111 protein-coding genes (2 of these 111 running past the window's edge) are annotated in these 113,887 nt (G+C 56.8%); 53 read left to right on the top strand and 58 right to left on the bottom strand.

What is annotated here, in order from left to right:
• A protein-coding gene (locus LKO31_RS03030) for an alkene reductase (RefSeq protein WP_227689554.1) crosses the window boundary here: on the top strand, positions 1–1,077 show its 3' portion. The gene continues 6 nt to the left of window position 1, outside the view; 1,077 of the gene's 1,083 nt are visible here — the last part of the coding sequence; its start codon lies beyond the left edge, outside the window; its stop codon occupies positions 1,075–1,077.
• Between the two features lie 21 nt (positions 1,078–1,098).
• Here the strand turns inward: LKO31_RS03030 and LKO31_RS03035 are convergent, their stop codons facing one another.
• The 4 genes from LKO31_RS03035 to LKO31_RS03050 all read right to left on the bottom strand — a co-directional run bounded on the left by LKO31_RS03035 (position 1,099) and on the right by LKO31_RS03050 (position 4,165).
• A complete protein-coding gene (locus LKO31_RS03035; protein ID WP_227688601.1) occupies positions 1,099–1,698 on the bottom strand; it encodes a hypothetical protein in 600 nt (199 codons plus the stop codon).
• 49 nt (positions 1,699–1,747) lie between these two features.
• Positions 1,748–2,173 carry a 6,7-dimethyl-8-ribityllumazine synthase gene (gene ribH / locus LKO31_RS03040; RefSeq protein ID WP_227688602.1) on the bottom strand — a complete coding sequence of 142 codons (426 nt, stop codon included), beginning with the start codon at positions 2,171–2,173 and terminating at the stop codon, positions 1,748–1,750.
• Complete coding sequence (gene ribB / locus LKO31_RS03045; RefSeq protein ID WP_227688603.1) at positions 2,173–3,456, bottom strand: 3,4-dihydroxy-2-butanone-4-phosphate synthase; 1,284 nt, start codon at positions 3,454–3,456, stop codon at positions 2,173–2,175. Before ribB ends, ribH begins: the two co-directional genes overlap by 1 nt.
• Positions 3,457–3,544: 88 nt before the next feature.
• Positions 3,545–4,165, bottom strand: coding sequence for an ankyrin repeat domain-containing protein (locus LKO31_RS03050; RefSeq protein ID WP_320443472.1), 621 nt, complete (start codon positions 4,163–4,165; stop codon positions 3,545–3,547).
• A gap of 112 nt (positions 4,166–4,277) precedes the next feature.
• On the opposite strand from LKO31_RS03050, the gene LKO31_RS03055 reads away from it, so the two are divergent.
• From LKO31_RS03055 to LKO31_RS03065, 3 genes are read left to right on the top strand one after another with little or no spacing between them, the layout of a single operon-like run.
• Positions 4,278–4,889, top strand: a complete 612-nt coding sequence (locus LKO31_RS03055; protein ID WP_227688604.1) for an SCO family protein — start codon at positions 4,278–4,280, stop codon at positions 4,887–4,889.
• Entirely contained in the window at positions 4,877–5,329 is a 453-nt protein-coding gene (locus LKO31_RS03060) for a YcgN family cysteine cluster protein (protein WP_407699239.1), read from the top strand. Before LKO31_RS03055 ends, LKO31_RS03060 begins: the two co-directional genes overlap by 13 nt.
• Entirely contained in the window at positions 5,286–6,050 is a 765-nt protein-coding gene (locus tag LKO31_RS03065; RefSeq protein ID WP_227688606.1) for a M48 family metallopeptidase, read from the top strand. Before LKO31_RS03060 ends, LKO31_RS03065 begins: the two co-directional genes overlap by 44 nt.
• 25 nt (positions 6,051–6,075) lie before the next feature.
• Here LKO31_RS03065 and LKO31_RS03070 read toward each other — a convergent pair whose 3' ends face one another.
• Positions 6,076–7,254: a CaiB/BaiF CoA transferase family protein gene (locus LKO31_RS03070; RefSeq protein ID WP_227688607.1), complete on the bottom strand. Its 1,179-nt coding sequence runs from the start codon at positions 7,252–7,254 to the stop codon at positions 6,076–6,078.
• A gap of 130 nt (positions 7,255–7,384) precedes the next feature.
• On the opposite strand from LKO31_RS03070, the gene LKO31_RS03075 reads away from it, so the two are divergent.
• Complete coding sequence (locus tag LKO31_RS03075; protein WP_227688608.1) at positions 7,385–8,299, top strand: hydroxymethylglutaryl-CoA lyase; 915 nt, start codon at positions 7,385–7,387, stop codon at positions 8,297–8,299.
• A 57-nt stretch (positions 8,300–8,356) separates the two neighbouring features.
• Here the strand turns inward: LKO31_RS03075 and LKO31_RS03080 are convergent, their stop codons facing one another.
• Genes LKO31_RS03080 through LKO31_RS03090 form a run of 3 tightly spaced genes read right to left on the bottom strand, consistent with a single transcriptional unit; the run spans position 8,357 to position 12,968 of the window.
• Entirely contained in the window at positions 8,357–10,198 is a 1,842-nt protein-coding gene (locus LKO31_RS03080; RefSeq protein ID WP_227688609.1) for an acetyl/propionyl/methylcrotonyl-CoA carboxylase subunit alpha, read from the bottom strand.
• Between the two features lie 5 nt (positions 10,199–10,203).
• Positions 10,204–11,802, bottom strand: coding sequence for a carboxyl transferase domain-containing protein (locus LKO31_RS03085; protein ID WP_227688610.1), 1,599 nt, complete (start codon positions 11,800–11,802; stop codon positions 10,204–10,206).
• The gene (locus LKO31_RS03090) at positions 11,799–12,968 is read right to left on the bottom strand and encodes an isovaleryl-CoA dehydrogenase (protein ID WP_227688611.1); all 1,170 of its coding nucleotides are present in this window, start codon (positions 12,966–12,968) and stop codon (positions 11,799–11,801) included. Before LKO31_RS03090 ends, LKO31_RS03085 begins: the two co-directional genes overlap by 4 nt.
• Before the next feature lie 133 nt (positions 12,969–13,101).
• Here LKO31_RS03090 and LKO31_RS03095 point away from each other — a divergent pair, with 133 nt between their 5' ends.
• The 3 genes from LKO31_RS03095 to LKO31_RS03105 all read left to right on the top strand — a co-directional run bounded on the left by LKO31_RS03095 (position 13,102) and on the right by LKO31_RS03105 (position 15,394).
• Entirely contained in the window at positions 13,102–14,004 is a 903-nt protein-coding gene (locus tag LKO31_RS03095) for a LysR family transcriptional regulator (RefSeq protein ID WP_227688612.1), read from the top strand.
• A 19-nt stretch (positions 14,005–14,023) separates the two neighbouring features.
• Positions 14,024–14,536, top strand: a complete 513-nt coding sequence (locus LKO31_RS03100) for a helix-turn-helix transcriptional regulator (protein WP_227688613.1) — start codon at positions 14,024–14,026, stop codon at positions 14,534–14,536.
• A gap of 348 nt (positions 14,537–14,884) precedes the next feature.
• Positions 14,885–15,394 (top strand): MarR family winged helix-turn-helix transcriptional regulator, encoded by a 510-nt coding sequence (locus LKO31_RS03105; RefSeq protein ID WP_227688614.1) that lies wholly within the window; start codon positions 14,885–14,887, stop codon positions 15,392–15,394.
• 181 nt (positions 15,395–15,575) lie between these two features.
• Here LKO31_RS03105 and LKO31_RS03110 read toward each other — a convergent pair whose 3' ends face one another.
• From LKO31_RS03110 to LKO31_RS03135, 6 genes are all read right to left on the bottom strand, one after another.
• A complete protein-coding gene (locus tag LKO31_RS03110; RefSeq protein WP_227688615.1) occupies positions 15,576–16,322 on the bottom strand; it encodes a sigma-70 family RNA polymerase sigma factor in 747 nt (248 codons plus the stop codon).
• Positions 16,319–18,433 carry a flagellar biosynthesis protein FlhA gene (flhA, locus tag LKO31_RS03115; protein WP_227688616.1) on the bottom strand — a complete coding sequence of 705 codons (2,115 nt, stop codon included), beginning with the start codon at positions 18,431–18,433 and terminating at the stop codon, positions 16,319–16,321. The genes LKO31_RS03110 and flhA overlap by 4 nt, the downstream gene beginning before the upstream one ends.
• The gene (locus LKO31_RS03120) at positions 18,430–19,302 is read right to left on the bottom strand and encodes a transglycosylase SLT domain-containing protein (RefSeq protein WP_227688617.1); all 873 of its coding nucleotides are present in this window, start codon (positions 19,300–19,302) and stop codon (positions 18,430–18,432) included. Before LKO31_RS03120 ends, flhA begins: the two co-directional genes overlap by 4 nt.
• Before the next feature lie 90 nt (positions 19,303–19,392).
• Positions 19,393–19,698, bottom strand: a complete 306-nt coding sequence (locus LKO31_RS03125; RefSeq protein ID WP_227688618.1) for a hypothetical protein — start codon at positions 19,696–19,698, stop codon at positions 19,393–19,395.
• Positions 19,698–20,000 (bottom strand): flagellar biosynthesis anti-sigma factor FlgM, encoded by a 303-nt coding sequence (flgM, locus tag LKO31_RS03130; RefSeq protein ID WP_227688619.1) that lies wholly within the window; start codon positions 19,998–20,000, stop codon positions 19,698–19,700. The genes LKO31_RS03125 and flgM overlap by 1 nt, the downstream gene beginning before the upstream one ends.
• Positions 20,001–20,196: 196 nt before the next feature.
• On the bottom strand, positions 20,197–20,760 hold the full coding sequence (locus tag LKO31_RS03135) for a flagella basal body P-ring formation protein FlgA (protein WP_227688620.1): 564 nt from the start codon (positions 20,758–20,760) through the stop codon (positions 20,197–20,199).
• Between the two features lie 522 nt (positions 20,761–21,282).
• Here LKO31_RS03135 and LKO31_RS03140 point away from each other — a divergent pair.
• From LKO31_RS03140 to LKO31_RS15060, 14 genes are all read left to right on the top strand, one after another.
• Complete coding sequence (locus LKO31_RS03140; protein ID WP_227688621.1) at positions 21,283–21,624, top strand: flagellar basal body rod protein FlgB; 342 nt, start codon at positions 21,283–21,285, stop codon at positions 21,622–21,624.
• Positions 21,625–21,629: 5 nt separating this feature from the next.
• Positions 21,630–22,034, top strand: a complete 405-nt coding sequence (gene flgC, locus LKO31_RS03145; RefSeq protein ID WP_407699249.1) for a flagellar basal body rod protein FlgC — start codon at positions 21,630–21,632, stop codon at positions 22,032–22,034.
• Between the two features lie 2 nt (positions 22,035–22,036).
• Positions 22,037–22,345: a flagellar hook assembly protein FlgD gene (locus LKO31_RS03150; RefSeq protein WP_227688623.1), complete on the top strand. Its 309-nt coding sequence runs from the start codon at positions 22,037–22,039 to the stop codon at positions 22,343–22,345.
• A gap of 4 nt (positions 22,346–22,349) precedes the next feature.
• Positions 22,350–23,177, top strand: a complete 828-nt coding sequence (locus LKO31_RS03155; protein ID WP_227688624.1) for a flagellar hook-basal body complex protein — start codon at positions 22,350–22,352, stop codon at positions 23,175–23,177.
• A 37-nt stretch (positions 23,178–23,214) separates the two neighbouring features.
• Positions 23,215–23,958 (top strand): flagellar basal body rod protein FlgF, encoded by a 744-nt coding sequence (locus LKO31_RS03160; protein ID WP_227688625.1) that lies wholly within the window; start codon positions 23,215–23,217, stop codon positions 23,956–23,958.
• Positions 23,959–23,970: 12 nt separating this feature from the next.
• The gene (gene flgG / locus LKO31_RS03165; protein WP_227688626.1) at positions 23,971–24,759 is read left to right on the top strand and encodes a flagellar basal-body rod protein FlgG; all 789 of its coding nucleotides are present in this window, start codon (positions 23,971–23,973) and stop codon (positions 24,757–24,759) included.
• A gap of 55 nt (positions 24,760–24,814) precedes the next feature.
• Positions 24,815–25,432 carry a flagellar basal body L-ring protein FlgH gene (locus LKO31_RS03170; RefSeq protein WP_227688627.1) on the top strand — a complete coding sequence of 206 codons (618 nt, stop codon included), beginning with the start codon at positions 24,815–24,817 and terminating at the stop codon, positions 25,430–25,432.
• Between the two features lie 25 nt (positions 25,433–25,457).
• Positions 25,458–26,570 (top strand): flagellar basal body P-ring protein FlgI, encoded by a 1,113-nt coding sequence (locus tag LKO31_RS03175; protein ID WP_227688628.1) that lies wholly within the window; start codon positions 25,458–25,460, stop codon positions 26,568–26,570.
• Positions 26,567–27,019 carry a rod-binding protein gene (locus LKO31_RS03180; RefSeq protein ID WP_227688629.1) on the top strand — a complete coding sequence of 151 codons (453 nt, stop codon included), beginning with the start codon at positions 26,567–26,569 and terminating at the stop codon, positions 27,017–27,019. Before LKO31_RS03175 ends, LKO31_RS03180 begins: the two co-directional genes overlap by 4 nt.
• Entirely contained in the window at positions 27,016–28,344 is a 1,329-nt protein-coding gene (flgK, locus tag LKO31_RS03185) for a flagellar hook-associated protein FlgK (protein WP_227688630.1), read from the top strand. The genes LKO31_RS03180 and flgK overlap by 4 nt, the downstream gene beginning before the upstream one ends.
• A 12-nt stretch (positions 28,345–28,356) precedes the next feature.
• Entirely contained in the window at positions 28,357–29,184 is an 828-nt protein-coding gene (locus LKO31_RS03190; protein WP_227688631.1) for a flagellin, read from the top strand.
• An 85-nt stretch (positions 29,185–29,269) separates the two neighbouring features.
• Positions 29,270–30,133 carry a flagellar motor stator protein MotA gene (gene motA, locus LKO31_RS03195; protein WP_227688632.1) on the top strand — a complete coding sequence of 288 codons (864 nt, stop codon included), beginning with the start codon at positions 29,270–29,272 and terminating at the stop codon, positions 30,131–30,133.
• A complete protein-coding gene (locus LKO31_RS03200; protein ID WP_227688633.1) occupies positions 30,134–30,982 on the top strand; it encodes a flagellar motor protein MotB in 849 nt (282 codons plus the stop codon).
• A gap of 256 nt (positions 30,983–31,238) precedes the next feature.
• Complete coding sequence (locus LKO31_RS15060; protein ID WP_320443473.1) at positions 31,239–32,462, top strand: sigma-54 interaction domain-containing protein; 1,224 nt, start codon at positions 31,239–31,241, stop codon at positions 32,460–32,462.
• A gap of 55 nt (positions 32,463–32,517) precedes the next feature.
• Here the strand turns inward: LKO31_RS15060 and LKO31_RS03215 are convergent, their stop codons facing one another.
• The 17 genes from LKO31_RS03215 to fliE all read right to left on the bottom strand — a co-directional run bounded on the left by LKO31_RS03215 (position 32,518) and on the right by fliE (position 46,587).
• Positions 32,518–32,919, bottom strand: coding sequence for a flagellar export chaperone FliS (locus LKO31_RS03215; RefSeq protein WP_227688634.1), 402 nt, complete (start codon positions 32,917–32,919; stop codon positions 32,518–32,520).
• 11 nt (positions 32,920–32,930) lie between these two features.
• Positions 32,931–34,307, bottom strand: a complete 1,377-nt coding sequence (fliD, locus tag LKO31_RS03220) for a flagellar filament capping protein FliD (RefSeq protein WP_227688635.1) — start codon at positions 34,305–34,307, stop codon at positions 32,931–32,933.
• A gap of 64 nt (positions 34,308–34,371) precedes the next feature.
• Positions 34,372–35,517 (bottom strand): flagellar type III secretion system protein FlhB, encoded by a 1,146-nt coding sequence (gene flhB, locus LKO31_RS03225; RefSeq protein WP_227688636.1) that lies wholly within the window; start codon positions 35,515–35,517, stop codon positions 34,372–34,374.
• Positions 35,518–35,521: 4 nt separating this feature from the next.
• The gene (gene fliR / locus LKO31_RS03230) at positions 35,522–36,304 is read right to left on the bottom strand and encodes a flagellar biosynthetic protein FliR (RefSeq protein ID WP_227689556.1); all 783 of its coding nucleotides are present in this window, start codon (positions 36,302–36,304) and stop codon (positions 35,522–35,524) included.
• 25 nt (positions 36,305–36,329) lie between these two features.
• Positions 36,330–36,599, bottom strand: coding sequence for a flagellar biosynthetic protein FliQ (locus LKO31_RS03235; protein WP_227688637.1), 270 nt, complete (start codon positions 36,597–36,599; stop codon positions 36,330–36,332).
• 3 nt (positions 36,600–36,602) lie between these two features.
• Positions 36,603–37,391: a flagellar type III secretion system pore protein FliP gene (gene fliP / locus LKO31_RS03240; protein WP_227688638.1), complete on the bottom strand. Its 789-nt coding sequence runs from the start codon at positions 37,389–37,391 to the stop codon at positions 36,603–36,605.
• Entirely contained in the window at positions 37,381–37,740 is a 360-nt protein-coding gene (locus LKO31_RS03245; RefSeq protein WP_227688639.1) for a FliO/MopB family protein, read from the bottom strand. Before LKO31_RS03245 ends, fliP begins: the two co-directional genes overlap by 11 nt.
• Entirely contained in the window at positions 37,740–38,078 is a 339-nt protein-coding gene (gene fliN, locus LKO31_RS03250) for a flagellar motor switch protein FliN (RefSeq protein WP_227688640.1), read from the bottom strand. Before fliN ends, LKO31_RS03245 begins: the two co-directional genes overlap by 1 nt.
• Complete coding sequence (locus tag LKO31_RS03255) at positions 38,071–38,988, bottom strand: FliM/FliN family flagellar motor switch protein (RefSeq protein WP_227688641.1); 918 nt, start codon at positions 38,986–38,988, stop codon at positions 38,071–38,073. Before LKO31_RS03255 ends, fliN begins: the two co-directional genes overlap by 8 nt.
• Positions 38,985–39,587, bottom strand: a complete 603-nt coding sequence (locus LKO31_RS03260; protein WP_227688642.1) for a flagellar basal body-associated FliL family protein — start codon at positions 39,585–39,587, stop codon at positions 38,985–38,987. The genes LKO31_RS03255 and LKO31_RS03260 overlap by 4 nt, the downstream gene beginning before the upstream one ends.
• 14 nt (positions 39,588–39,601) lie before the next feature.
• Positions 39,602–41,101, bottom strand: a complete 1,500-nt coding sequence (locus tag LKO31_RS03265; RefSeq protein ID WP_227688643.1) for a flagellar hook-length control protein FliK — start codon at positions 41,099–41,101, stop codon at positions 39,602–39,604.
• A complete protein-coding gene (locus LKO31_RS03270) occupies positions 41,098–41,541 on the bottom strand; it encodes a hypothetical protein (RefSeq protein WP_227688644.1) in 444 nt (147 codons plus the stop codon). Before LKO31_RS03270 ends, LKO31_RS03265 begins: the two co-directional genes overlap by 4 nt.
• Positions 41,538–42,869 carry a FliI/YscN family ATPase gene (locus LKO31_RS03275; RefSeq protein WP_227688645.1) on the bottom strand — a complete coding sequence of 444 codons (1,332 nt, stop codon included), beginning with the start codon at positions 42,867–42,869 and terminating at the stop codon, positions 41,538–41,540. The genes LKO31_RS03270 and LKO31_RS03275 overlap by 4 nt, the downstream gene beginning before the upstream one ends.
• Positions 42,866–43,501, bottom strand: a complete 636-nt coding sequence (locus tag LKO31_RS03280; RefSeq protein WP_227688646.1) for a FliH/SctL family protein — start codon at positions 43,499–43,501, stop codon at positions 42,866–42,868. The genes LKO31_RS03275 and LKO31_RS03280 overlap by 4 nt, the downstream gene beginning before the upstream one ends.
• Positions 43,494–44,540, bottom strand: coding sequence for a flagellar motor switch protein FliG (locus LKO31_RS03285; protein ID WP_227688647.1), 1,047 nt, complete (start codon positions 44,538–44,540; stop codon positions 43,494–43,496). Before LKO31_RS03285 ends, LKO31_RS03280 begins: the two co-directional genes overlap by 8 nt.
• Positions 44,533–46,227 carry a flagellar basal-body MS-ring/collar protein FliF gene (gene fliF / locus LKO31_RS03290; RefSeq protein WP_227688648.1) on the bottom strand — a complete coding sequence of 565 codons (1,695 nt, stop codon included), beginning with the start codon at positions 46,225–46,227 and terminating at the stop codon, positions 44,533–44,535. The genes LKO31_RS03285 and fliF overlap by 8 nt, the downstream gene beginning before the upstream one ends.
• Before the next feature lie 3 nt (positions 46,228–46,230).
• Entirely contained in the window at positions 46,231–46,587 is a 357-nt protein-coding gene (fliE, locus tag LKO31_RS03295; RefSeq protein WP_227688649.1) for a flagellar hook-basal body complex protein FliE, read from the bottom strand.
• A 581-nt stretch (positions 46,588–47,168) separates the two neighbouring features.
• Here fliE and LKO31_RS03300 point away from each other — a divergent pair.
• On the top strand, positions 47,169–48,041 hold the full coding sequence (locus tag LKO31_RS03300; protein ID WP_227688650.1) for a flagellin N-terminal helical domain-containing protein: 873 nt from the start codon (positions 47,169–47,171) through the stop codon (positions 48,039–48,041).
• 353 nt (positions 48,042–48,394) lie between these two features.
• Positions 48,395–49,255, top strand: coding sequence for a flagellin N-terminal helical domain-containing protein (locus tag LKO31_RS03305; protein ID WP_227688651.1), 861 nt, complete (start codon positions 48,395–48,397; stop codon positions 49,253–49,255).
• 126 nt (positions 49,256–49,381) lie between these two features.
• Here the strand turns inward: LKO31_RS03305 and LKO31_RS03310 are convergent, their stop codons facing one another.
• The 4 genes from LKO31_RS03310 to LKO31_RS03325 all read right to left on the bottom strand — a co-directional run bounded on the left by LKO31_RS03310 (position 49,382) and on the right by LKO31_RS03325 (position 56,301).
• On the bottom strand, positions 49,382–50,815 hold the full coding sequence (locus LKO31_RS03310; RefSeq protein ID WP_227688652.1) for an efflux transporter outer membrane subunit: 1,434 nt from the start codon (positions 50,813–50,815) through the stop codon (positions 49,382–49,384).
• Entirely contained in the window at positions 50,812–54,012 is a 3,201-nt protein-coding gene (locus LKO31_RS03315; RefSeq protein WP_227688653.1) for a multidrug efflux RND transporter permease subunit, read from the bottom strand. Before LKO31_RS03315 ends, LKO31_RS03310 begins: the two co-directional genes overlap by 4 nt.
• A gap of 5 nt (positions 54,013–54,017) precedes the next feature.
• Positions 54,018–55,226 (bottom strand): efflux RND transporter periplasmic adaptor subunit, encoded by a 1,209-nt coding sequence (locus tag LKO31_RS03320; RefSeq protein WP_227688654.1) that lies wholly within the window; start codon positions 55,224–55,226, stop codon positions 54,018–54,020.
• 145 nt (positions 55,227–55,371) lie between these two features.
• Positions 55,372–56,301 carry a LysR family transcriptional regulator gene (locus tag LKO31_RS03325; RefSeq protein WP_320443474.1) on the bottom strand — a complete coding sequence of 310 codons (930 nt, stop codon included), beginning with the start codon at positions 56,299–56,301 and terminating at the stop codon, positions 55,372–55,374.
• An 88-nt stretch (positions 56,302–56,389) separates the two neighbouring features.
• Between LKO31_RS03325 and LKO31_RS03330 the strand changes: the two genes are divergently transcribed.
• The 6 genes from LKO31_RS03330 (at position 56,390) to mmsB (ending at position 62,357) form a co-directional block, all read left to right on the top strand.
• On the top strand, positions 56,390–57,886 hold the full coding sequence (locus LKO31_RS03330) for a CoA-acylating methylmalonate-semialdehyde dehydrogenase (RefSeq protein ID WP_227688655.1): 1,497 nt from the start codon (positions 56,390–56,392) through the stop codon (positions 57,884–57,886).
• Positions 57,887–57,981: 95 nt separating this feature from the next.
• Entirely contained in the window at positions 57,982–58,287 is a 306-nt protein-coding gene (locus LKO31_RS03335; RefSeq protein ID WP_227688656.1) for an I78 family peptidase inhibitor, read from the top strand.
• Between the two features lie 31 nt (positions 58,288–58,318).
• Positions 58,319–59,461: an acyl-CoA dehydrogenase family protein gene (locus LKO31_RS03340; RefSeq protein WP_227688657.1), complete on the top strand. Its 1,143-nt coding sequence runs from the start codon at positions 58,319–58,321 to the stop codon at positions 59,459–59,461.
• Positions 59,461–60,507, top strand: a complete 1,047-nt coding sequence (locus LKO31_RS03345) for an enoyl-CoA hydratase/isomerase family protein (protein WP_227688658.1) — start codon at positions 59,461–59,463, stop codon at positions 60,505–60,507. Before LKO31_RS03340 ends, LKO31_RS03345 begins: the two co-directional genes overlap by 1 nt.
• Positions 60,508–60,617: 110 nt before the next feature.
• A complete protein-coding gene (locus LKO31_RS03350; protein ID WP_227688659.1) occupies positions 60,618–61,400 on the top strand; it encodes an enoyl-CoA hydratase-related protein in 783 nt (260 codons plus the stop codon).
• A gap of 87 nt (positions 61,401–61,487) precedes the next feature.
• Positions 61,488–62,357 carry a 3-hydroxyisobutyrate dehydrogenase gene (mmsB, locus tag LKO31_RS03355; protein ID WP_227688660.1) on the top strand — a complete coding sequence of 290 codons (870 nt, stop codon included), beginning with the start codon at positions 61,488–61,490 and terminating at the stop codon, positions 62,355–62,357.
• Positions 62,358–62,463: 106 nt separating this feature from the next.
• Here mmsB and LKO31_RS03360 read toward each other — a convergent pair whose 3' ends face one another.
• The 9 genes from LKO31_RS03360 to LKO31_RS03400 form a co-directional block, all read right to left on the bottom strand.
• A complete protein-coding gene (locus LKO31_RS03360) occupies positions 62,464–64,497 on the bottom strand; it encodes a 3-hydroxyacyl-CoA dehydrogenase NAD-binding domain-containing protein (RefSeq protein WP_227688661.1) in 2,034 nt (677 codons plus the stop codon).
• An 18-nt stretch (positions 64,498–64,515) separates the two neighbouring features.
• Complete coding sequence (locus LKO31_RS03365; protein WP_227688662.1) at positions 64,516–65,718, bottom strand: serine hydrolase domain-containing protein; 1,203 nt, start codon at positions 65,716–65,718, stop codon at positions 64,516–64,518.
• Positions 65,719–65,748: 30 nt separating this feature from the next.
• A complete protein-coding gene (locus tag LKO31_RS03370) occupies positions 65,749–66,552 on the bottom strand; it encodes an SDR family NAD(P)-dependent oxidoreductase (RefSeq protein ID WP_227688663.1) in 804 nt (267 codons plus the stop codon).
• Positions 66,552–67,328 (bottom strand): SDR family NAD(P)-dependent oxidoreductase, encoded by a 777-nt coding sequence (locus LKO31_RS03375; RefSeq protein WP_227688664.1) that lies wholly within the window; start codon positions 67,326–67,328, stop codon positions 66,552–66,554. Before LKO31_RS03375 ends, LKO31_RS03370 begins: the two co-directional genes overlap by 1 nt.
• Positions 67,325–68,398, bottom strand: coding sequence for a phosphotransferase family protein (locus tag LKO31_RS03380; RefSeq protein WP_227688665.1), 1,074 nt, complete (start codon positions 68,396–68,398; stop codon positions 67,325–67,327). The genes LKO31_RS03375 and LKO31_RS03380 overlap by 4 nt, the downstream gene beginning before the upstream one ends.
• Positions 68,395–69,486: a Zn-dependent alcohol dehydrogenase gene (locus LKO31_RS03385; RefSeq protein ID WP_227688666.1), complete on the bottom strand. Its 1,092-nt coding sequence runs from the start codon at positions 69,484–69,486 to the stop codon at positions 68,395–68,397. Before LKO31_RS03385 ends, LKO31_RS03380 begins: the two co-directional genes overlap by 4 nt.
• Before the next feature lie 144 nt (positions 69,487–69,630).
• Complete coding sequence (locus tag LKO31_RS03390) at positions 69,631–70,923, bottom strand: acyl-CoA dehydrogenase family protein (RefSeq protein WP_227688667.1); 1,293 nt, start codon at positions 70,921–70,923, stop codon at positions 69,631–69,633.
• Positions 70,924–71,040: 117 nt separating this feature from the next.
• A complete protein-coding gene (locus LKO31_RS03395) occupies positions 71,041–72,483 on the bottom strand; it encodes an MFS transporter (protein ID WP_227688668.1) in 1,443 nt (480 codons plus the stop codon).
• Entirely contained in the window at positions 72,480–73,346 is an 867-nt protein-coding gene (locus LKO31_RS03400; protein ID WP_227688669.1) for an SDR family NAD(P)-dependent oxidoreductase, read from the bottom strand. The genes LKO31_RS03395 and LKO31_RS03400 overlap by 4 nt, the downstream gene beginning before the upstream one ends.
• Before the next feature lie 183 nt (positions 73,347–73,529).
• On the opposite strand from LKO31_RS03400, the gene LKO31_RS03405 reads away from it, so the two are divergent.
• The 3 genes from LKO31_RS03405 (at position 73,530) to LKO31_RS03415 (ending at position 76,711) form a co-directional block, all read left to right on the top strand.
• Entirely contained in the window at positions 73,530–74,711 is a 1,182-nt protein-coding gene (locus tag LKO31_RS03405; RefSeq protein WP_227689558.1) for an acyl-CoA dehydrogenase family protein, read from the top strand.
• A 66-nt stretch (positions 74,712–74,777) separates the two neighbouring features.
• Positions 74,778–75,896, top strand: coding sequence for an acyl-CoA dehydrogenase family protein (locus LKO31_RS03410; protein WP_227688670.1), 1,119 nt, complete (start codon positions 74,778–74,780; stop codon positions 75,894–75,896).
• 11 nt (positions 75,897–75,907) lie between these two features.
• A complete protein-coding gene (locus tag LKO31_RS03415) occupies positions 75,908–76,711 on the top strand; it encodes an SDR family oxidoreductase (protein WP_227688671.1) in 804 nt (267 codons plus the stop codon).
• Between the two features lie 152 nt (positions 76,712–76,863).
• Here the strand turns inward: LKO31_RS03415 and LKO31_RS03420 are convergent, their stop codons facing one another.
• Positions 76,864–77,430: an HNH endonuclease gene (locus LKO31_RS03420; protein WP_227688672.1), complete on the bottom strand. Its 567-nt coding sequence runs from the start codon at positions 77,428–77,430 to the stop codon at positions 76,864–76,866.
• A gap of 188 nt (positions 77,431–77,618) precedes the next feature.
• Here LKO31_RS03420 and gluQRS point away from each other — a divergent pair, with 188 nt between their 5' ends.
• From gluQRS to LKO31_RS03445, 5 genes are all read left to right on the top strand, one after another.
• A complete protein-coding gene (gene gluQRS / locus LKO31_RS03425; protein ID WP_227689559.1) occupies positions 77,619–78,503 on the top strand; it encodes a tRNA glutamyl-Q(34) synthetase GluQRS in 885 nt (294 codons plus the stop codon).
• Positions 78,504–78,512: 9 nt separating this feature from the next.
• Positions 78,513–78,737 (top strand): HIG1 domain-containing protein, encoded by a 225-nt coding sequence (locus LKO31_RS03430; protein WP_227688673.1) that lies wholly within the window; start codon positions 78,513–78,515, stop codon positions 78,735–78,737.
• A 159-nt stretch (positions 78,738–78,896) separates the two neighbouring features.
• A complete protein-coding gene (locus tag LKO31_RS03435) occupies positions 78,897–79,478 on the top strand; it encodes a cob(I)yrinic acid a,c-diamide adenosyltransferase (protein WP_227688674.1) in 582 nt (193 codons plus the stop codon).
• Between the two features lie 100 nt (positions 79,479–79,578).
• Positions 79,579–80,445 (top strand): 3-hydroxyacyl-CoA dehydrogenase NAD-binding domain-containing protein, encoded by an 867-nt coding sequence (locus LKO31_RS03440; RefSeq protein ID WP_227688675.1) that lies wholly within the window; start codon positions 79,579–79,581, stop codon positions 80,443–80,445.
• Positions 80,446–80,569: 124 nt separating this feature from the next.
• Positions 80,570–81,082 (top strand): hypothetical protein, encoded by a 513-nt coding sequence (locus tag LKO31_RS03445; protein ID WP_227688676.1) that lies wholly within the window; start codon positions 80,570–80,572, stop codon positions 81,080–81,082.
• A 67-nt stretch (positions 81,083–81,149) separates the two neighbouring features.
• Here LKO31_RS03445 and LKO31_RS03450 read toward each other — a convergent pair whose 3' ends face one another.
• The gene (locus LKO31_RS03450) at positions 81,150–82,391 is read right to left on the bottom strand and encodes a NupC/NupG family nucleoside CNT transporter (RefSeq protein ID WP_227688677.1); all 1,242 of its coding nucleotides are present in this window, start codon (positions 82,389–82,391) and stop codon (positions 81,150–81,152) included.
• Between the two features lie 260 nt (positions 82,392–82,651).
• On the opposite strand from LKO31_RS03450, the gene LKO31_RS03455 reads away from it, so the two are divergent.
• From LKO31_RS03455 to LKO31_RS03480, 6 genes are read left to right on the top strand one after another with little or no spacing between them, the layout of a single operon-like run.
• A complete protein-coding gene (locus tag LKO31_RS03455; protein ID WP_227688678.1) occupies positions 82,652–83,323 on the top strand; it encodes a queuosine precursor transporter in 672 nt (223 codons plus the stop codon).
• The gene (gene argB, locus LKO31_RS03460) at positions 83,320–84,228 is read left to right on the top strand and encodes an acetylglutamate kinase (protein ID WP_227688679.1); all 909 of its coding nucleotides are present in this window, start codon (positions 83,320–83,322) and stop codon (positions 84,226–84,228) included. The genes LKO31_RS03455 and argB overlap by 4 nt, the downstream gene beginning before the upstream one ends.
• Before the next feature lie 44 nt (positions 84,229–84,272).
• On the top strand, positions 84,273–84,572 hold the full coding sequence (locus LKO31_RS03465; protein ID WP_407699250.1) for a YggT family protein: 300 nt from the start codon (positions 84,273–84,275) through the stop codon (positions 84,570–84,572).
• The gene (gene folD, locus LKO31_RS03470) at positions 84,572–85,477 is read left to right on the top strand and encodes a bifunctional methylenetetrahydrofolate dehydrogenase/methenyltetrahydrofolate cyclohydrolase FolD (protein ID WP_227688681.1); all 906 of its coding nucleotides are present in this window, start codon (positions 84,572–84,574) and stop codon (positions 85,475–85,477) included. Before LKO31_RS03465 ends, folD begins: the two co-directional genes overlap by 1 nt.
• On the top strand, positions 85,477–86,181 hold the full coding sequence (locus LKO31_RS03475; RefSeq protein WP_227688682.1) for a hypothetical protein: 705 nt from the start codon (positions 85,477–85,479) through the stop codon (positions 86,179–86,181). The genes folD and LKO31_RS03475 overlap by 1 nt, the downstream gene beginning before the upstream one ends.
• Entirely contained in the window at positions 86,178–86,807 is a 630-nt protein-coding gene (locus tag LKO31_RS03480; protein ID WP_227688683.1) for a MarC family protein, read from the top strand. Before LKO31_RS03475 ends, LKO31_RS03480 begins: the two co-directional genes overlap by 4 nt.
• 87 nt (positions 86,808–86,894) lie before the next feature.
• Here LKO31_RS03480 and LKO31_RS03485 read toward each other — a convergent pair whose 3' ends face one another.
• Positions 86,895–87,584 (bottom strand): OmpA family protein, encoded by a 690-nt coding sequence (locus tag LKO31_RS03485; RefSeq protein WP_227688684.1) that lies wholly within the window; start codon positions 87,582–87,584, stop codon positions 86,895–86,897.
• A gap of 238 nt (positions 87,585–87,822) precedes the next feature.
• On the opposite strand from LKO31_RS03485, the gene LKO31_RS03490 reads away from it, so the two are divergent.
• Positions 87,823–89,145, top strand: a complete 1,323-nt coding sequence (locus tag LKO31_RS03490; protein ID WP_227688685.1) for a hemolysin family protein — start codon at positions 87,823–87,825, stop codon at positions 89,143–89,145.
• Positions 89,146–89,236: 91 nt separating this feature from the next.
• Here LKO31_RS03490 and LKO31_RS03495 read toward each other — a convergent pair whose 3' ends face one another.
• Both LKO31_RS03495 and purD read right to left on the bottom strand, forming a co-directional pair.
• Entirely contained in the window at positions 89,237–89,842 is a 606-nt protein-coding gene (locus tag LKO31_RS03495; RefSeq protein ID WP_227688686.1) for a hypothetical protein, read from the bottom strand.
• 69 nt (positions 89,843–89,911) lie between these two features.
• Positions 89,912–91,189, bottom strand: coding sequence for a phosphoribosylamine--glycine ligase (gene purD, locus LKO31_RS03500; protein ID WP_227688687.1), 1,278 nt, complete (start codon positions 91,187–91,189; stop codon positions 89,912–89,914).
• On the opposite strand from purD, the gene xseA reads away from it, so the two are divergent.
• The 4 genes from xseA to LKO31_RS03520 all read left to right on the top strand — a co-directional run bounded on the left by xseA (position 91,188) and on the right by LKO31_RS03520 (position 100,503).
• Entirely contained in the window at positions 91,188–92,771 is a 1,584-nt protein-coding gene (gene xseA, locus LKO31_RS03505) for an exodeoxyribonuclease VII large subunit (protein WP_227688688.1), read from the top strand. The genes purD and xseA overlap by 2 nt on opposite strands.
• Positions 92,772–92,829: 58 nt before the next feature.
• A complete protein-coding gene (locus LKO31_RS03510; protein WP_227688689.1) occupies positions 92,830–93,771 on the top strand; it encodes a M23 family metallopeptidase in 942 nt (313 codons plus the stop codon).
• 440 nt (positions 93,772–94,211) lie between these two features.
• Positions 94,212–97,109: a TonB-dependent receptor plug domain-containing protein gene (locus tag LKO31_RS03515; protein ID WP_227688690.1), complete on the top strand. Its 2,898-nt coding sequence runs from the start codon at positions 94,212–94,214 to the stop codon at positions 97,107–97,109.
• A gap of 370 nt (positions 97,110–97,479) precedes the next feature.
• Entirely contained in the window at positions 97,480–100,503 is a 3,024-nt protein-coding gene (locus LKO31_RS03520; protein WP_227688691.1) for a TonB-dependent receptor domain-containing protein, read from the top strand.
• Between the two features lie 77 nt (positions 100,504–100,580).
• Here LKO31_RS03520 and clpB read toward each other — a convergent pair whose 3' ends face one another.
• Together clpB and LKO31_RS03530 are read right to left on the bottom strand one after the other, a co-directional pair.
• Positions 100,581–103,160: an ATP-dependent chaperone ClpB gene (clpB, locus tag LKO31_RS03525; protein ID WP_227688692.1), complete on the bottom strand. Its 2,580-nt coding sequence runs from the start codon at positions 103,158–103,160 to the stop codon at positions 100,581–100,583.
• A gap of 129 nt (positions 103,161–103,289) precedes the next feature.
• Positions 103,290–104,876: a leucyl aminopeptidase gene (locus LKO31_RS03530; protein ID WP_227688693.1), complete on the bottom strand. Its 1,587-nt coding sequence runs from the start codon at positions 104,874–104,876 to the stop codon at positions 103,290–103,292.
• Positions 104,877–105,053: 177 nt separating this feature from the next.
• Between LKO31_RS03530 and LKO31_RS03535 the strand changes: the two genes are divergently transcribed.
• Positions 105,054–105,356: a hypothetical protein gene (locus LKO31_RS03535; RefSeq protein WP_227688694.1), complete on the top strand. Its 303-nt coding sequence runs from the start codon at positions 105,054–105,056 to the stop codon at positions 105,354–105,356.
• 269 nt (positions 105,357–105,625) lie between these two features.
• Positions 105,626–106,816 (top strand): multidrug effflux MFS transporter, encoded by a 1,191-nt coding sequence (locus LKO31_RS03540; protein WP_227688695.1) that lies wholly within the window; start codon positions 105,626–105,628, stop codon positions 106,814–106,816.
• Positions 106,817–106,882: 66 nt separating this feature from the next.
• Here LKO31_RS03540 and LKO31_RS03545 read toward each other — a convergent pair whose 3' ends face one another.
• The 3 genes from LKO31_RS03545 to LKO31_RS03555 all read right to left on the bottom strand — a co-directional run bounded on the left by LKO31_RS03545 (position 106,883) and on the right by LKO31_RS03555 (position 109,373).
• Positions 106,883–108,406, bottom strand: coding sequence for an amino acid permease (locus LKO31_RS03545; RefSeq protein WP_227688696.1), 1,524 nt, complete (start codon positions 108,404–108,406; stop codon positions 106,883–106,885).
• A gap of 235 nt (positions 108,407–108,641) precedes the next feature.
• Positions 108,642–109,022 carry a histidine triad nucleotide-binding protein gene (locus LKO31_RS03550; RefSeq protein WP_227688697.1) on the bottom strand — a complete coding sequence of 127 codons (381 nt, stop codon included), beginning with the start codon at positions 109,020–109,022 and terminating at the stop codon, positions 108,642–108,644.
• 18 nt (positions 109,023–109,040) lie between these two features.
• Positions 109,041–109,373, bottom strand: a complete 333-nt coding sequence (locus tag LKO31_RS03555; RefSeq protein ID WP_227688698.1) for a phosphoribosyl-ATP diphosphatase — start codon at positions 109,371–109,373, stop codon at positions 109,041–109,043.
• Positions 109,374–109,479: 106 nt separating this feature from the next.
• On the opposite strand from LKO31_RS03555, the gene ung reads away from it, so the two are divergent.
• Positions 109,480–110,241: a uracil-DNA glycosylase gene (ung, locus tag LKO31_RS03560; protein ID WP_227688699.1), complete on the top strand. Its 762-nt coding sequence runs from the start codon at positions 109,480–109,482 to the stop codon at positions 110,239–110,241.
• Between the two features lie 31 nt (positions 110,242–110,272).
• Positions 110,273–110,485, top strand: coding sequence for a DUF2061 domain-containing protein (locus LKO31_RS03565; RefSeq protein WP_227689560.1), 213 nt, complete (start codon positions 110,273–110,275; stop codon positions 110,483–110,485).
• 18 nt (positions 110,486–110,503) lie between these two features.
• On the opposite strand, the gene LKO31_RS03570 is transcribed toward LKO31_RS03565, so the two are convergent.
• The 4 genes from LKO31_RS03570 to LKO31_RS03585 form a co-directional block, all read right to left on the bottom strand.
• The gene (locus LKO31_RS03570; RefSeq protein WP_227688700.1) at positions 110,504–111,076 is read right to left on the bottom strand and encodes a hypothetical protein; all 573 of its coding nucleotides are present in this window, start codon (positions 111,074–111,076) and stop codon (positions 110,504–110,506) included.
• Between the two features lie 240 nt (positions 111,077–111,316).
• On the bottom strand, positions 111,317–111,724 hold the full coding sequence (locus tag LKO31_RS03575) for a glycine zipper 2TM domain-containing protein (protein ID WP_227688701.1): 408 nt from the start codon (positions 111,722–111,724) through the stop codon (positions 111,317–111,319).
• Positions 111,725–111,962: 238 nt separating this feature from the next.
• Positions 111,963–112,661: a hypothetical protein gene (locus tag LKO31_RS03580; protein WP_227688702.1), complete on the bottom strand. Its 699-nt coding sequence runs from the start codon at positions 112,659–112,661 to the stop codon at positions 111,963–111,965.
• A 41-nt stretch (positions 112,662–112,702) separates the two neighbouring features.
• Positions 112,703–113,887, bottom strand: partial view of a reverse transcriptase domain-containing protein gene (locus tag LKO31_RS03585; RefSeq protein ID WP_227688703.1) — the 3' portion only. The gene runs 63 nt beyond the window's last position; 1,185 of the gene's 1,248 nt are visible here — the last part of the coding sequence; its start codon lies beyond the right edge, outside the window; the stop codon is at positions 112,703–112,705.

The raw sequence follows: 113,887 nt of genomic DNA on the forward strand, positions 1-113,887 counted from the left end.
AATACATTGTTAGAACCCATAAAATTGGGCGCGATTGATGCCCCCAACCGCATTTTGATGGCCCCGCTGACACGCGGACGGGCAGGGGCTCGCTTTGTTCCCAATGAACTGGCGGTCGAATATTATCGTCAACGGGCCTCGTCGGGCCTGATCATTTCCGAGGCAACGGGCATTTCACAAGAAGGCTTGGGTTGGCCCTCGGCCCCCGGTCTGTGGACCGACGAACAGGTGGAAGGGTGGAAGCCTGTGACCGCTGCTGTGCACGCGGCAGGAGGGCGCATCGTTGCGCAATTGTGGCATATGGGCCGACTGGTCCACAGCGTCTTTAATGATGGGAAAGCCCCAGTTTCGGCATCGGCCACCAAAGCCGAGGGACGGGCCCATACCCCCGTCGGACGCAAAGATTTGGAAGTGGCGCGCCCGCTGGATGTCGCCGAAATGCCGCGCATTGTGACGGATTATGTCCATGCGGCACAAAATGCCAAACGCGCCGGATTTGACGGTGTGCAACTGCATGGGGCCAATGGATATTTGATCGACCAATTTTTGCGCGATGGCACCAACCAGCGCACCGATGATTATGGCGGCGCACCCGAGAATCGCATTCGCTTGCTGCGCGAAGTCACTGAGGCGCTGATTGGCGTGTGGGGCGCGGACCGCGTGTCTGTCCGCTTGTCGCCCAATGGTGAGTCGCAGGGCGTGGATGACAGTGCGCCCGAAACCGTCTTTCCTTTGGCCGCAAAAATGCTCAGCGATTTGGGCATCAGCTTTTTGGAACTGCGCGAACCCGGACCAGAGGGGACCTTTGGGTCAACGGATGTGCCCAAGCTCAGCCCCGCTATTCGCAAGGCTTTTGCTGGCCCCTTGGTTTTGAACAGCGATTATGACCTTGCGCGCGCGCAGGCCGATCTGGACAGCGGATTGGCGGATGCCATCAGCTTTGGTCGGCCCTTTATTTCCAATCCCGATTTGGTGGAACGCATTGCGCAGGGCGCGGAATGGGCGCCCAATGATATGGCCCGCTGGTATACGCCGGGGCCAGAGGGATATATTGATTATCCGACCTTGAAAGGGTGATGAAATGGAACAGAGCCGGTGTTATCGCTGGCTCTGTTCATCCAGCGCGACCAGTTGGTCCACTATGCGCCGCCCGATTTCCGCCCGCTGACCCCATAAAATGGCAACCAGTAACGCATGAACCAGCACCGCTGATCCGGCGTCCTGCGACCAAATGAATATTTCGAAGATAATCAAACCAATGAGGGTGATGAACAGTATTTTTGACACATGCTGACGTCCAACCTCGCCCAAACGGATATTGCGCGGTCCCTTGCTGTCCCACGCGGTGTTGGTGGTGAACGCGGCGGCCTGATTGGCACGCAGCATAGCGGCTGTTTGTGGGTTGGCTAGGGTTCCGTTCTGCGACCCTTTTGCATGAGATTGCGGCTGGGGCGTTGATTTTGCTGCAACCGCCGCGCCGTCCCATGGCGTTTGAGACTTGCGCTGCGTTTGCTCGGTGCGCGGCGAGCCTTTATATGACGGCGGCGTGTCGCCGGTTGGGAGCGCTGCAAAATGCGATGGATTTCCGCTGCGCGTCGTGGGCGCGGTGGCAGGGCGATGCCCTGCTTGTTCGTCCAACAAGGCCATACGCTCCGCTGCGCTGAGCGGCGGAGCGCCGGTTTCATTGTCAAACACCACCAGTCGACCTTTGATCTCTTTGATCGTCCATCGACTGGGAGGGGGTTTGTCAAGCAACGCCAAATTGTTCCTTTAACTGAAACATAGCCAGTGCAGCCTTGGCCGCTTCGCCGCCCTTATCCTTGCGTGTTTTATCCGCGCGGGCAAGGGCCTGTTCTTCATTTTCGACGGTCAAAATACCATTGCCAATGGCCAAACCGTCCAGCGTCAGGGCCATGATGCCGCGCGCGCTTTCATTCGATACCACTTCGAAATGATAGGTTTCACCGCGAATGATCACGCCCAGCGCAACAAAGGCATCAAAACGTTGGGTTTGATCGCCCAGTCCAATGGCCGCAGGCACTTCCAATGCACCGGGCACGGTGACGGTTTCATGGCTATGGCCTTCGGCTTCCAAGCTACTACGCACGCCGTCCAGCAGCATGTCGTTCAGATGGTCGTAAAAACGGGCTTCAACAATTAGGACGTGCGCCATTATTCAGTTTCCCCAGGGATAGAGCGTTCCGCGACGACCGATAGGCCATAGCCTTCCAATCCCACAAGATTGTTATGGGATGGGGTCAGCAATTCCATGGAACTGATTCCCAAATCCACCAAGATTTGCGCGCCAATACCATAGGTGCGCAGGTCCATGGTCGTGCCAGGGGCCGCAGGGGGCAGGGTGTCGATGTCCAGCGCACCAGGCAGGGGGCGCATCAGCATGACAATCACACCAGCGCCAGCATTGCCAATCGCCTCCATCGACCGTTGCAAACGGCGCTTTTTGGGGCCGGGGCGGCCCATGATATCATCCAGCATCGATACCGGATGCATACGGACCAATGTGGGCTGATCCGGAATAACATGGCCCTTTTGCAGCACCAAATTGATCGTGCCATCGACCTTGTTCCGATAGGATTTCAAGCGCCAGTCGCCGCCATAATCCGATTCAAAAGGTTCTTCCGACACCAGTTCCACCAAACGGTCGGTGCGGTTGCGATAGGCGATCAGGTCGGCGATCGTGCCAATTTTGAGGCCATGTTTGCGGGCAAAGGGAATCAGGTCATCAAGGCGCGCCATCGTGCCGTCATCATTCATGATTTCGCAAATGACGCCCGATGGGTTGAGCCCTGCCAGACGCGAAATGTCAACGCTGGCCTCGGTGTGTCCGGCGCGAACCAAAACACCGCCATCGCGCGCGATCAGGGGAAAGACATGGCCGGGGGTGACGATATCGTCCACGGTTTTTGATGCATCCACGGCAACCGCGATGGTGCGCGCGCGGTCGGCGGCGGAAATGCCGGTGGTCACGCCTTCGCGGGCTTCGATGGATACGGTGAAGGCCGTTTCATGGCGGGTGCCATTTTTACGGCTCATCAATTCCAAGCCCAATTCGTCGACGCGCGCCTTGGCGAGCGTCAGGCAGATCAGGCCGCGACCATGGGTGGCCATGAAATTAACGGCATCGGGGGTGGCCATTTGCGCTGGAATGACCAGATCGCCTTCATTTTCACGGTCTTCATCGTCGACCAAAATGAACATACGGCCATTGCGCGCTTCGGCGATAATTTCTTCGGCAGAGGCCATGGGCGAGACATCGCTGCCATGCTCCAGCCATTGTTCCAGCTTGCGCAGCGTTTCCGCCGTGGGATTCCAACTGGGGGAATCTAGGTCGCGCAGGCTGTTGGCATGAAGGCCCGCCGCACGGGCCAGACCGGAACGAGACACGCTGCCGTCGTCGACGATGGAGCGGATGCGATCAATGAGCTGTGTAGACATGCGCATGATGTCTCACATCAAAATGTGATCGTCAATAATTTATCACATTAGATTGATCGCTCTGTGTGAGTGATCAATCTAAACCCTTTTATTGTGGTCCAAAAACGGCGCTACCGTCGCGCACGGCTACGTCAGATTTTGCATCCAAAGCCGATAAAATGCTGCCCGTGCGGTCGTCGCGCTGGGCATAACCACGGGCGGACAAGCCCGCGACATGGTCGGATTTATCGGGATTCGCACCATTGCGCACCAACAAGCTGACCAAGGCCGTGTTGCGCGCCTGAACCGCCAAAATCAGCGCCGTTTCCCCCCGACGGTTGCTTTGATCAACAGGGGCTTTGCTACCCAGCAATTCTGTCGCACCATCCGTGAAATTCAACAAAGCGGCGTGCATTAATGGCGTCACGCCCTGACGGTCCGCAATGGCGGGGTCTGCGCCCTTGCCCAACAAGAAACGCACCCATGTGAGGTCCCGCCTTTTGGTGGCAATGGCCAGCGCGGTTTCGCCATTGTCGGGGTGGCGTGAATTGATCAACGTGCTGTCATTTTGCAATGCTTCGGTGGCTTTGGTGCCGTCGCGGCTTTCCACGGCCTTTAGGAAGGCATAGCCGCCACGAAATTGCGCTTGGGCGCTAGATGGGGCCAAAGTGGTGACGGCGGTCGCCAAGGCGATGGCCCATAGGGCATAGCGAAACTTCAAAAACATCATTGACCGACCCCAAGGCGCTTTACCGCAATATTGCGACGCAAAACTTGATTTTCAGTGCCCAGCCTCGCAAGGCTGAACGCAGTGATTTCCAATATTATGAGGATAAAGGCCTGTGCGTTCAACCCTTGTGCTGATCTTGGCGGCTTTGTTGGCGGGATGTTCGTCGCCATCATCCGATGATGTGGGTTCACCGCCATTGGAAAATGCGCGCATTGGCGGGCCATTCACCTTGACCGATCAAAATGGCAAAAGCGTGAAGGACACAGATTTTGCGGGTCAATATCGCATGGTCTATTTTGGCTATACCTATTGTCCCGATATCTGCCCCATTGACGCGCAAAAGCTGATGCGCGGCTTGGCGCAATTTGAAAAAGCGGACGCTGCGCGCGGCGCAAAAATCCAACCTTTGTTCATCACAGTGGACCCGGAGCGCGATACGGCGGAAACGCTGAAAAGCTTTGTTGAACGCTATCATCCACGCTTGATTGGCTTGACCGGCAGCAAGGAACAAATCGCGGATGTCGCGAAATCCTATGCTGTGACCTATCATAAGCAAGCGGGGTCTGCGCCGGACCGTTATTTGGTCGCGCACAGCCAATTGGCCTTTTTGATGGACCCTGAAGGCAAGCCTTTGGCTTTGTTGCCGCTGGACGACGTCATGACCGACGCCGACGAAGGCAAGCCCGAATTGGTCGCCGCTGAACTGACAAAGTGGGTCAAGTGACCAACAAAAACGCACAGCCATTTTGGGAAGCCCCGCTGAACAGTTTGGATGCTGGTCAGTGGGAGGCGTTGTGCGATGGCTGCGGCAAATGCTGTCTGCACAAGCTGGAGGATGAGGACACCGGCCGAATCTATCCGACCAATGTGGCCTGCCGATTGCTGGATTTGGAAACAGGACAGTGCAGCAATTATAAGCATCGCCGCCGTCATGTGCCCGACTGTCTGACACTGACCAAAGCCAAGGTGGCCGATATCGAATGGCTGCCGCAGACTTGCGCCTATCGTTTGCGGGCCGAAGGCCTGCCGTTGCCCGATTGGCATTATCTGATCAGCGGCGACTGCAATGCCGTGCACCGTGCGGGCGAATCGATTGTCGGTTGGACGGTGGGTGAGGATTATGCCGGACCGCTGGAAAATCACCTTGTTGAGCGGGTGGTTTAAACCCAAAACCGAAGCCGCCCCGCCTGTGATACAGGTGGGGACGGATATTTGGCCGGTGCGGATTGTTCGCCACGCTCGTTCCCGCCGTTATCGCTTGGTTTTTGATGCGGTGCGTGCGGAATTGCGACTGACCATGCCGCAGCGCGGGCAAGCGGACAAAGCGCTGAAATGGGCGGCGCAGCAGCAAGATTGGATCGCGGGTCAAACCGCCAAGGCGGAACGGCCTGTGGTCGCCGCGCCAGACACATGCTTTCCCTATTTGGGCGATATGCTGACGATCAAATGGGATTCCACCGCTCCGCGCACGCCGGTGCTGGACGATGGATGTTTATATATGGGCGGCGGCGTGGAAAATGTCGGCGCGCGCACACAGCGCTGGCTGCGGACCAAAGCCTTGGCGGTGATGACCGAGGAAAGCCAGATTTTGGCAGCGCAGGCGGGCCTCCCTTTGCGCCGCGTCGGCATTGGCGACCCGCGCAGCCGTTGGGGCAGCTGCACCGCCCAAGGGGACATCCGTTATAGTTGGCGTTTAATCATGGCCCCCAGCCATGTACGCCGTGCGACCGTGGCGCATGAAGTGGCCCATTTGCGTCATATGGACCATAGCCCTGCCTTTCATGCCTTTGTGGACCAATTATATGACGGGGACGTAGCATCATCGCGCCAGTGGTTGCGCGCCCATGGTCGCCACCTGCACCGCTATCGCTTTGATAAAAAATAGGGTGAAGGATCGCGGCTTGGCTCGTTTAGGCGTCCGCTGCGTCCTGTTTTCGTCCCAACCAACGCTCCAGAATCTCCGCGGTGTCTTGGCCAATGCTTTGGGGGGCAGGGCGGCGGATGCTGCCAGGGGTAGCAGATAATTTGGGGAAAACCCCTTGCATGGTGACGGGGCCTAAGTCGGGGTCGTCCATGGTAACCAAGGCCTCGCGTGCGGCAAAATGGGGGTCGCGCATCATATCTTCGGGGTCGAAAATCCGCCCCGATGGGACGGCGGCATCCAACATTTTCTGTTCCAATTCGGCGACCGTCCATTGGCTGGTCCAGCGGCCAATTATCGCGTCCAATTCGGCCTGATTCTCGCCGCGCGCCACATGGGTGGCATAGCGCGGGTCGCTGGCCAATTCGCTTTGACCCATGGCGGCTGCCAGACGGGCGAACACCGTATCGCCATTGCCCCCGATTAAATATTCACCATCTTTGCACGGATAGACATTGGACGGCGCGATTTTGGGAAGGATTGAACCCGTGCGTTGGCGCTTCGTGCCGCTGACGCTATAATCGGCGATGCTGGATTCCATGACTTGCAGCACCGCCTCATAAAGCGCGCTATCGACAATTTGCCCCTGACCCGTTTTGTGGCGATGATGCAGGGCGGTCAACGCCCCCATGCAGCCATAGGTAGCGGCCAGCGTATCGCCAATTGACACGCCCATGCGCGCGGGCGGTCGGTCGGGATCGCCGACGATGCCGCGCCAACCGCCCATGGCCTCGCCAATGCCGCCATAGCCGGGGCGCTGGCTGTAAGGCCCTGTCTGGCCATAGCCGGACATACGAACGACGATTAATTTCGGATTGGCGGACAGCAAATCTTGGGGATTAAGATTCCATTTTTCCAATGTGCCGGGGCGGAAATTCTCGATCAAAATATCCGCTTTTACAATCAGATCGCGGGCAATATCTTGTCCCTCTTTGCTCCGCAAATCCAGCCCAACGCTATATTTGTTGCGGGCGATGACCCGCCACCAACTGGGCGTGTCGCCTTGGCCCCATTGGCGCATCGGGCCGCCGGTTTCTGGTGGTTCGATCTTGACGATTTCAGCGCCCATATCGCCCAGCAATTGCCCACAAAATGGACCGGCGATCAGTTGCCCCATTTCCACCACGCGTATATCATTCAGGGCACCGGCGTTGGAAATGGCTGTCATTTTTCCTCCGAAATCGTCAACTTAATTGACTGAATAGATAAGGGCCGCCATCACGATATAAACTGCGGTAGGGAAATAAATGGTTCGGACCGCAAGCAGCGCAAGGGTTAGGATGCCCATCAGGTGAAGCATGGAAAAAATCAAGAAGATTGAATTGGTCGAAGTATGTCCGCGTGATGGACTGCAAAATGAGAAAAATCTGATCTCGACGCCCGATAAGCTGCGCCTGATTGAACAGGCCATTGCCTATGGCGCGCGGCGGATTGAAGTGACCAGCTTTGTGAACCCGCGCCGTGTGCCGCAATTGGCGGACGCCGACGAATTGGCCGCTCTGCTGCCCCAGCGGGACGATGTCACCTATATCGGGTTGGTGCTGAATCAGCGCGGGGCAGAGCGGGCGATAGCGGCCGGACTGGATGAATTGGGCGCGGTATGCGTCGCCAGCGACAGTTTTGGGGTGCGCAACCAAGGGCAAAATAGCGCGGAATCGCTGGATGTGGCGCGGTCGATTGTGGATATGGCCAAATCATCGGGGCGCGGCGGGCAGATCACCATTGCCACAGCCTTTGGCTGCCCCTTTGAAGGCGAGGTTCGCCATGACCATGTCCTTGAGATGGCCAAGCGCGCCGCCGACAGCCAGCCACGCGAAATTGCCTTGGCGGATACCATTGGCGTTGCGACCCCCGGCGAAGTGGCCGATTTGGTGGGCCGCGTGGCGGAAGCGGTGGCGGGCCTGCCTGTGCGGGTGCATTTTCACAACACGCGGGGCACGGGGCTGGCCAATGTTTGGGCCGCGATTGGAGCGGGCGCACGCACGGTGGATGCGGCGCTGGGCGGTATTGGGGGATGCCCCTTTGCCCCTGGCGCGGCCGGAAATGTCGCCAGCGAAGATGTGGCCTATATGTTGGAACGCAGCGGAATCGCGACCGGATATAACCTGCCGCAGATGGTGGCGGCGGCCCAGTGGCTGGGCGGGGTGATGGAACGCTCACTGCCCGCGATGGTCAGCAAAGCGCCGCTTTTTCCCCAGCAATTGGCGGAGTAAAGTGCCGATAAGGGGCGTCGGGCCATATCAGCTGACGCCGCTTATATGTCGTTGCCTTCATTCCGCTGCGGGTTCGATGCGGACCAGCAAGGCTTCTACGGCGACTTGCGCGCCTGTGACGGCGTTGAGTTCGGCCACCACCCCATCAAAGGGCGCGGTCAAACTATGTTCCATTTTCATCGCCTCTAGGGTCAGCAATTTCTGCCCCTTGGTCACGTTGTCGCCCGGTACCACATCCACGGCGATGATTTTGCCGGGCATGGGCGACAAAATCGTGCCGTCACCGCCGCCCGCCGCGCCGGTGCTATCCATGCGCCATGGCCGCAATTGCCACACCGACCCTTGTTCCGCGACCAACATGGCGGGGGCCAGATCGTCGCTGCCGGGGCCGTGCAGCGGCGCTTCCACCACTTTGCCGTCCAGCAAAAATGGCGCGCTGCGTACTGCTGGGGCGTTCAGGCGAAAGCCTGCGAAATGTGATTTGGGCACCAAGGCCATGGCGGCACGGCCCAAGGCTTCGGGACTGGGCATCGCTTCGGCGGCCATGGCGTCACCATCGCGGCCGATCAGGCCGGTATCCACCGTGCCTGCCACAAAATCGGGGTGCTCCAAGGCGCGGATCAGAAAGGCGCTGTTGGTTTTGACGGGCCATACCGCGCAATCGCCGATCATCGATGCCAGCACTTCCCGCGCTTCATTACGGTCGTCGCCATGCGCGATCAGCTTGGCGATCATCGGGTCATAAAAGGGCGAAACCTCTGCCCCTTCATAGACGCCCGTATCCACCCGCCCGTCATATTGCGGCATTTGAAACAGGTCGAGCCGGCCTGTGGAGGGTAAGAAGCCCTTGGCCGGATCTTCGGCATAGAGGCGCGCCTCCATCGCCCAGCCTTGAATCTCCAGCTCCTCTTGGTCCAACGGCAAAGTTTCTCCGCTGGCGATGCGCAATTGCCATTCCACCAGATCGACGCCGGTGATCGCTTCGGTCACCGGATGTTCTACCTGCAGGCGGGTGTTCATTTCCATGAACCAAATGCGATCGGCGCGCAGGCCGTCGCTGGCGTCGGCGATGAATTCGATGGTGCCAGCGCCCACATAATCCACCGCTTTGGCGGCGCGAACGGCGGCGGCGCACAAGGCGGTGCGCGTTTCCGCGTCCATGCCGGGGGCGGGGGCTTCTTCGATCACCTTTTGGTGGCGGCGCTGCAGCGAACAGTCGCGTTCAAACAAATGGACCACATCGCCGTGGGCGTCGCCAAAAATTTGAACCTCGATATGGCGCGGTGTCAGAATATATTTTTCGATCAACACATGGTCATTGCCAAAGCTGGCCGCCGCTTCGCGCTGGCATGACGCCAAGGCGTCGGCGAAATCTGCGCTGCTATCGACCTTGCGCATGCCCTTGCCGCCGCCGCCTGCCACAGCTTTGATCAGCACGGGATAGCCAATGCTTGCGGCTTGCTCGGCCAAATAGGAAGGGTCTTGATCTTCCCCCATATAGCCGGGGGTGACGGGCACACCCGCCGCTTGCATCAGCTTTTTGGCGGCGTCTTTCAAACCCATCGCGGTGATGGAGGCGGGTTTTGGTCCGACCCAAATCAGGCCCGCGTCAATCACGCTTTGGGCAAATTCGGCGTTTTCGGATAAAAAGCCATAGCCGGGGTGGATGGCCTCCGCCCCGCTGGCTTTCGCAGCGGCGATGATGCGTTCACCCACCAAATAGGATTCTCGCGCAGGCGATGGGCCGATATGCACAGCGGTGTCCGCCTCGCGCACATGCAGGGCGTTGGCGTCGGCGTCGGAATAGACGGCCACGGTTTTAATGCCCATGTCCCGCGCAGTGCGGATGATACGGCAAGCGATTTCGCCGCGATTGGCGATGAGAAGGGACTGGATCATAGGGCTCACATCCTAAACACGCCAAAGCCGCGCTCGACAATTGGGGCGTTGAGCGTGGCCGAAAAAGCTATGCCCAGCACGTCGCGGGTCTGGGCGGGGTCGATGATGCCATCGTCCCACAAACGGGCGGTGGCATAATAGGGGTTGCCTTCATCTTCATATTTTTGGCGAACAGGGGCTTTGAATTCCTCTGCTTGTTCCGCCGTCCAATTATCGGCGTCGCGGTGAACCGTGGCCAGCACGCTGGCGGCTTGTTCCCCGCCCATCACCGAAATGCGGGCATTGGGCCATGTGAATAAGAAGCGCGGGCTGTAAGCGCGGCCACACATGCCATAATTGCCTGCGCCAAAGCTGCCACCGATTAACACGGTGATTTTGGGGACGGTGGCGGTGGCAACGGCGGTGACCAGCTTTGCGCCATGTTTGGCGATACCCTCTGCCTCAAATTTTCCGCCGACCATGAAGCCGGAGATATTTTGCAAGAACAACAAAGGAATGCGGCGTTGCTGTGCCAATTCAATGAAATGCGCGCCCTTGACCGCGCTTTCGCTGAACAACACGCCATTATTGGCCAATATGGCAACGGGGATGCCCCAAATATGCGCAAAGCCGCAGACCAGCGAACTGCCATAAAGCGGCTTAAATTCGTGAAATTCCGACCCATCGACAATGCGGGCGATGATTTCATGCACATCATATGGTGCGCGGACATCATCGGGAATAATGCCATAAAGGTCCTGCGGATCATATTTGGGCGGGCGCGGCTCGCGCTGTTCCACCTTAAATCCATCGTGCGGGCCAAGGTGGGATAGGATGTCGCGCACTATGGTCAGCGCATGTTCGTCATTTTCGGCCAGATGGTCGACCACGCCGCTTTTGCGGGCGTGCAGATCGCCGCCGCCCAAATCTTCGGCGCTAATTTCTTCGCCCGTCGCCGCCTTCACCAAGGGCGGGCCTGCCAAGAAGATGGTGCCTTGCTCTTTTACAATCACCGTTTCGTCGGACATGGCGGGCACATAGGCTCCGCCCGCCGTGCAACTGCCCATCACACAGGCGATTTGCGGAATGCGCTTGGCCGACATAGTGGCTTGATTGAAAAAGATGCGGCCAAAATGGTCGCGGTCGGGAAAAACCTCGGCTTGGTGCGGCAGGTTGGCACCGCCGCTGTCCACCAAATAGACGCAGGGCAAATGATTGGCTTCCGCGATTTCTTGGGCGCGCAGATGCTTTTTCACCGTCATCGGATAATAGGTGCCGCCTTTGACCGTCGCGTCATTGCAGACGATCATCGTCGTGCGGCCCGACACCTGACCAATGCCGGTAATCACGCCCGCGCCAGCGATATCATCCTCGTAGAGGCCATTGGCCGCCAATTGGCCGATTTCCAAAAAGGGGGACCCTGCATCCAGCAGACGTTCCACCCGTTCACGGGGTAGCAGCTTGCCGCGCGATCTGTGCCGTTCGCGCGATTTCTCATTGCCGCCTAGCGCGGCTTTGGCCACTTGCTCCATCAGCGCATCGCGCAGCGCGATATTATGGGCGGCGCGTTTTTGGCTGGTGGGATCGTCGGCCAGATAGCGGCTTTGGATGACGGGCGCGCTCATGACCGCGCACCGATCAATTCACGGCCAATTAACATGCGGCGAATCTCATTGGTGCCAGCGCCAATGTCCAATAACTTGCTATCACGCCAAAAACGCTCCACCGGCCAATCGCGGGTATAGCCCGCGCCGCCCAAGGCCTGAATCGCTTCGCCGGCCACGCGCACGGCATTTTCGCTGGCCAGCAAAATCGCACCTGCTGCGTCGAAACGGGTGGTTTGCCCTGCATCGCACGCCTTGGCGACTTGATAAACATAGGCCCGCGCCGATTGCAGCGCGACATACATGTCCGCCACCTTGGCCTGCATCAATTGGAATGACCCAATGGCTTGACCAAATTGCGTGCGTTCGCGCACATAGGGAATCACCACGTCGAGGCAGCCTTGCATGATGCCCAATTGCAGACCCGCCAGCACGACGCGTTCATAATCAAGGCCCGACATCAGCACGCCAACGCCGCCATTTTCCGGTCCCATAATCTGTTCGGCGGGCACATAGCAGTCGGTAAACACCAATTCCGCCGTGGGGCTGCCCCGCATTCCGACCTTGTCAATTTTCTGACCAATGGCGAAACCCGCCATATCTTTCTCGATCAAAAAGGCCGTGATGCCGCGCGATCCAGCTTCGGGGCTGGTTTTGGCGTAAACCACCAACGTATCGGCATGGCTGGCGTTGGTGATCCAAAATTTGGTGCCATTCAGCACATAGCCGTCGCCCTTACGCTCGGCCTTCAGCTTCATCGAGACGACATCGCTGCCCGCGCTGGCTTCGGACATCGCCAAGCTGCCGACATGTTCGCCGCTGATCAGCTTGGGCAGATATTTGGCCTTTTGCGCCTCATTGCCCCAGCGGCGGATTTGGTTGACGCATAAATTGCTGTGCGCGCCATAACTCAGGCCAATGGCGCCTGACACGCGGCTGACTTCTTCGACCGCGATCACATGTTCTAAATAGCCAAGGCCCAATCCACCCCATTCTTCCTCGACGGTGATGCCGTGCAGGCCCAATTCGCCCATGGCGGTCCATAGTTCGTCGCGGGGGAACCAGTCGTCGCGGTCTGCACGGTCGGCCAGCGGTGCGATTTTATCATCGGCAAAACTTCCGGCGCTATCGCGGATCATGTCCGCCGTTTCCCCAAGGTTGAAATCAAAATCCGGTGTCGCGCGCATGATAAACCTCTTCCAAATTTCTTTTGGAGCGCGGGACAATGTCCGCTCTCACCCCAAGTCTGGCCGATAATCTGACAGAGGAGGCGAATAATGAAAAATTGAATTTGCCATGATGTTGGCATAGGTTTTTTTTATGATAAAACGTTCTCATATTCGCCAATTTTTGGCTGTCGTCGATGCGGGCAGTTTTACACAGGCCGCCATGCGCCTGCGCGTGACTCAGCCGACCTTGTCGACGGGCGTGGCGGAATTGGAACGCTTGCTGTCGACCATCTTGTTCCTGCGCGAACGGCGACAATTGCGCCTAACCGAGGCGGGCGGTCGATTCTTGCCCATTGCGCGGGAATTGGAACGCGGCTTTCGCGCGGCTGATTCCTTTGGCGCGGGACCACAGCATGATTGGCCCGAATTGAAATTGGGGGTCCTACGATCTGTTTCTGATGATCACCTGCAACGCCTGATTCAGCTTTTATCGGCACAGTTTGAAATAGAGTTGATTGAGGGCAGCGATACCGAACTGCGGGCCGCATTAAAAAGCGGGCGGGCCAATATGATCCTGACCTTGCTGCGCGACAGCGAGAAAGGCCCCAATATTTTACCCTTGTTGGACGAACCTTATCTGATGTTGCTGCCCAAAGATCATGCAATGGCTGGTCAGGATGAACTGATTGCCGAGGAGCTGGCCGCAGAAATTATGATCGCGCGCCGATCTTGTGAGCTTTTGGACGCGACCAGCCGATTCTTTTCCCAGCGCGGTGTGCGGCCGCGCTTTTCGCTGCGCAGTGCCAGCGATGATCGCTGCGTCCGTATGGTGGCAGCGGGCTTGGGGATTACCACGGCGCCCCTGTCGCTTGCATATTTATCGTCCGTTCGGGGCGAAATTGTCGCGCGGACCGTGCGGGAATATGACTATCATCGCCAGCTTGGCTTAATATTAGATCCATCATGGTTGAATCACCCCCATCACTATGAAGTTGTGATAGGGATAGCGGCGATATTACAGCCAATTTGGCAAGCACAGTTGTGCGAGGTTTGACCGCATAGCAAACTATATTATGTTATATGACATGACTGAACTAGCGCAGCATAAACTGGACCGATTAACCAGCGAACAGGTGGAAACCCTGCGCCTTGTCTATGACCATAAAGGGTCTAAGGAAATCGCGCGGATCATGGGGGTTTCTCCCCATACTGTCGATCAGCGGATGCGCCGAGCCTTGAAGATATTGGGCGTCAGCAGCCGAGTGGATGCGGCCCAGTTACTGGCTTCTCACGGTGTATTTCAGAATGTTACCCCATATCAATCATTGAGATATCAACCGGATAATCTAGCCGATGTGGTTGCATTTGCAGATGTTGCTCTTCGTTCAGCCGATACAGTGGTTCCGTCCGTTTCCAGCCATCAGGATGAGGAAAGTTCAACAGACTCCTCTACTCCTGCGCCGCTGCAGGGGGGGGAGCCAGTGATGGGGCCGAAAATATGGATGCTGTGGCTGGTCCTGATTACCTTGCTAGGGACCGGTGCTGTCGCAATCCTATATTTTCTGCTGCAAACACTGGCGACATGATGAGTGGGTGGCATGCTGTCACCGCGACGGGTTGAGTGAGGAGGGGGCTGCTTTTCGCAGTTAAGAAAGTGTTGGATATCCTTGCTTATAGGTGCCGCGTGTATCGGTTGTTTTAGATTATAGTAAATATCACATTGTTTTTATGTGTTTAATATTGCTGAATTGATGTTGTAAACCAAAATTATGTATTTGAAGAATGGCCATTGATATTGATCGCAATTTAATGTCATTATTTCACTTATATCGCGCGGATAGAGTGAAGTGATTTCACCGGTGACAGGATAGATTTGCAGATAATAAAGGCCCGAGCTTCGTCTATGCAATTTTGGCTGCTTAGGGGGTACGGATATGCAGCAGTTTTCAAATAAAGAGATTGCCGAGCTTAAATCCCGTGTCGATCAAATTCACCAACTTCTCGCTAGTCGCGGCGATGAGGTCGGCGTGAATGAAATACATGGGGAAGCTATGGAACAATTGCAGTCTCATCGACCCAATCCGCTGGTTCATCATCTGATGTACAGCATTCAAATTCAGAAATTGCGAAAGGCTCATTTTACCGAATTGGACATGAGCGGTCCTTGTTGGGATATGATGCTGGACTTGATGTTGGCGGAACGTAGCGGACGCGAATTGAGCGCCAGCGACCTTGCCACCGGTGCAGCGGTACCGCTGTCGTCTGGGCTGCGCATGATTGCTGCGATGGAAAAGGCATCGTTGGTGCTGCGTTATCTCGATCATCGCGATCGCCGGCGCACTTTGGTCCGCATGACCGAAACTGGGCGTCAGAAAATGGTTAGTTTTTTCGAAAAAAGCGACGCTGCATGGGGGCAGAATGCGCGCATGATCGGTAGGATATAAACGAGCGGCGCGTTTCTGCGGCCTGCCTTGCGCCTAATCCGCGCAGGCCTTTGTTGGCTCATTGGAAAGGAATGCCGGACGTAAGCGGAGGATTGCGGCCTTCCGCCGAGGCGAACGACAGCGCGTCATTTCAGGACATGATGGAACTGCGCCTATGCAGCCCGCATTTGTTGACGCGCCGTCAATCCAATTCCGTCATTTCTAACATCAGTTTTTCGATTGTTGCCATGGCGCTGCGCTTAATTTGACAGATGCGCGCCGCGCTGACGTCCATCGCCATTCCAATTTCCTGCAAGTTGAGGTCCTCGGTGAAATAAAGCTGAAGCACCAATTGCTCGCGTTCCGGCAATTGCACAATCGCCTTGATCAAGGCTTGCTTCATATCTGCGTCTTCAATGGCGGCAAAGCCACCTTCATTCTCATCGGCGACCATGAAATGATCAAACTCCATCAGCTCATCCAAGCTGGTGGAGCGGCCTTGCTGGGCATTTTGTTCATAGTCAAAAAAGGCTTCGGCGGACATATTCATCGCTTCTGCCATTTCGCGGCTGGTCGGGCCGCGCATCAATTGTTGCTCCAACTTTGCACGGGTGCCCTGTATCCGGCGATTTGCGGCCATGGCAGAACGGCCCACATCGGCATCGCGCCGCAATTGGTCGATCATCGCGCCCCGAATGCGGGTGGTGGCATAGGTGGAAAAGGCATAGCCGCGATCCTGATATTGGCGCTTGGCTTCGATCAGCGCGATCAGCCCCGTTTGAATCAGATCATCCAAATCATGGGTGCGCGACACTTTGGAATAGACCTGCCACGCAATTTTGCGGACCAGCGGGCTATATTCGGCGATCAGGGCATCCGCGCTGTCGGCGGCGGCATAGGATTGTGCGGCCCGCATCTGTTTCAACTGTTCGGCGGTGTCGGCCCTCATGGCAGCTGACCCTCCATATATTGGTCCGAATCATGGCCGAGGCGCGGAACCTCGGCACCGATGGTGGCAACAATTTCGGTTTGTTTATTGGCCGGAATCTCAAGATAAGAAATCACCGCAACGTCCGGGAAGGTTGCTCGCACCAAGCGCGACAGAGCCGACCGGCAAATGGGGGATGCGACCAATGCAAAGCTGCGGGTGGATAGCAAAAGCGGTTCGACGGCTTCGCCAATTTGTTCGACGATCTTCATCGACATGCCATGTTCAAACGGCCATTCGGCCCCCGGATTGGCGCGCACCGCTTGGTTCAGCAGCACTTCGATATCCGGCGTAAAGGTCACGACGGGCAAGGGCATCCGGCTGGGCACAATGGTTTGAATGATTAAGGCACCAATGCGCTGGCGCACGGATTCGACTAGATCGGCGTCGGTTAGCTGTTGGCCAATCAAGCCGACCATTGCTTCGGCAATTTTGCGGAAATCGCGCAGCGGAACGCGTTCGACCAGCAAAGCGCGGCACAAAGCGGCGATGCGCGGCAAAGGATAGCCCTGCGGAGCTAGATTCTGGGCCAATTGCGGGTAATGCGCCTTCAGTGTGTCGATCAGGGCCTGCGCATCGTCGATACCAAATAGTTCCGACGCCGCGCCAATGATGCTGTTGTTCAAATGGGTTGCCATGACGGTGGACGGGTCAACAACCGTATAGCCCGCTGCAATAGCGTCATTTTGCGACGTCTTGGGTATCCACAGGGCATCCAAGCCAAAGGTGGGGTCTTTGCATGGACGGCCTTGGACCGTATGCAGCAAGTCCCCGCTGTCCAATGCCAGCATTTCATTGGGGAATACTTCATCTTCGCCTACAATGACGCCCGCCACGGAAATGCGATAGGCGTTGCCCGGCAAAGACAGATCATCCACCACCTTGACCGCTGGAATAACAAAGCCCAATTCGCGCGACAATTGGCGACGAATACCGGTGATCCGTGTCATCAAGGGCGAGCCACGCCGTTCGTCCACCAAGGGCACCAGCGCATAGCCAATTTCCAACATGCAGGGGCTGGTGGCGGTGACGTCTGACCATGCAATATGATGCGGGTCGGGCGCGGGTTCGGCTGGTGGCGGCACGTCTTCGGCCAATTCCTTCATTCGGCGGCGCTGCCAACCCACGGCAAAGCAAATGGCCGCAGCAGGCAGGAACAGCATTTGCGGCATAGCGGGGATCATCCCCAACATCGCCAAAATACCGCTGACCGCGAACCAGATGTGGGGCGCGGAAAATTGGCTACCAATCTGGCCGCTTAGGTCAAAAGGTGATGTGACGCGCGTGACAATGGCGGCGGCCGCAATGGACAGCAATAGCGCTGGAATCTGCGCGACCAAGGCATCGCCAATGGCCAGCGTGACATAAACCGATCCTGCTTCTGAAAAGCTGAGGCCGTGGCTGAACACGCCCAATATCAAGCCGCCAATGATGTTGACGAACAAGATCAGCAGACCGGCAACCGCATCGCCTTTGACGAATTTTGATGCACCGTCCATCGAGCCATAGAAATCGGCTTCGGTCGCGACTTCTTGGCGGCGGGCTTTCGCTTCGTCGGGCGTGACAAGGCCAGCGTTTAAATCGGCATCAATGGCCATTTGCTTGCCGGGCAAGGCGTCTAGCGTGAAACGTGCCGATACTTCGGACACGCGGCCTGCGCCTTTGGTGATCACCACCAAGTTAATGATCATCAATACGAAAAAGACGAACAGACCGACGACATAATCGCCGCCGATCAGCACCTGACCAAAGGCTTCGATCACTTGGCCGGCCGCGTGCGTTCCTTCGTGGCCCGACACCAACACCACGCGGGTCGAGGCGACGTTCAGCGCCAAACGAAACAAGGTAGCCAGCAGCAACACCGTTGGAAAGGCCGAGAAATCGAGTGGTTTGGATGCTTGCAAGGCGACCATCAAGATCAGCAGGCTGACCATGATATTGACGATAAAGCTGATATCCAAAATAAGCGGTGTTACCGGCACCACCATCAGCGCCACGACCACCAGCATGGCAACAGGCAGTGCTGATGCGCTCGCTATGCGGCCCATTGCGTTCAAATTGAAAGCGTTCATGCGCGCCCTCCCGACAGCGAGGCAAGGCGGCGATAGGCGTCAGCGGCAAAGCCCATCGATAATTTCTTGGGCATCGGCTGAATTTCCATCATTTGCAAAGGTGGGCGGCCCGGATTGTCACCGCCCGATTGGGTGGTGGCGGACGACGAAATTTCCCAGCCCAACGGTGGGGATACGGGCGCGCCTAGCATCCCGCTGCCATAATGGGGGGGCATCGGGCCTGCGGACGGGCTGGCGTCAGGCCCATTGTCCAATTTGGCGCGGAATAATTCCCGAATTTCCATCAGGCTGCGCATCCGTCCGCCTTGCGCATAAAAGATCGACTGGTTGGCGTCAGCGGCTTCGGGCAACAGGGGGGCACCTGGTTGATTGGGGTCGGCCTTCATGGCCGACAGAAAATTGACGGCGCCGCCGCTGCCCAGAAAATGGGCCAAATATAAATCCACCGATTCTGCAGGGCGGCCAATACGGGGTTCCAAATAAGCGCGATTGTCGGCGGTCAGCGCCGCTGCCATGCTGGACGCCACGGCTGGGTCATCGCGCATCGCCAATATTTGATCGCGCAGTCCGGCATCGCGCACAGAAAAGCGCCCGTTGCTGTCGCGGCTGATGGCATTGGAAGCCCAACCGAGGCCATGGTTCGCGCCATGTTGGTCCAGCGTGGACAGCCATGTTTGATTGGTAAATTGAAACAGTCCCCGTGCGGAGGAGGTGGCCGCCTTGGCGTCAGGGTCAAAATTGCTTTCGACCCGCGCAACATCCATCAAATACCCAAAATCAATGCCGGTGCGGGCCGACGCATTTTGCACGGCTTGGGCGACCGGCGTGGCCGGTTGCGGGGCAGATATGGGACGATAGACTGTATTCATGACCTTGGTTCCAAAGAGACGGATCGTGTCTAGGAACCATTATGCAATCATCATGCCATGTTGATGAAAACCATGAAGATATGGGGTTTGTTAGTAGCTTAATGCCATGCCGCGTTGGTGAATGCCGCGAATTTGGTGGTTTCTGTCAATCCTCTGACGCGTCCATGCCTTGAGCATGTTGATGCGAATGGCGGCGGCATCCATTTTTTCCAGCGTTGCCCCAATCAACAAGCCTGCTTCCTCGGCCTGATCGGCGGGGATATAGGCGTCGTCTAGCAACACCACGGCAGCGGCTAGATTTTCCGTGGCCGAAATAATCGCACCAGCATGGTGGCCGTCCAACGCATGGACCAAATGGTCCAACTGCTCGCTGACATGGTCCAGTGCAGGGTGCATCAACCATTCCTTCCGAAGAAGGTCATCATCGATGATGCGATTTGCTTGGCGTCGGCGCGATAGCTGCCGCCGGCAATAGCGGATTTCAGCGATGCGATACGGTCCAGATCCACCGGCGGACCTTGATCCGCAATGGCACGCGCGGTGCTGATCAGGCTGGCGACAGGCGCACTGTCATAGGCTGAAGCGGCCACGGATGGAGCGGCGATGGGCGTGTTGCCATTGTCAGACATGCGGCGTGCGGCATGGGCACGAGCGATGCCGCTGACGGCATTTGTCCCTATCCGATTGTCACCCGACATAAGCGTCTCCACCACCAGACGTCAGAAAAGTGACGCCATATCTGATGGGTGTTAACGGCCGTGAAAATGTCCGATTAAGCCCGAAGGCCAAAAAAATTGACAAATTATGAAAATAAAATGGATCGGCGCTGAGGATGACCCATTTCTTCTTGATAAGAAACGGTTATTTTTGTGAATAAAGGATTGAAAATGGTGCCTATCGGCTGATTGTGGCGCGACCAGGTCCGGTCACGACCGCCAAAATTGGGTTTTTTGGGTCTGCTCCGCGCAAAGAAATAGCTTCGCCCAAGCGCCCATCTTGTGTGGCGGTCGCGGGATAGCTGACCGAATAATTGGGCGTGTCGATGCTGATGCGCACGACATCGCCGCGCCGAATCATGGCCGGGGCCGCAGGGGTGCGTTTGGCCGCGCTATCATTTGTTCCAAAGAAATTGGCTTGCACGTCATCTTGGGCAGCATGGGCTTGGTTGCTGCGCATGGCAACGCGCAGACGCCAGCCCAAGGATGTACAGCGTACGGCCAGACTGTTGCTGTCCATGGCGGTGATCGCCACTTGTTCGGGGCATCGGGCCAATTTTATCCGGCGATCAATTGGCGCGGCGGTCCGCCCCAATGCGCCAGCGATATTCTGGGTTTGGGCGTCGACAGCGGCCCAGTCCTGCACGGCAGGACCAGCCGCAGCGGCCATGGCCGCCGAAGGTGCCGCCGCGATCGTGCCCATGGCCGTTATGGCCGACATCATATATTGTAACGCCGCCACATATCGAACGCGCCTTTGGTGCGGCTTGGAGCCATCAACAGGCGCAGGATATCCTATATCGTTCCGGCCAAGCTGCGCATATGGGGCGGTGGGGCCCATGGGATCGGTTGACCGGTGCATATGCATCATCTTGTCCTTCTACATGCTTCGCGCCCGTCATGGCGTCAGCCGATCATCCTCGCGCTGCCTTGCGCGGGGAACGGCAGGGCGCATGGGTGCGTCGCCAGCGTCGCTTTTGCTGATCCTTGGCCATGCAGAAACCATGCCAGTGTAGCGGGACATACGGAATTGTGCCGACTTGGCCGCGTATCATTGGCCTTCCTTTCGTGATCAGGATCGGCTTGTCGGATTTTTGACGGGTGCGCTGGTTGGTAGGCATCGCACCGATGGAATGGCCGATGCTTCGATGTCTATGGCACGGAAAATCCATCTTTATATGAATTTGGCACAGCCGTTGCATATCTGTTCCTGATCTTCTGCAACGATGCAAAAGTGCGGTGATCCCGTGTGAGAAGGATTAGGATGATGGCGTCAGAAAAGCTATTTGGTGTGCACGCAGCGGCGCTACAATTGCGTAGCCAACGCATGACGATGCTTGCGTCCAACATCGCCAATGCCGCGACCCCCAATTACAAAGCGCGGGACATTGATTTTTCACAAGCGCTGGACATGGCCCGCGATGGTCGTTCGGTTCAGGATGCGGTGAAATATCGCATTCCGGTTCAGGACTCGCTGGATGGCAATACGGTGGAACTTTCCACCGAACAGACGGCCTATGCGGAAAATGCGCTGGCTTATCGGTCTAGCCTGTCCTTTTTGACGGGACGTATCAACACGCTGACTCGCGCGTTGAAGGGAGAATGACCATGATGACCGGTCCTTTCTCTGTCTTTGATATCAGCGGGCGTGCCATGTCGGCCAATTTGGTTCGGCTGAACACCACGGCGTCCAATTTGGCCAATGTCGGCACCGTATCGGGCAGCGAGCGCGGAGCCTTCCGCGCTATGAAGCCGGTGTTCCGTACGGTGATGGACGATGCGGGCCGCGCCACCGTGGGGGTGGACCGCATTACCACATCGAAACTGGAACCCACCAAGCGCCACGACCCCAATCATCCGCTGGCGGATGGCGAAGGCAATGTGTGGGAAGCCGCCGTGGATAGCGCCGCCGAACTGGTCGAAATGGTCGAAACGGCGCGCCATTATCAAAATAATGTTCAGGTGCTGGAAACAGCAAAAGGACTGATCAACGAAACCCTCAGGATGGGGCAATAATCATGACCGTCAGCAATATTCAGGCCCAATATGGCAATGCGAGCAACGGAATTTTCACCAAAGACAAGCAGTTGGATCAAAATGATTTTCTGCGGTTGATGACGGCGCAGTTGCAACAGCAAGATCCGTTTAACCCCGTCAATAACCAAGAAATGGTCGCGCAAATGGCGCAATTTTCGAGCTTGGCCGGAATCAGCGAAACCAACACTGTGCTGACCAAAATTTCCGAGCAATTGGCGGCGCAGAACCAGCTTCTTCAAGATATTAAGGGCGGTAATTCCGGCCTGACCCCACCCACGCAGGAAGGATAAGAGCATGTCGTTTTACACATCTTTGTCGGGCCTTAAGGGCGCGCAGACCGACATGTCGGTCATTTCCAACAATATCGCCAACGCCAGCTCGACCGGCTTTAAGCGCAGCACGGCGCAATTTGGTGATATTTTTGCATCGTCGCCAACCCAGTCGTCGAAAACCGTGGCCGGTCAAGGACAGCGCCTGAACGGCATTGTGCAGCAATTCACCAATGGCAGCTATGAAACCAGCGCCAAGACATTGGATATGGCGATTGTTGGCGAAGGTATGTTCATCGTCAAAAGCCCGCCCCCGACCGAAGGCGTCAGCTATACCCGCAACGGGACATTCGCACCCACCGCCGATGGCCATGTGGTGGATACCACGGGTTCGCGTCTGCAATTGCTGCCGGTGGACGCCAATGGCGATGTCACCGACCGGACTTTGGCGGGGGCCACCGATTTCGTGCTGCCAACCGCATCGCCGCTGGACCCCACTGCCGCCTTGATCAACGTATCGATCGGTGTCGACGGTTTGGTTACCGCAACCTTTGCCGATGGCAGTGATCAAATGTTGGGCAAGGTCGCCATGGCCAATTTCCCATCCGTTGAAGGACTGCGTCCGGTTGGCAATGCGCATTGGCAATCGACGGGTGACAGTGGTCAGCCGATTATTGATGGTGCCGGTGCTGGTTCGATGGGTTCCATCCGTTCTGGCGCATTGGAGCGTTCCAACGTCGATATCACCGAAGAATTGGTACTGTTGATTGCGGCGCAGCGCAATTTTCAGGCCAATGCCAAGGCCATCGAAGGCGCATCGCAATTGACGCAAACCATCATGAATATGCGCTGATAGGCGCTGATGGACGCCGCGCAACAGGACTGATGTCATGGACCGTTTAATCTATACCAGCCTTTCCGGAATGCGCGGCAGCATGTCGCGCCAGACCGCCACGGCCCATAATCTGGCCAATGCCCAGACGCCGGGTTTTCGGGGTGATCTGGCCGAAATGCAGACCATTTGGATGAAGGGCCCCGGCGCCACCACGCGCGCCATGGGGTCCGAAGAAGTGATCGGCGCCGATATGCGCAGCGGCACGGTATCAGCCACGGGCCGCGATTTGGATATCGCCATGGAAGGCGATGCGATGCTGGTGGTGCAAGCGCCCAATGGCGAAGAAAGCTATACGCGGCGCGGGGATTTGCACCAAACTGCCACCGGATTGCTCACCACGGGTGACGGACATCCGGTGATGGGGATGCAAGGCCCGCTGGTGGTTCCACCAGCCGACAGTGTCAGCATCGACCGCGAAGGCCGAGTGTGGATGGTGCCGATTGGCGGCGACCGTGAAAACCCGATTGAGGCGGATCGCCTGCGTTTGGTGACGCCCGCAGGGTCCAATATCGTCAAAGGTTTGGACAATTTGTTTCGCGTGCGCGGCGGCGGTGCCTTGCCCGATGATCCCGAAGCGCGATTGATCAATCGCTCGCTCGAAGGGTCGAATGTCAGCGCGACCAGCGCGCTGGTGGAGATGATCGAAGCCAGCAAAAGCTGGGATAATCAGTTGGAACTCATCAGCAACGCGCGCGACATGGACAGCGCGACCACCAATTTGATGCAGCTTCCCCGATAGGAGTGAATAGTCATGAGCTTTGGCGCTTTGCACGTCGCACGAACCGGTCTGGATGCCCAAAGCTTCCGGATGCAGGTCATCGCCAACAATTTGGCCAACGTGAACACTACGGGTTTCAAGCGCGACCGCGCCAGTTTTGAAACCTTGGCCTATCAAACGATGACCGCCGCTGGCGCGCCCAGCAGCGCGGACAATCGTTATGCCATTGGTTTGAACCTTGGGACCGGCGTGTCACTGGCGGGAACCGCGCGCATTGATACGCAGGGCGGCTTGAATGTCACTGGAAATTCGCTGGACATGGCAATCGAAGGGTCAGGCTATTTCCAAGTCACTATGCCCGACGGCCGCACCGGTTATACCCGCGCAGGCAATTTCTCCATGGCCGCCGATGGCACGATTGTGACCAGCGATGGCAAACCCTTGGTGCCCCAAATTCAGGTGCCAGAAGGGGCAACGGGTATTTCCATTGGCGCAGACGGCATGGTGTCCGCCACCGTGCCCGGCCAAGCCGAAGTGGTGGAATTGGGCCAGATTGAAATCGCCCGTTTTGCCAATTCGGCCGGATTGCAGTCGATTGGCGACAATATGCTGGTGGAAACCGCAGCATCGGGCGCACCGATTGTCGGCGTGGCTGGCACCGAAGGGCGTGGCTCGCTGCGCGGCGGAATGCTGGAAGGGTCGAACGTCAATGTCGTCGAGGAATTGGTCGACATGATCGAAACCCAGCGGGCCTATGAGGTCAACAGCAAGATGATCCAAGCCACCGACGAAATGATGCGCAATGCGGCACAATCGCTCTAATTCACCCACCTTCTGGGCTTTGACCTGCGGGTCTGCTGTGCTGCTATGTGGCGGCATGGCGGTTCCTGCGGCGGCCAAAAGCAAGAAGGAACAGGTTAACCCCTATGCGGCAAGCGCGCCGGTGATCAACCATAGCTTGCCGGCCAATGGTTCGATTTTTCAGGGGGGCTATACCCCGCTGACATCGGGCGGACTGGCCGGACAAGTGGGTGATGTGCTGACTATCCAATTGGTCGAACGCACCATGGCCAGCAAAAGCAACAGCGCGTCCACCCAGCGCGGTGGGTCGATTGGCTTGACGCCGCCCAGCACGGGGCCACTGAATCTGTTCAAACCCAGCGATATTGGCATGAGCGGGGACCAGCAATTCCAAGGCAAGGGTGCGGCGGCGCAATCGAACCAGCTGAACGGCGAGATTAGCGTGACCGTGGCACAGGTTTATCCCAACGGGACGATGCTGGTGCGCGGTGAGAAAATGCTGACCCTCAATCGCGGGGACGAGCATGTGCAATTTTCGGGCATTGTGCGGGCGATGGATATCAGCCCCGATAACCGGATTTTGTCCACCCGCGTGGCAGATGCGAATATTCGTTATGTCGGCAAGGGCGAGATTGCCCGCGCCAGCCGCCAAGGGTGGCTGGGCCGCTTCTTCTCGATGATCAGCCCTTTTTAGGATGGTGGGAAAAGGTTTTTATACCATGACCAGACTTTCTTCTGTCTTTGCAATATTGGTGCTGTTGGTGGCGGGGCTGGGTTATTCCGGCACGGCATCGGCCCAGCGCATCAAGGATATGGGCCAATTTCAGGGGCTGCGGGCCAACCAATTGACGGGTTATGGCATTGTGGTCGGTCTGGCTGGCACAGGCGATGACAGTCTGGAATTTAGCACCATCGGTATGAAGGGCGCGGTGTCGCGTTTTGGCCTGACTTTGCCGCCAGGGGTGAATCCGGCGCTGAAAAATGCGGCCGCCGTGATGATTACCGCTGAACTGCCTGCCTTTGCCAAACCCGGTCAGCGTCTTGACGTCACCGTTTCGGCCATCGGCAAAGCGAAATCCTTGCGGGGCGGCACATTGGTCTTGGCACCGCTTTATGGCGTGGATGGTAATATTTACGCGATGGTGCAGGGCAATTTGGTCGTCGGCGGTCTGGGCGTGAACGCCGCTGATGGGTCCAAGGTGACCATCAATGTGCCGTCCAGCGGCCGGATCGCCAATGGCGCGACGGTAGAACGGTCGGTTGATACCGGCCTGACGCAAGGCGACCAGTTGATTTTCAACCTCCATCAATTTGACGCCACCAATGCCAAGCGCGTGACGGACGCCATTAACGGCGCCTATGGCGGCGGCATGGCGAATATGATCGACGGGGCGAGCATCGCCATCCGCACGGGCGGTTCGGGTGACGACCGTGTACGCCAGATTTCGATGATCGAGAATTTGACCGTCCAACGGTCGGACCCGTCCGCCAAGGTCATTGTCAATGCCCGCACGGGCACGGTGGTGATCAATGGCGCGGTGCGCGTTGGTACGGCTGCGGTGACCCACGGCAAGCTGAGCGTATCGATCAAGGAATCGCCGATGGTGTCCCAGCCTGCGCCCTTCAGCCAAGGCCGGACGACCGTTGAACAGTCGAGCGAAATCAGTGTCGAAGAAGAATATCGACCCGCTTTTGTGATGCAACCCAATGCATCATTGGCTGATCTTGTTGATAGCATTAACCAATTGGGCGTTCCCCCAGGCGATCTGGTCGCCATTTTGGAGGCGTTGAGTCAGGCCGGTGCTTTGACAGCGGAGCTAGTGATTATATGACCATGTCTCTGCCCTCTTTGTCGTCTTTGCCGATGGCGGCACGCCAAGCGGGGCGTGCCCCCTTTGTACCGATGGCGGCGCAGGCCCCGACGGATAAGGGGCAGGCGATGAACGCAGCGGCGCAGGCTGGGGCGGCGAATGAGAAGCCGGAAAGTGACGATATCCGCAAAGTTGCGGAATCTTTTGAAGCGATAATATTACGTCAACTTTTGGGCTCTATGCGTAAAGCCAAGTTGAGCGAGGATATTTTTGGATCCAGCGCAACGGATAATTTTCGTGAAATGGCGGATGCCCGCACGGCGGATGCTATGTCGAATATGAGGCAATTTGGCATCGCAGATATGGTCGAACGGCAATTGCGCGGATATGGGGGCGGCGTCATGAACGGCAATAGTGCTGTAAATGATGGAAAAACCACAAATAATTCTGATGAAAGCATTGCTGGATGAGCGATCTTCTTTCCATTGGGGCTAGTGGCTTGCGCGTTTATGGCCGTGCGCTTGCGACGGTTGCTGACAATGTCGCCAATGCCCAAACGCCCGGATATGCGCGCCGCACCCTGCAAATGGCAGAGTTGCAGGGCGCTGGCGCATCGGTGCTGTACCGCGCGGCGATCAGCCCTGGCGGGGCAGAGGTCACCGGCATTGCCCGCGCCGTGGATACATGGCTGGTCGAAGATTCGCGCTTGTCGTCTGGCGATGCGAGTCGCACGGGTGTGCGCCTGCAATGGATGAACCGCGTCGAAAATGCCCTGAGCAACGACAGCAATAATATCGCCACCAGCCTGACCAAAGTTTATACCTCGGCCGATTTGTTGACGGCGGACCCAAATAATCCGACGCTGCGCGCCCAATTTTTGCAGGCCGTCGACGAAGTGGCGACGGGTTTCCGGTCCGCCGCTACACAATTGGCCGATGTCGCCCAAGGCGTAACCGATTCGGCCAATGGCGAAGTGGCCCAGTTCAACACCGATTTGGCGGCACTGGAAGATATTAACAACGGCCTGCGCAAAGCGCGTGCTGGTTCGACCAATCAAGCGAGCCTGATGGATCGCCGTGATCAGTTGCTGGACGAATTGGCCGCCAAGGGCGGTATCTCTGTCTCGTTGGACGATCGCGGTGTGGCCACGGTTCGGGCATCCGACAGCGGGGAATTGCTGTTGGGGGCGGGCTATCGCGCGGAATTGAGCGCCAATGTCTCTGCCACCGGCTTGATCAGTTACAGCATTGACGGCGCGGTGCCTTTTGCCACCAGCAAAGGCAGTTTGGCAGGCTTTGCGGAGGTCGCAAGCCATGTGTCCGATCAGCGCGCCGCGCTGGACGACAAAGCCATGGAATTTGCAGGCGTGCTCAACACGGCCCATCAATCGGGGCTGGATGCCAATGGCAATGCGGGTGTGGCTTTGTTTCAAGGCACCAGCGCCGCGACATTGACGGCGGTTAGCTTGACTGCGGCCCAAGTCGCCGCCGCTGACGCCACCAGCAGCAACGGCAATATGCTGGCGCTGGGCGGTGCACGCGGCGCTGACGCACCGGAATCGCAATGGTCCGCCCATTTGGCGGCGCAAGCCCAAAGCACGGCGGCTGCGCGGGCGCAGGATGCAGCGGCCTATACGCGCTATGAAGGCGCCGCAGCGGCGCGGGGCGAGGTGAGCGAAGTCAATCTGGACCAAGAAGCCGCAGAATTGCTGCGTTTCCAACAAGCTTATTCCGCCGCGGCGCGGACCATTCAGGTCGCCCGCGAAACCATGCAAACGCTGCTCAGTTCGCTGTAAAGGACGCCTAAGATGATCAACGCTGTTGGGAATCGCATGACCCGCGAAATTTCGCGCCAACAGCGGTTGGCGTCGGATATTGAAAAAACGCAAATTCAGATCAGCAGCAGCAAGCGCCTGCAACGTATGTCGGATGATCCGGTGGCATCGCGCCGCATTTCGACCATCAACGCCGCGCAAAGCAGCATGAGCAACTGGCAATTGAATCTGACCACCGCCAGCGGAATGGTATCGCAGGGCGAGTCCGTCATGAAATCGGTTTCGGCGCTGTTGCAGCGGGTGAATGATCTGTCGATGACGGCGGTCAACGGCACAATGGACGCTAGTTCGCGCCAAACCATTTCTGCCGAGATTCAATCCATTGCGGACGAAATTGACAATTTAACCGCCAGCCGCGGGTCCAATGGCGAGCCGCTATTTTCAGCCATACCGCATGTGATGCGCTTCGATACCGATATTGCTTTTGCACCCTTGCCAGCGGCGGGCGATGTTTTTGCCATCAATGGTGTCAGCCTGTCGGCCAGCCTTCGCGATGTGGCCAATAATATTGCGACGGGCAATGAAGCGGGCATGGGCACAGACCGCGATGTGGTGATGAATATGATCGGCCATGTCGCCGACCAACATGCCGGTATCGGCTTGGCCGCTGGGCGTTTGGACCGTATCGCAGAAAGCCTCGATTTGCGGGCGATTTCGGTAAAAGATGAACGATCCGGATTGGAGGATACCGATCTGGCGGAGGCAATCTCTTTGTTAAAAGCGCAGGATTTAACCCTGAGCGCGGCACAGGCGACTTTTGCCCAAATTAATCGTCGGACGTTGTTCGATATTTTATCCTAATCCGCTCAACATTTCGCAGGGCCTGCCGTTAAGTTGATAAGGGCCCTTTCTGAACGGGTTGATAGCCAATAGGAGAAAATAGCGCATGTTTCCCGTTATCGGCATTGTTGTGCTTTTGGTGCTGGTATTCGGGGGCTTTGCGCTAACGGGTGGCAACCTTGGCCCTGTCATGCACGCTTTGCCGCATGAAATGCTGATTATTGGCGGTGCGGCGATTGGCGCTTTGATCATCGGCAACAGCGGGGCGGAACTGAAGTCCTTGGCCGGCGGCGTGGGCAAAGTGTTCAAGGGGCCCAAATATAATAAAGATGATTATCTCAGCTGCATTTTGCTGGTGTCCTCTTTGATGAAAATGTTGCGCACGGATGGCCCCGTAGCGGTCGAACCGCATATCGAAGATCCCAAAAATTCGACAATATTCCAACAATATCCAAAGTTGTTGGATGACGAAACGCTGATTCACCTGATCTGCGATACGTTGCGTTTGGTGGTGGTGTCGTCTGGCACACTAGACCCGCATGCTGTCGAAGATGTGATGGATAATGCGCTGAAAAATCATCATCATCATGCCATGAAGCCCGCCGAGGGGTTGCAAAATCTGGCCGACGCTTTGCCCGCCTTGGGTATTGTTGCGGCGGTGCTGGGCGTGGTGAAAACCATGGGGTCTATTGATAAGCCACCCGAAGTTTTGGGCGGCATGATTGGATCTGCCTTGGTCGGAACCTTTTTGGGTGTATTGCTGGCTTATGGTTTTGTTGGGCCGTTCGCGACGCGTGCTCGCAGCGTGATCGAAAGTGATGCGGCCATTTATCAAACGGTCAAGCAACTGATTATCGCATCCCTGCATGGCCACCCACAGCCCTTGGTGATCGAGGCGGCTCGTTCGGGCGTGGCGCATGATCTGCAACCCAGCTTTGCCGAAGTGTTTGACGGCATGCGAGCCCGATAAATGGCCGCGCGTCCCAATCTTCCGCCCCGTCCGATCATCGTTAAAAAGGTGATTGAGCAAGCCCATGCCGGCCATCATGGCGGGGCGTGGAAAGTGGCTTATGCCGACTTTGTGACCGCGATGATGGCGTTTTTTCTGTTGATGTGGCTGCTGGGCGCGACAACGGAAAAGCAACGCAAGGCGCTGGCGGATTATTTTGCGCCAACATTGGTCCAGTCCAAACAGGAAACCGCCGGAGCAGATAGCCTGTTTAACGGTGATTCCATTGTATCGGTGGATGATTATCCGCACCGTCAGGGACAGACGGGTTCCAAGTCGCTGACGATTCCGCGCGATGCCCGCGGCGGGCCAGCAGAGTTGGTGAGCCGCCAAAAAGAGGTCGAGAAGTTTCGCGAAGATGCGAAATCCATTTTACAACGCATCCAAAAGCGTGGTGATTTGAAGCGCTTGGCAAAAAATATCCGTTTTTCCGAAACCACCGAAGGCATGCGCATTGATGTGGTGGACGACAGCGATTTTTCGATGTTTGCGATGGGAACAGGCCAGCTAACGCCCCAAGGGTCGCATTTGCTGACCGAAATTGCTGGGGCGCTTCAGGATGTGCCCAATCGCCTGTCTGTGCGGGGCCATACGGACGCCGCGCCTTGGTCGGCGGCATCGGGCACCAACAATTGGCGCTTGTCCGTAGAGCGGGCGGAAGTTTCTCGTAACTATCTGGAGTTTCGGGGCGTTGCGGGCAATCGCTTCTCGCGGATTGAAGGGGTCGCGGACCGCGAACCCTATGTGATGAATGCGCCATTGGACCCGCGCAACCGCCGAATCTCCATCACTTTGGGTTGGCGGACCTAGGGAGCGAATCGCCCCGCCGCCGATTCTCAATCGCTGTGAGGCTTGGCTTGGCCGGATAATCTGGACCGGTTCAGGATCAACAGTCCGGAATTCATTACCGGTATTTAAATATATTTATAACCAAAAATGGACGATTATGCGTCGATTTGGACCTGTCTGGAGGCACCTGCCGCCCGCTGATAAATGTTTATTTACTAATTTCGTTAAATATCGCCCCATCAGCAAACGCGTCTGGGGAGACGCGAGGAGTATAGCGATGAGCATGGGGCATAACAGGGTGGATCAGCTAGGCGCGTCCGAGATTATCGGTAACAGCCTTGCTGCGCAGCATTTGCGCGGAATGATTCAGCGTGTTGCGCGTTCCAAGGCGTCGGTTTTGATTTGCGGCCCATCGGGCAGTGGCAAGGAATTGGTGGCGCGTGCCATTCACAATTTGGGTGCCCGTTCGAAACAGCCGTTTTCCGCTATTAACTGCGGCGCTATCCCCAGCGAGCTGATTGAATCGGAATTGTTCGGCCATGAAAAGGGGGCCTTTACGGGTGCCACGGCACGCCGCATTGGCCATTTTGAAGCCAGCGAAGGCGGCAGCATTTTTCTGGACGAAATTGGCGATATGCGTTTTGAAATGCAGGTAAAGCTGCTGCGCGTGTTGGAAGATCGCACCATCGTTCGTGTCGGAAGCAGCGAAATGCGCCCCGTCGATGTTCGTGTCATTTCCGCCACTCACCAAAATTTGGATGATGCCATTGCCGATGGCCGTTTTCGCGAAGATCTGTTCTTCCGCTTGGGCGTCGTTGTCGTGCAGGTTCCCGGTCTGGCTAGCCGCACGGAAGATCTTCCGATGCTGATCCGCCACTTCCAATCCAGCCTGCCAGCCGAAGATCATTGCCGCTTTGATGACAGCGCCATGCAAGTACTGATGCAGCATAGCTGGCCTGGTAATGTGCGCGAATTGCGGAATTTTGTGGAACGCGCCAGCGTGCTGCATGGCGGCGAAAGGCTGACGGCGGCAGAGGTCAGGGTGTTGATCAATCCGACGGCCGCGCTCGCGCCCTTTTCCTTTGCGGCGATGTTGGCCCCTGCGGCTGAGCCTATTGCTGCGCCCATGCCTGATCTTGGCGACGCCGAATCAGATGCGGCTGACGCGATTTTCAAGGCCGCGGACGATCTGATCGCCATGATGACCGCCGATCAGGACGCGCTGATGGCGGGTGACGACAGCGATTTGGTGATGCATCATTTGTCGCAGGAACACCAAGATGATGCGGCGGACAACAGCAATGCGATGGCCAAAAAGCCAGCTCATGGCCGCCCGATTGACCTGAAACGGGAAATTGAAACCATTGAATTGGAACAGATTCACGTCGCGTTGGATTTGGCCGATGGCATTATTTCCGAAGCTGCACGTCTGTTGACGCTGAAGCGCACGACCTTGATCGAAAAAATGCGCAAATATGGCGTTCAGTTACAGGCTGCCTAAGCCGCTTTTCGCGATGACTAGGATCATTTGCTGAGTTGTTGCGTTGCTGGCGTTTTTATTGCGCCTGTTCCCGCAACTGCCGCCATGCACTGCTGACGCTATTCACGCCGTCCAGCAATTCATGCACCATATCGTCATTGTTCAGGCGCACGGCATCGTCCAATTTGCGGCGCATACTGCGGTATACGCGGGACAAGGCCTCTGCCACCTCTCCACCAGCTTGATGGTCCAGATTGGCGTCCAGGCCGATTAAAATGGTGCGAGCGCGTGTGGCCGGTTCGGTTGCGGATACGCGTTGACCCTGCCGGATCATCGACGACATAACGCCCAGCGATAATTCCAGCTCGTCATACAGCATGGAAACCAGCTCTAGCGGATCGGCTCCGGCAGCGCGGCTTTCCTGTTGCATGCGGCGATAGGTTCCCGCTGCGCGAAGGGTAGAGGCAGTTGCGACCACGATAGCGTCTCTTAGCTTTTATACTGGTTGTTCCAAATCTCGATCTGTTGTTCGAGATAGGATTGCGTGGCCTTATAGGCCGCCAATTTGGCGTCCAGACCGCTATATTGTTTTTCCAAACGCGCGCGATAAGCTTCTTCGCGGATTTCGACCTTTTCCAACTGCTCAACCAGCGATTTCTGGCGGCTTTCCAGCGATTTGTTCACACGGTCCAGCACGCCGTCCGATGCGACAGCCTTGTCGCGCAGGGCGTCGAGCACGCCAGCGATGCCGGGGTCGGTCGCGATGCTGTGTGTGCCGTCGCGGCGGGGGTTGAAAATCGCCTCAACCGCGCCGGCATCCTTGGCCAAGGCGGCGTCCAGCTTGGCTTGGTCCAGAACCAACAGTCCTTCTTTGCTGGTGCTAATGCCGATGGATGCCAGCGTGTTGATGCTAGGATGACTGGTCAACAGCGTGTTGACCATGCCCGTCAGTTCGGATTCCAATTGGCGCATCGAGGTGCCAAGGCCGCTGAGCTTGCCAGCCTCTGTCAGGCTTTTTTTCAATTGGTTATAGACGCTGACAAAGTCGCCAACGGTTTGACGAATAATGTCCAAGGGGCGGCTGGCACCAATTTCGACGGGCTGGCCGCCGGATGTTTTCTTCAAGCTGATCGACAGGCCGGACAAGACATCATCGACAATATTGGATGCACGGCTGAAGGCGATACCGTCGACGGTAAATTCGGCGTTGGCCGCGCTTTGGCCCAGCGTCATCGCACCGCCATTGCCATAAGAAAAATTGGTTAAATTGGCGTCTGCGCCTGCATCAGGGGTCAGGGTAAAGGCATTGGCGGTGCCGGTCGCCCCCTTCAGGACCAATCGCTGGCCACCTTCGTCGCTGACCAAGGACGCTGTCACGCCGCTGCCGCTTTTGTTGATGGCGTCGACCAAGCCGTTCAGACTGTCATTGGTCGATCCGATGGTGATGGTGAAATTTTTGTCCCCCACCGCCAAGGTCATGGTGCCTTGGCCGATCGCGGCGGTGCGGTCCGCGACAACGGCGGAAACGCTGGTCTGGGCGCGGGCCAACTGATTGACGATGACGGTGGCGTTGAAACTGTCCGCCGACATGCCCGCGCGGGCGGTGACGGACATGATATTTTCGTCCGAGGAGGTGGCTTTGCTGCGCAGGGTTCCGTCGGACACCATCAGTTCGAGCGAGTCAGCAAAGCCGTCCAAATCTGCACGGGCTTGTGCCAATGCGCTGATTTTCGATGTATTTTGCGCGGCCAGCGTGGTGATGCGTTCGACCTTGGGCTCGCGGGACGCTGCAGCCAGATCATTGACCAATTGCTTGGTGTCGATTCCCGACCCCAAGCCCAAACTGTTCACAATAGAGCTGACCATGGCAAATTCCTTTGCCTTGTTAACGGCGCGGACATGCGAAGATTAAGCGGATTTTCCCAAGAAATTACGCGCTGGTCTGTTTTTGACCCTCGGGGTCATAATGGTGGGTTGGGGGGACATCGACCATGGGTTGGCTGCGCCCTTCGGCCATGGCTTGTTCCAATTGGAACACAAAGGCCAAGACAGTGGCGACCGCGACAAATAATTCCTCGGCAATCATATGTCCGGCCCGCGAGGTGAAATAAATGGCGCGGGTTAGCTGCGGATATTCCAACATGGGCACGGCAGCATCGCGGGCCAGTTCGCGAATGGCCAAGGCCACATCGCCGCGCCCGCGTGCCACCACCACAGGGGCGGCATCCACGCCCGGGCGATAGCGCAGCGCGACGGAGAAATGAGTGGGGTTGGTCAAAATCACCGTGGCCTCGGTCACGGCTTGGCGGGCGGAGTTGGACAATAGGTCGTGACGGCGTTGGCGCTGGGCCTGCTTTAATTCTGGCGAGCCTTCGCTTTGCTTCATTTCGTCGCGAATATCTTGTTTGCTCATCATCAAGCGCTTGTTGCGCTGAAACCATTGGGCCGGAACGTCGATCAGCGCGATGACGACCAAGCCGCCGGTCATGGTCAGCACCGCCAGACCGATTTTCTTGCCCGCTAGGCCAATGGCTCCGACCAAGTCGGAACCCGCCAAGGCCATAATCGCGGGCAGATTTTGCGCGATGATGATATAGCCAATGACGCCCAACAGCGCGACCTTGGCCAAGGCTTTGATCAATTCAATCACGCCGTTCATGCCGAACATGCGTTTCAGCCCGCTCATTGGGTTAATGCGATTTCCCTTGAATTGCAGCGATTTCCCGCGCCATCCAAAGGACCCCAACATGGCAGGGCCAGCAATGGCGGCCAACAGCGCCAGCGCGAACAAGCTGGCGAGCGGCAATAAAATATCCACACCATTGCGCAGCAAGGCCTGTGCGGGGTCGAAATCGCCGACATCGGCGGCATTCAGGGTCAGACCGCGCCGCACCAATTCGCTGGCGGATTGCACGAACCAGCCGCCTGCGGCGATGAGCCAGCCCGCGGCCGCCAGCATCATCAAGGCGGTGGCCAATTCGCGGGACATCAGCACATCCCCCTCTTTCTTGCTGTCTTGCAGCTTTTTTGGGGTAGGCTTTTCGGTTTTTTGGTCTTTGTCGCCTTGTCCTGCCATGGCGTCAGCCCTTTGCCGCGATGCTACGCGCCAAATCGAGCGCGTCGGACAAAATACGGCCAATCGCTTCGGCCATGGCGGGGGTGCCGATGCCCAGCAAGATCAGGCCCGCCAGCAAGGTGGCGGGAATGCCCACGGCGAACAGATTCAGCGCGGGCGCCGATCGGCCAATGACGCCCATGATGATCTGCACCAATATCAGCACAAATCCGACGGGCAGGGCGATGGTCAGGCCTGCAGCGAACATCAGGCTGCCAAATTCAATCACGCTGCCAATGGCATTGAGCGACAGAAATCCACCGCCTGGTGGCAGCGCGACATAGCTTTGGACAAGGATGTCGGCCAGCAACAAATGCCCGTCCGCCGCCAAAAAGAGGGCGGTAGCCAGCATCGACAAAAATTGCCCGATGGCGCTGCTCATTTGGCCGCTCATTGGGTCGGCCATGGCGGCAAAGCCCAAACCCATGGCGTTGCTGATCACTTCGCCGCCGATCAAGGCCGCCGCCAAACCCATTTGCAGGACAAAGCCGATGGTCAGGCCGATCAGCACTTCGCTGGAGATATAGAGAAAACCGGGTACGGAGACCAAGCCGTCTGGCGGCAAAGCCATGCCGGATGCGCTGACCGCCGGCAGGCCGACCGCCAAGGCAATGACCAGACGCAATTGAACGGGCACATTAGATGCACCAAAAACAGGCGCCGCCAAAAAGGCGGCACCGGGCCGGATCATCGACACCATCCACAATTGCAGCATGGCCTCGATATTGGGGATGTCGGCGGGGTTCATGCCCTGATGCTCGTCCGGCGGCCGATCAGCGGACCAGCGCCGGAATTTGAGCAAAAATTTCCTTGGTGAAGTCGGTAAGCAGCACCAAAATGCTGCCGCCGAAAATGGCCAGACAGATGGCGGCCACGATCAATTTGGGAATGAAGGTCAGCGTCTGTTCGTTGATCGATGTGGCCGCCTGCACCATGCCCAGCAACACACCAATGGCCAGAATGGGTAGCAGCAAGGGGGCGGCGGCCAAGGCCAGCACCCACAGGCTTTGTTGCGCCACGCCAATGAAATAATCGGCCTCCATCCGCTAGACCCCCACAAAGGAGGAAGCGAGCGATCCCATCGTCAGTGCCCAGCCATCAACCAGAACAAATAGCAATAATTTGAACGGCATAGATATGATCATCGGCGATAGCATCATCATACCCAGCGACATCAGCGCGGAGGCGACGATCAAATCGATCACCAGAAAGGGCAGAAAGATTAAGAAACCAATTTGGAACGCCGTTTTCAATTCGCTGGTCACAAAAGCGGGCAGCAAAATGGTAAAGGGCACATCTTGAGGCCGCGCATAAGTGGGGGCCTTGGCGATTTTGGCGAACATCATCAAATCAGACTTGCGGGTCTGGGCCATCATGAAACCATGGACAGCGTCACCAGAACGCACCACCGCTTCGCCAATATCAATTTGTTCTTGGCCATAAGGTTCGATGGCCACACGATTCACTTCGCTAAGCACCGGTTGCATGATGAACAGCGATAAAAAGAGGCTGAGTCCGACCAACACCTGATTGGGCGGGGTTTGTTGCAAGCCCAGCGCGTGGCGCAGGATCGACAGCACAATGATGATGCGCGTGAAACTGGTCATCATCAGCAGCAGCGACGGCAACACCGTTAGCAGGCTCATCAGCAGCAAAATTTGCAACGACAGGCTGAGCGGGCGACCATCGCCGCCGATTTCGGCGACCGCGCGGTTCAAACCCTCGGCCGTTTGGGCCATGGCGTCACCCGCGCCGAAGCACAGCGCGCCTACAACCGCGAGGAGCAGGCCAAAGCGTGCCGCCGTTGCCATCGGGCGGTGGCGGTCAGCCGACATGAAAGTCGCCATCGCCCTGATCGGTGTAAATCCGCTCGGCATAAGGGGGCTGCGGCATGGATGGGTTGTAATGATCATCGCGGCCAGCGCGATCTGGGCCATTGTCCGCCAAGCGGGTGATGCCCGCACGGGAAATGGCGATCATAATCTGTTTGCCGCCAAATTCGACAACCGCCAGCTTGGACCCCGGCCCCAGCGGCATGACGTCAATCATGGTCATGGCGCGGCCTGCGCGTTGGTGGCCCATGGGCAAGCCAATTTGCGCCTTTTTCCACAACCATAAGCTGCCCCATGCCATGGCCCCGACGACCGGCAGCATGATCAGCAGACGAAGAATATATTCGAGCATCAGCCCCTCCGCTCGACGCCTGCCCAGCCGCGTTCAGGGGCCACCAATTCGGCCACCTTAATGCCATAGCGGCCATCAACACTGACAATCTCGCCCTTGGCGATCAAGGTACCATTGGCGTATATGTCCAGCAATTCCGTGGCGGCGCGGTCCAATTCAATGACGCTGCCTTCGCTGATCGACAGCAATTCGGACAGTGGCATGGTGGTGGACCCAACCTCGACCGACACACGCAGCGACACGCCAGCCAATAGATCAAAATTGGGGGTGGCAGAAATATTGCGGGTATCGCGGCGTTCGCGGGCGGGCGCAGCGTCGGCTTCGCTCATATCACTCATGGTCCGGTCCTTCTTCGATATGCTCGATCATAATTGCGGCATTGCCATTGGATTCGCCAATGGTACCGGATGCAAAGCGCAGGCCGGATACCGTTACCGGAACATAGCGGGGTATGGTTAACGGAATGATATCCCCAACCTCAAGCGCCATTAATTTCACCAACGGAATGTCGCTGCGGGCCAAGACCGACCGCACGGGCAAATGCACATTTTGCACCGCCTTGTGCAAGGTGGATTTCCAAATGGGGTCATGATGGTCGGGAACATCAGGTTCGACGATCAATTCGGCGGCGGCAATGCCGCGCATCGCGGCCAAGGGATAGGCGCACAAAATGCTAAGCCCATCAAAGGGCGCGCCTTTGATGGTAAATTGTTGCACCACCACATCGTCACCGCCGCGCGCGGGTGTCAATTTTCCGCCATCCATGCTGACAATGTCGAGCACGGGTTCCAAATGCAGTTTGTCGCGCCATGCGCTGGCCAATTGCAGGGCCATGTCACGGCCAAGTCGGGCGGCAAAGCGTTCCTCGGCGTCGGTTAATTCTTCGCGGTCGCCAACCAATGTGCCTTTGCCGCCGTAAAAAATATCGACCAGTTGCAGCACCAATTTGCGCGAACCTGCAATCAATAATGGGCCTTTGAGGGCGGGGACATGAAAGCGCCAATATATGGCTGGGGAGATGCCGCCCAGCCATTCGGTAAAGCTCATTTGCACGCTGTTGCTGCGTTCGACCTGGATGGTCGGCGCGCCCAAGGCGCGGATCAGGTCGCGCAGGCTGCGGGAAAATTGATTGGCAGTGGCGTCCAGCGCCGGAAAATGATGCGTCGCTTCTTTTTGGCGCAGCAATAGCGGCGACGGGGCGTCACTTTGTGGCGCGGCTTTCGCCGCTTTGCCCCGCGCCGATGTCATTGAATCACCATGCTGGTGAAATAGACATTGTCGATACCACCAAAGCCTTCTTTTTCCCGCAGCACATCGTTGATGGCGTTGGTCAATTGGCGTTGCAATTGCTGCTTGCCTTGTGATGTCGACAATAGCGCTGGATCTTGTTCGGCCAGCACCATCAAGACCACCGAACGGATGGGCACGGCCTGACGTTTGATATTGTTGATCACCTTGCCATCATAAAAGGTCGACAGGCTGATGCCGATTTGCAGAAAGCCGGACCCGTCCGCCAAATTGGTGGTGAAGGGGTCGGGGATCGCATAATAAGTGATTTCATATTTGCGCGGATCGACCTTGAATTGGTCGTTGGGCACGGAAACGGTTCCCACCTTTGGCGGCGTTTCATCTTCTTTGCCATTGGCGGCTGGCACTGGGGCTTCTTTGCCCCGTACCACCAATTTGGGAAAATTATCCTCTGGCCGCTTTTCGCTAGCGCTGAGGGCACCGAAATAAACGCCAGCACCTGCACCCGCACCAATCAGTACGATAACAGCCACAGAAATCAGCAAGATTTTCTTCAATCCGCCCTTTTTCTCGGGTTCAGTGGTGGTGTCCTTGCTCATCTATCGGCTCCTGATCAGGCAAAGCGACCATGACGGTCGGCGGTGCCTTTGTCATCGCTGTCGGTGTCCGGCAAGCGCTCTGATGCCGTTTCAATTAAATGGTGAAGTTCGTTTTGGCTACTGCGACCTTGGCCATTGTTGTTTTGCCGTGTCATATCTTGCGGCGTGTGGGTGACGTCCGCCCCCGCAACCCGCACGCCTTGTTGGCGCAATTCATCGACCAGACGGCTTTGGGCCGCCGTCACAATGGCGGCGGTCTGTTCATGTTGCGTGTCCATATGCACCGATACGCCTTGTTCGCTTTGCATCATTGACACATCTAAACGGCCCAAATGGCGCGGCATTAAGCGGAAACTAATATCGCCGGTCGCGGATTTGGTGGCGGCAATATCTTTGGCCAATTGCTCGATCCACGCATCGTCGCCGTGCATGTCCAGCCAATGTTCGGGCACGGCTTGCGCCGCTTCGGGGGCGCTCGCGGCTGAGACGGGGCTGGCGTTGACGGTGCCGGTGGTGATCATGACCGACATGGCGGCCCCCAAATCGGTGGCGGGCACCGCCGTCGATGCTGCCAAGCTGGGCATGGCAAGGGGGGACGCCGATGACGTCATGCCGCGCAGCAAGGCGCTGGGCGCCGCCATGGTGGGGTCAGCGGCGCTGCGTTGTTCGGCTTGTGCTAGCGTCGATGGAGCGGTGCTTTGACCAACAGGCTTGCGCGATTGGGTGGTGGCTGGGGCCATCAGCATGTCCGCCACGTTGACGCTGCTGCCGCTTGGTTGGTCGAGCGCGGCGATATGCGCGTCGGTGGCTGGGGTCGACGCTGTGGGCGCGATGCTGTTTCCAGCCGCCGCCAGCGATGCTGCGATGATGGGCGCGGCAGACGTGCCGGTGGGCGCTGCGCTGCTAAGCGACAGCAATATATCCAGCGCCTCAGCCTGTTGGCGGGCCTGTGTGCTGGCATGGTCGCTTGGCTCGGCAGGGTCGGCCAATGGGCTGACGTCGGTTGGCGCGTCGCTTGATGTGTCGGTGGCGCTCTGCGGCAGCTTGGCGGACAAGAGGGCGGCGGCATTTTGCGAGACTATTATATATTCGCTTGTTGTCGGCGCGGGCGCGGCGATTTGTTCGGCCAATTGGGCGGCCATATCCAGCAAATCTTGCGTGGTGGCTTGGCCAATCTGGCTGAGGTCAAAAGGCAGCGCCGCCAGTGGAGCCGCTGCGTCGCCATGGGCGGGCAACGCGGCGGTCGGTGCTTGGCCGTTATTGGCGGCGAGGGGTGTATCCATGTCGGATTGTGACGAGCGCAGCAGCTGCAAGATGACGTTTACGTCCTGAAAATGGCCAGCGCCTTGCTCGGCGCTGCCACTGCTGGCGGCAGCATTTGGGGCGCTTTGGGACAAGAGCGCGCCAAAGCCCAACAGGTCGGCCTGTTCACCCCCGATGGTGCCGAGCGGTGATCCGGCAAGGCCATTGGCGGGGGGCTGCATTTGCGCAAAGGATGGAAGTGCGCCCATCATTCGACACCCCCCTTCATCAAGCGCAGGCTCATCGCGCCGCGGCGGTGGGGACGGTTGGCGTCACGGCGGCGTTCCATTTCGACTTCTTCCGCTTTGCGGGTGCGATCATAGAGGCGCTGAGCCGATTCTTCTTTCATCATAGCGCGCTGGGCCAATTGATTCATTTGGTCGCGGCGGCTGCTGGCATGTTGCATCGGCGTGACCAAGCTTTCTTTGGCCATGTCCAGACGCATGGCCAATTCGCCCATGCTGTTCATGGCGCGGCCCGCAATAATGCCCTTGGCCATCGCCAGATCTGCCCGCAAATTTTCCAACCGCTGGGATAATTCCACCAGATTCGCCAATTCGCCATTGGCACGGGCCAGATTGGCTTCGGCCAATTGATGTTCAACAGAACGCACGCGAATAATCCGTTTGCGGCGTGCAGTGGCGGCGTTCATGCGGAATATCCTTCAATCAAAGCTTGACGAGACGCTTGGAAATCAACCTGCGCTCCGGCGGGTTGTGATACAAAAGCCAATTGTGATGCGCGGTGGGCAATGGCCATATCCAGCACCGGATCAGTTCCGGCGACATAGGCCCCCATCAGCATCAAATCGCGATTTTCTTCGTAAATCGACCAAAGCTGGCGGAAACGGGCAGCGGCGGCTGCATGGTCCGCGTCAATGCTATCGGCCATGGTACGCGACAGCGATTTGGCGACATCAATGGCAGGGTAAACGCCCTGTTCGGCCAAGGTGCGGGACAAAATAATATGGCCGTCGACAATGGCGCGGGCGCTGTCGACGACCGGGTCGTCGATATCGCCGCCATCGGCCAGAACGGTATAAAGGGCGGTAATCGATCCGCCGGTTTCGCGGTCAATACCAGCGCGTTCACACAAAGATGGAATCAGCGCAAAGACCGACGGCGGATAACCTTTCATGGTGGGCGGTTCGCCCAAGGTCAGGCCAATTTCACGCTGAGCATGGGCGACGCGGGTCAGGCTGTCGATCAACAGCAGCACTTTTTTGCCCTCATCGCGAAAGGCTTCGGCAATAGCAGTGGCGCGCATGGCGGCGCGCAGGCGCAGCAAGGGCGGGTGATCGGCCGGAACGGCGACCACGACCGATTTTTTGCGCACATCAGGCGGCAATTTGGTTTCCACAAAGTCGCTGACTTCGCGGCTCCGTTCGCCAATCAGGCCAACGACAATGACATCGGCATCGGTCCCAGCAATCATTTGGCCCATCAGCACCGATTTACCAACGCCGGAGCCAGCGATGATCGCGACACGCTGGCCTTCGCCAACGGTTAGCAAGCCGTTGATGGCGCGCACGCCCATATTCATGGGCTTGGTCACACGCCCACGGCGCAGCGGATTGACTTTGCGGCCAGCCAGCGGCCATTGAAATTGGGATTTGATGCTGGGGCGACCGTCCAAGGGATTGCCTTGGGCGTCGATAATCCGGCCCAGCAAGGCCTTGCCACATGGAACCATGCTGCTGGCACCATGAGGTTCGACGGGCGCGCCCGTGACCAAAGGTTGGTTGGTGTCAAATGGCAGAACCAAGCTGCGGTGTCCGCGAAAACCCACCACTTCGCCGTTTACATAATCGCCATTGGCCGATTTGATGCGAACATTGCTGCCCAATGGCTGGGGAAAGCCCGACACTTCCAGCATGATCCCTTCGTGCGCGACCAAGGTGCCAATGCGGCGCGGGGATGCTTTGGAAAGGTCAACGCCGTTCAGCAATTGCTGGGCAGACAGGGCCATGCGGCGGGTCATGTTGGCATGGCCTCTTTGCCCAAGGCCGAACGCAATTCATCCAGATAGACAGCACGGCCATGCTCAATCCAGCCCGCCGATGTTTCGATACGGACGGTGCCGCGCATCATAGCGGGGTCGGATTCCACCGGCAGTTTCAGCTCGGCGTCATAGAGCAGCGCCGCGTCGGCGGGGTTTACCCACAAAGTGCGGGCTTTGTCAGCCTCGGCGACCATGGCGGCGGCGATTTCGGCCTGATTTTTCAGCCACTCCGCGTCGATGGGTGCGGCTTCGACAATTTGATGCACCAGACGTTCGACGGTTTCCGCGATCAACTGCGCCAATTCCTCGCTGGGTTCGTCCTGCAAAGCCTTGGTTGACGCGATCAGATTCAGCAATTGCGTGCGTTCCATCTGATGCGCCGTTTCGGCAATCCGCTGCCCTTCGGCAAGGCCGCGCGCAAAGGGATCGTCATCTTGGTCGATGGGGACGGCGGAGGGTGCGGGCACAGGGGCCGCATGTTCGTGAACCAGTATATCGCTTTCCGGCGCGGACGGCGCGGCGAACAAATAGGGACGAAAGCCATTATTCTGGGCCATCGCGTCGGCCAAGGCGACCGGTTTGAAATTTTGCGAGCGAATGAACTCAGACATATTCTTCCCCCGCGCCAGCGACCATGATTTCGCCGGATGCCGCCATTTCGCGGACAATCTGCATGATGGATTTTTGTGCTTCTTCGACGTCGGCGCGCTTGACCATCGTCATTTCGGCCATTTCGTCGCGGATGGTGTCGGCGGCGCGCATCGACATGGTGGCCAAGCACAGATCGGCCATCGACCGGTCGGCCCCCTTCAAGGCCACCGCCAATTGGGCGGCGTCTACGCTGCGCAAAACGGTGCCAAGGCTCTTGGCATCCAGATCGCGCAGATTTTCAAAGATGAACATTTCTTCTTCGATAATCTGGGCCAGCACCTTATTCTGCTTTTTCAGCGCGCGGATGGTGCGCTCCGACAGCGATTTCGGCATTTTCTTCATGATCTTGGCGACGTCGCTGGGACCGCCAATATTTTGTTTCGCAACCCGCTGCCCATCGGCATTGGCATTGGCCAATACGGCTTCCAAATCTTCGATAGCCGCAGCGGGGACGGAGGTTAGCTGAGCGGCGCGCAACACCAGATCGGCCTGCAATAACTCGTCCAGCGTTTCGACCGCGGCGGCGGCGACATCGGGCACCAAAACCGACAGGATCAATGCGCCGACTTGGGGATGTTCGCCAGCCAGCAGGCCACTGATCGCCTCGACATCCATCCAGCGCAGCATTTCCAAGGACGCGGCGCTGCGCTGCGGGGCGATTGAGGCCAGAATATTGTCGGCGCGCACATTGCCGACCGCCTGATGAATGACGGTGCGAATGCGCGTGTCGGCCCCTACTGCCAGCGCGCTGATGTTACGGCTGCGGCTGACAAAGCTTTCCAGCGCTTGTTCAATTTCTACTTCGCTGGCGTTGGCGGCGTTAAACATGCCCTTGGCCAATTGGCGCACTTCTTCAGGGTCCAAATGTTTCAGGATGGTCGCCGCTTCGCTTTCGTCCAGCAGCATCAGCAAAATTGCCGCGGCGGCTGGCCCGTCAATGGCTGGCGCCGCGCCGTTCAAGCCTTCCTCATTGCCTTGCATCATATTGAAATCAGGCATTGGAGCTACCTTGCATCAATTGGCGAACGACCAAGGCTGCGCGTTCGCTATCTTGGCTGACAAAGGCCCGCACCAAATTGGCGCGATCTTCATAGCTGGGGGCGGCTTCGATCATATCGAGGGTGATTTCATGGTTGCGCCGTTCGGGAATGATTTCGGCGGGTGGTTCAATGGCGGCCATCAATTGGGCTTCCAGCGCGACCTGCGCCTTGGCGGCGTCGATCTTGCGCTGTTTGGCGGCGCGCATCATTGGGCGACCGATAAAGAAGAAAGCGAGCAGGGCGACCAGCACGGCAAAGCCTTGCTTGGCCAAAGGCGCGAACCAAGGCTGTTCGTAAAATTCAACCTTTGGTTCTTCGATCTGGATGAAGGGGCGTTGGTTGATCGCCACCACGTCGCCGCGCGCCGCATCAAAGCCAACGGCACCTTTGACCAAGGCATCAATTTTGGCGAGGTCGGCGGGCGTCAGGGCCTTTTGGCCTTGGTTCAGGGCGACGGCCACCGACACACGGCGCAGACGGCCTTGGGGATTGTGGGTGACCGAAACTTCGCGGCCCACTTCGAACGCGCGGGTCGAATTTTCATTGCTTTGCGTGCCAGCACCGCCCGCTGCGCCTGCCGTCGCTGCGGCGGTGCCATCGGCGCGTTCGGCTTGCAATTGCGTGGCTTGGGGCGCTTCGTTGGACAGTGCGCCGGGGATGCCGACGGCGGGCGCGGTGGTGCCGCTGACCGAACGGTTGATTTGTTCGCGGGTCAGGGCGCGGTCATTTTCGGGGAAGCTTTCGCGGGTCGCTTGGCTTTCGGACATGTCCACATCGGCATGCACTTCGACCGAGAAATTGCCGACACCCAACATGGGGCGCAGCAAAGTGTCGAGCGCACGGCGGAAACGGTCCTCCATCTGCGTTTGCAATTGAAACGCCTTCATGTCGCTGGATGTGGCGGTGTCGGACAGCAAAGCGCCGCGTTGGTCGATCACCGACACTTGTTCCGCGTTCATGCCGGGCACGGACGATGCGACCAGAAAGCGAATGGCTTGCACCTGACCATCGGTCAACGTGCGGCCGTTCAGCAGGGTCAGCATGACCGAAGCGGTGGCGGGCTTGTCTTCGCGCACAAACAGGCTGGGTTCCGCTGACGCAATATGCACGCGGGCGCTCTGCACGGCGTCAATCGCTTCGATGGTGCGGGACAGATCGGCTTCGCGTGCCCCGCGCAGCGTTTCGCCTTCGACCGCGCGGCTGGACCCCATGGGCAGCGATGAAATCATGCTGTCGCCCGTGGGCTGCGCCTTTGGCAGGCCTTGGCTGGCCAGCGCCATGCGGGCTTGATGCACTTTGTCAGCGTCAACGGTCAGGGCGCCGCTGCCACTGTCGATGGTGTGGGGAATGCCCGATGCAGTCAGGGCGTCGGCCACAGCCGCTTTGTCGGCGTCCGCCATGCCCGCATATAATTGGGTTTGCGGGGCGGATTGGGTCAGGAAGTAGGCCATGGCGGCGATGCCGACGGCAGCCGTGGTCGCAATGGCGGGCAAAGCGCGTTGAAGCGCGGGTTGCTGGGTGAATTGACGCAGGGGTTCCAGACGGCCACCGAACAACTCGGTCGCCCCACTGGCAGGACGGGTCGCCGTATTGGGAACGGGTTGATTCATCATATCGATGGGGGCGAGGGCGTTTGCTTCGGCCATGGATTACACCGGCATATTCATGATGTCGCGATAAGCGGACAGCAATTTGTTGCGGACTTGCAACGTGGTTTCAAAACCCAATGATGCTTTTTGGCGCTCGATCATCACGCTGACAATGTCGTGCGTATCGCCGCGTTCATAAGCTTCACTGGCTGAACTCGAACGGCTTTGTTGTTCATTGACCTGTTGCAACGCATTGTGAATGGCTGCGCCGAAATCGGGCACGGCATTTTGGGATTGTGATGGGTCGATGCCGCCGGATGCCAGCGGGCCCCGGCCAGCGGCGCGTTGCAATGCTTCGTTCTGATTGAGAATCGTGCTGCGCATTTGCAAAAGCCGGCTCTGATCAATCGTGCTCATAAAGTCTCATCCATCCGCTTGCGCACAATATTGGAAATGCTGTGCGCCGTTATGAATGATTAAAGCAAACAGCGTGCCAGTTTTGAAAAGGCGCTGGATTTCTGATGTTTTCAGCGCTGGGCTGGGCGGGTGTCGAACTTTTGACGGATTTTTATAGGGACTGCCGATGCGTCATGCGCCGTTGGTGACAGATTTTTGAACCGCAGTAGCGAAGATAGAGTTAACCGGTCGTTGGTGATGTGATGACCCGCCAATCTGAAGTGTGTCATCATGAATTTATATTGTAATAAATTGATTTAATGTAATTTTCTTATGAGTTGGGAGTTAAGTCCGGTGGATGTTCTATATCATAGTATAAGTTTAGTGAATTGAGATTGATAATGTCGTTGATGAGGGGGGCGGTGAATTCGCGCGGTCGGTATCGTAAACTGTTTCATGTGCGGAATTTGTAAAAGTATATTTATATAAAAATATTTTATTTTAAATGCTTAAACTTCGGTCAAGCCTGCCGTTAGCGACGATAACACTTCTCGGCAGCACCCCTGAAAAGCAGGGGACAGGGAAGGGTCGAAAGGAAGATCGTGACCGTAATCAATACCAATGTTAGCGCCCTTCGTGCCCAAAATAACTCGCGCGTTGCGTCGAACATGCAAACGATGGCGATGGAACGCCTGTCGAGCGGTAAGCGCATCAACAGCGCCAAGGATGATGCCGCTGGTTTGGCCATTGCGACCCGCATGGATGCCAATGCGCGCGGTATGACGCAGGCCATTCGCAACGCCAATGACGGTATTTCGGCATCGCAAACCGCCGAAAGCGCGATGGGCAATGTGTCGTCGATTCTGGTGCGTATGCGCGAACTGGCGATGCAAGCCGCCAACGGCACCAATGGTGATACCGACGTGGCGGCGATTCAGGTGGAAGTTGCTGCGTTGATTGAACAAATTGGCGACATTTCTGATCGCACAGGCTTTAACGGCAAGAAATTGCTGTCGGGCGGTACCACCGAATTGGTGGCTGCGGATGCTGGGGCAACGCCGCCGGTTGATCAGGTTCTGGGCACGGAAATTGAAATTCAGACCGGAACCAACAGCGGTGATGTGGTTAAGCTGCAAATCGCCAATATGGACGCGACATCGTTGGGCGTTGCGGACATTGATTTCACGGCGGCTGGCGGCGCTTCTGATGCTTTGGCGGTGCTGGACAAGGCCATTAATACAGTGGCGTCGCAACGCGCCAATATTGGTGCGCAGCAAAATCGCTTGGAAGCATCGATCGACAATTTGACGTCGAACGTCACCAATTTGCAGGCGTCGAAATCGCGCATCGAAGACGCTGATTTCTCGGCAGAATCGACCAAATTGGCCGCCGCGTCGATCTTGTCGCAAGCATCGACCGCGATGCTGGCACAGGCGAACCAAAGCCAGCAGGGCGTGCTGAGCCTGCTGCGTTAAGAATTTGTCGAAACGGTCATGACCTAATTCGATATTTGCTGGCGGTTTCATAATATGCGTCCGCCAAGCGGAATGAAAAAGCGCTTCGCAACCAAGCGGAGCGCTTTTTTGTGTCTGGCGCGCCCAAATGGCTTTGCTGTGTGATACTAACTGCCGTGATCGATAATCTAGAGGGACGAAGAGACGCATCACATCATGAAACAGGATATTGAAATATAATGATATTATTTAATTATAAAAATCTCAGTATATTTTAATTTAAACTTGCTTCGCTTCTGCCGTTACCGAATTCATCACCGCCAATATGCCGCAAAAATCGGCGTTGGGGGATTGGATGGTTGGAAGGGAAGATCATGACTGTAATCAATACGAACGTCAGCGCCCTGCGCGCTCAGAATAATTCGCGTATTGCTGGCAAAATGCAGGCTACCGCAATGGAACGTCTGTCCAGCGGTAAGCGCATCAACAGCGCCAAGGACGACGCCGCTGGTCTGGCGATTGCGACCCGCATGGATGCAAATGCACGCGGTATGACCCAAGCAATCCGCAACGCCAATGACGGTATTTCGGCCGCCCAAACGGCGGAAAGCGCGATGGGCAATATTTCGAACATCTTGGTGCGTATGCGGGAACTGGCGATGCAAGCCGCCACCGGCACCAACAGCACGACTGACAGGGACGCGATTCAGGTCGAAGTCGAGGCGTTGATCAGTCAGATCGGCGATATTTCGGGTCGTACCAATTTCAACGGAACAAGTTTGTTGTCCGCTCCAGCGCCAGCAACTCCGCCGCCCGCACCTGCACCGACACCAGCTACCTCGGTTACTTTGGCGATCCAAACGGGTCTCAAAAGTGGTGAAACGGTGGATCTGGAAATCGACTTTATGGATGCGACATCGCTTGCAGTCGCTACGCTGGATGTATCGACCGAAGCTGGTGCGTCCGCTGCGCTGACCGCATTGGATACGGCCATTGATACGGTTGCCAGCCAGCGCGCCAATATTGGTGCACAGCAGAACCGACTTGAAGCCGCGATCGACAATCTGACGTCCAGCGTCACCAATTTGCAGGACAGCAAATCGCGTATTGAAGATGCGGACTTCTCGGCTGAATCGACCAAGCTTGCTGCGGCATCGATCTTGTCGCAGGCATCGACGGCGATGTTGGCACAAGCCAACCAAAGCCAACAAGGCGTGCTGAGCTTGCTGCGTTAATAGACGCACCATCGCAAGGCGATTAACAAAAAAGGCATCCCTTGAAATTGGGATGCCTTTTTTGATTCTAAATTTGGGAAAATATGCACCGTGCGGAGTGCATGGTTTGCCGCATTTTATCGGTCGCTAGGGTGCGGAAATAGGCCCTTGCGCCGCACTGTCCCCGCCCAAAGCACGGAATAAATTAATCCGCGTTTGGGCGTGTAGATATTGCGTCTGAATCTCGCCCCGCCGTGCGGTGTAAAGGCTGCGCTGGGCTACAAGGCTGGCCAGAAAACTGTCGATCCCGCCGCGATAGCGCGCTTCGCTGAGCCGCGCGGTGTCAAGTGCGGCATCGCTGTCGTTGCGGGCGGCACGCAGGCGTTCTGCGATGGTGGCTTGCACAGCCAATGCGTCCGCCACTTCGCGAAATGCGGTTTGGATGCTGCCTTCATAACGGGCCAGCGCTGCATCGCGGCGCGCCTGTGTGGCAGCCACATCAGCTTTTCGTCCACCAAAGTTAAAGATGGGCGCAGCGACATTGGCACCAGCGGACCAATTCCATGCATCGCCGTTGAACAGGCCGGACAGCGCATCGCTGGCCAAACCCAGCAAGCCGGTGAGGGAAATGGACGGAAATAAGCGCGCGCGGGCGACGCCAATATTGGCGTTGGCGGCCCGCAAATCATATTCGGCTTGTATCACGTCGGGTCGGCGCAGCAAAATCTCGCTGCGGGTACCAGCAGGCGGTGCACCGATTCCGGCGGATGCCTGTGCGAGGCTAGCGGGCAGCAAGGCGCGATCGACATCTTGTCCGATCAATAGCCGAATGAGATTCTCATCCTGTGCCAAGAGGGCGGTTTGCTGGGCGATACTGTCCTCGGCGGTGGCCAATATTTGTTCGGCCTGTCGCAGGTCGGTGCGTGGGGCGATGCCGCCGTCTAGTCGCGCCTTGGTCAGGCGCACGCTTTCGCGGGCATTTTTGGCGGTGTCTTCGGCGATGGTCAGCAAATCGCGATTGGCGCCATAGCTGGCCCATGCACTGGCCAGTTCGGCGATCAGGGCCAGACGCACCGTGCGTGATGCCGCCTCGGTTGCCAAGGCGGCATTGCGGTCCGCCGCAGCAGCGTTGGACAAGCGGCCAAAGAGGTCGAGTTCAAAGCCGGTTACGCCGCCGCGCAGGGCATAGCTGGATCGATCCGCCACACCGGATTGTCCGGTGCGGTTGGCGCTGCCGCTCAGGCCGATATCGGGAAAGATATCGGCGCGGCTGGAACGGGCCTGTGCGCGGGCGGCGCTGACATTGGCATAAGCGACCCGCAGATCGCGATTTTCTTGCAAAGCTTGCTCGATCAAATGTTGCAGCTGCGCATCGGTGAAGATGTCGCGATAGCTGACCATCGGCAGCGCGGCTTCGCTTTCCATCAAGGCGGCGTCACCGATTGGCCAGCTTTGCGGGACGGGCGGCGCTGACAATATGGTTTTGGGCGCCAGCGAACAGCCCGCTAGCAAGAAAGGAACCAGCATCAGGGGCGCCAAACGCAGGGCCGTATGGCTGTGAAGGCGGGGACGCTGCGTCATGCCGGATTCTCCTGACCCTGTTCTTGGGAAGGGTTGTGCCCTGTGCGCGCCTTGATGGCCGCGATGCCGTCGCGAACCCCGCGGCGCACCAACACAAAGAACAGCGGAATGAAGAAAATGGCCAACAAGGTCGCCGCCAACATGCCGCCGATCACCGACGTACCGATGGCGATGCGGCTATTGGCACCCGCTCCACTGGCCAAGGCCAAGGGAAGGACGCCAAAAATAAACGCAAAGCTGGTCATCAAAATTGGGCGCAGGCGAATACGGGCCGCAATCAACACTGATTCTAAAACGCTTTTGCCCTTGCGTTCTTCTTGTTCCGCAAATTCGATCATCAAAATGGCGTTTTTCGCGGCGAGTCCCATGGTGGTGAGCAAGCCAATTTGCAGATAAACGTCATTTTCCAATCCGCGCAGGGACACCGCCAATACCGCCCCCAACAGGCCCAGCGGAATGATCAGCATGACGGCAAAAGGAATCGACCAGCTTTCATATAAAGCGGCAAGGCACAGAAAAACGACGAGCAAGGACAGCGCATAGAGCAGGGGGGCTTGGCCGGAGGAAATACGCTCCTCGAATGACGAACCGGACCATGCCACGCTGGTGCCCGCAATTTCAGCCGCCAGTTTTTCCATTTCCGCCATGGCTTCACCGGAGCTGACGCCGGGTGCTGGCTGGCCGGAGATTTGATAGGCTGGCACACCGCCAAAGCGCGAGGTGCTGGCGGGCGTGGTGGACCAGTCAATCGTCGCAAAGGCATTAAATGGTGCCATATTGCCACTGGGCGCGCGGACATACCATTGTGCCAAATCTTCTGGCTTGGAGCGATAGGCCGCATCACCTTGCACATAGACACGTTTGACACGGCCTTTGTCGATGAAGTCGTTGACATAGCGGCCGCCCCATGCGGTGGACAAAGTGTTGTTCACATCGGCGCTGCTCAGGCCATAAGCTGACAGCCGCTGGGTATCGATATTGATTTTCAGCGATGCGACATCAGGCAAATCCGTCAGCCGTACCGTTGCCAATTTGGGATTGGCGCTGGCGGCGGCAACCAACTGGTCCCGTGCGGCGGCAAATTCGGTGCGTGACAGGCCGCTACGATTTTGCAGATGCATGGAAAATCCGGATGTATCACCCAGACCGCGAATGGCGCCGGGCACCAGTACGAAAACCTGTGCATCGCGAATGGCAGACAGGGCTTGGTTTGCGCGGCCAGCAATCGCCTCTGCGCTATTATCGGCGCCTTTACGATCGTCCCATTTGACCAAGTTCATAAAACCTTGGCCGGTATTTTGACCCGTGACGCCGCCGCCGCCGCCGCCCGCAATCAGGAACAAGGTGCGGATATTATCGGCTTCATTGTCAGCAAAATATTTCCGTACTTGCTCGCGCACTTCGATGGTGCGTTCCTGCGTGGTGCCAGCGGGCATACGAAATTGTACCGCGACATTGCCTTGGTCTTCGTTGGGCAGAAAACCGCTTGGCAAACGCAGGAATAAAAAGATCAGCGCGACCAATAACAGGCCATATAGCCCCAGATAATGCCATTTCTTGTTCACCACCTTGGCCACGCTCTGGGCATAGCGGTTGCTGGTGCGATCAAAACCCGTGTTGAACCATAGTTTTGCACGTTCCAGTCGTTGTTGCAGCGCAGGAAAGCGGCTGGGGCCATCGTCATGCTGCTGGTGGTGATTGCGCAGCAAGGATGATGTGAGAGCGGGGCTGAGAACCAGCGCAACCAGAACCGACAGGCCCATCGCGGCAATGATGGTGACAGCAAATTGTTGATAAATGACGCCTGTCGAGCCGCCAAAAAAGGCCATGGGCAGGAACACGGCAGATAGCACCAGACCAATGGCGATCAGCGCATTTTGCAATTCCTTCATCGACCGAAATGTCGCTTCGCGCGGGGTCATTTCCGGATTTTCCGCCAGCAAACGCTCAACATTTTCCACGACAACAATCGCGTCGTCGACCAACAGGCCGATTGCCAGCACCAAACCAAATAAGGTCAGCGTATTGATGCTGAAACCCATCAGGTAAAATATGCCAAAGGTGCCGAGCAACACGACGGGAACGGCAATCGTGGGAATCAGCGTCGCGCGCCAGCTTTGCAAAAAGACGAACATGACGATGACCACCAAGACGATGGCCTCGATCAAGGCTTTGACGACCTCGCTGACCGATAATTTGATGAAGTCGCTGCTGTCATTCACATAGGTGAAGCTGAGGCCGTCCGGAAAATCCTTTGCCAATTCCTCGACACGGGCTTTGACACGGTCGGCCGTTTTCAAAGCATCGGCACCGGGGGCGGGGAAAATCATCATGCCAGCGGCAGGGTGGCCATTCATCTGGCCAGAACCGCCATAGCTTTCCGCGCCAATCTCGACCCGCGCGACGTCCTTCACGCGCACCGTGGCGCCATCTTGTTCGGTTTTCAGGACGATATTTTCAAATTCTTCGGGCGTTTGCAGGCGCGACTGGGCTGTGACCGATGCATTGAGCAACTGTCCCTTGGGGGCAGGCAAGCCGCCAACCTCGCCAGCCGCGATTTCGCTATTTTGCGCGCTGATCGCGGAAATAACGTCAGACGGCATCAGGCGCATGGCCGCAAGGCGTTGGGGATTCAGCCAGATTCGCATCGCATGGGATGAACCGAATATGACAACTTCACCCACGCCCTCGATTCGGCTGATGACATCTTGAATATTGGTCGTCAAATAATCGGATACGTCATAATTAGACCGTGTGTTTGTGTTGTCATACACATTGACCATCATCAGCGGCGACGCGCTGGATTTGCTGACCCGAACGCCTTGGGCTTGCACTTGTTGTGGCAGGCGCGAAATGGACGATTGAATGGCATTTTGAACCTGAACCTGTGCGATATCAGGGTCGGTTCCCTTGGCAAAGGTGGCGGTCACGCTGGCCTGTCCGCGCGAAGTGGATTGCGAACTGAAATAGAGCAGGCCATCAAGACCGGTCAGTTGTTGCTCCAAAATTTGGGTCACGCTATTTTCAATCGCCTCGGCGGATGCGCCGGGATAATTGGTGCGGATATTGACCTGTGTTGGCGCAATGTCGGGATATTGTTCGACCGCCAATCCGCGCAGGGCGCCAAGGCCGCCCAGCATGACGATGATGGCCAAAACCCATGCAAAAATGGGGCGTTCAATGAAAATCCGCGACATGGGGATCAGCCGCCCTTGGTCGGAGATTGGGCGGCGGATGATTTCGCGGCAGGACTTTTGGGTGCAGGGCCAATTTGCGGGACCGTGCTGGCGGGCACGGGCCGAATGGGCATGTCATGTTTCAAATTGTTCAAACCCTGGGTGATCACTTTATCACCCGGTTTCAAGCCATCGCTGATCACCCAATTCCCAGTGACCGTGCGGTCGGTGCTGACCTTGCGGCGTTCGGCCTTTTGGTCCTTGCCAACCAGCATAACATAGGCGCTGCCGTCAAAATCGCGCAGAACCGCTTGTTGGGGCACCAAAATGGCATTGGGCGTCACAGCCTGATCGAAAATGGCCGTGACGAACATGCCGGGTAACAACAGCCCATTGGGGTTGGGGAAGCGCGCGCGAATGGCGACCGTTCCGGTGTTTTCATTCACCGTGACTTCGGAAAATTGCACCTTGCCGGTGGCGCCATATAGGCTGCCATCCTCAAGCTTTAGGCGGACGCTGGCATCGCCTGCGGTTACGCCGCCCTTGGCCAAGGCCTGACGCAAGCGGGTGAGTTCGGCGCTGCTTTGCTGGATATCGACATAAATCGGGTCCAGTTGCTGGATGACGGCCAGCGGGTCGGCTTGGCTGGCGCTGACCAAAGCGCCGGGGGTGGCGATAGACCGGCCGATGCGGCCGCTGATCGGCGCGGTGATGGATGCGAAGCGCAAATTGATGCGTGCCGTTTCCAAGGCCGCGCTACTTTGCGCCACTGCGGCGCGGGCGATGCCAGCATCGGCGACGGCGTCGGTATAATCTTGTTCGGCGACAGCTTGCATGTCCGCCAAGGGTTTCAGGCGCCGCGTTTTTTCATCGGAGGCGCGGGCGCGCGCTTGGGCGCTGGCCAGATTGGCCTCGGCTTGTTTGACGCTGGCTTGGTACAGGCTGGCGTCAATTTGATATAAGGGTTGTCCCGCGCGCACCATTGCCCCTTCGGTGAACAGGCGTTTGCGGATCAGGCCCGTTACTTGGGGGCGCACTTCGCTGGTTTCAAAGGCGATGGTGCGGCCACCCAATTCGGCGGTGATGGGAACCGATTGCTGGGTCACCGTGACAAAGCCAACCTCTGGCGCGCCGCGATCAGGGCGTGATTTATCGTCACCGCTAGAACATGCTGTTGTCAGCAGGAATATGGCACTGAGCGCCCCGATCAGGGGCCGCGAAAGTTTCGCTGACATCAACAATCTCTATATTTTCTCAGGCTGCGGCGCATGGTTTTGTCACTTATTCAACGGATTGCGAATAAGTCGCAAGCGCTTTGTCGCTGTTGCGACAATTTGCGACAAAATAGTGAATGAAAGTGTAAATTCTTTCGACGAACGGTCAATTTGGCGAAGGATTAAGCAGGTGGCGGCCTTGCCATATTTGATTTTCAATCCAGTCGATGAAGGCGCGCACCCGCGGTTGGTGAACCAGATCTTGATGCAGCGTCAGCCAAAAGCTGCGTTGCAGGCGTTTGTCCGGCCAGATCGGGTGCAAATCGGGATGATCGGCGGCCAAAAAACAGGGCAAAACCCCGATGCCCGCACCCGATGCAATCATATGGCTTTGTGCGATGATGGACGATGACCGCGCTGTGGCCTTTAGGCCGGGTTCGATTTCTTCGAGATAATCCAGTTCGGGGGCATAGAGAATGTCCGGAATATAGCCGACAATCGGGATGCCGCTGGTGCTGATGCGCGTGTCGCTGGACCAGCTATGCCAGTCGGGGCGGGACGTCGGGGCATAAAGAGCCAGTTGATAATTGGCGATGCGGCGGGTGATCAGTGGGCCTTTGCGGGGCTGTGCGAGCAAAATCGCCAAATCCGCCTCGCGCCGTGATGGGTTAAGAAAGCCGCTGGAGGCGACCAGATCAACTTCTAGGGCCGGATGGGCATGTAGAAAATCATGCAGGCGGCTGGCCACAAAGTGGCTGCCAAAGCCTTCCGACAGGCTGACCCGCAATTGACCGCTAATATTGCTGCCCCGATTTTGGGGAGTGTCCAGATCAATGCGCGCCGCAGCGCTGGCCATGGCTTCGGCATGGGGCATCAGGTCGCGGCCTGCCGAGGATAAGAGGAACCCCGCGGGTGAGCGTTCAAACAGGCGTTCGCCCAATTGATTTTCCAAGGCGCTAATTTGGCGGCTGACGGTGGTGGCGTCGACCTTCAGGGCTTGGGCCGCCCGTGCCAATGTGCCGTGCTGTGCCACGGTCAAGAAATATTGCAGCCTGTCCCAATTCATATGCTGCAAATATGCAGTTTTGATCTGCAAGTCTATCTGTTGCGATAAAAACTCATGTGATGGAGCATGGCTGGGAAGGGTGCACAGCGCCGACCGATATGAGGAGAGGATGACCTCCATGCGACAGATTGACCATATGATGGCTGGCGGTGCGGCCACGACGGCGGGCCGTTTTAGCGATATTTTGGACCCGAATAATGGCGGTGTGCAGGCCCGCGTTGCCTTAGGCGACCGCGCTGTGCTGGACCGCGCTGTTGCTGCCGCCAAGGCGGCGCAGCCAGCATGGGCCGCCACCAATCCCCAGCGCCGTGCGCGGGTTATGTTTGAATTTAAGCGGTTGGTCGAAGCCAATATGCAGGCGCTGGCCGAAATGCTGTCTGCCGAACATGGCAAGGTGATTGCCGACAGCAAGGGCGATATTCAGCGCGGCTTGGAAGTGATCGAATTTTGCTGTGGCCTGCCGCATGTCTTGAAGGGCGAATATACCCAAGGTGCCGGCCCCGGCATTGATGTTTATTCGATGCGTCAACCGATCGGCATTGGGGCGGGGATCACGCCGTTTAACTTTCCCGCGATGATTCCGCTGTGGATGGGCGGCGTGGCGACATCGGTGGGCAATGCATTTATTTTGAAACCTAGCGACCGCGACCCATCGGTTCCCGTGCGTTTGGGGGAATTGTTCCTAGAAGCCGGTATGCCCGAAGGCATTTTCCAAGTGCTGCATGGTGACAAGGAAATGGTTGATGCCATTTTGGACCATCCCGATATTGGGGCGGTCAGCTTTGTTGGATCGTCGGACATCGCACATTATGTCTATGAACGCGGCGTGGCGGCTGGCAAGCGCGTGCAGGCCATGGGCGGCGCGAAAAACCACGGTATCGTCATGCCCGACGCGGATTTGGATCAAGTCGTCAATGATTTGACAGGCGCGGCCTTTGGTTCTGCGGGCGAACGCTGCATGGCTTTGCCAGTCGTGGTGCCCGTGGGCGATGATACTGCCGAGCGTCTGCGCGCCAAATTAATTCCTGCCATTGAGGCGCTGCGCGTGGGCGTATCGACGGATGCCGATGCCCATTATGGTCCGGTGGTGACACAGGCCCATAAGGAAAAGGTCGAAGGCTGGATCAGCAAATGCGCTGAAGAAGGCGCGGAATTGGTGGTCGATGGCCGCGGATTCACCCTGCAAGGCCATGAAAAGGGTTTCTTTGTCGGACCTACCTTGTTCGACCATGTGACGCCAGACATGGAAAGCTATAAGGAAGAAATCTTTGGGCCCGTGCTGCAAATCGTGCGCGCCCCTGATTTTGAAACCGCGCTCGCGCTGCCCAGCAAGCATCAATATGGCAATGGCGTGGCGATTTTTACCCGCAACGGTCATGCCGCACGGGAATTTGCGGCGCGGGTGAACGTCGGCATGGTGGGCATTAACGTGCCGATTCCCGTGCCAGTGGCCTATCACACATTTGGTGGGTGGAAGCGGTCGGCCTTTGGCGACACCAACCAGCACGGCATGGAAGGCGTCAAATTCTGGACCAAGGTGAAGACCGTGACGGCACGCTGGCCCGACGGGTCGTTGGACGGCACAAATGCCTTTGTCATTCCGACCATGGGCTAACATGGATCGGGGATAAAATGGACCGCTGATCAAGGGTGAAACCAATTGGCTTCGTGACCTATTATGGTTGACGATAGGCAACAGAAACGGAGACGATGATGTACGGTAAATCTTTGATCGCTTTGATGGCCAGTTTCCCGCTGGCGGCCTGTGCCGCCACGGACGGCAGCATTGATACGGGCGCGGCCCCGCTGGAAATGAAATGTGTCGCGGATAATGTTCAGCATTTGGTGGGCCAGAAAGTGACCGACGCGACAGGCCCCGAGGTGTTAAAAGCCACGGGTGCCCGCAATTTGCGCTGGGGTCCGCCACGGTCCGCTTGGACGATGGACCTGCGGACAGACCGGGTGAACATCAGCTATGACGACAATATGATTATTGGTCAGATTAGCTGCGGATAATATCGCCCCTGCGGCATAGAGAGAGGGATGCATGACGGATCAATTCCAACTGACCGAGGACCAATTGGCCATTCAGGAGATGGCCCGTCGATTTACGGCAGATGCGATTACGCCTTTTGCGGCGGAATGGGACGAAAAGAGCCATTTTCCGCGCGATGTCATTAAATCTGCGGCCGACTTGGGTTTTGCAGCCATTTATGTGGGTGAAGAATCGGGCGGTATTGGTCTGAGTCGGTTGGAAGCGGCATTGATCATGGAGGCCATGTCCTATGGCTGTCCGGCCACCAGCGCCTTTTTATCGATTCACAATATGGCCAGTTGGATGATCGACAGTTTTGCCGACGCGGATCTGAAGGCCCGCTATCTGCCCGACTTGGTGACGATGGATAAAATGGCCAGCTATTGCCTGACCGAACCGGGTTCGGGGTCGGATGCAGCAGCCCTGAAAACCACGGCTCGGCGTGAGGGGGACCATTATATCGTTAATGGCACCAAGCAGTTTATTTCCGGCGCGGGCGTGAATGACGTTTATGTCACCATGGTTCGCACGGGCGACAATGGCGCCAAAGGCATTAGCTGTTTGGTGATCGATAAAGAGACGGACGGTGTCAGCTTTGGCGCCAAGGAACGCAAGCTGGGTTGGAACGCGTCGCCCACCGCGCAACTGATATTTGATAATGTGAAGGTTCCGGTAGAAAACCGTGTGGGCGCAGAGGGCGATGGTTTTCGTTTTGCCATGGCGGGATTGGACGGCGGGCGGCTGAACATTGGCGCTTGTTCGCTGGGCGGTGCGCAGCGCTGTTTGGATGAAGCCGTGGCTTATACCAAAGATCGCCAGCAATTTGGCCAAGCCATTGCCGATTTTCAAAACACCCAATTCATGTTGGCGGACATGGCCACAGATTTGGAAGCATCGCGGGCCCTGCTCTATTTGGCGGCGGCCAAAGTCACGGCGGGCGCACCCGACAAGACCCGTTTTTCGGCCATGGCCAAGCGTTTGGCGACGGACAATGGGTCGAAGATTGTCAATGACGCGCTGCAATTATTCGGTGGCTATGGTTATTTGAAAGATTATCCGATCGAGCGTTTCTGGCGCGATTTGCGCGTGCATTCCATTTTGGAAGGCACCAATCAGGTGATGCGGATGATTGTGGGAAGGGACTTGCTGCGGTGATGAGCGATGATGTTTTAATTTCTGTCGAAGGCGGGGTTGGCCGGATTTCGCTGAATCGCCCCAAGGCGATCCATGCGCTGAACTTGCCGATGTGCGAAGCGATGACCAAGGCCTTGTTGGATTGGCAGGCCGATGATGCGATTTCAGCCGTCATCATCGACCATGCCGAGGGACGCGGTTTTTGTGCGGGCGGCGATATTCGCATGTTGGCCGAAAGCGGGGCTAAGGGCGGCGAGGAAGCCCGCCAATTTTTCCACACCGAATATCGCTTGAACCATTTGCTGTTCACTTATCCCAAGCCGATCATCGCCTTCATAGACGGTATCACCATGGGTGGCGGCGTGGGCATTTCTTTGCCCGCAAAATATCGGGTGGCGACGGAAAATACCCGCTTTGCTATGCCGGAATCTGGCATTGGCTTATTCCCTGATGTGGGCGGCGGTTGGTTCCTCCCGCGCCTTGAAGGGCGCATGGGGGTGTTTTTGGCGCTGACGGGCGCGCGGATTAACGGCGCAGAATGTGCGGCGCTGGGTTTGGCGACCCATTATCTGCCTGCCGAGAGCTTGGCTGACGTCAAGGCGGCCTTGGTGGCAGATGCTGCGCGGATCGATCAGATTTTGGCGGATGCATCGGTGGTGCCGCCGCCAGCGGAGATTTTGGGTGATTTGCCGCTTATAAACAGCTTGTTTGCTAGCGATCGGCTGGAGGATATTCTTGCCGCGCTGCGCGCCGATGACGGTGCATGGGCCGCCCAGCAATTGGATATATTGCTGACCAAATCGCCGCAAACCTGCAAGGTCACGCTGCGCCAATTGGCCGAGGGTGCGCAGATGGCGGACTTTGCGAGCCAAATGGTGCAGGAATATGCCATTGGTGCGCGGGTCGTGACGATGCATGACTTTTTGGAAGGCGTCCGCGCCTTGATCATCGACAAAGACCATAGCCCGAAATGGAATCCGCCGACAGCCGAGGCCGTGAGCGACGCGTGGATTGATGCCATTTTCGCGCCATTGCCGGAACAGGAACGTTGGACACCGCTGGCGTGAACGAAGCGGCTTGAAGGCTGTTCATCGGGACCATTTAGTGCTTTGGGACAAGCGAAGCTGGGATGGGGCCGATTGGCGTCGCGGGCTGTAAGGAATTTGGAGAAAATCGAATGACCTATGAAACCATCATCGTCGAACAACGCGGCGCTGTGACACTGGTGACTTTGAACCGTCCGCAGGCGCTTAACGCCCTGAACAGCAAGGTGTTGGACGATTTGATCGCGGCCTTTGCGGCGTTTGAGGCGGATGACAGCCAACGCTGCGCCGTGTTGACGGGTTCGGGCGAAAAGGCCTTTGCGGCGGGCGCGGACATTAAGGAAATGGCCGAAAAGCCTGCGTCTGATTTCTTCTTGCAGGACTTTTTCTCGAAATGGACCAGCCATTTTGTGAAGGCTGTGCGCAAGCCTTGGATCGCCGCCGTGAACGGTTTTGCGCTGGGCGGCGGGTGCGAATTGGCGATGATGGCGGATTTCATCATTGCATCAGAAAAGGCCAAGTTCGGCCAGCCCGAAGTGAAGCTGGGCGTGGCCCCCGGGATGGGCGGATCGCAGCGTCTGACACGTGCGGTTGGCAAGGCCAAGGCGATGGAAATGTGCCTGACGGGCCGCATGATGGACGCGGTGGAAGCCGAGCGTTCGGGCTTGGTGGCGCGCATTGTGCCGCATGACAGCTTGTTGGACGAAGCGTTGAAAACCGCCGCAACCATTGCTGCGATGCCGCCGATGGCCGCCATGGTGAACAAGGAAATGGTCAACGCCGCCTTTGAAACCACGTTGGATCAGGGCTTGTTGTTTGAACGTCGCTTGTTCCAGATTTTGACGGCCACCGAAGACAAGGCCGAAGGCATGGCTGCCTTTATTGAAAAGCGCGAAGGCGTTTGGAAGGGCCGCTAAGCGGACCCAATATTTGGGCCGCACGGCGCGACATAGCATCGGCGGCCCCAACCACCGCGTACGCCGCGACTATCCATGGGAGAATATATGAAAATCGCTTTTATCGGTTTGGGAAACATGGGCGGCGGCATGGCGGCCAATTTGGTGCGTGCGGGCCATCAGGTTCAGGCTTTTGACCTGAATGAAGCGGCGCTGGCGCGCGCCGAAGCGGCGGGGTGCACGCGTGCTTTGTCGGCTGCGGATGCCGTGGTGGGCGCCGTGGCGGTGGTGACGATGTTGCCAGCGGGCCAGCATGTGGCGGCGGTGTACCGCGATGCAATTTTTCCCCATGCCGCCCCGTCGACCTTGTTGATTGATTGTTCGACCATTGATGTTGCGACCGCGCGTAGCAATATTGAGGCGGCCCTTGCGGCGGGCTTAGAGGCGGTGGATGCGCCGGTTTCCGGCGGCATTGCGGCGGCAGAAGCGGGCACACTGACCTTCATGGTTGGCGGCGAAGACCGCGCGTTCGAACGCGCCGAAGCAGTGCTGAACGCCATGGGCAAGGCGGTGATTCACGCGGGCGCAGCGGGTGCGGGTCAAGCGGCGAAAATATGTAACAATATGCTGCTGGGCGCGTCGATGGTGGCGACCTGCGAAACCATGGCGATGGCGCAAAAATTAGGGCTAGATCCCCAGCGCTTTTACGACATTGCTAGCGTGTCATCGGGACAGAATTGGGCGCTGACCAGCTATTGCCCATTGCCCGGCGTTGGCCCTGTGTCGCCTGCGGATCGGGATTATCAGGGCGGCTTTGCGGCCAGCTTGATGTTGAAGGATTTGCGTTTGGCGATGGAGGCTGCGGAATTGGCAGGAGCAGCGGTGCCGATGGGCAGCCGCGCCCGCGAATTATATGAAGAATTTGTCGCGGCAGACCAGCAGAACCGCGATTTTTCGGCGATTATCCAAACGCTGTAACGCTGCGCGCCGGATCAAGTTTTTTTTAAAAAAAAGGCCGACAATCCCGCGAAGGATTGGCGGCCTTTTTTGGCTTAGGCGTCCGGCGGACCGGACGCCTAATGATTTAGAATCCCGATTTGCTGTCGGCGCGATTTTTCAGCAATGGGGCGATGCTGAAACCATGTTTGCTGAGGCCGTCGACGATTTTGTCGGTGCCTTCCAGCCCAGCCCAGAACATGGGGCCGCCGCGATAGACGGGCCAGCCATAGCCATAGACCCATACGACATCGATGTCGGATGCGCGCTGGGCTTTGCCTTCGTCCAAGATCAGCGCACCTTCGTTGACCATCGGATAGAGCGTGCGTTCGACAATTTCTTGGTCGCTGATGTCCCGCTTTTCAATGCCCGCTTGTTTGCGAAATTGTTCGATCAATTCGGCAACACGGGGGCTTTCGCTTGCTTGGCGTTTGTCGTCATAATCATAAAAGCCAGCCTGCTTTTTCTGACCCCAGCGACCCTCGGCGCACAAAGCGTCGCGGATGGATTCGATGCGATTGGGGTCGCGGTGCCAACCAATGTCAGTGCCGGCCAGATCGGCCATTTGGAACGGACCCATGGGCATACCAAAATCGGTGTGGACCTTGTCCACCTGCGCCGGTGTTGCCCCCTCGAGCAGCAGCTTTTGTGCCTCCAACTGGCGCGGGGCGAGCATGCGGTTGCCGATAAAACCGTGGCAGACGCCCGCGACAACGGCGACTTTGCCGATCTTCTTGCCAATGCCCATGGCGGTTGCCAGCACATCCAGCGCCGTCTTGTCGCCGCGCACAACTTCGAGCAGCTTCATGACATTGGCGGGCGAGAAGAAGTGCATGCCGACCACATCTTGGGGACGGCTGGTCACAGCGGCGATTTCGTTGACGTCCAAATAGCTGGTGTTGGTGGCCAAAATCGCGCCTTGCTTGGCGATGCCGTCCAATTTGGTGAAGATGTCCTTCTTGACGTCCATATTTTCATAGACGGCTTCGATAATCAGGTCGCAATCGGCCAGATCCGCCATGATCAACGACGGCGTAATCAGGCCCATCATCTGTTCGACCTGTTCGGGCTTGAAACGGCCTTTGGCCGCTGAGGCTTCATAATTTTTACGGACCACGGCAAGGCCGCGATCCAAGGCCTCTTGCTGGGTTTCAACGATGGTGCAGGCGAAGCCCTTTTGCAGGAAGTTCATCATGATCCCGCCGCCCATGGTGCCAGCACCAATAATGCCGACCTTTTTAATGTCGCGCAGCTTGGTGTCCTTGGGCAGGCCGTCGATTTTCGCGGCCTGACGTTCGGCGAAGAACATATGACGCTGGGCTGCCGATTGGGTACCGAACATCAGCTTGCCAAATTCGGTGCGTTCAAAGGCCAGACCCTCGTCGAAGGGCAGGCGCGTGGCGGCTTCGACACAGGCAAGGTTGGCATAGGGCGCGTCAAATCCCTTCCAACGCTTGGCATTTTGGGTTTTCAGCTTTTCGATAATGCTGATGTCGCCAACCACTTCGCGCGCGCGGGTGGGGCGTGGGCCATCGGCTATGCGGTCGCGGGCAAAAGCAATGGCGTCTTCGGCCAGACTGTCGGCACCAGCCAAAGCGTCGACCAGACCCATGTCCTTGGCCTTGGCGGCGGGCACGGGTTCGCCCAAGGATGTCATGGTGGCGGCGGCTTCTACGCCGACAACGCGGGGCAGACGCTGGGTTCCGCCTGCACCGGGCAGCAGGCCCAGCTTGACTTCGGGCACGCCCAGCAAGGCCGAAGGAACGGCGATACGATAATGGCAAACCAGCGCGGTTTCCAAACCGCCGCCCAGCGCGGTGCCGTGAATGGCGGCGATGACAGGCTTGGTCGCATTTTCGATGGAATTGAGCACGGCGTTGAAATCAGGGCCGCGTGGTGGCTTGCCAAATTCGCTGATGTCGGCGCCGGCGATAAAGGTTGACCCATCGCAGCGCAGCACAATGGCTTCGACGCTGTCGTCCGCCAAAGCTGCGGCGAATTGATCTTCCAACCCTTGGCGCACGTGCCAGCTCAGCGCGTTGACGGGTGGGTTGTTGACGATAACCACGGCGACATTGCCATGTTTTTCTAGACGAACGCTGTTCGGTGTTTCTTCAGACATTCTAAAAGGCTCCCAATTTTAGTCGTGAAGTGCGGCGTAAATCATTGTCTTGATTTCGCGCCGCACAGGATAGGTGCTGGACGGCATGAGCTGTGTCATGAAAACCATGGCGATGTCCTCGGCAGGGTCGACAAAAAACCCTGTGCTGAACATGCCGCCCCAATAAAAATCGCCCACCGATGATGGCACGCCCGCGCGGGCTGGGGCGATGGTGGTCGCAAAGCCAAGGCCAAAGCCGATACCGGCATTATCATCCTCGGAAAACGCGCCCACGCTATGCTCGGTTAAATCACCGCCACCGGGCAAATGGTTGAGCGCCATCAATTCCAAGCTTTTGCGGCCCAAATAATGTTGACCATCCCATGTGCCGCCGCCCAGCAGCATCAGGCAGAAACGATGATAATCGGCCATGGTCGACAACAACCCGCCGCCGCCGCTGTGGAAATTGCGGTTTTTGGCCCAGCGGCTGGCGTCGCCGCTGTCAAAGCTGACCATTTTGTCGCGCGGGTGAAAGGCATAGGCGTCGGTCAGGCGGTGTTGCTGGTCGGGCGCGATGTGGAAGCCCGTGTCCTTCATGCCCAAGGGATCAAATAATCGTTCTTGCAGCACGGTGGCAAAGGGCTTGGCTTCGATACGTTCGATCACCGCGCCCAAAACATCGGTTGCCACCGAATAATTCCAATGATCGCCGGGGTTAAACAGCAAGGGAATTTGCGCCAGATTGGCAATAAATTCGTCCATTGTCTGATTGGATGCGAAATCATCAATCTTCGTTTTGCGATAGGCGGCGTCGACGGGATGCCGTTCTTGAAAGCTATAGGACAGGCCCGCACGGTGGGTCAGCAGATCGCGCATGCGGATATGTTGCTGTACGGTGCGGGTGACAAAGGGCATGTTTCCACCGCCCGCCACAAAGACTCCCGTTTTTTCAAATTCTGGGCAAAATTTGATCAGCAGGTCGTCCAGCGCGACCTTGCCTTCTTCGACCAGCATCATGAACACCACCGATGTGATGGGCTTGGTCATGCTGGCGATGCGGTAAATGGCATCGGATGGCAGGGGGGTGCCGGGGCGCGCTTCGCCCAACTGGCTGTCCAGCACCAGCTTGCCGCGCCGCGACACTTGGATAGCGGCATGGGGCAGGCGTCCGCTGTCCAAATATTTTTCTTGCAGAAAAGCGGGGATGCGGTCCAGTCGCGTTTGGGAGAAACCTTGTGCCATCGGGGGTGGTCCTTTTCGTGCGAGCTTGGGTTAATGCGATGTCTGGCCCAGCAATTGCCGCGTGACGGGGTGCGAGGCGCTGAGCCCGCCGTCCACCGCAATCGCTTGACCATTGACATAGCTGGCCTGTTCGCTGACCAGAAACAAGGCGACATTGGCAAGTTCGTCTGGCTGGGCAGCGCGTTTCAGTGGATTTAATTGCCCCAATTTCTGAGTCACACCCTTTTCGCGGGCATAATCAAAGGTCGGCTTGGTCATACCGGTTTCCGTCAGGCCGGGGCAGATGGCATTGACGCGAACACCGCTGCCCACCAATTGCTGGGCGGCCGTTTTAGCCAGATTGATGACCCCCGCTTTGGATGCGGAATAGGCACCAGGTCCAGCCCCGCTGTTGAGGCCGGCTACGCTAGCGGTCATTAACATCGCGCCGCCGCGTCCCTGATCGACTAAGGCTTTGCCCGCATGTTTGACCATCAAGGCAGGACCGATCAAATTGACGCGCAGGGTTTCGGCCCATTTATGGGGGTCAAAGTCAAAAATGCCGCCCATATCGCCAATGATGCCAGCATTGGCAAAGGCGATATCCAGCCCGCCAAAATGGCTGATCGCGTCTTGGACTAAGGCGATGACGTCGGATTCCAAGCCAGCGTCCATTTCAAAAGCCTGTGCCTCGCCGCCTGCATCGCGGATGGCGGCGGCGGTGTCATGAACGGCGCTGCTTTTGTCGCCCAAAATCAGACGGGCGCCTTCGGCTGCAAAGCGGATAGCACTGGCGCGGCCAATGCCGCTGCCCGTCCCCGTTATGATCGCGATTTTGCTTTGTAATGCACCCATTATGCACCCCCTGATATGGTGGACCCGCCGTCGCAGACGATGGTTTGGCCGGTGGTAAAGGCCCCAGCCTTGCTGGACAAAAATACCGCGGCGCCCGCAATTTCATGCGGTTCCCCAATGCGTTTTAAACAGGCGTTGGCCGTCGAAATTTTGAGCGTGTCGGGGTTTTCCCACAAAGCGCGGGCCATGTCGGTGCCGATCAGGCCAGGCGCAATGCAATTGACGCGCACGCCGCGCGGGCCCAGTTCCACCGCATAATTGCGGGCAAGCTGCATATCGGCGGCCTTGGACACACAATAAGCCCCGATGATGGGCGAACCTTTCAGCCCGCCAATTGACGATATGATGGTGATCGCGCCGCTGCCGCGTTCCATCATTTCTGGGGCGACCATCGAAATCAGCCAATGGTTGGACAGGATATTATTGTCTAAAATCTTGCGGAACTGATCGTCCGAAATGCCAAGATTGGGGCCATAATAAGGGTTGGATGCGGCGTTGCAGACCAGCACGGTGATTTTGCCAAAGGCCGCGCGGGCGGCATCGACCAGTGCCTGCAATTCATCCTTGGACGAAATATTGGCGGGCACGGCAATGGCCGTGCCCTCGCCAAATTGGTCGTTCATCTCGGCCGCAGTTGCGTCACATGCCTCGGCTTTGCGGCTGGATATGACGACCTTGGCCCCTTGGGCGGCCATAGCCTGCGCCGTGGCCTTGCCAATGCCGCGCGATGATCCGGTGATCAGCGCGACATCGCCGGTCATGTCGAACAAGGTCACGCATCAGCCTTTCGGGCAAAATCCATGGCGCGCTGCGCCAGGGGGCGGACTTTGTCCGACATATCTTGGGCGTGGGCCGAATTGGCGGTGCCATCAATCACGCGCTTTTTAATACCCTGCATGATGGCGGCGAGACGGAAGAAGTTAAACGCCAGATACCAGTTGAGGTCCGGCAGGCCGTCGCGGTCCGTTTTTTCGCAGTAGCGGGCCACCATTTCGTCCAGTTCGGGAATGCCCAGCGCAGCACGGTCCACATCCATCACGCCGCTGCGCCCGCCATTTTCGGTGACCCATGCCATGGCAACATAAGCAAAATCGGCCAATGGATCACCCAATGTGCTGAGTTCCCAGTCCAAAACGGCCAATATTTCGGGACGATCATGGGACCAGATCATATTGTCGATTCGGTAATCGCCATGCACAATGCTGGTGCGATCTTGCGTAGGCAAGGTGGCGGGCAACCATGTGAGGAGCTGCTCCATTTCCGGCATCACTTCGGTTTCGGACAGGCGATATTGCTTGGTCCAACGTTCCACCTGACGGCCAAAATAATTGCCGGGTTTGCCATAATCCGACAGGCCTGCTGCATCGACATCGACATTATGCAGCGCGGCCAAAGTGTCGATCATCGCGTTATAGGTGGCGCGGCGATGGTCGGGCGTGGCACCCGGCATCGCACCGTCCCAAATGGTGTGACCATCGACCATTTGCATAACATAAAACCAACTGCCTAGCACGTCATTGTCGGTGCACAGGCCGAATTGGCGCGCGATGGGAAATCCTGCCCGATATAGCCCAGCTTGGACTTTATATTCGCGGTCCACGGCGTGGGCCGATGGCAGTAGGGGACCAAAGGGTTTGCGGCGCAGCACATAATTGCCCGATGGCGCGCTGATTTTATAGGTGGGGTTGGATTGCCCCCCCGCAAATTTGCTTTGGGTTAAGGGGCCTTGGAACCCCTCGACATGTTCTTCCATCCACGCTGTCAGCTTGGTTTCATCCAACACATCGCTGCCCGTTGGGGCGATGGTGCCGGAAAAAACATCCTGCGCATTGGATACCGCGCTCATGGATTAAATACGATGACAGAACGTGCAGCATCGCCTTTCTTCATGGATTCATAGCCTTCATTCACTTGGTCCAAGCGGATTGTTTCCGCGACGATGGTGTCGAGATCCAGCAAACCGCGAAGATAAAAATCGACCAGACGGGGAATATCTACGGGGAAGCGGTTGCCGCCCATGATCGCGCCTTGCAATTTCTTGCCCGACAATAGGTCCATGGCGCCGAGTCCGACTTGTTCGTTCAATGGCATCATGCCCAATATGGTCGCGGTTCCCCCGCGCCGCAGCGATTGCACCGCCAATTTGGCCGAGGCAGGACGCCCTACGGCTTCGATGGCGTGATCGACGCCGCCCTTGCTGAGTTCGACAATTTGTTTTGCGGCGTCGTCGGCAAAGGCATCCACCACATCGGTGGCCCCCAATTTCATCGCGAGTTCGCGTTTTTCGGGCATGGGGTCGGCGGCGATAATGCGGCCTGCGCCCGCAATTTTTGCGGCGTTAATGGTGGCAAGCCCCACCCCGCCGCATCCGACCACCGCGACGGTTTCGCCAGGGGTGACTTTGCAAGCGTTAAAGATAGTGCCTGCCCCCGTGGTGACGGCGCAGCCGATGATGGCGGCACGGTCCAGCGGCATTTCGGGGTCGATGGCGACGCAGGCATGTTCATGGACCAGCAGCACTTCGGAAAAGGCGCTGAGGTTTAGCATCTGGTTGACGGGGGTGCCGTCGGTCAGGGTGATGCGGGGCTTGGCACCGGCGGGGCGGCGGGTGTCGCCGCCAAGGCACAAGGACATGCGCCCAGACACGCAAAATTCGCAATGCCCACAAAAAGCACTGAGGCAGGTGACAACTGCGTCGCCGACCTTGACGGTGGTGACTTCGCTGCCCACCGCTTCGACTATGCCGGCCGCTTCGTGGCCCGGAATGGCGGGCAGCGCGTGGGGGTATGTGCCTTCGATGAAATGCAGATCGCTGTGGCACAGGCCGCAGGCCGCCGTGCGAATGCGCACTTCATGCGGCCCAGGATTGTCGACGATGATGTCTTCGATTTGCAGCGGTTTACCGGCTTCAAATAAGATGGCTGCTTTGGTCATGGGGTGATCCTCTCCTTGGGGGTGTCATGACAGGCATGTTGATCGGTTGGTCTGGCGCTAAAAAAAATCGTCGTTCCATGCGGGACATTTTTATGATGATTTCGACGATATTGGGGGAGCATCATGATATGCCCCCCCAATTCCTTAGCGTGACACACCAATGTCACCAGACGAAAAACCTGCTTCGCGGGCATTGTCCGAATGTTTGGCGAGTTCGATACGGGCGATTGAGCGGGCGTGCACTTCGTCCGGACCATCGGCCAAGCGTAATGTTCGCTGATGGGCGTAGGCGCTGGCCAGACCATAGTCATCCGACACGCCGCCGCCGCCATGGGCTTGAATGGCGTCATCAATGATTTTCAGCGCCATATTGGGGGCCTGAACCTTGATCATCGCAATTTCCGCCGCTGCTGATTTATTGCCGACCTTGTCCATCATGTCGGCGGCCTTGAGGCACAGCAGGCGCGTCATATCAATGTCGATACGGGCGCGGGCGATGCGTTCTTCCCACACGCTGTGGCGCGCGATGGGCTTGCCAAAGGCGACGCGGGATTGCAGGCGGCGGCACATTTTTTCCAAGGCTTCTTCGGCCACGCCAATAGTGCGCATGCAGTGGTGGATACGGCCTGGGCCGAGGCGCCCTTGGGCGATCTCAAATCCACGACCTTCACCCAGCAGCATCGCGTCCTTGGCGCTGACGCGAACGTCCTTCAATTCCACTTCCATATGGCCGTGGGGGGCGTCGTCATAGCCAAAGACCGGCAAATGGCGGATGACGGTGATGCCGGGGGCGTCCATCGGAACCAAGACCATCGATTGTTGTTGGTGGCGATTGGCCTCGAAATCGGTTTTGCCCATGACGATGGCCACTTTGCAGCGCGGATCGCCCAAGCCCGACGACCACCATTTGCGGCCATTGATGACATAATCGTCACCATCGCGTTCAATGCGGGTTTCGATGTTGGTGGCGTCCGACGATGCGACCTGTGGTTCCGTCATCAGAAAGGCCGAGCGAATTTCCCCGTTCATGATCGGGCGCAGCCATTTTTCCTTTTGTTCCAAGGTGCCGTAGCGGTGGAACACTTCCATATTTCCGGTGTCGGGGGCGGAGCAGTTGAAGATTTCGCTGCTGATGCCCACGCGGCCCATTTCTTCGGCGCACAAGGCATATTCCAAATTGGTCAGGCCAGGGCCTTCGAATTCAAAGCTGTCTTCGACATGATGATGGGCATTGCTGCGCGGCGGCATGAAGAGGTTCCAAATGCCTGCCGCTTTGGCTTCGGCCTTTAATTCCTCGATGATCGGGATGACTTTCCAGCGCTCACCGGCCGCATCTTGTTCAATATAGGTGGAAATATTAGGACGGATTTTTTGGTCGATAAAATTCCGCACGCGGTCCCGCCAGTAACTCTGCCGTTCGGTCAGATCAAAATCCATCTGCTTTTCCTTTCCCTTTACGTTTGCGTAAACTTTGAACCAATGTGACCCTGCTTGCCAAGCCCCCATGATGGATAAATATCATGGGGTGCAAAAAGGAAGCAGGGCTGTGTGTGATCAATCCGTGATATTGGGCACGGTTTCGGAAGCACGGCGTGTGGCCAGCAAGGCCAAACGGGCTTCATGACTGGCGCGATCAATGCTGTAATGGCGCAGCGCCAAGGCCATAGCGACGGTGAGCGAGGAGATGGTGACCACATAGGCCCAGCTCATGCTTAAGGCGACGCCGTTTGGCAGGTTTTCCGGGGTAATTTGCCCGTCCAATCCGGCAAAGACGATCAGCTGGCCGACCAGAAAAATACCCAGCGCGGAGCCAAATTTTTGAATCATAAAATAGCTGGAATAAAACAGCCCTTCGCGCCGTTCATCGTGGGTGGCTTCATGGTCTTCCACGACCTCGGCGATCATGGATGATGAGGAAACGGTGGTGAGAACCTGACCAAATAAGGCGACGGTGACACAGGCGAGCAGCAATATAGCCGATATATTGCTGCCCAATTCCGGCCAAAAGCCAAAATTGCGGGCCGCATAGGTTAGAAAGTTTAGCCCTGCCGAAAAAAGGGCGGCCACAATGGCTGTGTCCCGTTTCCCGAAGCGATGATGCATGGGTTGGACCAGCAAAAAAGCCGCCAGCACCGCGACCCCTAATCCCAAGGGATAAAAGGTCATTTGTTGGTCGGTCAATTGCCAGACATAGAGCATCATATAATTGATCGCCGCAATGGATGTGGCATAGGCCGCGACCACAAATAGCGCGCCAATCGCCAAGGCGCGAAAGGATGGATTGCGAAAGGCACGGCGCAAATCGGTCAGAACACTATGTTGTTCGCGCGGCATGGGACGGGCAGGCAAGGCCACGACGCGTTTATGCTGTCCCCATGCTGATACGATGGTTGAAATGAGGATAACACCCGCGCCAAACCAGCCAAAGCTTTCATAGCCAGCGGCGTTTAACAGGCCATTTTCACCGGGCACGTCGGATGACAGAAAATAGCCATAGGCCAATGTGGTGGTGATCAGGCCAGCCGTCCAGCCATAGAGAAAGCGAAAGCGTGTCAAAGCCGTGCGTTCATCATAATCCTGCGTCAGCTCTGCGACCAGCGAAACGGACGGGATTTCACAGGCGCTGACGAACAGGCGGACCGCAATGACGTTGATCGCCAACCAGAAAACGGATTGCGATTGTGCCCCGCGATCCAGCCATAGGAATGTCCAACTGATCGCCATGGGTAAAGCGGCGGCATAAAGCCATGGGAGGCGGCGTCCCCAACGGCTTTTTGTGGCATCCGACAATCGGCCAATCATGGGGTCGGCCACGGCATCGGCGAACATTGCTATGATCAAGACAAGGGATATGACGCGCGGATCATATCCCAAGACTTGATTATAATAGAGCATGAAGAAGGTGGTAAGACCTGTTTCCTTCACCCCCATGGCCACGGCGCCAAGGCCGTGGGCCGATTTTAAGCTGAGCGGCAGCCGCTCTGTCGCCGCGGTCATAATGCGCCGCCGGCAGGCGCTTCCATCGTTGCTAGGGCATCAAACATGCCTGGGCTATTGGGGTCCCATGCATGGCGTTGACCGATGGTGAGGCCGCCATCCACCAGCATGTGCGTGCCCGTCATAAAGCTGGATTCTTCGCTGGCCAAATAGGCGACAGCATTGGCGATATCCTCGGGCGCACCGCCGCGCGCCACAGGTTGGGCCTGTGCGCTGGCGCTGGCGATCATGGCATTCGCCTGTTCGCGCATTTCGTTGGGCAGTTCCAAGGATGATGTGAAAATATTGGTGTTGATAAAACCGGGGCAAATGGCGTTCACGCGGATGCCATATCGCGCAAGATCGGTCGCCGCGACTTTGGTGAGGTGTAGGACGCCTGCCTTGGCCACGGCATAAGCGGTGGGCGAATATCCCGCACCCAGCGCGGCCACGCTGGCGGTGTTGATGATCGCTGCGCCGCCATTTTTGGTGGTTGGGCGATTTTTCATATGGGGTGCACCATAGCGGATACCCATGGCGACGGATTTCAGGATCAAAGACATGCTTTGGTCCCATCCCTCGGGGCTGATTTCGTCGATGGGTGCACGGTCGCCGCCTGCTGCGGCATTGTTAAACAAAATGTCGATACCGCCCGCTTGCTGGGCCACCGCATTCATTAATGCTTCGATATCCGCGCTGTTGGTGACATCGCATCGGATGAAGTCGATCTTGCCATTGCTGCTGGCGGCAAGGGCCTGACCGCCTTCTTCATCAATGTCGCTAGCAAAGACATGCGCCCCTTCGGCCGCCAATTTTAAGGCTGACGCACGGCCAATGCCTGATGCTGCGCCTGTTACAACCGCCACCCGATCAGCGAATCGCATATCGCTCTCCCATTTCTTATTTTGGCAGGAGTTTACGGCACAAAGAGGGGGCGTCAACGCCGACAAATTTGACGTTACGTTGCCGTAACGGAATGTGAAAATGCCCGAAATGAGTGAAGTTGACGCTTGCGTAAACTCTGCTTCGCGCTCTAGCTTGGCGACAGAGATAAGGGAGCAAGGATGATGAGCCAATTGGACGCTTTTCGCGCCGAAGTGCGGCAATGGCTGGACGAAAATTGTCCAGCCGAGATGCGCCAACCGGTCACGGGCGATGACGATGTGTGTTGGGGTGGCCGCAAATTTGTTTTTAAGAATGACGCCCAAAAAATGTGGCTCGATCGCTGTGTGGCCAAAGGCTATACGGTTCCTGATTGGCCCGTCGCTTATGGCGGAGCAGGGTTAACGCCCGAACAGACCAAGATTTTCAAGCAGGAAATGGCGCGCATTTCGGCGCGGCCGCCGCTGCAAAGCTTTGGTATATGGATGCTGGGTCCGGCGCTGTTGCAATTTGGCACCGAGGACCAAAAGAAACATTATCTGACGCAAATTGCGCGCGGCGAAATCCGCTGGTGCCAAGGTTATAGCGAGCCGGGCGCGGGCAGCGATTTGGTCAGCTTGCAAACCTTTGGCGAAGACAAGGGCGACCATTGGGTCGTTAATGGCAGCAAAATCTGGACCAGCTATGCCGACCAAGCCGACTGGATTTTCTGTCTGGTGCGCACCGACAAGAGCAATAAATATCAGGGCATTACTTTCATGCTCTTTGATATGGAAAGCGCTGGCGTCACGACCAAGCCGATCTTGTTGATCAGCGGCAACAGCCCATTTTGTGAAACCTTCTTTGATGATGTCGTAGTTCCCAAGACCCAATTTATTGGTGAAGTGAACAGGGGCTGGGACGTTGCCAAATATTTGCTGGGCCATGAGCGCGAGATGATCTCGGGCGGCGGAGCTGGCGGCGATATGCGCAGCTTGGGTGCGGCGATGCTGAAAAGTGTCGGCGCCAATGATGCGGGCGAGTTGGATGACCCCGTTTTGCGCGCCGAAATCGCGGCCTTTGACGTCGATGTCTTTGCCTATCGGGCGATGGGTGAACGCTTTATGGATATGTGGAAAACGGGCCGCGCCCATCCTGCCAGTTCCAATATGATGAAATATGTCGGCACAGAACTGAACAAGCGGCGGTACGAGCTGTTGATGTCCGCTGGTGGTAGCGCAGCCTTGGAATGGGAAAGCGATGAAAGCCGCGAAGGCGCGCGTCCGCGGGCTTGGCTGCGCACCAAGGCGAACAGCATCGAAGGCGGCACCAGCGAGGTGATGTTGAACGTCATTGCCAAACGCATATTGGATTTGCCCGGGGCGTAACGCCCTGCGACTTCCGCGAAATATTCATCAAAGATAATAGGTCAGGGACCAGAGAAGGGTCAAGATATGCCTCTCTATCACAATGAAGATCAGGCGATGTTAAAGGACAGCATCAGCCCATTTGTAGCCGAAAAAGCCCCTGTCGCGCATTTGCGGCAATTGCGGGATCGGCGGGATGAAACCGGTTTCTCGCGCGAACTATGGGCGGAATTTGTCGATATGGGCCTGCCCGGCATGTTGGTGCCCGAGGATCAGGGTGGTTTGGGCATGGGCCATATGGAAGCTGGCATTGTGCTGGAAGAAATTGGCCGCAACCTGACGCCATCGCCATTCTTAACCACCAGCGTCGGCGGCGTAACAGCGCTCACAAAGGGCGGCGGGGTTCAGGCTGCGCGCTGGTTGCCAGCGATCGCGGCGGGGCAAGCCATTGCGGCGCTGGCCATTGATGAACAAGCGCGTCACCGGCCAGATCGTGTGGCCACAACCGCCGTGCGCAGCGGTAATGGCTTTCGCTTGGATGGACAGAAAAGCTTTGTCGTCCATGGTCATGTGGCCGATATATTGCTGGTGTCGGCGAACAGCGCTGATGGATTGACCCTATTTGCGGTTCCGCGCGAAGCGAAGGGCGTGAGCAGCGATCCACGATTGTTGGTGGACAGCAGCCTGGCCAGCCATATGCGCTTTGACGGCGTGGAATTGAACGCCGATGCGGTGGTTGGCGATGTAGGCGGTGGGCAGGCCGTGCTGGATGCCATGTTGGCCGCAACGCGCACAGGGGCATCGGCGGAATTGCTGGGTGTTGGCCAAGGTGCGATGGATATGACCATCGGTTATCTGAAAGAACGCAAGCAATTTGGCCGCTTGATTGGCGAGTTTCAGGCCCTGCAACACCGTGCTGCGCATTTATATGGTGAATTGGAAGTGGCGCGGGCCACGGTCATGAAGGCCCAACAATTGCTGGACGAGGGCAGCGAGGATGCTACGCTCTATGTCTCGGTCGCCAAGGCCAAGGCCGGACGAGCAGCCAATTTGGCGGTGCGCGAAGGCGTGCAAATGCATGGTGGTATCGGCATGACCGATGAATTTGATATCGGTCTGTTTATGAAGCGCGACCGCGCCTTGTCTGAATATATGGGTGATATACATTATCACACCGACCGCGTGGCCCGTCTGAACGGCTATTGAGGGATATGAACATGGACTTGCAGAAACTTTTTGGTCTTGATGGACGCATTGCGTTGGTCACAGGCGGTTCTCGCGGCATCGGTAAGATGATCGTTGAAGGATATTTGGCGGCCGGATGTGCGCGGGTTTATATTTCGGCGCGCAAAGTCGAACAAATTGCCGAAGCGGTGGCGGATTTCGACCGGCGTTATCCGGGAAAAGTGATTGGCATTCCAGCGGATGTGTCCAGCGTCGAGGAATGCCGTTCCTTGGCCGCCGATCTGGCGGAGCGCGAAGAACGGTTGGATATTTTGGTCAATAATGCCGGTGCGGCGTGGGGCGAGCCATTTGAAACATTTCCGGAATCGGGATGGGACAAGGTGATGGACGTCAATGTGAAGGGGCCATTTTTCCTGACTCAGGCGTTGCATGGTTTGCTGAAAGCGGGTGGCAGTGCAGATCAGCCCGCCAAGGTCATCAACATTGGTTCGATTGACGGTATGCGTCTGAACCCGTGGGAAACCTATAGCTATCACGCATCCAAGGCGGGAATCTTATATCTGACTAAGCGGTTGGCAGCACGGTTGGTGAGCGACAATATCATTGTCACCGCCATTGCACCGGGGGCATTCCAATCGGACATGAACAAAGCGGCGCGAGACCATGGCGACGCGGTTGCCAAGGGCATACCGACCCGCCGTATTGGTACGCCCGAAGATATGGCCGGCGCGGCCATTTATCTGGCGTCCAACGCGGGCAATTATGTCGTTGGTGAAACCATCGCGGTGGACGGCGGTTTGGTGCATGGAGATTTGAAAAGCAGCATCGACGCCTGACATCAGGGCCTGACATTGACGTTGCACCGGAATTTCCGGTCGATCCTATCGTCAAAAATGGGGTCAAAACATATAGGCGAAAAACGAGCAGGCGGTTTTTTTCCGCCTGTTTTGCTTTGCCACCCAAGCAGGGTGCGGGGCGATGCTTCGGTTCAACCCTCCAGCTCGACGTCCCAATAGAGCCAGTCAATCCAGCTTTCGTGCAGATAGTTCGGTGGGAAAGCGCGGCCATTGTCTTGCAATTGCCAGTTGGTAGGGCGCCATGGTTTTTGATAGAGTGGCATATGCGCCTGTTCGGGCGTGCGGCCACCCTTTTTCAAATTGCAGGGCGAACAAGCCGTGGATACATTTTCCCAACTGGTGACACCGCCCAAGCGGCGCGGGGTGACATGGTCAAAGGTGAGCTCGTGCCCTGACCCGCAATATTGGCAACTGAATTTGTCGCGCAGGAACAGGTTGAACCGCGTGAAAGCGGGATATTGGGATGGTTTTACATATTGTCGTAGCGCGATGACACTGGGTAAGGCCATGGAACGGGTGGGGGAGTGGATTTCCCGTTCGTAATTTTCGACAATGGTGACACGGTCCAGAAACACCGCTTTTATGGCCGTTTGCCAAGGCCATAGGCTGAGTGGGTAGTAGCTGAGCGGCGTATAGTCCGCATTTAACACTAATGCCGGACAATTGTCCGGATGGCGAGCAAGATCAGGATGGTACATGGCTTCGTTACGCAGCCCCCTTTTGTGTTCGGGCCCTTTGTCGCTTGGGATTGCGTGTCACTGCCATCCCCGCATGACATGATTATTACATGATAAAATGCAAAAGCACGTCAAGTTTTGATATGCTATTGAATTCCCGATCAAAGGGATAGGGGAAAATTGCGGATGAATTATTTTTTATGGCATTGATGGTCACACGCTTTGCCCCTAGCCCGACCGGACCTTTGCATCTGGGCCATGCCTATTGCGCGGTGGAGGGGCATGAAGCTGCGCGCGGTGCAAGCGGGCGATTTTTGATCCGCATTGATGATATTGATGGCAGCCGGTCACGTCCGCAATATGTTGACGCTGCGCTGGATGTTTTGCGTTGGATGGGGTTGGATTGGGATGATGCTCCCATTTTTCAGTCGGCCCATCTTGCGCATTATCAAGCGGCTTTGGACGAATTACGCGCCAAAGATTTGCTCTATCCTTGTTTTTGTACACGGGCGGATATTACAGCCAGCTTGTCGGCGCCGCATGGGCCATCCGGCATAATCTATCCCGGTACATGCCGCGACCTGAGCCGTTCCGAGCAGCAGCGCCGCTGTGCATCCGAAGCCCATTGCTGGCGTTTGGACATGGCCAAAGCCATGTTATGGGTGGCAGCCCATTTCTCCCAAGGCCTGATATGGGAAGAAGCGGGGGACGGGAATATGGCTGGGAAAGGGCCGCAGCGCGCAGAGCCGCAGACCCATGGTGACATTGTGCTGGCCCGCAAAGATGCGCCCGCTAGCTATCATCTGGCGAGCAGCGTGGATGACGCCGTGATGGGCGTGACCCATGTGATACGCGGGGCGGATTTGCGCCAATCGACGGATGTTCACCGCTTGTTGCAGGCGCTGCTGGGTTGGCCGACGCCCATCTATCATCATCATTTGTTGATTTGTGGTCCAGATGGACGGCGCTTGGCAAAGCGAAATCAGGCAGCGGCGCTGGAAACATGGCGGCAAGCAGGGCATGATGGCCGCCGCTTGGCTGATCAATTGCGTCAACATAAGCTGCCTACTGGATATTCATTTCAGAAGGCGTAAGGAGGGGTTATGGAAATTTTGCTCATTCTGTTGGTGGTTGCGGCGGCCGGACTGGTGCTGTTCAGTCTGGGACGCGGCCTATATTATTTTTCGCGTGGGCACCAAGCGGCGGAAAATGGAACGGCAAGCGACAATCTGAAAATGCAAAATCAGATGATGTTCGCGCGCATTAAATGGCAGGCCATCACCATCATGCTGTTGGTCGTGATTGGTTTGTTGGCGGCAGGAAATTAAGCTGATTTTGATGGGATTTCACGGCATGTGATAACGGCATAGCGACCAGCTATGCTACTCGCTGCTGTGCGGTTGGATGGCGATGACCGTGGATTGCGGCGCAATATGGCTGGTGTCACCGCGCCACTATAGCGAATGATAGGGAAATAGGGGCCGGCGATGGTCAAGTTGAATAAAATTTATACCCGCACCGGCGACAAGGGGACCACTGGATTGGTGGATGGTAGCCGTATTTCCAAAAGTGACGCCCTGATGGCGGCAATTGGTGATGTGGATGAAACCAATAGCGCGATTGGCATGGCCTTGTTGGCGCTGGACGCGGGCAGTGACGCAGCGCAGATGCTGGCCCGCATTCAAAATGAATTATTCGACTTGGGGGCCGATTTGGCGACGCCCCCAGATGCGGAGCATGGGTTTGAACCCCAGCCGATGGCGCTGCGCGTCACCGCGTCGCAGGTGGAGCGGTTGGAACAAGAAATTGACGCCATGAATGCCGACCTGCAGCCGCTCAACAGCTTTATTTTGCCGGGTGGCACGCCAGCGGCCGCCCATTTGCATTTGGCCCGCGCTATTTCGCGCCGTGCGGAACGGGCAGCCGTGGCAGCTGGAACGGATCGGACGCTGAACCCCATAGCCTTGTCTTATATTAACCGCTTATCCGACCATCTATTTGTGATGACGCGCCATTTAAATGGCGGCGGATTGAGCGACATTTTGTGGAAACCGGGCGCAACGCGCTGATGGAATGATATTGAAGGTCAGATAGATAGGCCGATGATGGGATATCATTATTCGGCACATCTGCTTGCGGCCTGCTGTGGTAAAGATTGAAAGGAAGCATATGATCGTAGGTGTCATTGGGGCCGGCCAAATGGGCGCAGGCATTGCACAGGTTTCAGCAGCGGCTGGACATGATGTGTTGCTGGGCGATGTTGATCAGGCCCGTGCCGAAGCGGGCAAAGCGGGCATCGCAAAAGCGTTGGCGCGGTTGGTTAGCAAAGAAAAAATGACGCAGGCCGATGCTGATGCATTGTTGGGGCGCATTCAACCGGTGGCTGATCACAGCGAATTTGCTCCCGCAGATTTGGTCATTGAAGCGGCTACGGAGCGCGAAGAAATTAAGCGCGCGATTTTTGCCAGCCTTGCGCCGCATTTGTCGGATACGGCCATTTTGGCGACCAACACCAGTTCGATTCCGATCACGCGCTTGGCGCAAGCATCGCATGACCCCGCCCGCTTCATTGGCGTGCATTTCTTTAACCCCGTGCCTGTCATGGGATTGATTGAATTGATTCGCGGCTTGGCGACCAGCGATGACACATTGGCGAAGGTTGAGGCTTATGGGCGCGGATTGGGCAAGGAAATTGTTCACGCCAATGATGCGCCGGGATTCATCGTTAATCGTGTGCTGATGCCGCTGATTAACGAAGCGATTTTTGCGCTGGGTGAAGGTGTGGCGAATGTCGCGGATATTGATACAGGCGCGCGTTTGGGTCTGAACCACCCGATGGGCCCTCTGACCTTGGCGGACTTTATTGGTCTGGATACTTGCTTGGAAATTTTGCGCGTCCTGCAAAGTGGCACGGGTGATCCCAAGTTCCGTCCGGCACCATTGCTGGTCAAATATGTCGAGGCGGGCTGGGTCGGCAAGAAAGCGGGCCGTGGCTTTTATGATTGGACGGGCGAAACACCGGTTCCGACACGGTAAAAAATTCACCCGACAGGGTGATCGTGAATGGGTTGAACGGGCCGCGCTCTTGCAAAAGGGGGCGGCCTGTTTCTATGTTGCGGGTATCGGGCGGGAACTGGGGGCGCGAGACAAGAGCGAGCAAATGCACAAGGCAAAGGAACGCATCATGCCCAATATCAAAATATGGTCCTTGGCCGCCGCCATGGTTTGTGGGGTTGGAACCGCGTCCGCTCAGTCGGGCTCACCGGAAAACTCCACTGTTGAGAATAGCGTGAACAAAGTTACCGAGCCATTTGACGGACGCGAAGTACCCGAAAAATTATTGGCGATTCAAGACGACCCATATTCTATGGATGGCATGACACGCTGTGCGAATATCATCCAAGAGGTGGAGGAACTAAACGCCGTCTTGGGGCCAGATGTGCATGAGCGCATAGAGAAAACACGGGATCAAAAGCGTGGGGCGACCGTCGGGCGCGTTGCCAGTAGCTTTGCCGGCTCGATTATTCCATTTCGTAGCTTGATTGGCGAAGTGACGGGCGCAAATGCGGAACGACGACGCTATGCCGAAGCGGTCTATGCTGGAACAGTGCGGCGTGGTTTTCTGAAAGGCGTTGGTTTGGAGCGCGGCTGTAAAGCGCCAGCGCGGCCCTGATTGGCACTTGGACGTATCTGCGGCCCCATAAGGGGGCCGCAAGACAGAATTTGTGATATGATGCGGTTCAGACCAAACCCAGCATCAAGCCCGCCAAGGCCGCCGACATGAGGTTGGACAGGCTGCCAGCTAGCAAGGCTTTCAGGCCCAGTTTCGCAATGATCGGGCGCTGATTGGGCGCAAGGCTGCCCGTCACCGCCATTTGGATGGCGATCGACGAGAAATTCGCAAAGCCGCACAGGGCAAAAGTTGCGATCGCAATGGATGAGGCGGATAAATCGCCCTGAATCTTGCCCAAATCAATAAAGGCGACAAATTCGTTCAGCACCACCTTGGTGCCGAAAAGGCCGCCGACTGCGCCGCTTTCTGCCCATGGCACGCCCATCAGCCACATGATCGGGGCAAAAATCGACCCAATGATCGATTGGAAGCTGAGATCGTTGAACCCAATCATGCTGCCTGCACCAGCCAGCAAGCCATTGGCCAAAGCCACCAAGGCAACAAAAGCTAGCACCATCGCGCCAACCGCGACGGCCAATTTGACGCCCGTTTGCGCCCCTTGAGCAGCGGCCATAATGATATTGGCGGGCTTTTCTTCGTCATGGGTGGCGTCTGGCATGATGATCGGTTCCGCGCCCAAATCCTTGGGGTCGTCTGGCATCATGATTTTGGCCATTAAAATGCCGCCAGGAGCCGACATAAAGCTAGCAGCGAGCAGATAGGGCAGCAATTGCGCGCCAATCATGCTGGCATAAGCACCCAAAATCGTGCCCGCAACACCGGCCATGCCGACCGTCATAAGGGTGAATAGCTGTGGCGGCGTTAGGCTGGCCAAATAGGGGCGAACAACCAGCGGTGATTCGCTTTGCCCAACAAAGATATTGGCAGCGGCGCCGAGGCTTTCTACCTTGGTGATGCCGGTCAATTTCTGAATTGCGCCGCCAACCCATTTGATGATGAATTGCATCACGCCCAAATAATAGAGCACGGAAATAAGCGAAGCAAAGAAGATGATGACGGGCAGGGCGGCGATAGCGAAGCTGTTCCCGCCCATTTCTGGACCAGCCAGCGGCCCAAAAATAAAGTCCGTCCCCGCCTTCGCATAGCCTAGCAGGTTGGACACGCCGTTGGACATGCCTTGAATCAAGGCGCGGCCCCATGGCGTTCCCACCACCAGCAACGCAAAGCCAGCCTGCATCAAAAAGGCAGGGACAACAATGCGCAGACGGATCCAGCGACGATTTGAAGAAAATAATAGGGCAATAGCCAGCAATGTGACGATGCCAAGCAAGCCTATAAGGCGTTCCATGGGTATGGGCTTCCCCGCGAATGTGAATCGCGTCTCTCTAACCAGACAAGCGTGGTTGGCAAGGAAAAGGCGATGAAATGGATGCTGAAAGCAAATGAAAAACAATTTTCTATAGCGAGTTCTTTTATTTCAATCACGCGAAATCGACGGTCCCTGCTGTCCTTTGAAAATATTGTGGCCACGACCCCGCCCCATGCAAATTGACATGCACATTCTGCACCCGTCTTTTCACACAGCATAAAAGGGACTATCGGGCTTCGATGACTGACAATGTTTCGACGGCGCTGCCGCGCACGCTGACCCCCTCGCTATTCATGTTTTCGATCATCTATGGTGGGATGGTCGTGCTGGCTGGGGTGCTGGGCAACAAACAAGTGGCCTTGGGTGGGTCGCTGGCGGTGGAAGCTGGGATCTTCTCGTTTCTGATTTTGGTGACATTGTCGAGTGCGGTTGCCGAAATTCATGGACAAAGCACGGCCAATAAGTTGGTGTTGTGGGGCTTTGTCCCGCTGGTGATGTCCATTGCCTTTACATCGTTGGTGTTGGCGCTGCCCGCCGCATCAAAAATGGACCCTGAGCGGTTGGCGGCGTTTGAAATGGTGCTGGGGCAAAGTCCCCGGTTGATGGCCGCTGGCATTATTGCTTATGGGACGTCGCAATTTTTGAACGTGACGATTTTCAGCAAATTGCGCGCGATTAAGGGCGCTGGTGCCGTGGGGTTGGCAGTTGGCGGCGCGATTGCCAGCGCGCTGAGCCAGATTGTCGATACAATTTTGTTCGTGACCGTTGCTTTTTACGGCGTCTTCCCCATTGGCGGGTTGATGGGCGGCCAAATGATTGCAAAAATTCTGTTATCTATTGTGGTAATTCCATTTGTCATTACTGGCTTTGTCGCGCTTGGCCGTCATCTTGATACAAAGAAGGTCGCATGAACCAGACACAGGACCCGTCGAAAATGGCTGATCTCCTCGCGAAAGCGGAAACATTGGTAGAGGCCTTGCCTTATTTGCAGCGCTATGCAGGTGAAACCTTTGTGATCAAATATGGTGGTCACGCGATGGGTGACCCCGAAGCACAGCGTGATTTCGCCGAAGATGTGGTGTTGCTGAAGGCTGTCGGCATCAATCCGGTGGTCGTGCATGGCGGCGGCCCGCAAATTGGCCGCATGTTGAAGCAATTGGGGATTGAGTCGACCTTTGTGGGCGGCTTGCGCGTCACCGATGCCGCCACCGCCGAGATTGCGGAAATGGTCTTGGCAGGCAAAATTAACAAGGAAATCGTCAGTTGGATTTCCGGTCTTGGTGGCCGCGCGGTGGGTATTTCGGGCAAGGACGCCAATTTGGTCACCGCCCAAAAGGTTCAGCGGACCGAAGCAGACCCCAATAGCGGCATCGAACGTCATGTCGATTTGGGCTTTGTTGGCGAACCAGTGTCGGTGGATGCGACGATTTTGCGCAATCTGGCCAGCAATAATTTCATCCCCATCGTGGCGCCCGTCGCCTTGGGCGTGGATGGGGCGACTTATAATATCAATGCCGACACAATGGCGGGCGCGATTGCTGGCGCGTTGGGCGCGAAGCGTTTCTTTTTGCTGACCGATGTAGCCGGAGTTTTGGACAAAGACCGCAATTTGCTGACGGATTTGGACCAGAATTTGATCGCTGCGCTGAAGGCGGACGAAACGATTACAGGCGGTATGATTCCCAAGGTGGATACTTGTATCGATGCCGTTAACAACGGTGTCGAAGCGGCGGTGATTTTGGATGGCCGCATTCCCCATGCGATGCTGTTGGAAATTTTCACAGCACGGGGTGCAGGAACGCTGATTCACCGCTAAGATAAGCTCCACTCTCGGTTGTACGGAGATAGGTTTTGCTTCTTATGCTCATCCAGATCGTCGACATATTGTTGACGGTCCTTTGGTGGTTCATCGTCGCACAGGCGATTATGTCGTGGTTGTTCGCGTTTAACGTCATCAACACGCACAGCGAAATTGTTTCGCAAATCTGGACGGTGCTGGACCGCATCACCGAGCCGCTTTATCGTCCGTTCCGTCGCTTTATGCCGGATTTCGGCGGGTTGGATTTGACGCCAATGCTGGTGTTGATTCTGATCATCATCATTCAAGGCCCGATATTGTCATATTTGGCCCGCTTTGCTTACTCTAACGGACTTGCGTAATGACCACCCCACAAAATGCCGCCGTGATCGATGGAAAAGCCTTTGCTGCTGGGCTTCGCGCCCGCATTGCCGAGGCTGTTCCTGCGTTTCAGTCTGCGGTGGGCCGCGCACCTGGATTGGCGGTTGTTTTGGTGGGGGATGACCCAGCCAGCGCGGTCTATGTGGGGTCCAAGGGCAAGGCCACGGTCGCTGCGGGCATGGCAAGTTTCGAATATCGCTTGCCGGCCGATGCGGCGCAGGCCGATGTCGAACAGTTGTTGGAACGGTTAAATGCGGATGACACTGTGGACGGCATTTTGCTGCAATTGCCGCTGCCCGCGCATTTGGATGAACAAGCCGCCGTGTCGACGATTAATCCTGACAAGGATGTGGACGGTTTGACGCCGGTCAGCGCGGGGCGTTTGGCCTTGGGGCTGGACGGGTTGGTGCCTTGCACGCCTTATGGCTGCTTGTTGTTGTTGCAAGACCAACTCGGCGATTTGTCCGGTAAAGAAGCGATTGTGGTTGGCCGTTCGATCTTGGTGGGCAAGCCGATGGGACAATTGTTGCTGGGGGCAAACTGCACCGTGACCATGGCGCACAGCCGCACGCGCGATTTGCCCGAAAAAGTGCGTGCCGCCGATATTGTGGTGGCCGCCGTTGGCCGCGCCGAAATGGTCAAGAAGGAATGGATCAAGCCGGGCGCGGTGGTGATTGACGTTGGCATCAACCGACTGGCCCCACGGGATGGCGAGTCCAAAGGGCGTTTGGTTGGGGACGTGGATTATATCGGTGTCGCCGAAGTGGCGGGGGCGGTGACGCCTGTGCCAGGCGGCGTGGGTCCGATGACCATCGCTTGTTTGCTGCGCAATACATTGGTCGCGGCCTATCGCCGCGCGGGGTTGGTCGGACCAAAGGGGTTTTGATGCACAAGCTTCGTTTCTGCACATGGTTGTTGGTGCCGGCCCTGATTGGTGGCGCGGCACCGCTGCATGGGCAGGATCGGCGGCATCGGCCCTTGGCACCAAATCCCAGCGCCTTTATCGCGGCGGATATCGGCTTTGGCCGCATGGCGCAGGACAAAGGCGTGGCCGCAGCCGTGCGCGAATATGGCGAGGCACAGGCGCAAATCATGCCTGCGGATAGCCGCGAGGCCCCCTTGATGGCGCGTGACTGGAGCAAGGGCGGGCAGCCAAGCTTTCGCCTGTCGCCGCACGCGGTGGTCGTCAGCTGTGATGGCAATATGGCGGTGACGCAGGGACGCTGGATAAGCGGGGATGCGTCTGGTTCCTATCTGTCGCTATGGACGCGGGACGAGAAGGGGCGGTTGAAATGGCGCTTGCACCAGCGCAGTGCGGCAGCGTCTTCGCCAACCCCAAATGCGGGGGATGGCGGCGATGACGGCGACGATGTGGCTATGGTCCGCACGCAGCAGGCTGTTTGCCAACCCAAAGCGGCCAAAGTCCCACAGGAGCAAGGGGCGTCCACAGAAAATTGGTCGGCGGATGGCAGTTTGTCCTGGTCAACGCACAGTATGGCGGATGGCCGATATGACCTGCGTGTCGCCTTGTGGAATGGAAAAGTGATGGCGACCGTATTTGGGCCGACGGCAGAATTGGTGCAGCAATGATTGATCTGTTTATTTCGGCTTTTGTGACCTTATTTGTGGTCATCGACCCGCCCGGTTGCGCGCCCATTTATGCCAGCCTGACATCGCAGGCCAGCACAGACCAGCGCCGATCCATGGCCTATCGCGCGATTTTGATCGCGGGTGCGATTCTGGTTTTCTTTGCCATGTTTGGCGAAGCATTGCTCAGCTTCTTGCACATTGATCTGGACAGTTTCCGGATTGCGGGCGGTATCATGCTGTTCATCATCGCGATCGACATGGTGTTCGAAAAGCGCACTGAACGTCGCGAACAGCGGGCCGAGAAAATATTGGAAGCGGAAGAGGTGGACGATGTGTCCGTCTTTCCCATGGCGATGCCGATGCTGGCGGGGCCAGGGTCGATTGCGTCAGTCATGCTGTTGGTTTCCCAGAATAATGGCATGGACCGCGCCTTGGTGATCTTTGGTGCTTTGCTATTGGTGTTGCTGTTGACGCTGGGCGCATTGCTGGCAGCCGGACCGATTATGCGGTTGATCGGTCACAAGGGTGAGGCGATTATCACGCGTTTGTTGGGCGTTTTGCTGGCCGCGCTGGCGGCGCAATTTGTGATTGATGGGTTGAAAGCCAGCTTCCCTGTCATGGGGTGATGGACCATGTTTGGCAGAAATTACGAAGTAAAAAGGGCGCGGCCGTTATGGCCGCGCCCTTTTTGATATGCTGTCGAGCGGACGCCCTTAGTTAACAGCGGCAACGTCCGACTGTGTGACGGGCGAAATGCGGATTTCAACGCGGCGGTTGCATTGGAAATCGGCGGCGCTGACTTCGGGCACACATTTCAACTGGGTTTTGCCATAGCCAACGGTGGCAACGCGGGCGCGCTGCACGCCGCGGCCCGAAACATAGTCAGCGACGGCCGACGCGCGGCGTTCCGACAAGCCTTGGTTGTAGCTGTCGCTGCCTTTGCTGTCGGTATGGCCGTAAACGTCGATATAGGTGTTCGGGAATTCCACCAAAGTGGCGGCCACATTGTCCAGCGTGCTGCGAAATTCGCCTTTGACGACGGCGCTGTCGAAATCAAAAGTAACGTCGCCGGGCATGTTCAGGACCAATTGGTCGCCTTGGCGTTCGACATCAATGCCGGTGCCAGCGGTGCGCTCGCGCAGCTTCTTTTCCTGTTGGTCCATATAATGACCAATGCCTGCACCCGCGATCGCGCCAATGCCAGCGCCCAAAATCTTTTCGGTGCGGTCATTGCGTCCGCCGATCAGGTCGCCCAGCAAATAGCCGCCGCCTACGCCAATGATGCCGCCAATGGCGGAATTGGAGATGGTCTTTTTCCCAGTTTCAGGATCGGTGACGCAGCCGCTGATGGTAATGGCGGCGATGCTGGCCAATGCGGCGATTTTGATGCTGTGATAGTTCATCCGAACATTCCCTCTTTTAACGATCAAATTCTATTATAGTCGGTTCATCTGTCTTTTGGTCTGTGCCGATAACAGATGTTGCGTCATCTGGTTCCAGAATTTGACTGAACCGATGCTGAGCAGGTGCAAATTTGATGATCTTTTCAGGCCCATTGAAAAGAATCTTTTTTCCTGCTTTATATTTGCGCATGACCGAAGCTGACAGGGGCAGGGCGCAAACACGCCGTTTGAACGCCCAATGACCCCTTTTCCATGGTCGGACGTGGCAATTATCATATTCCTCGTCCTGCTAAACGGCGTATTTGCCATGTCGGAGCTAGCGATAGTCTCGTCCCGAGACTCGCGCTTGCAAACCGCAGAAAAGCGCGGATCGCGCGGCGCAGCCATTGCGCGTAAATTGGCCGCAGACCCCGGAAGATTTTTGTCCACTGTCCAAGTGGGCATCACGTTAATCGGCATTGTTGCTGGTGCTTATTCAGGTGCTAGCTTGGGCGGCCCAGTCGGCGAGCGTTTGGCCGTATGGACGGGAATGGAAGAGCGTACAGCGCAGTCCGCCGGATTCATGATCGTCATTGCGCTGACCACCTATGCATCATTGATTGCTGGTGAATTGGTGCCGAAACAATTTGCCCTGCGGGAACCCGAACGGGTGGCGACGGTGGTTGCGCCCTTTATGTTCTATTTGTCGCGCATCGCCGCGCCCTTGGTGTGGCTGCTGGATACCAGCAGCAGCGTGGTGTTCCGGTTACTGGGGCTAAACCGCGAATCTGAGGACCGCGTCACGGCCGAGGAATTGCATTTGATTGTGGCCGAAGCCAGCAAGTCCGGCGTGATTGAGGAAAATGAGCGGGCGATTATTTCGGGTGTCGTTCGCTTGGCGGACCGGCCCGTCCGCGAAGTGATGACGCCGCGCAAGGACGTGGATTGGGTGGATTTGTCGCTGGACCCCGTCGCCATCCGTGCGAAATTGCTGGAAACCCCGCACAGCCGCTTGCCTGTGGCGCGCGGTTCGGTGGATGACATTGTTGGCATTGTGCAGGCCCGCGATATTGCCTCGGCCTTTTTCAAGGGGGAGGCATGGGATCTTGAGCGTTTGATGCGTCCAGTGAAGATGATTCACGACCAGATGGATGCCATGGATGCGTTGGAAGGCTTGCGCGCTGCCGAGGTTCCGATGTTGCTGGTTCATGACGAATATGGTCATTTTGAAGGACTGGTGACGCCCGCCGATATGCTGTCAGCCATAGCGGGTGAATTTGCCTCGGACATGGATATTGGCAGCGAGCCCTTTGTCACGGAACGCGAGGATGGTTCCTTCTTGATCGCGGGTTCGATGCCCGCCGACCAGATGGCCGAGCGTTTGGGTATCGACTTGGATGATGACCGCGATTACGCCACGGCAGCAGGCCATGTGTTGGCCATGTTGAAGCATCTACCCGCTGAGGGAGAGAGCTTTATCGATAGCGGTTGGCGCTTCGAAGTGGTGGATTTGGACGGCCGAAAAATTGACAAATTATTGGTCAGTTTGGTGGACGACAAAGACAAAAGCAGCAGCGATTGACCCGCCACGCTTGACCCAATGGACCCAACAAAAACGGCGCTTCCCATATGGAAAGCGCCGTTTTTGTTGGGCTTGTGTGAAATGGGGTGGATTAAATATCGCCGCCCAACGCACCATATTTGGCTTCAAAGCCCGCTTTGTCGCGGGCCGCAAGATAGCGGGCTTGGTCGACCCAATTGTCGCGGACGATGCGGCCTTGGAAGCTGCCCAATTGCGGGTCGATGCGGGCGATATCAGCATCCGTCCACGCCGCAATTTGGTCAAAACGGGTGATGCCCATGCTGTTGAGCAAGGTGGCCAATTTGGGGCCGAGACCCTTCATCAGGCGCAAATTGTCGCCGCTTTGCGCGGTGTTGTTTTCGGCGCTAGCGCCTATGGTTGCTGCCGATGCCTGAGCGCTGTCCGGCATGGAGGCGGGGACTTCAGGCGCAATGGTGTCATCAATTGGGGCCGCTGCGGGTGCGGCTTGCGGTGTTTCCAGCGGTTTGAACCGCGCTGGTTCGGCCGCGACAATGTCGGGCTTTACGGGTTCCAGCGGTTTGGGCTTGGGCGCGGCCTTGGCGGCGGCCTTGGTGTCAATGTCATCGGCAATGTCCGTCACGTCCACCTTGGGGCGGCGGAGCAGCATTGCGATGATGATGATGGCAATCACGGCAACAATGGCGGCGATCACCCAATTTTCTTGCAGCCAGATCATGGCTTATCTCCTGCTTGGCGAACCACGGCATGGTGCGGCTTGGGCCAACATCATGCCGTGGCAGGCAATTTATTCTGCTTCGCGGGCCACTTCGCGCCAGCCAATGTCGCGGCGGCAGAAACCCGTGGGGAAGTCGATTTTGTCCACGGCGGCATAAGCGCGGGCCTGAGCCTCGGTGACGCTGACACCATTTGCGGTGACGTTCAAGACGCGTCCGCCGGTGGCCACTATGCTGTTGTCCGTGCGGGCTGTGCCAGCGTGGAAGACGCGTACACCGCCGCTTTCGGCGTCGGCGATGTTGCGGATCACGCCGCCCTTTTCGGGGGTGGCGGGATAGCCATTGGCTGCCATCACGACCGTCAAGGCATAGCCGCCTGCAAAATGTGGTGCTTCGGCCTGATCCAGTTTGCCGGTGGAGGCGGCAAATAACAGGGCGGCCAAATCGCCGCGATAGCGCATCATCAGCACTTGGCATTCGGGGTCGCCAAAGCGGCAATTATATTCGATCAGCTTGGGACCTTGATCGGTCAGCATCAGGCCCGCGAAAAACACGCCGACATAGGGCATGCCATCGGCGGCCATGGCGGCGGCGGTTGGACGGATGATTTTGTCCATCACTTCCGCTTCCAGTTCCGCGGTCAGCACGGGGGCGGGGCTATAGGCGCCCATACCGCCGGTGTTGGGGCCCGTGTCGCCATCGCCGACGCGCTTATGGTCTTGGGCGCTGCCAAAGGGCATGACATTGGTGCCATCGCACAGCGCAAAGAAGCTGGCTTCTTCGCCGGTCATAAATTCTTCGATCACCACTTCCGCGCCAGCGCCGCCAAAGGCCCCGCTGAACATATCTTCCACGGCAGCTTCGGCATCGTCGCGGTTTTCGGCGATAATCACGCCTTTGCCAGCGGCCAGACCGTCCGCCTTGATGACCACAGGGATGGTGAAATTGGCCAAGGCCGCCAGCGCCGCGTCTTTGCTGGCGCAGCGTACATAGCCAGCGGTGGGGATGTTTGCGCGGGCGCACAGATCTTTGGTAAAGCCCTTGGACCCTTCAAGCTGCGCCGCCGCAGCGCTGGGGCCAAACACCGGCACAGCCAAAGCGCGCAGCTTGTCGCCAAGGCCAGCAACCAAGGGGGCTTCGGGGCCGACGACAACAAAATCAATGCTATGGGCTTGCACAAAGGACAAGATAGCGTCGATATCGTCAGACCCAATGGCCACCAGTTCTGCATGGGATTCGATTCCCGGATTGCCGGGGGCCGCATAAAGCTTGGTGCAACTGGGTGATTGTGCCAATTGCCAGCTCAGCGCATGTTCACGCCCACCCGAGCCGATAAGCAGGATATTCATGTCAGTCCCTTTTTCCGATCCGGCATCCGACAGCGACACCGCCGCGCGGCTGTTAGCTGAGGGAAAGCCCGGCGACAATGCACCCGCCATGTCTGTCAGCCAATTGTCGTCGGCAATCAAGCGAACAGTGGAAGATGGATTTGCCCGTGTGCGGGTGCGCGGTGAGCTTTCTGGCGCAAAACGCGCCGCATCGGGCCATTTTTATGCGGCGTTAAAAGACGACAACGCCCTGATTGATATGGTGATGTGGAAGGGACAGGCGGCGCGAATCGCCTTTCGGCCTGAAGATGGGCTGGAGGTGATCGCCACGGGCAAGCTGACCACTTATCCGGGGCGGTCCAAATATCAGCTGGTCGTCGACAGCATGGAAATAGCGGGCGAAGGCGCGTTGATGCTGTTGTTTGAAAAGCTGAAGGCCCGATTGGGGGCCGAGGGGCTGTTCGATCGCGACCGCAAATATGACCAGCGCCCCTTTCTGCCGCAAAGCATTGGCGTCGTGACGTCACCGACGGGCGCGGTGATTCGGGATATTTTGCATCGTTTGGCCGATCGCTGCCCCACCCATGTCATTGTTTGGCCGGTGTTGGTGCAGGGGGAAGGGGCGGCGAACCAAATTGCACGGGCGATTCAGGGTTTCGACGCTTTGGACGGCGATGGTCCGGTGCGGCGACCGGATTTGCTGATTGTGGCGCGCGGCGGCGGATCGATCGAAGATTTGTGGGCGTTTAACGAAGAAGTGGTGGTGCGGGCAATTGCAGATTGCCGTATTCCGACGATCAGCGCCGTGGGGCATGAAACCGACGTGACCTTGGCGGATTTTGCAGCAGATTGGCGTGCCCCGACCCCCACCGCCGCAGCCGAGATGGCGGTTCCCGTGCGCAGCGAATTATTGGCGCAATTGGCCAATGCAAATGCGCGATTGGTCGGCGCGGCTGGCCGCTATCATGCCTTGGGGCAAGAGAGATTGGCTGCGTTGGTGCGCCATTTGCCGCGCCGCGATATGCTTTATGCGCCGCAGCAACAAAGATTGGATGAATTGGGCGAAAGGCTGCAAGGGGCAGCGCGATTGCGGCTCGATCGTCAAAGCGAGCGCTTGACGGGCTTGGCGCGTCAAATGCCGCGGCACGATGCGCTTTATGCACGGCAAGCGTTGCGATTGGAATCGCTGGGCCAGCGCTTGGGGCAGGCGCAGCATCAACGGATGCAACATGTGCGTGAACGTTTTGCGGTGCGGGCAGCGGCGCTGCGTCCCATGATATTGACGCGCCATTGGGACCAGCAAAAGGCGCGTTTGGCGGGGTTACAGCGGTTGCTTGATTCGCTGGACCCGCGCGCTCTTTTATCGCGTGGCTATGCGATGGTAAGGGACAGTCAAGGACATGTCGTCAGCAGCGCGGCAGCGGCCGTGGCGGCGGGGCATTTGCAATTGCAATTCGCAGACGGCGATGTCCGCGTGTCGAGTCTTGGCGCGGCGCCAGCGATCCATGACGATCGCAGCATTGCAGAACCACGAACCAAGGGCCAATCCGCAAAGAGGGCGGGCAAGGCTGACTCCTCAACGCCGCAAGGCGAATTATTTTAGGGGAATGGTCCCGTTCCTTGGCGAGGCATCAGGGCAGCACGGACATAGGATGATCAGCATGAGCGAGCAGTGTCATGACAGGCGAGTAATGGCGACTTGGGTCGGATGGCCCTTATTGGCCATGCTGAGCATGATGCCGCTGGCGGCGGCCGCACGTCAGGGTCCGACTGCTATGGCAACGGATGCCGCAAAGCTGAGCAGCCGCGTGGTTGCACCTTTGCCAAAACTGGAGGATTTTCGATGGCGCGGGACGGCGCAGCAAGGCGGCGTTGTGCAAGGCTATCGCCCAGCATCGGTTGCAGCCTTATGGTTGGGGGACATTGCTATATCGGTTGCGGACGACGGGCAGTTTTTGATGGCCTTTGACCGCGATGCACCCAGCATGATGAAGCTGACAGTGCGAATGAAAGACGGACGGGAGCATCAGCTTGCCATGCCGGTCTCTGCTGGAAAGTGGCGGATTGAGCATGTCAACGCGCCGATGCGCGGGGCCGCCGCCAGCAGCGCAGAGTTTACACGGCGGCGACCGGCAGAACTGGCCCAAATTCAAGAGGCGCGGGCGCAGGAGGTCGTGTCAGATGGTTGGCGGCAAATATTCCAATGGCCTGTCACAGGTCGCTTTTCGGGATTTTTCGGTGCGCAGCGCATCTATCAAGGGGTAGCGGGAAGCTATCATAGTGGCACAGATGTTGCTGTTGCTGCGGGAACGCCCTTTGTGGCACCCGCCGATGGGGTGGTAGTGTTGGCAGCCGCCAGTCCCTTCACACTTGAAGGGAATTTGTTGATTATTTCCCATGGCATGGGTCTGAGTAGTGGATTTTTACACTGCCAACGCTTGGATGTGAAACGGGGCGATATTGTGCATCAGGGGCAGCGGTTGGGGACAGTTGGTGCCACCGGACGGGCGACAGGGCCGCATATGCATTGGGGGGTCAGCTGGCGGGGACAGAGGCTGAACCCCGGAGATTTTGTCGAACGCAGAGTATCTGGGGGCGCTTAGGCGGGTGTGCGGAAGCGATATCAGCCCATTTTCTATACATTTTCCTGACCGACATTCGCCCTAAAAAGCGAATCTGCTGCCCTGAAGGACGCTGGTGTGCGATCAGGGAAGCACTGATTTTTTATGGAAATCGGCACGATGATTCATGCGTTCGCGATGGATTTCGAGGTTTGATTTGCCCGTGAAAAAATTTGAAGGAGGATAAAATGATCTTTGTAAGAAAATTTCATGTGGGCATCTTGTTTCTTACGAAACGATGATCTAATCCGACAATGAGTGTGATCATAATGTCACATTTCTGTCTAAATATATGATTATTATAAGGTCTATCCTTTACTATAAATGAACAGCCTTCCATGCCGTTGCCATTCGGAGTCGTAAGGGCGTGTGCTGCGCGTCCGGCACCGTTCTCAAACGCTATATATGGCAAGGGTTAGACAGTGAAATTTAACCAATTTTCAAAATTGAAACTGGGCGTTGCTCCAGTTGTGATGGGTGCGGCGCTGGTTTCGGTTCCAGCATTCGCCCAAAATGACGCGGGTGCTAGCGAAGTTAGTGAAGCTATCGTCGTTACGGGTTCGCGCATCGCACGCCCCGATCTGGATTCGGTTGTACCGGTCGCAATGATCGACAATAAGTCGCTGGAACGTGACGCTTCGGTCAACGTTCAGGACGTTCTGAAAGAAATGCCGCAAGTCGGCGTTGGCAACAGCCGGACCAACTCGAACTTCCTGACCGGCGCGAATGGCGTCGCAACGGTTGACCTGCGTAACCTTGGCAACAGTCGTACGCTGGTGCTGGTGAACGGCCGCCGTTTCATTGCTGGTATCGGTGGTACTTCGGCGGTTGATATCAACAATATCCCGACCGATTTCATCGAACGTATCGACGTGACCACGGGCGGTGCTTCGTCCATCTATGGTTCGGACGCGGTCGCCGGTGTTGTGAACTTCATCATGAAGGATCGCTTCGAAGGTATTCGTGTTCGTGGTCAGTATAATTTGACCGAAAAGGGCGACAACCCCCGTTATTTCGGCAGCATCACGGCTGGTACCAGCTGGGGTGCAGATGACCGTGGTTCGATCATCGCGAACTTCTCTTATGATAAGGATACGGGCTTGCTGTCGCGCAAGCGGGCGATTTCGTCGCAAGACTGTTATTACGACATTTGCGGTCCAGATGCCTATTCGATTTTCTCGCCCCAAGGCAATTTTACGGCCATGGACAGTGCGGGTGACGCGGTCGAGTCTATTTTTGACGAAGGTACCTTCTCCTTTGATCGCAACAATAATGTGATCGACGGCTTCGGCGAAGGGTACAACCGTAACTCTGTGCGCCGTATTTCGGTGCCAGTGGAGCGTTATTTGGCCAGCACGATCCTGAACTATGAAGTGACGGACAGCATCAAGGCCTTCACCGAAGTGACCTATGCCAAGACCAAGTCGAGCTCGGCTATGGAAGCATCGGCGCTGCAAACCGATGATATTTACGGCACCAAGACCGTTGGTATTCCGATCACCAATGCTTATCTTCCACAGTCGGTGCTCGATCAGATTTTGGCACATAACGCAGCCAATCCGGATAACCAAATCACGTCCTTGGGCTTCCGTCGTCGCCAGAATGAGGTATTCGACCGTTCGAACACCGCAAGCCGTGACACCTGGCGTGTTGCTGCTGGCCTGAAGGGTGACATCAGCGACAAGTGGCAGTTCGAAGCTAGCTATGTTTATGGCTCGCTGCGTGACTACACGGCCAGCGAAGATATCGATAACAACCGTTATCGTAATGCTTTGGACTCGATTGTTGACGGCAATGGCAACATTGTCTGCCGCAGCGAAGCGGCTCGTGCCGAAGGCTGTGCGCCCATCAACATCTTTGGTTATGGCACCGCCAGCCCCGAAGCATCGGCCTATGTGCAGGCTGTTGTTCCCAAGTCGACCTTGATCAAGCAATCGCAGCATGTGCTGTCTGGTATCATTTCGGGTACGCCATTCGCCTTGCCTGCTGGTGATGTTGGCTTGGTATTGGGCGCAGAATATCGCAAGGAAAAGAGCGTCGAAGATCTCGACATTCTGACGAACACGGGTGGTAACTCGGGTAATATGATCCCCGACACCATCGGCAAGTTCAGCGTTTGGGAAGTGTTCGGCGAAGTCAATGTTCCACTGCTGCGTGACACGAAATTCGCAGAAAATCTGTCGATTGGTGGTGCGGTCCGTTATTCGGATTACAGCCAACAAAGCGTTGGCGGCGTCTTGTCGTGGAGCGTGAATGGTGACTGGTCGCCAGTTCGCGGCTTGAACTTCCGTTCGACCTATTCGGTTGCGAACCGTGCGCCGAACATTTCGGAATTCGCATCGGCGCCTTCGGAAACCTTCGCTTCGGTTAATGACCCCTGCCAAGGTGTCACTCTCACCAGCAACGGCGTAGCGGATGCTGCTTGTCGTGCGATCCCTGCTATTGCTGCGGCGATTGCGGGTGGCGGTGAGTTCACCTACACGCTGGCGGATCAACAGGGCATCAATGGCTTTGTTGGCGGCAACCCCAACCTGCGCGAAGAAACGGCGAAGACCTTAACGGTTGGTGCAGTTATTCAGCCGGTTCAAATCCCGAACTTCAGCCTGACCGTTGATTATTTCAACATCAAGGTGGACGATGCAATCAACATCGTTGCACGCAATGAAGCCATTAAGCAGTGCCTGTTGCAAGGCGATGCGGCATTTTGTGACAATGTCTATCGTGACGCAAATACGGGCCGTGTGACCCGTGTTGACGCCCAGTTGATTAACGTTGCCAAGCTGACCACCAGCGGCATTGACGTTGGCGTGCGCTATTCGACCCCGCTGGGCATCCTGAGCGATGACCGTCTGGAACTGTCGGGTAACTACACCTATTTGATCGACTACACCGTTCAGGAAAACCCTGCGGCTGCGGCGCGCGATTATGCGGGCACGGTTGGCCAGTCGGAACACCGTGCTTCGGCTCGTGCGTCCTACCTGAAGGGGCCTTTCACCTTTAGCTGGCAGGTGAATTACCTGAGCAAGGCGATTGGTGATCTGGACTTTGTTGGAAGCCAGAAGGTGGGCGGCGACAAGCTGACGCTGGACGAAATGAACAAGGTTGGTGATCGCTGGTATCACGACATCCAAGCCCGCGTAGACATTGGTGAAGAAAAGAACTTCGGCCTCTATGCTGGTGTGGACAATCTGTTCAACAGCAAGCCACCATTCCTGCCAGGAACGCCGTTCACGGTAGGCATTACGGGTACCGAAACCGCAGCGGACGTTTACGATCCGTTCGGTCGCCGTTTCTATGTCGGTGCTTCGTTGAAGTTCTAATTCTCAACGAGAATAGTGAAAAAATTGCGGAAGGGCGGCAGCGATGCCGCCCTTTTTTTGTGCGATCTTTAATTGTGAGTAACAAGTTGTTATTATTATATTAATATATATTATAGTATAAACATCATGCTTTAAGTAAATATATGAAAATATTTGTTTATTTTTATTTTTTCAGATAGTCATTGATGTAATTTCATTCGATATTTGTTGCATTTCGGGCACAATCGCGTGGCAAAAATCCACTATTTTGGTGAATTTCCTTTACGCGAGATGAACAAGACTACATTTTTAGCCCCATCGAACCTTTTGCGGGAAATTTACGCATTTGGTGTTCAGATTTCATATCCATTTATGAAACAGGGGCAATAATATGAACGGGACATACTTATCCAAGCTGAAGATTGGCTCTGCGCCAGTTGTATTGGGTATAGCACTGATTTCTACACCCGCTTGGGCGCAAAGCGGCGGGTCGATGACAACCGACGCTGACGACGCCAGCACCATTGTTGTTACCGGATCGCGTATTGCCCGTCCCGAGGTAGAAGGGGCTGCGCCGTTAATCGCAACGGTGGGATCGGAAGAACTAAAACGTCGAGCTGTGGTCAACGTTGCCGACATGTTGGAACAGATTCCTGGATTTGGCATTCCCGTGAATGGTGCTGGGGACCAGTCTGAATTCACTTTGGGGCAGAATTTTGCGAACCTGTTTGGTATCGGGTCCCAACGCACACTAACATTGGTGAACGGACGTCGGTTTATTTCATCCAACACTGCATCAAATTTTGGCGGCGCTGAAGCTGGGCTTCAGGTCGATCTTAACGTCATACCCGTATCACTGATTGACCGCGTTGACGTGCTCGCTGTCAAGGGCGCTACGACCTATGGATCAGATGCTATCGCCGGAACGGTGAACCTGATTCTGAAGGATAATTTTGAGGGCGTCGAGGCAACTGCTTCATACGGGCTATCTGGGCGCGGCGACTTAGCGAATGTATCAGGAAGCCTGACACTCGGCAGTAATTTTTCTGAAGATCGAGGGAATTTTGCGATCAACCTAGAATATAATAAGTCAGACGGGATTATGGCCAACAGCCGTGATCGTGTGCGGCAAGGTTTATTCTTTGATTCGCGTCGTTCCGCCGCAGCGTCGCCATTCCGCCAAGTCTTATATCAAGGTCGCCGTATTGCAGCCATTACGGCTGGAGGTGCGCCTACTTTTGAGAGTGAAGGTATTGGCGGGGTTCCGCGCTTCGGTGGCTTCACCAACGCCGATGGGGATGTTGTCCGTTTCGACCGGAGCGGTAATCTTGTCGCCTTTGATCTTGGAAGCGCGACAGGCGGAGTTGTGAATGCTGAGGGTGGTGACGGATTTAACCTCAATGACGTGTCGCAAATATTGTCAGACACAGAACGCTTCACAACATTTGCGCTAGGACATTATGACGTTAATGATCGCGTAACACTGTTCGTCGAGGCGAATTATGCTCATGTGAAAGCACGTGAATTGGCTAACCAACCAGTTTACAATTCAGCCTTGTTCAGCGAGAAAAGTGTCGGTCTTGGCATGTTGGTGAGTAACCCGTTCCTCAACAACCAAGCTCGAGACATCATTCTACGTCCCGAAAATCTCGGCGCTGATGGTCCTAATTTTGATACTGATGGTGACGGGGTTAACGATGATACTCGATTCTATCTTCAACGGGCGCACACGGATTTGCTCGGAACAAATCCCGCGCGCTCGGAAATGGACTTGTTTCGCGCTGTAACTGGACTCCGCGGTGATTTCGATGTGGGTGATCGTGCATTTAATTGGAACGTCTCATATGCATGGGGGCGCTCGAAATCGACAAGCTATCAGACGTCGTTGGTCCATCAAAACTTCCTGAACGCTGTGGATGTGATCGCCGACCCAGTCAGCGGCGATCCGGTTTGTCGTATAACTGTGGACCCTGCGAGTTCGCTGAATGTGACTGGCACCGGTTCGATTAACCCAGCCGGAAGTTGCGTACCGCTCAATCTTTTTGGGCAGGGCGCTCCCGATCAGCGCGCGATTGATTATGTGACAGCTATGACTGTTGCAGAATCTGCAAATACCCAAACCGTATTGAACGCGAACGTCGGTGGAGAGTTGTTTAACTTGGGTGCGAACCCAGTAGCATTCAACATTGGTTATGAGCGCCGTACCGAAAAGCAAAGCTTTACCCCAGATGGATTTCTGCAACTCGGCCTCGGTCGATCGGTTGCGATTACGCCAGTAACAGGTCGATTCCGTACAAGTGAATTTTTCGGCGAAATTTTTGTGCCTATTATCCAGCCAAGTGATAATGGTTTCATTCACTTGGCCGAAGTTGACGGTTCTGTGCGCTATATTGATAATAGCCGCTCAGGTTCCAATACGATCTGGTCGGTGGGAGGCCGAGTTGCACCGATTGCAGGATTGACTGTTCGGGGAAGCTACACACGATCAGTTCGTCAACCGTCCGTGACTGAACTCTTCCTGCCGGAAGTATCTGTGTTTTCGTTTGCTGACGATCCCTGTGACGCCGACTTTATTGCTGATGGTACAAACCCAGCGGCGCGCGCTGCGAACTGCGCGGCCGAAGGAATTCCCGTAGGTTTTGAGTCGACGATCGCTGATGCGTCTCAAATGATCCGTTCGTCTGGAAACATGAACCTGACCGGAGAAAAATCGAAGTCTTGGACTGCGGGCTTTGTGTTGGAGCCGACATTTGCACCTCGTCTTGTGCTCACAGCTGACTGGGTAAATATCAAGATATCCGACGCGATCATTGATGCTTCATTGGATGATATCATGGCATCGTGTTATGATAGCAGTGATTACCCGAATACTGAAAACTGTTCTCGGTTTGAACGCGATCCTGTGACCTTCCAGATTGTTGACGCGTTAACCAGCTACCTCAATGCGGCGGAGTTTCGGTTCGCTGGATTGCAGGCCTCGCTGCGTTACTCTATGAACGTCGGCTCTGGTACGTTGGGTTTCCTTGGTCGCTATTTCTACATGGATAAGTATGAGCGCGTGCTCAACAATGTGGTCGATACGTTCGACGGAGAAATCGGCTATTCCAAGCATGAAGCGTTGGCTACTTTAACTTATGATATGAACGGTACTGGAATCGCGTTTACCGGTCGTTTCATGTCAGGCGCGAAATATAATAATGAGGCCGCTCCTGACGCGCAGAGCATCAGCAAAGTCGACGATTTCTATGAATTCGACCTTGGTTTGTCGCAGGAAGTCAACGATCGTTTCACGATCCGAGCTACGGTCATGAACCTGTTTGACGTTAAGCCGCCATACCCGCTTGCAAACTCGATTACTTATAACTCGGCGTTGCTCGGGCGGAGGTTCCGTATTGGAGCAAGCGTTAAATTCTAAGCTTGAGACATGAAACGAGAATAGGAAAGGGGCGGTAATTCTACCGCCCCTTTTTTTAATAGATGCAGATTTATAAATTAGGACTGGGATAGCTTCAACTCTCCATCGCCTTCGTCGACCTTGACGGTGCTGCCATCAAGCGCGTCTCCGCGTAGGATGAGGTCGGCCAGGGGGTCTTGGACATAGCGTTGCACTGCACGTTTCAGCGGGCGGGCGCCGTAGACGGGGTCGTAGCCGACGCGGCCAAGCCATGCGCGTGCTGCATCTGTGACGTCCAATATGATCTTGCGATCGTTCAGCAGGCGCTGGACGCGAGCAAGTTGGATGTCGACAATGCCGGCCATATGTTGTTGCGCCAAGCGGTTGAATAGCACGATTTCGTCCAGACGGTTCAGGAATTCTGGACGGAAGTGCGCGCGCACAACCTCCATCACCGCGGGTTCAGCCTGTGATACATCGGCATCGTCTGGCAAAGCCGCGATGGCGTTGCTGCCCAAGTTGGAGGTTAGGATGATGAGCGTGTTGGTGAAGTCCACCGTGCGGCCTTGACCATCGGTTAAGCGGCCATCGTCCAGCACTTGCAACAGGATGTTGAACACATCGCTATGCGCTTTTTCGACTTCGTCGAACAGCACCACCTGATAGGGACGGCGGCGTACGGCTTCGGTCAAGACCCCGCCTTCGTCATAGCCAACATAGCCCGGAGGTGCGCCGACCAAACGGGACACGCTGTGCTTTTCCATAAATTCCGACATGTCGATGCGGACCATGGCGTCGTCATCGTCGAACAAGAAACGCGCCAGCGCCTTGGTTAGCTCGGTTTTGCCGACACCCGTGGGGCCTAGGAACAGGAAGCTGCCCAGCGGACGGTTGGGGTCTTGCAAGCCCGCCCGCGCACGGCGCACGGCGGTCGAGACGGCGCGCACGGCCTCGTCTTGGCCGATGACACGCTTGGCGAGATGGCTTTCCATTTGCAGCAGTTTTTCGCGCTCGCCCGCCAACATGCGGTCGACGGGAATGCCGGTCCATTTGCTGACCACAGCGGCGATATCGTCGGCCGTGACTTCTTCGCGTAGCATGGCGTTGGCGGAAACCGCTTGGGCGTCGGCTAGTTGGCGTTCCAGCGTCGGAATGGTGCCATAGCTAAGCTCGCCCGCCTTGGCGAGGTCGCCGCTGCGCTGCGCTTGGTCCAGCGCAATACGAGCACTATCCAGCTGTTCCTTAATTTTGGCTTCGGCGTTGATTTTGTCTTTCTCGGCCTGCCATTTCTGGGTCAGTTCTGCGGACTGTTGTTCCAGATTGGCCAATTCGCTTTGCAAATTTTTCAGTCGGTCTTTCGACGCTTCATCGCTTTCTTTGCCCAGCGCCGATTCTTCGATCTTCATTTGGATGATACGGCGATCGAGGTTTTCGATGGCTTCGGGTTTGGATTCCACTTCCATACGGATGCGGCTGGCGGCTTCGTCCATCAAATCGATCGCTTTGTCGGGCAGGAAGCGATCCGAAATATAGCGGTTGGACAAAGTCGCGGCGGCGACAATCGCGCCGTCCGTGATGCGGACGCCGTGGTGGAGTTCATATTTTTCTTTGAGGCCGCGCAGGATGGAAATACTGTCCTCGACCGTAGGCTCGCCGACAAACACCGGCTGGAACCGGCGTTGCAGCGCGGGGTCTTTTTCCACATATTTGCGATATTCATCCAGCGTGGTCGCGCCGATGCAATGCAGTTCGCCGCGCGCCAAAGCGGGCTTGAGCAGGTTGGATGCATCCATGGCGCCGTCGCCTTTACCCGCGCCGACCAATGTGTGCATTTCGTCGATGAACAAAATAATGTCACCCTCGGCGCTTTTCACTTCGTCGAGTACGCTTTTTAAGCGTTCTTCAAATTCGCCGCGATATTTTGCACCGGCAATCAGCGCGCCCATGTCGAGTGACAATAAGCGGCGGCCTTTCAGGCTGTCAGGCACGTCGCCATTGGCGATGCGCAGGGCCAACCCTTCGGCGATGGCGGTTTTACCGACGCCGGGTTCGCCGATCAGCACAGGGTTGTTTTTGGTGCGGCGGGCCAGAATTTGGACGGTGCGGCGGATTTCTTCGTCGCGGCCAATGACGGGGTCCAGCTTGCCGCTGTGCGCGACCTCGGTCAGGTCGCGGGCATATTTGGTGAGCGCTTCATAGCTGTCTTCGGCGCCAGCGCTGTCGGCGGTGCGGCCGCCGCGCAGTTGATTGATGGCTTGGTTGAGGGCATCCGCGTTCAGGCCCGCATCCGCAAAGGCTTTGCCAACGGCGGATGTCGGGGCCAGCACCATGGCCAGCAACAAACGCTCGACCGTGACAAAACCATCGCCCGCCCGCGCGGCCACTTGCTCGGCCTGATCGAGCAAACGCACCGCATCATTGTCGAGGCCTGGCGTGGACTGGGCGCCCGAACCCGAAACAGCGGGAACCTTGGCGAGCAAGGCGTCGATACCGCTGATGGCGCGCGGCGCATCGCCCCCTGCGGCTTGGATCAGGCGGGCGGCCATGCCCTCGCTGTCTTCTAGCAAAGCCTTGGCGATATGTTCCGGACTAATCCGCTGATGATTCATGCGGATCGCAATTGTTTGCGCCGATTGCAAAAAGCCTTTGGCGCGATCAGTGAATTTATCGAGGTTCATACAGGCACATCCCTTTACGTTACAAAAGAGATGGTGTTGCCATTACGCAACACAAGACCCGTGTCATAAGAAAATTCGCGGCGGCTGAACGCTTGGTTTAGCCGCCGACGAAGTGACAGAAATCAGGGGTTATTTCGCGTCGCGGGAAAATTGGTCCAGCAAGCGGACGCCATAGCCGGTCATGCCCTTGGGGGTTAGTGGGCCGGCTTTATCGCTGCGGAATACCCCCGCAATGTCCAGATGCGCCCAGTCGATATTGGCATCGACGAAATGATCGATGAACAGCGCACCCAAGGTTGCGCCGGGGCCGCCCGATGCGGATGAATTGCCTATGTCCGCCACATCGGAACGCAAATAATCCGCGTAGGCCTTGTCGAGCGGTAGGCGCCACAGCTTTTCACCCGATATTTTACCAGCGTTGACCAATTGGTCGGCGGTGGCGTCTGATCGCGCAAACAGGCCTGCATATTGATTGCCCACCGCGGATACGACAGCGCCGGTCAGCGTGGCGATATTGATAATGGTGCGGGGCTGATAGTGGCGGGCGACATATTCATTGGCGTCCGCCAACACCAAACGGCCTTCGGCGTCGGCGTTGGTCATTTCGATGGTTTTGCCCGACAAAGTGCGCACCACGTCGCTGGGGCGCTGGGCATTGCCGCTGGGCATATTTTCGGCCAGCGCTGCCACCGCTACAATGTGGACAGGCGCGCGTGATTTGGCGAGCGAGAGGGCCGCCCCCATCACCGATGCTGCACCAGCGGTATCGCCCTTCATGCTAGTCATGCCATTGCTGGGTTTTAGCGACAGGCCGCCGCTGTCAAAAGTGATGCCTTTGCCGACCAGTGCGAGGGGCGCAGCCGGCGAGCCTTGCCCGCGATAGCGCACCGCAATGAGCCGTGACCCACGTGGGCTTCCTTGGCCAACGCCGACCAGCGCGCCCATGCCCAATTTGCGCATGGCGGCTTCGTCCAACACTTCGATGGTGACACCCGCTATGCCGGCAAAGGCTTCGCGCGTGCGGGCGGCAAAGCTTTCGGGGTAAATGACATTGGCTGGTTCATTGGACAGGTTGCGGGCCAAGCGCGCACCGTCGATCAGTGCCATGCTGCGCACGTCAAATATGGCTTTGGCTGATGTACTGTTCGGGCCAATGATGGTGACGGGGGCGGTGGGGGCTGGCTGTGTTAGGTCGGTGCGATAACGATCAAAACGATATTGCCCCAAGCCAAAGCCGGCGGCGATGTCGATGCTGGCATTTTCATCCGTGCTGCCGGCAATCGCGATGGAAAGCGGGTCATTGGCTAGGGCGTTAGCCGCCGCGCCGCCCGCCAATTGCCAGTCCAATTTTGCGCGGCCCGTTCCCAGACCAATTAGCAAAATTTGCCCATATGGCCCAATGCCGCGCAGCGCCAAGCTGCTGGACTGTGCGCCGGTAAAACGCGCGTCCGATATGGCGCGCTGGATGGCGGCGCGATCGGTTGCAGACAGGTTGACGCCCGATAGCGATGGCAGGTCGGCGCTGGGGGTGATGATGACCAAAGTGCCATTTTCGGGTGCGATGGCGGAAAAACCGATCGGGCGTTCGGCGCTGTTATCCCTTTGGGTGGGCGCGACGCCGGACCCAACCACATATTGGGCCGAAACCGGGGATGTCCCAGCAAGGGCCATTGCCAAGGCAATGCCACCGGCCTTCAAAATATGTTGATAGTGCATAGAAAATCCCCACGATATTCGACCGCTACAAGGCGGAATGGAAAGCCACGGATGGCGCTATGTCTGGGTGAATAAACGAGGGGGCGCAATTTTAATAGCGGGAGGACGTGACGGTCTTGATTCCTGACAAAAGCCTGTCATTGTTAATTGACATCATGTTTAATAAGGAGAGGGTCTATGGCCAGTGTTGCAGGCAATTATGATTGCGTTACCAAGTCGCCCATGGGTGATCAGAAATCGGTTTTCTCCGTTCAGGTTGATGGCGACAGCTTCACTGGACAAAATGCTGGCGCCATGGGCGCGATGGACGTCGAAAATGGCAAGGTTGATGGAAATAAGCTGACTTGGACCATGAATATGAAGGTTCCTATGCCGATGACGCTGGAATGCGAAGCCACGGTTGACGGTGATAATTTGACCGGCACGATCAAGGCTGGCGCTTTTGGCTCCATGGCGATGACAGGCACACGTCAGGCCTGAGGCACCCCGCCCGCGCGGATTAAGGACCATAGCGGGATAAATATTTCATTTAAGCCGGGCCGATTTGGTCCGGCTTTTTATTTGTTTTCAGATGTTTGAATTAATCTTCTGCCCTTTGGGTGCCAACAGCGGGCAGGCCTATCTCGATCGGGGGTTTCTTAATGGCCGCTTGGGGACCATAGCATCGGGCTATGCACCACAGTTTCGAATCCTCCAAACAATCGCCTCAAAAACATGTGCCTATGCCCGGACCAAGGGAATTGGTGTTTATGATGGCAATGGTCATGGCGCTAAATGCCTTGGCTATTGATGCGATGCTTCCCGCCCTGCCGGCGATATCCGAAGCTTTGCACGTCTCACAAGCCAATCATCGGCAATATATTATTTCGATATATCTGCTGGGCGTTGGGGCGGGATCTTTGCTGTACGGGCCATTGGCTGATCGCTTTGGTCGGCGGCCGGTGTTGATCCCGACATTGGTGGCCTATGTGTTGTTTGCTATTGGTAGCGGCCTGTCGACCGATTTTTCGACATTGTTGGCGCTTCGTTTCGGACATGGGGTGATATCGGCGTCCTTGGGCGTGGTGTGCGTTGCGGTCATTCGCGATCTATTCTCTGGTGATGCTATGGCCAAGCGCTTGTCGCTGGTTTTCATGGTATTTATGATCGTTCCTGTGCTGGCCCCGACATTGGGCGCCGCGGTTGCGGCCGTGGCCGGATGGCGCGCGATTTTCATTGTGTTGGCCGTGATGGCTGTGCTGATGATTTTGTGGCTACGTCGTTTGCCAGAAACATTGGCGAGGGAAGATCGGCGTTCTTTGGAATGGAAAACGCTGTGGAGCGGATGGGCGCAGGTGACGCGCCACCGCCGTGCGGCAGGATATATGATTGCGTCTGGGACCATGCAGGGGGCGCTCTTTGGCTATGTGAACAGCAGCGAGCAGATTATTTCTGAGCTTTTTCACGCCAAAGATATGTTTCCCATTATTTTTGCGTGCGTGGCTAGCGGTGTCGCCATAGCCAATTTTTCCAACGCCGCCATCGTCGAGCGTTTTGGCGCGCGGCGTGTATCGCAGACCGCCGTATTTGCGTTCATTGTCACCAGTCTGATTCAATTGGTAGCGACGCTGAGTGGTGAAGAAACGTTGACCGTATTCACCATTTTGATGATGATCAATATCGGGTTGATCGGCTTTATCGGCGGTAATTTTGGTTCGATTGCTATGGAAGATTTCGGACATATTGCCGGTGTCGCATCATCTTATCAGAATTTTGCAAAGGGCCTGTTGTCGGCGGTTACAGGGGCGCTGATTGGACAGCAGTTTGACGGAACAAGCTTGCCGTTGGCGCTGGCTTTCTTGGGTTGTGGTATCACATGTTTGGTGCTGGTGTTCTGGGCGGAGCGGGGGAAGTTGTTTACAAGGCCCAGAACGGCTCCAAAAACGCCCCAAGCCCCATAAGATAGGCCCCATAGGGATGGGGACAGGTTAATGAAAAAGAAGGGGGCCCGCAGGCCCCCTTTATTTTTAGCTTGCGACGATTTCGTCGTCCTGTGCGTCGACGATTCCACGCCCAACATGGCTTTTGCGATAGCCATAAAGGAAGTAGAAAATCAGACCAATCCCGCCCCAAACAGGCAGGACCAATTTCGCATCGGTCGGCAGGTTCAAATAGAGACCAAAGGTGCCGATGATCGCCAAAGGCGCGATGACCCAAACAAAAGGCGTGCGGAAGGGGCGTACGCGGTGCGGGTCTTTGACGCGCAGCATTAACACCGCAATTGCCACCATGAAAAAGGCGAAGAGCGTTCCCGAATTGGAAATATCAGCCAATTTTCCCACGGGCAAAAAGGCCGCGAAAACAGCCACCGCGGCACCCGTAATCATCGTCACAATATGCGGCGTTTTCCACTTTGGGTGAATGCTGGCTAATTTCTCGGGCAGTAAGCCGTCGCGGGCCATCACAAAGAAAATGCGGGTCTGGCCGAACAACATGATCAAAATGACCGATGGCAGCGCCAAAAATGCCGCCAAGCCAATGGTGTTGCCAATGGCAGGATGGCCGATTTCACGCAAGACGTGGGCCAAGGCTTCGCGCGAGCAGACAAGCGGTTCCTGTCCCACGGCCAGCAACGATGCGCATCGTTGTGCCATCGCAGTGGAGCCTGGCGACAAGATTTCGCCGTTCAAGCCCGTAACGGGTTGTGCGCCCAAGGTGCCAATGGCGCCCGCTGCTACCAACAGATAGAAGATGGTGCAGACACCCAGTGAGGCGATCAAGCCAATGGGGACATTGCGCTGGGGGTTTTTGGTTTCTTCGGCTGCGGTGGAGACGGCGTCAAAACCGACATAGGCAAAGAAGATTGAGGCGGCCGCCCCAACAGCGCCAAGCCCCGCAACCTGCCCAAACCAGCCATTGGGCATGAACGGTTCAAAATTTTGGCCTTTGATCATCGGGATGGTCAAAAAAACGAACAAGCTGAGCGCCGCGACTTTGATGACGACGAGTACGGCATTCACCCGCGCGCTTTCGGTAGTACCGATCATCAGCAGGCCGGTTATCAATAAAGCGATGAACATGGCAGGCAGGTTGACGATACCGCCACCATAAGGGCCGACCGTTATTTCCATGGGAATGTTAACGCCAGCCGTCGCCATTAATCCGATGAAATATCCGGACCACCCAACGGACACGGCTGATGCCGCGACCGCATATTCCAATATCAGCGCCCAGCCCACGGTCCATGCAAGTAATTCGCCCATTACAGCATAGGTATAGGTATAGGCACTGCCCGAAACCGGAACCATTGAAGCGAGTTCCGAATAGCAAAGTGCTGCGACCACACAGACGAGCCCTGCGATCACAAAGCTCCACAACATGCCAGGGCCAGCTTTTTGTGCGGCTTCGGATGTTAAAACGAAAATACCGGTGCCGATAATAGCACCGATGCCCAGCATGGTTAGCTGGAAAGCACCGAGCGTTCGGTGCAGCGACTTTTTCTCGGCTGTTGCCAAGATAGCGTCGAGAGATTTGACTCGACCAAAAATCATTCACATTCCCCCTTTTACAGGCCTTGGGGTTAGGCCTGGTTGTGGCGGACAACCTAGTCGATCCGTTCGTTAGCGCAACGGCAATTCGGCGCATGATGACGCTTATTTGACAGGCGGAGACATGCCATTTGTGGCGTTTGTGAGTGCAAATCTGCGCGCTTATGTCTTGTCGGCGCATGTTCGCGGCACGAACGGAGATGTCCGTTCCTGCCGACATGGTGGCGTCGCGCTTGGTTTAGGCGCGGGCCAGCATGGGGCCCATGAATTGACCGCCAAACAGGTGAACATGCAGGTGCGGCACTTCTTGTCCGCCGTGCTGGCCAATATTGGCCAGCAAACGATAGCCCGGTTCGACGAGATTATTTTCGCGCGCGACATGGCCAACGGCGCGGATGAAACCCGCAATTTCTGCGTCATTTGCTTTGGCGGAGAAATCATCCCAGCTCACATAGCGCCCCTTGGGAATGACCAGAATATGCAATGGTGCCTGCGGATTTATGTCATGAAAGGCAAAAGCATATTCGTCGTCGTAGACGGGGTTGGACGGCAAATCCCCACGCAAAATGCGCGCGAAAATATTGTTGTCGTCATAAGCTTGGGTGGCATCGATTGGCATGAGTGAATCCTTATGCTGTCAGGATTGGCGCGCGGCTTTTTCGGCGATGCCGGATGTTCCGTGTCGGCGGGTCAGTTCGGCGGCGATATCTGCCCATGAAAGACCGCGATCGGCCATTAAAATCGTGAGGTGAAAGACCAGATCGCTGGCTTCGCCGACCAAGGCTTTGTCGTCTTCCGTCAAGGCTGCGATAATGGTTTCGACTGCTTCTTCGCCGACCTTTTCCGCGATTTTCTTGCGCCCTTTGGCGGCAAGGCTGGCGACATAGCTGTCTGTTTTATTGGCGTCCGCCATGCGGCTGTGCACCACCTCTTCCAGCGTCGTCAAAGCGTCCCCGACCGAAATTGTCATGCGCATCCCTTTATGCGGCGGTTGAATTTAAGCTCCTCCCTAGCTTTCGCTTGGATGACGAACAAGGGTGCTGGACAATTTTCGGTGGGTCTGTTGGAAGGGGTGGATGATGAAGGCTTTGCTTCCAACGAATTGGGTGTCGGTTTTGGCACCATATTATGATGCCCGCGACTTGGACAGCGTTGTGGCGCGGGTTTTGGGTGCGCAGGCGGCGGGTGAGACGGTCTATCCGCCGCAAGACCAGTGGTTTGCGGCGCTGGAGGCGACAGCGCCGCAGGATGTGCGCGTGGTGATTTTGGGGCAGGACCCTTATCATGGGGCGGGTCAGGCCCATGGTTTGTGCTTTTCGGTGCGGCCGGGGGTGCGGGTTCCGCCGAGCCTGAAGAATATTTACAAAGAATTGGCGGATGATGTGGGCGCTGTGCCGGTGCGGCATGGATATTTGCAGCATTGGGCCGAACAGGGCGTGTTGCTGTTGAACAATGTGCTGACGGTCGAGGCTGGCAAACCGGCTTCGCACAAAGGGTGGGGGTGGGAAGCCTTTACGGACGCGGTGGTGACAGCGGTCGCGGCGGATGCTACGCCCAAAGTCTTTATTTTGTGGGGCAGCCATGCCCAGAAAAAAGCGGATAAAATCAAAATATTGGCCGAGGGAGGGCCGCATTTGATTTTGCGGGGGCCGCATCCATCACCCTTGTCGGCCTATCACGGATTTTTCGGCAGCAAGCCCTTTAGCCAAGCTAATGATTTTTTGGTTAAAAACGGACGATCAGCGATTGATTGGCAATTGCCTTATATGGTGGATGACGGATGGGTCGATGAGAGTGATCGACAACTTTCGTTCGACCATATTGCGAATGGTTCTTAATAAGGGGCTTCGACCTATCGGAGTCTGAATGATGTCACGCGATTTGACCAAAACCCTTACCTATCTGATCTTGCACCTGATAATTGGGTTTAGCGTGGCTTATGCGCTGACGGGGTCTTTGGTGGTCGCGGGCGGGATCGCGGTGATTGAGCCTATTTGTAATGCGGTGGCGTTTTTCTTTCATGAAAAGGCGTGGAAGCGGACGGATGAGCGGGCCTGTCATCTCCGGTTTGTGGCGGCCTAAAGGACGTGCCGCCCGATATTAGGCGGCGATGGGAAAGGGCAGGCTGCCTTGGATTGGGGGCGGGAGGGGCCATGATTTGACCGCGCGCGTCAGGCCGGTGAACTGATCAAATTCCGACAAAATGAGATGTTCCGCTGTCCAGCCAAAATGTTGCGGGATGGCGGTTTTGGCGTTGGCGGGCATGGGCAGGGGAATATGGGGCCGGATGGGCGTGACGGTGAGATTTTGGGCGGCGAGGTGCGGGGTGAGCGCGGCGATGAAGTGATTGATATCGCGTAGGCTTTGCGGGGTGGGGTGCGATAGCGCGGCGGCTTGGTTGATGGCGGTGATGCGGGTTTGTTGGAGCGCGAAGGCGGGCGGTAGCATTTCGGGCAAGGCGGCGGTGAGGCGTTGGCGCAGGAAGGGGTGGGGAAGGTCGGATTGGGCCAGTTCTCCGATGTTGAGCGCATAGAAGATTTCTGGAAAATCAGTGGTTTGAGCGGCCGGAATTTGGCGGGGGGATTGGATTTTCGCGCGCAAAGCGGCGGTGAGGCGGCGGCTGTCGGGGGAGGGCAGCGAGAGGGCCAGATTGTAGGTGTAGCGCGCGGGCATGGGCATCCTTCTTTCGTCATGGGCTGTGATGACGTGTTTCGGATGTTCTTATTATGTTCTTAATTTAATGAAAAGGGGTGATGGACGTTTGATCGTGCATCACCCCGTTTAGATCTTGATATTGGGGCCTAATTTTAGGCCAGATTATGCGCCCTGTTGGTGGCCGAGCGCCCGTCCGAGGGGGATTGCCCAAATAGGACCGGTGATTTTGGTCCAATATTTCGGTTTTTCGCGTGGGGATTAGCGGCAGCGGACGTTGTTGCGGCCATCGCTGCCCTTTTCAATGGCGCGGCCCGCGACGGCACCGCCGACGGCTCCGATCAGGCTGCCCAAGGTTTTCGATCCGCCTGGGGCGATGACATTGCCGAGGACGCCGCCTGCGAGGCCGCCGACGATGAGGCCGGTCGTGCCGTCCGAGCGTTTGCAATAATATCGGCCATCGCGGCCACGGTAGATTTCGTCATTATCGCCCAAGCGGCGTTCGCGATAGTCGCCGTCGCGGTAATGGTCGTCGGCATAATAGCCGCCGCCGCGATCATAGCGGCCATTGTCGTTGTAGAGCCCGCCGAGGCCGCTTTCACAGCCGGATAGGGCCACGCTGGCGAGGATGAGGGGGGTGAGTTTTGCGACGCTTTTGAGGCTGGTCATTTTTGCTCTCCTGTCATGATGTTCCAGTTTTGGCCGGTTTTGGGCCGCGTTAGGCCGCGATGGGCGGCTGGGCATCAAGGAGATAACTGCTCAGAAAATTGGGAGTTCCCTTGGGTGGAAAAAGGCGCGCTATTTTCAGGGGTTAGCGGGACATTGAATTTGGAAGTTGCCGAAGTTTACGGTCTGCCGCGCGGGGAGCGTTTGGGGAGGTGGGTATTTTGTGGGGGGGTGATGGGCTTTAGGCGGGGCGGGTGCTGATGGGGTGGTTGATAAAGTCGCGGCCTGTTTGTTCGGCTGGGGATGGGGCGGTGTAGGCTTGGGGGGTGTGGGGTTGGTTGGCGGCGGGGCTGTGCGCGGCGAGGCCCGATTGGGTGAGGGCGGCGGCGAGCATGTGCGGGTTTGGCGGGGCGGGGGTGCCGCGATCTTCGCCATCATAAGCCGCATCGGCGGCGAGATTGGCCATGCGGTTGAGGATGAGGGCGGGGCCGTCGAAATGTTGCACGGCTTCGCGGTCTTCGCGCCATTTGCCAAAGCGGGCGGGGTCGCGGGTGCGCAGGATGAATTGGGTTAGGCGTTCGTCAAAGAGGCGCCGTTCGCCCACTTGCTGCCCGCGATAGAAAATGGGTTCGGCAACGCCGTGAATAGCGCGGGATAGGGCGGCATCGGCCAAGCGGCGCACGGCGAAATCAAGCGCGGCGTCCCATGCGAGGCGGAAGGCTTGGGCTTCGGGACGGCGGCGCAGATTATAGGCCGAGGTATGGGACAGGCCGACATGGGCGGCGGATTGTTGGACACAGCCGGTTTCGGCCAAAGATTCGAGGAAGGCGACTTGGCGTTCCGGCGTCCAGCCATCGTGGCGCGCGCGCAAGCGGACAGGGGTGAGCGCGGTAGCTTTGCCGTTCGCGCCCTTGGGTGAAGTTTTGATTTGTTTTGCCATGGATGATTATGAAGCATGGCGGGGGAATGTAGGAAAGAGTGTTAGCGCTTCTTACGAGAGTGCGACGTGTGTTTTTTTTGTGCTCGGTCGGGGTAGGTAATACCTAGGAATACGCGTTGCATCTTGTTTAATTCGTGAGTGTTGATGCCTAAAATCTGCTCAACCGTATTTGTTAATGCAATTGTACTTTGATCCTCGATGTGTTGCACGAACCTATCCATGTTCTGCGCGCCAGCGTACGCAGAGATGTAGCCTTTCTTAAGGTTGTCCAATTTATTAATGATCTCTTTTAAAGGCGTCATGTTTGATTTTATCGATTTTATATCTGTAGAATTGAATATTTTTTTGCCTATTTTATCACTTAATTTGCTTGGAATGAATAATTCGTAAGAGCTTTTATGAGGCCGAAGTTCCATTCCTAGAAATTCAATTTCTTTCGTTGGTGGGCATATCGATGTCTTGGAGTTTTTGTCACCTATCAAACCTATTGAGAGGCTGATTTTTTCAAGTTCTTCACTGATGAAGCTGTCGAAGTCGCGACACTCTTTCTCGGTGTCAAAAAAGGCTATTATGTCGTCGACATAGCGTATGGCTTTGGTTCCGCGCTTCATGATTGCGCAGTCTAAATCCTTCAAGAGTATGGAGGCGAGTAAGGGGGAGAGGGGCATTCCTTGTCTGATGCCGATGCCGCGGTTAATGCCGTTACTTGCGACGATGTTTTCCCAGTCGGGGCCGATGCCGCTGCTTATCTCGGTGTCGATGATTTGGGCGATAACGGGATATAGCGACGGTAGACGAACCGTGCGCTTTATAGCGCCCTTAAGGTGCTCTCGCGGAACGTTGTCGAAGAATTTCACGATGTCGCACTTGTAGGCCCAGCCAGAGGCGGTCCGCATTTTTATAGCCATTTTTCGAGCGTCTTGAACTGTGCGATCTTCATTTGGGACGATGCCGTAACTGACGGCATTTAGAAGTCCGTTCTTTTTTACAGTTTCTAAAATCTCGTGTTGAACGGCGAATTGAATGAGTCGGTCAGAAATTGTCGGAACACAAATGATCCGATTGCCGCCTGACGGTTTTGGGACTGGAATCGCAAGCAGTCCTGACGGGCGGTAATTTGATAACGCTCGATTGCGAATCTCGCCTAGAGAATGAGGGAGATTGGCTTCGAATTGAGTGCCTGATATCCGGTCGATGCCGGAGCAGCTTTTTACGAGGTTGGTGCG

This window comes from Sphingopyxis yananensis (assembly GCF_020687785.1).
Classification (GTDB): Bacteria; Pseudomonadota; Alphaproteobacteria; order Sphingomonadales; family Sphingomonadaceae; genus Sphingopyxis; species Sphingopyxis yananensis.

Excerpts from the sequence above, each read along its gene's own strand:
- ribH (WP_227688602.1), bottom strand. The coding sequence starts at position 2,173 with ATGGCGCACGTCCTAATTGTTGAAGCCCGTTTTTACGACCATCTGAAC.
- ribB (WP_227688603.1), bottom strand. The coding sequence starts at position 3,456 with ATGTCTACACAGCTCATTGATCGCATCCGCTCCATCGTCGACGACGGC.
- LKO31_RS03050 (WP_320443472.1), bottom strand. The coding sequence starts at position 4,165 with ATGATGTTTTTGAAGTTTCGCTATGCCCTATGGGCCATCGCCTTGGCG.
- LKO31_RS03065 (WP_227688606.1), top strand. The coding sequence starts at position 5,286 with ATGCCGGACCGCTGGAAAATCACCTTGTTGAGCGGGTGGTTTAAACCC.
- LKO31_RS03070 (WP_227688607.1), bottom strand. The coding sequence starts at position 7,254 with ATGACAGCCATTTCCAACGCCGGTGCCCTGAATGATATACGCGTGGTG.
- LKO31_RS03075 (WP_227688608.1), top strand. The coding sequence starts at position 7,385 with ATGGAAAAAATCAAGAAGATTGAATTGGTCGAAGTATGTCCGCGTGAT.
- LKO31_RS03080 (WP_227688609.1), bottom strand. The coding sequence starts at position 10,198 with ATGATCCAGTCCCTTCTCATCGCCAATCGCGGCGAAATCGCTTGCCGT.
- LKO31_RS03085 (WP_227688610.1), bottom strand. The coding sequence starts at position 11,802 with ATGAGCGCGCCCGTCATCCAAAGCCGCTATCTGGCCGACGATCCCACC.
- LKO31_RS03090 (WP_227688611.1), bottom strand. The coding sequence starts at position 12,968 with ATGCGCGCGACACCGGATTTTGATTTCAACCTTGGGGAAACGGCGGAC.
- LKO31_RS03095 (WP_227688612.1), top strand. The coding sequence starts at position 13,102 with ATGATAAAACGTTCTCATATTCGCCAATTTTTGGCTGTCGTCGATGCG.
- LKO31_RS03100 (WP_227688613.1), top strand. The coding sequence starts at position 14,024 with ATGTTATATGACATGACTGAACTAGCGCAGCATAAACTGGACCGATTA.
- LKO31_RS03105 (WP_227688614.1), top strand. The coding sequence starts at position 14,885 with ATGCAGCAGTTTTCAAATAAAGAGATTGCCGAGCTTAAATCCCGTGTC.
- LKO31_RS03110 (WP_227688615.1), bottom strand. The coding sequence starts at position 16,322 with ATGAGGGCCGACACCGCCGAACAGTTGAAACAGATGCGGGCCGCACAA.
- flhA (WP_227688616.1), bottom strand. The coding sequence starts at position 18,433 with ATGAACGCTTTCAATTTGAACGCAATGGGCCGCATAGCGAGCGCATCA.
- LKO31_RS03120 (WP_227688617.1), bottom strand. The coding sequence starts at position 19,302 with ATGAATACAGTCTATCGTCCCATATCTGCCCCGCAACCGGCCACGCCG.
- LKO31_RS03125 (WP_227688618.1), bottom strand. The coding sequence starts at position 19,698 with ATGCACCCTGCACTGGACCATGTCAGCGAGCAGTTGGACCATTTGGTC.
- flgM (WP_227688619.1), bottom strand. The coding sequence starts at position 20,000 with ATGTCGGGTGACAATCGGATAGGGACAAATGCCGTCAGCGGCATCGCT.
- LKO31_RS03140 (WP_227688621.1), top strand. The coding sequence starts at position 21,283 with ATGATGGCGTCAGAAAAGCTATTTGGTGTGCACGCAGCGGCGCTACAA.
- flgC (WP_407699249.1), top strand. The coding sequence starts at position 21,630 with ATGACCGGTCCTTTCTCTGTCTTTGATATCAGCGGGCGTGCCATGTCG.
- LKO31_RS03150 (WP_227688623.1), top strand. The coding sequence starts at position 22,037 with ATGACCGTCAGCAATATTCAGGCCCAATATGGCAATGCGAGCAACGGA.
- LKO31_RS03155 (WP_227688624.1), top strand. The coding sequence starts at position 22,350 with ATGTCGTTTTACACATCTTTGTCGGGCCTTAAGGGCGCGCAGACCGAC.
- LKO31_RS03160 (WP_227688625.1), top strand. The coding sequence starts at position 23,215 with ATGGACCGTTTAATCTATACCAGCCTTTCCGGAATGCGCGGCAGCATG.
- flgG (WP_227688626.1), top strand. The coding sequence starts at position 23,971 with ATGAGCTTTGGCGCTTTGCACGTCGCACGAACCGGTCTGGATGCCCAA.
- LKO31_RS03170 (WP_227688627.1), top strand. The coding sequence starts at position 24,815 with ATGGCGGTTCCTGCGGCGGCCAAAAGCAAGAAGGAACAGGTTAACCCC.
- LKO31_RS03175 (WP_227688628.1), top strand. The coding sequence starts at position 25,458 with ATGACCAGACTTTCTTCTGTCTTTGCAATATTGGTGCTGTTGGTGGCG.
- LKO31_RS03180 (WP_227688629.1), top strand. The coding sequence starts at position 26,567 with ATGACCATGTCTCTGCCCTCTTTGTCGTCTTTGCCGATGGCGGCACGC.
- flgK (WP_227688630.1), top strand. The coding sequence starts at position 27,016 with ATGAGCGATCTTCTTTCCATTGGGGCTAGTGGCTTGCGCGTTTATGGC.
- LKO31_RS03190 (WP_227688631.1), top strand. The coding sequence starts at position 28,357 with ATGATCAACGCTGTTGGGAATCGCATGACCCGCGAAATTTCGCGCCAA.
- motA (WP_227688632.1), top strand. The coding sequence starts at position 29,270 with ATGTTTCCCGTTATCGGCATTGTTGTGCTTTTGGTGCTGGTATTCGGG.
- LKO31_RS03200 (WP_227688633.1), top strand. The coding sequence starts at position 30,134 with ATGGCCGCGCGTCCCAATCTTCCGCCCCGTCCGATCATCGTTAAAAAG.
- LKO31_RS15060 (WP_320443473.1), top strand. The coding sequence starts at position 31,239 with ATGAGCATGGGGCATAACAGGGTGGATCAGCTAGGCGCGTCCGAGATT.
- fliD (WP_227688635.1), bottom strand. The coding sequence starts at position 34,307 with ATGGTCAGCTCTATTGTGAACAGTTTGGGCTTGGGGTCGGGAATCGAC.
- flhB (WP_227688636.1), bottom strand. The coding sequence starts at position 35,517 with ATGGCAGGACAAGGCGACAAAGACCAAAAAACCGAAAAGCCTACCCCA.
- fliR (WP_227689556.1), bottom strand. The coding sequence starts at position 36,304 with ATGAACCCCGCCGACATCCCCAATATCGAGGCCATGCTGCAATTGTGG.
- LKO31_RS03235 (WP_227688637.1), bottom strand. The coding sequence starts at position 36,599 with ATGGAGGCCGATTATTTCATTGGCGTGGCGCAACAAAGCCTGTGGGTG.
- fliP (WP_227688638.1), bottom strand. The coding sequence starts at position 37,391 with ATGTCGGCTGACCGCCACCGCCCGATGGCAACGGCGGCACGCTTTGGC.
- LKO31_RS03245 (WP_227688639.1), bottom strand. The coding sequence starts at position 37,740 with ATGCTCGAATATATTCTTCGTCTGCTGATCATGCTGCCGGTCGTCGGG.
- fliN (WP_227688640.1), bottom strand. The coding sequence starts at position 38,078 with ATGAGTGATATGAGCGAAGCCGACGCTGCGCCCGCCCGCGAACGCCGC.
- LKO31_RS03255 (WP_227688641.1), bottom strand. The coding sequence starts at position 38,988 with ATGACATCGGCGCGGGGCAAAGCGGCGAAAGCCGCGCCACAAAGTGAC.
- LKO31_RS03260 (WP_227688642.1), bottom strand. The coding sequence starts at position 39,587 with ATGAGCAAGGACACCACCACTGAACCCGAGAAAAAGGGCGGATTGAAG.
- LKO31_RS03265 (WP_227688643.1), bottom strand. The coding sequence starts at position 41,101 with ATGATGGGCGCACTTCCATCCTTTGCGCAAATGCAGCCCCCCGCCAAT.
- LKO31_RS03270 (WP_227688644.1), bottom strand. The coding sequence starts at position 41,541 with ATGAACGCCGCCACTGCACGCCGCAAACGGATTATTCGCGTGCGTTCT.
- LKO31_RS03275 (WP_227688645.1), bottom strand. The coding sequence starts at position 42,869 with ATGACCCGCCGCATGGCCCTGTCTGCCCAGCAATTGCTGAACGGCGTT.
- LKO31_RS03280 (WP_227688646.1), bottom strand. The coding sequence starts at position 43,501 with ATGTCTGAGTTCATTCGCTCGCAAAATTTCAAACCGGTCGCCTTGGCC.
- LKO31_RS03285 (WP_227688647.1), bottom strand. The coding sequence starts at position 44,540 with ATGCCTGATTTCAATATGATGCAAGGCAATGAGGAAGGCTTGAACGGC.
- fliF (WP_227688648.1), bottom strand. The coding sequence starts at position 46,227 with ATGGCCGAAGCAAACGCCCTCGCCCCCATCGATATGATGAATCAACCC.
- fliE (WP_227688649.1), bottom strand. The coding sequence starts at position 46,587 with ATGAGCACGATTGATCAGAGCCGGCTTTTGCAAATGCGCAGCACGATT.
- LKO31_RS03305 (WP_227688651.1), top strand. The coding sequence starts at position 48,395 with ATGACTGTAATCAATACGAACGTCAGCGCCCTGCGCGCTCAGAATAAT.
- LKO31_RS03310 (WP_227688652.1), bottom strand. The coding sequence starts at position 50,815 with ATGACGCAGCGTCCCCGCCTTCACAGCCATACGGCCCTGCGTTTGGCG.
- LKO31_RS03315 (WP_227688653.1), bottom strand. The coding sequence starts at position 54,012 with ATGTCGCGGATTTTCATTGAACGCCCCATTTTTGCATGGGTTTTGGCC.
- LKO31_RS03320 (WP_227688654.1), bottom strand. The coding sequence starts at position 55,226 with ATGTCAGCGAAACTTTCGCGGCCCCTGATCGGGGCGCTCAGTGCCATA.
- LKO31_RS03330 (WP_227688655.1), top strand. The coding sequence starts at position 56,390 with ATGCGACAGATTGACCATATGATGGCTGGCGGTGCGGCCACGACGGCG.
- LKO31_RS03335 (WP_227688656.1), top strand. The coding sequence starts at position 57,982 with ATGATGTACGGTAAATCTTTGATCGCTTTGATGGCCAGTTTCCCGCTG.
- LKO31_RS03340 (WP_227688657.1), top strand. The coding sequence starts at position 58,319 with ATGACGGATCAATTCCAACTGACCGAGGACCAATTGGCCATTCAGGAG.
- LKO31_RS03345 (WP_227688658.1), top strand. The coding sequence starts at position 59,461 with ATGAGCGATGATGTTTTAATTTCTGTCGAAGGCGGGGTTGGCCGGATT.
- LKO31_RS03350 (WP_227688659.1), top strand. The coding sequence starts at position 60,618 with ATGACCTATGAAACCATCATCGTCGAACAACGCGGCGCTGTGACACTG.
- mmsB (WP_227688660.1), top strand. The coding sequence starts at position 61,488 with ATGAAAATCGCTTTTATCGGTTTGGGAAACATGGGCGGCGGCATGGCG.
- LKO31_RS03360 (WP_227688661.1), bottom strand. The coding sequence starts at position 64,497 with ATGTCTGAAGAAACACCGAACAGCGTTCGTCTAGAAAAACATGGCAAT.
- LKO31_RS03365 (WP_227688662.1), bottom strand. The coding sequence starts at position 65,718 with ATGGCACAAGGTTTCTCCCAAACGCGACTGGACCGCATCCCCGCTTTT.
- LKO31_RS03370 (WP_227688663.1), bottom strand. The coding sequence starts at position 66,552 with ATGGGTGCATTACAAAGCAAAATCGCGATCATAACGGGGACGGGCAGC.
- LKO31_RS03380 (WP_227688665.1), bottom strand. The coding sequence starts at position 68,398 with ATGAGCGCGGTATCCAATGCGCAGGATGTTTTTTCCGGCACCATCGCC.
- LKO31_RS03385 (WP_227688666.1), bottom strand. The coding sequence starts at position 69,486 with ATGACCAAAGCAGCCATCTTATTTGAAGCCGGTAAACCGCTGCAAATC.
- LKO31_RS03390 (WP_227688667.1), bottom strand. The coding sequence starts at position 70,923 with ATGGATTTTGATCTGACCGAACGGCAGAGTTACTGGCGGGACCGCGTG.
- LKO31_RS03395 (WP_227688668.1), bottom strand. The coding sequence starts at position 72,483 with ATGACCGCGGCGACAGAGCGGCTGCCGCTCAGCTTAAAATCGGCCCAC.
- LKO31_RS03400 (WP_227688669.1), bottom strand. The coding sequence starts at position 73,346 with ATGCGATTCGCTGATCGGGTGGCGGTTGTAACAGGCGCAGCATCAGGC.
- LKO31_RS03405 (WP_227689558.1), top strand. The coding sequence starts at position 73,530 with ATGAGCCAATTGGACGCTTTTCGCGCCGAAGTGCGGCAATGGCTGGAC.
- LKO31_RS03410 (WP_227688670.1), top strand. The coding sequence starts at position 74,778 with ATGCCTCTCTATCACAATGAAGATCAGGCGATGTTAAAGGACAGCATC.
- LKO31_RS03415 (WP_227688671.1), top strand. The coding sequence starts at position 75,908 with ATGGACTTGCAGAAACTTTTTGGTCTTGATGGACGCATTGCGTTGGTC.
- LKO31_RS03420 (WP_227688672.1), bottom strand. The coding sequence starts at position 77,430 with ATGTACCATCCTGATCTTGCTCGCCATCCGGACAATTGTCCGGCATTA.
- gluQRS (WP_227689559.1), top strand. The coding sequence starts at position 77,619 with ATGGTCACACGCTTTGCCCCTAGCCCGACCGGACCTTTGCATCTGGGC.
- LKO31_RS03430 (WP_227688673.1), top strand. The coding sequence starts at position 78,513 with ATGGAAATTTTGCTCATTCTGTTGGTGGTTGCGGCGGCCGGACTGGTG.
- LKO31_RS03435 (WP_227688674.1), top strand. The coding sequence starts at position 78,897 with ATGGTCAAGTTGAATAAAATTTATACCCGCACCGGCGACAAGGGGACC.
- LKO31_RS03440 (WP_227688675.1), top strand. The coding sequence starts at position 79,579 with ATGATCGTAGGTGTCATTGGGGCCGGCCAAATGGGCGCAGGCATTGCA.
- LKO31_RS03445 (WP_227688676.1), top strand. The coding sequence starts at position 80,570 with ATGCACAAGGCAAAGGAACGCATCATGCCCAATATCAAAATATGGTCC.
- LKO31_RS03450 (WP_227688677.1), bottom strand. The coding sequence starts at position 82,391 with ATGGAACGCCTTATAGGCTTGCTTGGCATCGTCACATTGCTGGCTATT.
- LKO31_RS03455 (WP_227688678.1), top strand. The coding sequence starts at position 82,652 with ATGACTGACAATGTTTCGACGGCGCTGCCGCGCACGCTGACCCCCTCG.
- argB (WP_227688679.1), top strand. The coding sequence starts at position 83,320 with ATGAACCAGACACAGGACCCGTCGAAAATGGCTGATCTCCTCGCGAAA.
- LKO31_RS03465 (WP_407699250.1), top strand. The coding sequence starts at position 84,273 with ATGCTCATCCAGATCGTCGACATATTGTTGACGGTCCTTTGGTGGTTC.
- folD (WP_227688681.1), top strand. The coding sequence starts at position 84,572 with ATGACCACCCCACAAAATGCCGCCGTGATCGATGGAAAAGCCTTTGCT.
- LKO31_RS03475 (WP_227688682.1), top strand. The coding sequence starts at position 85,477 with ATGCACAAGCTTCGTTTCTGCACATGGTTGTTGGTGCCGGCCCTGATT.
- LKO31_RS03480 (WP_227688683.1), top strand. The coding sequence starts at position 86,178 with ATGATTGATCTGTTTATTTCGGCTTTTGTGACCTTATTTGTGGTCATC.
- LKO31_RS03485 (WP_227688684.1), bottom strand. The coding sequence starts at position 87,584 with ATGAACTATCACAGCATCAAAATCGCCGCATTGGCCAGCATCGCCGCC.
- LKO31_RS03490 (WP_227688685.1), top strand. The coding sequence starts at position 87,823 with ATGACCCCTTTTCCATGGTCGGACGTGGCAATTATCATATTCCTCGTC.
- LKO31_RS03495 (WP_227688686.1), bottom strand. The coding sequence starts at position 89,842 with ATGATCTGGCTGCAAGAAAATTGGGTGATCGCCGCCATTGTTGCCGTG.
- xseA (WP_227688688.1), top strand. The coding sequence starts at position 91,188 with ATGTCAGTCCCTTTTTCCGATCCGGCATCCGACAGCGACACCGCCGCG.
- purD (WP_227688687.1), bottom strand. The coding sequence starts at position 91,189 with ATGAATATCCTGCTTATCGGCTCGGGTGGGCGTGAACATGCGCTGAGC.
- LKO31_RS03510 (WP_227688689.1), top strand. The coding sequence starts at position 92,830 with ATGAGCGAGCAGTGTCATGACAGGCGAGTAATGGCGACTTGGGTCGGA.
- LKO31_RS03520 (WP_227688691.1), top strand. The coding sequence starts at position 97,480 with ATGAACGGGACATACTTATCCAAGCTGAAGATTGGCTCTGCGCCAGTT.
- clpB (WP_227688692.1), bottom strand. The coding sequence starts at position 103,160 with ATGAACCTCGATAAATTCACTGATCGCGCCAAAGGCTTTTTGCAATCG.
- LKO31_RS03530 (WP_227688693.1), bottom strand. The coding sequence starts at position 104,876 with ATGCACTATCAACATATTTTGAAGGCCGGTGGCATTGCCTTGGCAATG.
- LKO31_RS03535 (WP_227688694.1), top strand. The coding sequence starts at position 105,054 with ATGGCCAGTGTTGCAGGCAATTATGATTGCGTTACCAAGTCGCCCATG.
- LKO31_RS03540 (WP_227688695.1), top strand. The coding sequence starts at position 105,626 with ATGATGGCAATGGTCATGGCGCTAAATGCCTTGGCTATTGATGCGATG.
- LKO31_RS03545 (WP_227688696.1), bottom strand. The coding sequence starts at position 108,406 with ATGATTTTTGGTCGAGTCAAATCTCTCGACGCTATCTTGGCAACAGCC.
- LKO31_RS03550 (WP_227688697.1), bottom strand. The coding sequence starts at position 109,022 with ATGCCAATCGATGCCACCCAAGCTTATGACGACAACAATATTTTCGCG.
- LKO31_RS03555 (WP_227688698.1), bottom strand. The coding sequence starts at position 109,373 with ATGACAATTTCGGTCGGGGACGCTTTGACGACGCTGGAAGAGGTGGTG.
- ung (WP_227688699.1), top strand. The coding sequence starts at position 109,480 with ATGATGAAGGCTTTGCTTCCAACGAATTGGGTGTCGGTTTTGGCACCA.
- LKO31_RS03565 (WP_227689560.1), top strand. The coding sequence starts at position 110,273 with ATGTCACGCGATTTGACCAAAACCCTTACCTATCTGATCTTGCACCTG.
- LKO31_RS03570 (WP_227688700.1), bottom strand. The coding sequence starts at position 111,076 with ATGCCCGCGCGCTACACCTACAATCTGGCCCTCTCGCTGCCCTCCCCC.
- LKO31_RS03575 (WP_227688701.1), bottom strand. The coding sequence starts at position 111,724 with ATGACCAGCCTCAAAAGCGTCGCAAAACTCACCCCCCTCATCCTCGCC.
- LKO31_RS03580 (WP_227688702.1), bottom strand. The coding sequence starts at position 112,661 with ATGGCAAAACAAATCAAAACTTCACCCAAGGGCGCGAACGGCAAAGCT.